The sequence below is a fragment of the Pararoseomonas sp. SCSIO 73927 genome (assembly GCF_037040815.1).
Classification (GTDB): Bacteria; Pseudomonadota; Alphaproteobacteria; order Acetobacterales; family Acetobacteraceae; genus Roseomonas.
Genome location: NZ_CP146232.1, coordinates 2,143,216 through 2,256,360, shown reverse-complemented (window position 1 = coordinate 2,256,360; position 113,145 = coordinate 2,143,216). Strand labels below are relative to the sequence as shown.

At 71.1% G+C, this 113,145-nt stretch carries 101 protein-coding genes and 2 pseudogenes (1 of these 103 only partly in view); 55 read left to right on the top strand and 48 right to left on the bottom strand.

Annotation, left to right across the window (positions count from 1 at the left end; all coding sequences use genetic code 11):
* Nucleotides 1-333 precede the first annotated feature (333 nt).
* From katG to VQH23_RS10635, 3 genes are all read right to left on the bottom strand, one after another.
* Complete coding sequence (gene katG / locus VQH23_RS10640; RefSeq protein ID WP_338665614.1) at nt 334-2,553, bottom strand: catalase/peroxidase HPI; 2,220 nt, start codon at nt 2,551-2,553, stop codon at nt 334-336.
* A gap of 439 nt (nt 2,554-2,992) precedes the next feature.
* Nucleotides 2,993-3,616, bottom strand: coding sequence for a recombinase family protein (locus VQH23_RS26595; protein ID WP_408904333.1), 624 nt, complete (start codon nt 3,614-3,616; stop codon nt 2,993-2,995).
* A 996-nt stretch (nt 3,617-4,612) separates the two neighbouring features.
* Entirely contained in the window at nt 4,613-5,056 is a 444-nt protein-coding gene (locus VQH23_RS10635) for a hypothetical protein (RefSeq protein WP_338665613.1), read from the bottom strand.
* A gap of 561 nt (nt 5,057-5,617) precedes the next feature.
* On the opposite strand from VQH23_RS10635, the gene VQH23_RS10630 reads away from it, so the two are divergent.
* The gene (locus VQH23_RS10630; RefSeq protein WP_338665612.1) at nt 5,618-6,316 is read left to right on the top strand and encodes a PEP-CTERM sorting domain-containing protein; all 699 of its coding nucleotides are present in this window, start codon (nt 5,618-5,620) and stop codon (nt 6,314-6,316) included.
* 210 nt (nt 6,317-6,526) lie between these two features.
* Here VQH23_RS10630 and VQH23_RS10625 read toward each other — a convergent pair whose 3' ends face one another.
* On the bottom strand, nt 6,527-6,895 hold the full coding sequence (locus VQH23_RS10625; RefSeq protein ID WP_338665611.1) for a hypothetical protein: 369 nt from the start codon (nt 6,893-6,895) through the stop codon (nt 6,527-6,529).
* Between the two features lie 46 nt (nt 6,896-6,941).
* Between VQH23_RS10625 and VQH23_RS10620 the strand changes: the two genes are divergently transcribed.
* From VQH23_RS10620 to VQH23_RS10585, 8 genes and pseudogenes are all read left to right on the top strand, one after another.
* A complete protein-coding gene (locus tag VQH23_RS10620; protein ID WP_338666088.1) occupies nt 6,942-7,238 on the top strand; it encodes a 2-oxoglutarate and iron-dependent oxygenase domain-containing protein in 297 nt (98 codons plus the stop codon).
* Nucleotides 7,239-7,567: 329 nt separating this feature from the next.
* A pseudogene (locus VQH23_RS10615) lies at nt 7,568-7,936 on the top strand (2OG-Fe(II) oxygenase family protein); the annotation flags it as partial.
* Between the two features lie 128 nt (nt 7,937-8,064).
* Entirely contained in the window at nt 8,065-8,886 is an 822-nt protein-coding gene (locus VQH23_RS10610; protein WP_338665610.1) for a transporter substrate-binding domain-containing protein, read from the top strand.
* 24 nt (nt 8,887-8,910) lie between these two features.
* On the top strand, nt 8,911-9,591 hold the full coding sequence (locus VQH23_RS10605; protein WP_338665609.1) for an amino acid ABC transporter permease: 681 nt from the start codon (nt 8,911-8,913) through the stop codon (nt 9,589-9,591).
* A gap of 3 nt (nt 9,592-9,594) precedes the next feature.
* Nucleotides 9,595-10,266 carry an ABC transporter permease subunit gene (locus tag VQH23_RS10600; RefSeq protein ID WP_338665608.1) on the top strand — a complete coding sequence of 224 codons (672 nt, stop codon included), beginning with the start codon at nt 9,595-9,597 and terminating at the stop codon, nt 10,264-10,266.
* 114 nt (nt 10,267-10,380) lie between these two features.
* Nucleotides 10,381-11,564 (top strand): annotated as a pseudogene (locus VQH23_RS10595) (IS3 family transposase).
* A gap of 826 nt (nt 11,565-12,390) precedes the next feature.
* Nucleotides 12,391-14,049: a heme peroxidase family protein gene (locus VQH23_RS10590; protein WP_338665607.1), complete on the top strand. Its 1,659-nt coding sequence runs from the start codon at nt 12,391-12,393 to the stop codon at nt 14,047-14,049.
* A gap of 679 nt (nt 14,050-14,728) precedes the next feature.
* Nucleotides 14,729-14,929 (top strand): hypothetical protein, encoded by a 201-nt coding sequence (locus VQH23_RS10585; protein ID WP_338665606.1) that lies wholly within the window; start codon nt 14,729-14,731, stop codon nt 14,927-14,929.
* Nucleotides 14,930-15,555: 626 nt separating this feature from the next.
* Here the strand turns inward: VQH23_RS10585 and VQH23_RS10580 are convergent.
* Together VQH23_RS10580 and VQH23_RS10575 are read right to left on the bottom strand one after the other, a co-directional pair.
* Entirely contained in the window at nt 15,556-15,699 is a 144-nt protein-coding gene (locus VQH23_RS10580; RefSeq protein ID WP_338665605.1) for a hypothetical protein, read from the bottom strand.
* 1,411 nt (nt 15,700-17,110) lie between these two features.
* Nucleotides 17,111-17,569 (bottom strand): hypothetical protein, encoded by a 459-nt coding sequence (locus VQH23_RS10575; protein ID WP_338665604.1) that lies wholly within the window; start codon nt 17,567-17,569, stop codon nt 17,111-17,113.
* Between the two features lie 456 nt (nt 17,570-18,025).
* On the opposite strand from VQH23_RS10575, the gene VQH23_RS10570 reads away from it, so the two are divergent.
* The 6 genes from VQH23_RS10570 to VQH23_RS10545 all read left to right on the top strand — a co-directional run bounded on the left by VQH23_RS10570 (nt 18,026) and on the right by VQH23_RS10545 (nt 24,915).
* Nucleotides 18,026-19,111: an ABC transporter substrate-binding protein gene (locus VQH23_RS10570; protein ID WP_338665603.1), complete on the top strand. Its 1,086-nt coding sequence runs from the start codon at nt 18,026-18,028 to the stop codon at nt 19,109-19,111.
* On the top strand, nt 19,108-20,100 hold the full coding sequence (locus VQH23_RS10565; protein ID WP_338665602.1) for an ABC transporter permease subunit: 993 nt from the start codon (nt 19,108-19,110) through the stop codon (nt 20,098-20,100). The genes VQH23_RS10570 and VQH23_RS10565 overlap by 4 nt, the downstream gene beginning before the upstream one ends.
* A complete protein-coding gene (locus VQH23_RS10560; protein ID WP_338665601.1) occupies nt 20,094-20,855 on the top strand; it encodes an ABC transporter ATP-binding protein in 762 nt (253 codons plus the stop codon). The genes VQH23_RS10565 and VQH23_RS10560 overlap by 7 nt, the downstream gene beginning before the upstream one ends.
* Before the next feature lie 83 nt (nt 20,856-20,938).
* A complete protein-coding gene (locus VQH23_RS10555) occupies nt 20,939-22,555 on the top strand; it encodes an ABC transporter substrate-binding protein (RefSeq protein WP_338665600.1) in 1,617 nt (538 codons plus the stop codon).
* An 11-nt stretch (nt 22,556-22,566) separates the two neighbouring features.
* The gene (locus VQH23_RS10550; protein ID WP_338665599.1) at nt 22,567-23,868 is read left to right on the top strand and encodes a PLP-dependent transferase; all 1,302 of its coding nucleotides are present in this window, start codon (nt 22,567-22,569) and stop codon (nt 23,866-23,868) included.
* Between the two features lie 24 nt (nt 23,869-23,892).
* Nucleotides 23,893-24,915, top strand: a complete 1,023-nt coding sequence (locus VQH23_RS10545; RefSeq protein WP_338665598.1) for an isopenicillin N synthase family oxygenase — start codon at nt 23,893-23,895, stop codon at nt 24,913-24,915.
* Nucleotides 24,916-25,196: 281 nt separating this feature from the next.
* Here VQH23_RS10545 and VQH23_RS10540 read toward each other — a convergent pair whose 3' ends face one another.
* The 7 genes from VQH23_RS10540 to VQH23_RS10510 form a co-directional block, all read right to left on the bottom strand.
* On the bottom strand, nt 25,197-26,135 hold the full coding sequence (locus VQH23_RS10540) for an ABC transporter substrate-binding protein (RefSeq protein ID WP_338665597.1): 939 nt from the start codon (nt 26,133-26,135) through the stop codon (nt 25,197-25,199).
* Between the two features lie 10 nt (nt 26,136-26,145).
* A complete protein-coding gene (locus VQH23_RS10535) occupies nt 26,146-27,090 on the bottom strand; it encodes an ABC transporter substrate-binding protein (protein WP_338665596.1) in 945 nt (314 codons plus the stop codon).
* Nucleotides 27,091-27,103: 13 nt separating this feature from the next.
* Nucleotides 27,104-28,210 (bottom strand): LLM class flavin-dependent oxidoreductase, encoded by a 1,107-nt coding sequence (locus VQH23_RS10530; protein ID WP_338665595.1) that lies wholly within the window; start codon nt 28,208-28,210, stop codon nt 27,104-27,106.
* A gap of 22 nt (nt 28,211-28,232) precedes the next feature.
* On the bottom strand, nt 28,233-29,513 hold the full coding sequence (locus VQH23_RS10525; RefSeq protein ID WP_338665594.1) for an acyl-CoA dehydrogenase family protein: 1,281 nt from the start codon (nt 29,511-29,513) through the stop codon (nt 28,233-28,235).
* Nucleotides 29,514-29,741: 228 nt separating this feature from the next.
* Nucleotides 29,742-30,713: a hydroxyacid dehydrogenase gene (locus VQH23_RS10520; RefSeq protein WP_338665593.1), complete on the bottom strand. Its 972-nt coding sequence runs from the start codon at nt 30,711-30,713 to the stop codon at nt 29,742-29,744.
* A 19-nt stretch (nt 30,714-30,732) separates the two neighbouring features.
* The gene (locus VQH23_RS10515; protein ID WP_338665592.1) at nt 30,733-31,722 is read right to left on the bottom strand and encodes a tripartite tricarboxylate transporter substrate binding protein; all 990 of its coding nucleotides are present in this window, start codon (nt 31,720-31,722) and stop codon (nt 30,733-30,735) included.
* Between the two features lie 303 nt (nt 31,723-32,025).
* A complete protein-coding gene (locus VQH23_RS10510; RefSeq protein ID WP_338665591.1) occupies nt 32,026-33,048 on the bottom strand; it encodes an ABC transporter substrate-binding protein in 1,023 nt (340 codons plus the stop codon).
* Nucleotides 33,049-33,158: 110 nt separating this feature from the next.
* Here VQH23_RS10510 and VQH23_RS10505 point away from each other — a divergent pair, with 110 nt between their 5' ends.
* The 7 genes from VQH23_RS10505 to VQH23_RS10475 all read left to right on the top strand — a co-directional run bounded on the left by VQH23_RS10505 (nt 33,159) and on the right by VQH23_RS10475 (nt 39,905).
* Entirely contained in the window at nt 33,159-33,821 is a 663-nt protein-coding gene (locus tag VQH23_RS10505; protein WP_338665590.1) for a TetR/AcrR family transcriptional regulator, read from the top strand.
* A 75-nt stretch (nt 33,822-33,896) separates the two neighbouring features.
* Nucleotides 33,897-34,730 (top strand): ABC transporter permease, encoded by an 834-nt coding sequence (locus VQH23_RS10500; protein ID WP_338665589.1) that lies wholly within the window; start codon nt 33,897-33,899, stop codon nt 34,728-34,730.
* 3 nt (nt 34,731-34,733) lie between these two features.
* Complete coding sequence (locus VQH23_RS10495) at nt 34,734-35,807, top strand: NAD(P)-dependent oxidoreductase (RefSeq protein ID WP_338665588.1); 1,074 nt, start codon at nt 34,734-34,736, stop codon at nt 35,805-35,807.
* Nucleotides 35,794-36,636 (top strand): GNAT family N-acetyltransferase, encoded by an 843-nt coding sequence (locus VQH23_RS10490; protein ID WP_338665587.1) that lies wholly within the window; start codon nt 35,794-35,796, stop codon nt 36,634-36,636. The genes VQH23_RS10495 and VQH23_RS10490 overlap by 14 nt, the downstream gene beginning before the upstream one ends.
* 10 nt (nt 36,637-36,646) lie before the next feature.
* On the top strand, nt 36,647-37,720 hold the full coding sequence (locus VQH23_RS10485; protein WP_338665586.1) for a dihydrodipicolinate synthase family protein: 1,074 nt from the start codon (nt 36,647-36,649) through the stop codon (nt 37,718-37,720).
* On the top strand, nt 37,717-38,481 hold the full coding sequence (locus VQH23_RS10480) for an ABC transporter ATP-binding protein (protein WP_338665585.1): 765 nt from the start codon (nt 37,717-37,719) through the stop codon (nt 38,479-38,481). The genes VQH23_RS10485 and VQH23_RS10480 overlap by 4 nt, the downstream gene beginning before the upstream one ends.
* A gap of 32 nt (nt 38,482-38,513) precedes the next feature.
* A complete protein-coding gene (locus VQH23_RS10475) occupies nt 38,514-39,905 on the top strand; it encodes an L-serine ammonia-lyase (protein WP_338665584.1) in 1,392 nt (463 codons plus the stop codon).
* Between the two features lie 31 nt (nt 39,906-39,936).
* Here the strand turns inward: VQH23_RS10475 and VQH23_RS10470 are convergent, their stop codons facing one another.
* Nucleotides 39,937-41,157 (bottom strand): hypothetical protein, encoded by a 1,221-nt coding sequence (locus VQH23_RS10470; protein ID WP_338665583.1) that lies wholly within the window; start codon nt 41,155-41,157, stop codon nt 39,937-39,939.
* A gap of 147 nt (nt 41,158-41,304) precedes the next feature.
* A complete protein-coding gene (locus VQH23_RS10465) occupies nt 41,305-41,664 on the bottom strand; it encodes a hypothetical protein (protein WP_338665582.1) in 360 nt (119 codons plus the stop codon).
* Between the two features lie 197 nt (nt 41,665-41,861).
* On the opposite strand from VQH23_RS10465, the gene VQH23_RS10460 reads away from it, so the two are divergent.
* Complete coding sequence (locus tag VQH23_RS10460; RefSeq protein ID WP_338665581.1) at nt 41,862-43,070, top strand: MFS transporter; 1,209 nt, start codon at nt 41,862-41,864, stop codon at nt 43,068-43,070.
* Nucleotides 43,071-43,163: 93 nt separating this feature from the next.
* On the opposite strand, the gene VQH23_RS10455 is transcribed toward VQH23_RS10460, so the two are convergent.
* On the bottom strand, nt 43,164-44,474 hold the full coding sequence (locus tag VQH23_RS10455; protein WP_338665580.1) for a family 1 glycosylhydrolase: 1,311 nt from the start codon (nt 44,472-44,474) through the stop codon (nt 43,164-43,166).
* A 292-nt stretch (nt 44,475-44,766) separates the two neighbouring features.
* Here VQH23_RS10455 and VQH23_RS10450 point away from each other — a divergent pair, with 292 nt between their 5' ends.
* The 4 genes from VQH23_RS10450 to VQH23_RS10435 all read left to right on the top strand — a co-directional run bounded on the left by VQH23_RS10450 (nt 44,767) and on the right by VQH23_RS10435 (nt 49,534).
* Nucleotides 44,767-45,873: a hypothetical protein gene (locus tag VQH23_RS10450; protein ID WP_338665579.1), complete on the top strand. Its 1,107-nt coding sequence runs from the start codon at nt 44,767-44,769 to the stop codon at nt 45,871-45,873.
* Nucleotides 45,874-45,909: 36 nt separating this feature from the next.
* On the top strand, nt 45,910-47,154 hold the full coding sequence (locus VQH23_RS10445; protein ID WP_338665578.1) for a beta-glucosidase: 1,245 nt from the start codon (nt 45,910-45,912) through the stop codon (nt 47,152-47,154).
* A gap of 149 nt (nt 47,155-47,303) precedes the next feature.
* Nucleotides 47,304-48,419 carry a glycosyltransferase gene (locus VQH23_RS10440; RefSeq protein WP_338665577.1) on the top strand — a complete coding sequence of 372 codons (1,116 nt, stop codon included), beginning with the start codon at nt 47,304-47,306 and terminating at the stop codon, nt 48,417-48,419.
* Between the two features lie 275 nt (nt 48,420-48,694).
* Nucleotides 48,695-49,534 (top strand): DUF2243 domain-containing protein, encoded by an 840-nt coding sequence (locus VQH23_RS10435; RefSeq protein WP_338665576.1) that lies wholly within the window; start codon nt 48,695-48,697, stop codon nt 49,532-49,534.
* A gap of 273 nt (nt 49,535-49,807) precedes the next feature.
* Here the strand turns inward: VQH23_RS10435 and VQH23_RS10430 are convergent, their stop codons facing one another.
* Both VQH23_RS10430 and VQH23_RS10425 read right to left on the bottom strand, forming a co-directional pair.
* Entirely contained in the window at nt 49,808-50,140 is a 333-nt protein-coding gene (locus VQH23_RS10430) for an SWIB/MDM2 domain-containing protein (RefSeq protein ID WP_338665575.1), read from the bottom strand.
* Between the two features lie 227 nt (nt 50,141-50,367).
* Complete coding sequence (locus tag VQH23_RS10425; protein ID WP_338665574.1) at nt 50,368-51,342, bottom strand: tripartite tricarboxylate transporter substrate binding protein; 975 nt, start codon at nt 51,340-51,342, stop codon at nt 50,368-50,370.
* A gap of 280 nt (nt 51,343-51,622) precedes the next feature.
* Here VQH23_RS10425 and pqqA point away from each other — a divergent pair, with 280 nt between their 5' ends.
* The 5 genes from pqqA to pqqE are packed head-to-tail and all read left to right on the top strand — an operon-like array spanning nt 51,623 to nt 54,815.
* Entirely contained in the window at nt 51,623-51,706 is an 84-nt protein-coding gene (gene pqqA, locus VQH23_RS26590) for a pyrroloquinoline quinone precursor peptide PqqA (RefSeq protein ID WP_408904332.1), read from the top strand.
* A 40-nt stretch (nt 51,707-51,746) separates the two neighbouring features.
* Nucleotides 51,747-52,679: a pyrroloquinoline quinone biosynthesis protein PqqB gene (pqqB, locus tag VQH23_RS10420; RefSeq protein ID WP_338665573.1), complete on the top strand. Its 933-nt coding sequence runs from the start codon at nt 51,747-51,749 to the stop codon at nt 52,677-52,679.
* Between the two features lie 5 nt (nt 52,680-52,684).
* Complete coding sequence (pqqC, locus tag VQH23_RS10415; RefSeq protein WP_338666087.1) at nt 52,685-53,434, top strand: pyrroloquinoline-quinone synthase PqqC; 750 nt, start codon at nt 52,685-52,687, stop codon at nt 53,432-53,434.
* Nucleotides 53,431-53,706 (top strand): pyrroloquinoline quinone biosynthesis peptide chaperone PqqD, encoded by a 276-nt coding sequence (gene pqqD, locus VQH23_RS10410; RefSeq protein WP_338665572.1) that lies wholly within the window; start codon nt 53,431-53,433, stop codon nt 53,704-53,706. Before pqqC ends, pqqD begins: the two co-directional genes overlap by 4 nt.
* Complete coding sequence (pqqE, locus tag VQH23_RS10405; RefSeq protein WP_338665571.1) at nt 53,703-54,815, top strand: pyrroloquinoline quinone biosynthesis protein PqqE; 1,113 nt, start codon at nt 53,703-53,705, stop codon at nt 54,813-54,815. Before pqqD ends, pqqE begins: the two co-directional genes overlap by 4 nt.
* A 330-nt stretch (nt 54,816-55,145) precedes the next feature.
* Here the strand turns inward: pqqE and VQH23_RS10400 are convergent, their stop codons facing one another.
* The 3 genes from VQH23_RS10400 to VQH23_RS10390 all read right to left on the bottom strand — a co-directional run bounded on the left by VQH23_RS10400 (nt 55,146) and on the right by VQH23_RS10390 (nt 58,342).
* The gene (locus VQH23_RS10400) at nt 55,146-55,763 is read right to left on the bottom strand and encodes a c-type cytochrome (RefSeq protein ID WP_338665570.1); all 618 of its coding nucleotides are present in this window, start codon (nt 55,761-55,763) and stop codon (nt 55,146-55,148) included.
* 5 nt (nt 55,764-55,768) lie between these two features.
* Nucleotides 55,769-56,983: a PQQ-dependent sugar dehydrogenase gene (locus tag VQH23_RS10395; RefSeq protein ID WP_338665569.1), complete on the bottom strand. Its 1,215-nt coding sequence runs from the start codon at nt 56,981-56,983 to the stop codon at nt 55,769-55,771.
* A 132-nt stretch (nt 56,984-57,115) separates the two neighbouring features.
* The gene (locus VQH23_RS10390; RefSeq protein WP_338665568.1) at nt 57,116-58,342 is read right to left on the bottom strand and encodes an MFS transporter; all 1,227 of its coding nucleotides are present in this window, start codon (nt 58,340-58,342) and stop codon (nt 57,116-57,118) included.
* A 294-nt stretch (nt 58,343-58,636) separates the two neighbouring features.
* Here VQH23_RS10390 and VQH23_RS10385 point away from each other — a divergent pair, with 294 nt between their 5' ends.
* A complete protein-coding gene (locus tag VQH23_RS10385) occupies nt 58,637-59,536 on the top strand; it encodes a DMT family transporter (RefSeq protein ID WP_338665567.1) in 900 nt (299 codons plus the stop codon).
* A gap of 115 nt (nt 59,537-59,651) precedes the next feature.
* Here the strand turns inward: VQH23_RS10385 and VQH23_RS10380 are convergent, their stop codons facing one another.
* Nucleotides 59,652-60,638 (bottom strand): MBL fold metallo-hydrolase, encoded by a 987-nt coding sequence (locus VQH23_RS10380; protein ID WP_338665566.1) that lies wholly within the window; start codon nt 60,636-60,638, stop codon nt 59,652-59,654.
* Nucleotides 60,639-60,758: 120 nt separating this feature from the next.
* Here VQH23_RS10380 and VQH23_RS10375 point away from each other — a divergent pair, with 120 nt between their 5' ends.
* Nucleotides 60,759-61,697 (top strand): LysR family transcriptional regulator, encoded by a 939-nt coding sequence (locus tag VQH23_RS10375; RefSeq protein ID WP_338665565.1) that lies wholly within the window; start codon nt 60,759-60,761, stop codon nt 61,695-61,697.
* 149 nt (nt 61,698-61,846) lie between these two features.
* Here the strand turns inward: VQH23_RS10375 and VQH23_RS10370 are convergent, their stop codons facing one another.
* From VQH23_RS10370 to VQH23_RS10355, 4 genes are all read right to left on the bottom strand, one after another.
* Nucleotides 61,847-63,046, bottom strand: coding sequence for a M20/M25/M40 family metallo-hydrolase (locus tag VQH23_RS10370; protein WP_338665564.1), 1,200 nt, complete (start codon nt 63,044-63,046; stop codon nt 61,847-61,849).
* Between the two features lie 70 nt (nt 63,047-63,116).
* Nucleotides 63,117-63,812, bottom strand: a complete 696-nt coding sequence (gene dnaQ / locus VQH23_RS10365; protein WP_338665563.1) for a DNA polymerase III subunit epsilon — start codon at nt 63,810-63,812, stop codon at nt 63,117-63,119.
* Between the two features lie 79 nt (nt 63,813-63,891).
* Nucleotides 63,892-65,496, bottom strand: coding sequence for a phosphoenolpyruvate carboxykinase (ATP) (gene pckA / locus VQH23_RS10360; protein ID WP_338665562.1), 1,605 nt, complete (start codon nt 65,494-65,496; stop codon nt 63,892-63,894).
* A gap of 166 nt (nt 65,497-65,662) precedes the next feature.
* Nucleotides 65,663-66,202, bottom strand: coding sequence for a pyridoxamine 5'-phosphate oxidase family protein (locus VQH23_RS10355; protein WP_338665561.1), 540 nt, complete (start codon nt 66,200-66,202; stop codon nt 65,663-65,665).
* An 80-nt stretch (nt 66,203-66,282) separates the two neighbouring features.
* On the opposite strand from VQH23_RS10355, the gene VQH23_RS10350 reads away from it, so the two are divergent.
* The 6 genes from VQH23_RS10350 (at nt 66,283) to VQH23_RS10325 (ending at nt 72,470) form a co-directional block, all read left to right on the top strand.
* Entirely contained in the window at nt 66,283-66,984 is a 702-nt protein-coding gene (locus VQH23_RS10350; protein WP_338665560.1) for a response regulator transcription factor, read from the top strand.
* Nucleotides 66,985-67,110: 126 nt separating this feature from the next.
* Nucleotides 67,111-67,326, top strand: a complete 216-nt coding sequence (locus tag VQH23_RS10345; RefSeq protein ID WP_338665559.1) for a hypothetical protein — start codon at nt 67,111-67,113, stop codon at nt 67,324-67,326.
* Nucleotides 67,327-67,460: 134 nt separating this feature from the next.
* Nucleotides 67,461-69,146, top strand: coding sequence for a stimulus-sensing domain-containing protein (locus VQH23_RS10340; RefSeq protein ID WP_338665558.1), 1,686 nt, complete (start codon nt 67,461-67,463; stop codon nt 69,144-69,146).
* A 386-nt stretch (nt 69,147-69,532) separates the two neighbouring features.
* Entirely contained in the window at nt 69,533-70,210 is a 678-nt protein-coding gene (locus tag VQH23_RS10335) for a DUF1275 family protein (protein WP_338665557.1), read from the top strand.
* On the top strand, nt 70,207-71,484 hold the full coding sequence (locus tag VQH23_RS10330; protein ID WP_338665556.1) for a Gfo/Idh/MocA family oxidoreductase: 1,278 nt from the start codon (nt 70,207-70,209) through the stop codon (nt 71,482-71,484). Before VQH23_RS10335 ends, VQH23_RS10330 begins: the two co-directional genes overlap by 4 nt.
* 71 nt (nt 71,485-71,555) lie before the next feature.
* Complete coding sequence (locus tag VQH23_RS10325; RefSeq protein ID WP_338665555.1) at nt 71,556-72,470, top strand: mechanosensitive ion channel family protein; 915 nt, start codon at nt 71,556-71,558, stop codon at nt 72,468-72,470.
* 10 nt (nt 72,471-72,480) lie between these two features.
* On the opposite strand, the gene VQH23_RS10320 is transcribed toward VQH23_RS10325, so the two are convergent.
* From VQH23_RS10320 to VQH23_RS10305, 4 genes are all read right to left on the bottom strand, one after another.
* A complete protein-coding gene (locus VQH23_RS10320; protein ID WP_338665554.1) occupies nt 72,481-74,655 on the bottom strand; it encodes an ATP-binding protein in 2,175 nt (724 codons plus the stop codon).
* 105 nt (nt 74,656-74,760) lie between these two features.
* Nucleotides 74,761-76,266, bottom strand: a complete 1,506-nt coding sequence (locus VQH23_RS10315; RefSeq protein WP_338665553.1) for an efflux transporter outer membrane subunit — start codon at nt 76,264-76,266, stop codon at nt 74,761-74,763.
* A gap of 18 nt (nt 76,267-76,284) precedes the next feature.
* Nucleotides 76,285-79,479: an efflux RND transporter permease subunit gene (locus VQH23_RS10310; protein ID WP_338665552.1), complete on the bottom strand. Its 3,195-nt coding sequence runs from the start codon at nt 79,477-79,479 to the stop codon at nt 76,285-76,287.
* Between the two features lie 9 nt (nt 79,480-79,488).
* Entirely contained in the window at nt 79,489-80,808 is a 1,320-nt protein-coding gene (locus VQH23_RS10305; RefSeq protein ID WP_338665551.1) for an efflux RND transporter periplasmic adaptor subunit, read from the bottom strand.
* Nucleotides 80,809-80,943: 135 nt separating this feature from the next.
* Here VQH23_RS10305 and VQH23_RS10300 point away from each other — a divergent pair, with 135 nt between their 5' ends.
* Together VQH23_RS10300 and VQH23_RS10295 are read left to right on the top strand one after the other, a co-directional pair.
* Nucleotides 80,944-81,573 (top strand): TetR/AcrR family transcriptional regulator, encoded by a 630-nt coding sequence (locus tag VQH23_RS10300; protein ID WP_338665550.1) that lies wholly within the window; start codon nt 80,944-80,946, stop codon nt 81,571-81,573.
* A gap of 316 nt (nt 81,574-81,889) precedes the next feature.
* Nucleotides 81,890-83,137 carry a glycosyltransferase family 4 protein gene (locus VQH23_RS10295; protein WP_338665549.1) on the top strand — a complete coding sequence of 416 codons (1,248 nt, stop codon included), beginning with the start codon at nt 81,890-81,892 and terminating at the stop codon, nt 83,135-83,137.
* A 423-nt stretch (nt 83,138-83,560) separates the two neighbouring features.
* Here the strand turns inward: VQH23_RS10295 and VQH23_RS10290 are convergent, their stop codons facing one another.
* Nucleotides 83,561-83,764 (bottom strand): hypothetical protein, encoded by a 204-nt coding sequence (locus VQH23_RS10290; protein ID WP_338665548.1) that lies wholly within the window; start codon nt 83,762-83,764, stop codon nt 83,561-83,563.
* A 268-nt stretch (nt 83,765-84,032) separates the two neighbouring features.
* The gene (locus tag VQH23_RS10285; protein WP_338665547.1) at nt 84,033-84,617 is read right to left on the bottom strand and encodes an MFS transporter; all 585 of its coding nucleotides are present in this window, start codon (nt 84,615-84,617) and stop codon (nt 84,033-84,035) included.
* Between the two features lie 121 nt (nt 84,618-84,738).
* On the opposite strand from VQH23_RS10285, the gene VQH23_RS10280 reads away from it, so the two are divergent.
* Both VQH23_RS10280 and hslU read left to right on the top strand, forming a co-directional pair.
* Nucleotides 84,739-85,080 (top strand): winged helix-turn-helix domain-containing protein, encoded by a 342-nt coding sequence (locus VQH23_RS10280; RefSeq protein WP_338665546.1) that lies wholly within the window; start codon nt 84,739-84,741, stop codon nt 85,078-85,080.
* A gap of 52 nt (nt 85,081-85,132) precedes the next feature.
* A complete protein-coding gene (gene hslU / locus VQH23_RS10275; protein WP_338665545.1) occupies nt 85,133-86,461 on the top strand; it encodes an ATP-dependent protease ATPase subunit HslU in 1,329 nt (442 codons plus the stop codon).
* Nucleotides 86,462-86,727: 266 nt separating this feature from the next.
* On the opposite strand, the gene VQH23_RS10270 is transcribed toward hslU, so the two are convergent.
* Nucleotides 86,728-87,132 carry a hypothetical protein gene (locus VQH23_RS10270; protein WP_338665544.1) on the bottom strand — a complete coding sequence of 135 codons (405 nt, stop codon included), beginning with the start codon at nt 87,130-87,132 and terminating at the stop codon, nt 86,728-86,730.
* 143 nt (nt 87,133-87,275) lie between these two features.
* On the opposite strand from VQH23_RS10270, the gene VQH23_RS10265 reads away from it, so the two are divergent.
* The 5 genes from VQH23_RS10265 (at nt 87,276) to VQH23_RS10245 (ending at nt 91,086) form a co-directional block, all read left to right on the top strand.
* Complete coding sequence (locus tag VQH23_RS10265; RefSeq protein WP_338665543.1) at nt 87,276-88,097, top strand: EcsC family protein; 822 nt, start codon at nt 87,276-87,278, stop codon at nt 88,095-88,097.
* Nucleotides 88,098-88,286: 189 nt separating this feature from the next.
* On the top strand, nt 88,287-88,601 hold the full coding sequence (locus tag VQH23_RS10260) for a hypothetical protein (RefSeq protein ID WP_338665542.1): 315 nt from the start codon (nt 88,287-88,289) through the stop codon (nt 88,599-88,601).
* A 136-nt stretch (nt 88,602-88,737) separates the two neighbouring features.
* Complete coding sequence (locus VQH23_RS10255) at nt 88,738-89,781, top strand: flagellar motor protein MotB (protein WP_338665541.1); 1,044 nt, start codon at nt 88,738-88,740, stop codon at nt 89,779-89,781.
* Nucleotides 89,778-90,641, top strand: a complete 864-nt coding sequence (gene motA / locus VQH23_RS10250; protein WP_338665540.1) for a flagellar motor stator protein MotA — start codon at nt 89,778-89,780, stop codon at nt 90,639-90,641. Before VQH23_RS10255 ends, motA begins: the two co-directional genes overlap by 4 nt.
* A 19-nt stretch (nt 90,642-90,660) precedes the next feature.
* The gene (locus VQH23_RS10245; RefSeq protein WP_338665539.1) at nt 90,661-91,086 is read left to right on the top strand and encodes a PaaI family thioesterase; all 426 of its coding nucleotides are present in this window, start codon (nt 90,661-90,663) and stop codon (nt 91,084-91,086) included.
* 56 nt (nt 91,087-91,142) lie between these two features.
* Here VQH23_RS10245 and VQH23_RS10240 read toward each other — a convergent pair whose 3' ends face one another.
* The 4 genes from VQH23_RS10240 to VQH23_RS10225 form a co-directional block, all read right to left on the bottom strand.
* On the bottom strand, nt 91,143-93,890 hold the full coding sequence (locus tag VQH23_RS10240; RefSeq protein ID WP_338665538.1) for a hypothetical protein: 2,748 nt from the start codon (nt 93,888-93,890) through the stop codon (nt 91,143-91,145).
* An 89-nt stretch (nt 93,891-93,979) separates the two neighbouring features.
* Nucleotides 93,980-94,744 carry an SDR family oxidoreductase gene (locus VQH23_RS10235; RefSeq protein WP_338665537.1) on the bottom strand — a complete coding sequence of 255 codons (765 nt, stop codon included), beginning with the start codon at nt 94,742-94,744 and terminating at the stop codon, nt 93,980-93,982.
* Nucleotides 94,745-94,856: 112 nt separating this feature from the next.
* On the bottom strand, nt 94,857-95,132 hold the full coding sequence (locus tag VQH23_RS10230; RefSeq protein WP_338665536.1) for a hypothetical protein: 276 nt from the start codon (nt 95,130-95,132) through the stop codon (nt 94,857-94,859).
* On the bottom strand, nt 95,129-95,611 hold the full coding sequence (locus VQH23_RS10225; protein ID WP_338665535.1) for a peroxiredoxin: 483 nt from the start codon (nt 95,609-95,611) through the stop codon (nt 95,129-95,131). Before VQH23_RS10225 ends, VQH23_RS10230 begins: the two co-directional genes overlap by 4 nt.
* A gap of 276 nt (nt 95,612-95,887) precedes the next feature.
* On the opposite strand from VQH23_RS10225, the gene VQH23_RS10220 reads away from it, so the two are divergent.
* From VQH23_RS10220 to VQH23_RS10210, 3 genes are all read left to right on the top strand, one after another.
* The gene (locus VQH23_RS10220; RefSeq protein ID WP_338666086.1) at nt 95,888-96,469 is read left to right on the top strand and encodes a YqgE/AlgH family protein; all 582 of its coding nucleotides are present in this window, start codon (nt 95,888-95,890) and stop codon (nt 96,467-96,469) included.
* Between the two features lie 371 nt (nt 96,470-96,840).
* Nucleotides 96,841-98,676, top strand: a complete 1,836-nt coding sequence (gene aspS / locus VQH23_RS10215; RefSeq protein WP_338665534.1) for an aspartate--tRNA ligase — start codon at nt 96,841-96,843, stop codon at nt 98,674-98,676.
* Between the two features lie 28 nt (nt 98,677-98,704).
* Entirely contained in the window at nt 98,705-99,568 is an 864-nt protein-coding gene (locus VQH23_RS10210) for an EipB family protein (protein WP_338665533.1), read from the top strand.
* A 50-nt stretch (nt 99,569-99,618) separates the two neighbouring features.
* On the opposite strand, the gene VQH23_RS10205 is transcribed toward VQH23_RS10210, so the two are convergent.
* From VQH23_RS10205 to VQH23_RS10190, 4 genes are all read right to left on the bottom strand, one after another.
* Nucleotides 99,619-100,812 carry a porin gene (locus tag VQH23_RS10205; RefSeq protein WP_338665532.1) on the bottom strand — a complete coding sequence of 398 codons (1,194 nt, stop codon included), beginning with the start codon at nt 100,810-100,812 and terminating at the stop codon, nt 99,619-99,621.
* Between the two features lie 118 nt (nt 100,813-100,930).
* The gene (locus VQH23_RS10200; RefSeq protein WP_338665531.1) at nt 100,931-101,362 is read right to left on the bottom strand and encodes a hypothetical protein; all 432 of its coding nucleotides are present in this window, start codon (nt 101,360-101,362) and stop codon (nt 100,931-100,933) included.
* Between the two features lie 229 nt (nt 101,363-101,591).
* Nucleotides 101,592-102,020: a hotdog fold thioesterase gene (locus tag VQH23_RS10195; protein ID WP_338665530.1), complete on the bottom strand. Its 429-nt coding sequence runs from the start codon at nt 102,018-102,020 to the stop codon at nt 101,592-101,594.
* A gap of 333 nt (nt 102,021-102,353) precedes the next feature.
* The gene (locus tag VQH23_RS10190; RefSeq protein WP_338665529.1) at nt 102,354-103,733 is read right to left on the bottom strand and encodes an MATE family efflux transporter; all 1,380 of its coding nucleotides are present in this window, start codon (nt 103,731-103,733) and stop codon (nt 102,354-102,356) included.
* A gap of 112 nt (nt 103,734-103,845) precedes the next feature.
* Between VQH23_RS10190 and VQH23_RS10185 the strand changes: the two genes are divergently transcribed.
* Together VQH23_RS10185 and VQH23_RS10180 are read left to right on the top strand one after the other, a co-directional pair.
* Nucleotides 103,846-104,910, top strand: coding sequence for an alpha/beta fold hydrolase (locus tag VQH23_RS10185; protein ID WP_338665528.1), 1,065 nt, complete (start codon nt 103,846-103,848; stop codon nt 104,908-104,910).
* Nucleotides 104,911-104,952: 42 nt separating this feature from the next.
* Nucleotides 104,953-105,798: a fumarylacetoacetate hydrolase family protein gene (locus VQH23_RS10180; protein WP_338665527.1), complete on the top strand. Its 846-nt coding sequence runs from the start codon at nt 104,953-104,955 to the stop codon at nt 105,796-105,798.
* A gap of 69 nt (nt 105,799-105,867) precedes the next feature.
* Here VQH23_RS10180 and VQH23_RS10175 read toward each other — a convergent pair whose 3' ends face one another.
* The 3 genes from VQH23_RS10175 to VQH23_RS10165 all read right to left on the bottom strand — a co-directional run bounded on the left by VQH23_RS10175 (nt 105,868) and on the right by VQH23_RS10165 (nt 107,849).
* The gene (locus VQH23_RS10175; protein ID WP_338665526.1) at nt 105,868-106,314 is read right to left on the bottom strand and encodes a CsbD family protein; all 447 of its coding nucleotides are present in this window, start codon (nt 106,312-106,314) and stop codon (nt 105,868-105,870) included.
* 132 nt (nt 106,315-106,446) lie between these two features.
* On the bottom strand, nt 106,447-106,827 hold the full coding sequence (gene hpxZ, locus VQH23_RS10170) for an oxalurate catabolism protein HpxZ (RefSeq protein ID WP_338665525.1): 381 nt from the start codon (nt 106,825-106,827) through the stop codon (nt 106,447-106,449).
* Between the two features lie 38 nt (nt 106,828-106,865).
* Nucleotides 106,866-107,849, bottom strand: a complete 984-nt coding sequence (locus VQH23_RS10165; protein ID WP_338665524.1) for an SDR family oxidoreductase — start codon at nt 107,847-107,849, stop codon at nt 106,866-106,868.
* A 145-nt stretch (nt 107,850-107,994) separates the two neighbouring features.
* Here VQH23_RS10165 and VQH23_RS10160 point away from each other — a divergent pair, with 145 nt between their 5' ends.
* A complete protein-coding gene (locus VQH23_RS10160; protein WP_338665523.1) occupies nt 107,995-108,369 on the top strand; it encodes a PAS domain S-box protein in 375 nt (124 codons plus the stop codon).
* Between the two features lie 36 nt (nt 108,370-108,405).
* On the opposite strand, the gene gnd is transcribed toward VQH23_RS10160, so the two are convergent.
* The 4 genes from gnd to VQH23_RS10140 all read right to left on the bottom strand — a co-directional run.
* Entirely contained in the window at nt 108,406-109,371 is a 966-nt protein-coding gene (gene gnd, locus VQH23_RS10155; protein WP_338666085.1) for a phosphogluconate dehydrogenase (NAD(+)-dependent, decarboxylating), read from the bottom strand.
* A 51-nt stretch (nt 109,372-109,422) separates the two neighbouring features.
* On the bottom strand, nt 109,423-110,739 hold the full coding sequence (locus VQH23_RS10150; protein ID WP_338665522.1) for an NtaA/DmoA family FMN-dependent monooxygenase: 1,317 nt from the start codon (nt 110,737-110,739) through the stop codon (nt 109,423-109,425).
* Between the two features lie 97 nt (nt 110,740-110,836).
* The gene (locus VQH23_RS10145) at nt 110,837-112,411 is read right to left on the bottom strand and encodes a hydantoinase B/oxoprolinase family protein (protein WP_338665521.1); all 1,575 of its coding nucleotides are present in this window, start codon (nt 112,409-112,411) and stop codon (nt 110,837-110,839) included.
* A protein-coding gene (locus VQH23_RS10140) for a hydantoinase/oxoprolinase family protein (protein ID WP_338665520.1) crosses the window boundary here: on the bottom strand, nt 112,408-113,145 show its end. Its footprint extends 1,263 nt past the window's final position; only the last 738 of its 2,001 coding nucleotides appear in the window; its start codon lies off the right edge, out of view; the stop codon is at nt 112,408-112,410. The genes VQH23_RS10145 and VQH23_RS10140 overlap by 4 nt, the downstream gene beginning before the upstream one ends.

Here is a 113,145-nt window from a genome sequence, read left to right as displayed (position 1 = left end):
AGCCCGACCAACCTGCACCGAGCCCTGACCGACTGGTACACCCCGGACGGTCTCATGGCCCTGCTCGGACAAGACCTGGCCGAGACGCAGGCCGCAGGCGTAGCTTGCTCGAAACGGCAGGACGCGGCAGCAGATGCACACGGTGGCACCGGCGGCCGCCATCCCCGGTTCTCACCCAGTACCGCCCTAAGGGACCGTGCCGCCGCCAGCCCAGCCCTGGTACGCTCCACGATTAGCTTCCGCTATTTCTGCGCCTTTGCCACGAAGTACCAACTTGCGGGCAAAAAAGACGGCCGCTCCTGCGACCGCCTTCCTTGCCGGATCATGCCGCCGTCAGGTTGCGATGTTCGAGGACACCGGCTTGTCCGTCACGTCGAAGCGGTCAGCGTTCATCACCTTTACCCAGGCCTTGACGAAATCTTTGACGAACTTTTCCTCATTACCGTTCTCGGCATAAACCTCCGCCGTCGCTCGCAGCTGCGAGTTCGAACCGAAGATGAGGTCGGTCCGCGTGGCGCGCCAGCGCTCCTGCTGGCCACCACGATCAAGCCCCAGGAACTCCTCGTCGCTCGACGTGTCGATCAACTTCCAGAAGGTGTCGTTGTCGAGCAGATTGACGAAGAAGTCGTTGGTCAGTTGGCCTTTGCGGGTGGTGAGCACGCCCTCGGGCTTGTCGCCGTGATTGGCCCCGAGTACGCGCAGGCCACCGAGCAGCACCGTCATCTCCGGCGCCGATAGGCCGAGCAGCGAGGCTTTGTCGAGCAGCAGCTCCTCAGTCTTCACCGGCTGCCGTGTCTTCAGGTAGTTGCGGAAGCCATCGGCCTGCGGCTCCATCCAGACAAAGCTCTCGACGTCGGTCCATTCCTGTGTTGCGTCGCCGCGCCCGCCGGTGAAGGGCACCTTCACATCGAAACCGGCATCCTTCGCCGCCTTCTCGATCGCGGTCGAGCCGGCCAGCACAATCGCGTCGGCGAGCGACATGGCGCCGCGCAGTTCATTCAACTTGGCGAGCACCGTCGCCAGCTCAGCCGGCTCATTGACTGCCCAGTTCTTCTGAGGCTCCAACGCGATCCGCGCGCCGTTGGCGCCGCCGCGATGGTCCGATTTACGGTAGGTCGAGGCCGACGCCCAAGCGGTCTTAACGAGTTGACCGATGCTGAGGCCCGACGCCAGCACCTCCTTTTTGAACGCCGCGATATCGGCATCGGGCGGCACCGTCCCTTCGGGCACCGGGTCCTGCCAAATCAGCGTCTCTTCCGGAACTTCGGGGCCCAGATAGCGGATCTTCGGGCCCATGTCGCGGTGTGTGAGCTTGAACCAAGCGCGCGCGAACGCGTCGTCGAGCGCCGCCTGATCGTCGCGAAAGCGCTCGGAGATCGCCCGGAACTCAGGATCCATTTTCAGCGCCATGTCGGCGGTCGTCATCATCGTCGGCACGCGCTTGTTTGGATCGCGCGCGTCGGGGGCCATGTCCTCCGGGTCAGGATTGATCGGCTGCCACTGTTGCGCGCCCGCGGGGCTTCTCACCAGCTCGTAATCGTACTTGAACAATAGACGAAAATAGTCACCGCCCCACTGCGTCGGATTAGGTGTCCACGCCCCCTCGATTCCCGAGGTCGTGATGTGTCCCTTGCCGATCTCTTCGCTGTCGGTGAGCCAGCCCAGGCCCTGCAGATGCACGCCTTCCGACGCGGGGTCCTTGCTGAAACTCTCACCTGGCTTCGCACCGTGGGCCTTACCGAAGGCGTGGCCGCCGGCAGTGAGCGCAACGGTCTCCTCCGAGTTCATCGCCATGCGCAAGAAGGTCGCCCGCATGTCGCGCGCCGATCCCAGAGGATCGGGATTGCCGCCCGGCCCTTCGGGGTTGACGTAGATAAGACCCATGGAATCGGCAGCCAACGGTCCCTCCAGATCGAGCTGCTCTTCGGGGCGAATCCGCGTCTTGTGATTCGCATGCCCGACCCAAACCTCCTCCGAGCCCCAGTAGGTGTCGCCCTCAGACTGGTAGACGTCCTTGCGCCCGCCGGCGAAGCCAAAGATCGGGCCACCCATGCTCTCGATCGCGACATTGCCGGCGAGGATGAACAGGTCCGCCCAACTGATGTGCTTTCCGTACTTCTGCTTGATCGGCCAGAGCAGGCGGCGGGCCTTGTCGAGATTGCCGTTGTCCGGCCAGCTGTTGAGCGGCTCGAAACGCTGCTGGCCCGACGACGCGCCACCGCGACCATCAACAATTCGATATGTGCCCGCAGCGTGCCAGGCCATGCGGATCATAAACGGGCCGTAATGGCCATAGTCTGCCGGCCACCATGGTTTGCTGTCGGTCATCAGCTTGGTAAGATCGGCCTTCAGCCCGGCGTAATCGAGGGCACTGAACGCCTCGGCGTAGTCGTATTCCTTACCCATCGGGTCAGGCGATGCGCCGTGCTGGTGCAGGATGTCGACCGGCAGCGCGTCGGGCCACCAGTCTTTATTGGCGCGGCCAAGCAATGAGCGGCTCTTGCCCTCGCCCCCACCCATCGGGCAGCGGTCCAGGGGATTGTCGTCAGCCATTCTCTCACTCCTATGTCTGCGGCTAATGCTCGTGTAGACGCAGAGGGTGAAGGTTCTGATGGGGTGGACGGCCCCCCGACGGCACCGGCGTGCTAGAGTGGAGGTTTTTAATCACCACTCAGAGGAGACGTCTGTGGGCGATGCTACTACCATCGCCCTGGGTTTGGCGAAGGGTGTTTTTCAGGCGCACAGGGCGGACAGGGCTGGAGTCGTCCTGTCCGCAAGAGATTACGCCGGGCGCAGACGGCGGACTTCTTCTCGGCGCAGCTGCCTTCCACGATGGCGATGGAGGGCTGCGTCGGGGCTCACCAATGGGGCCGCGGAGTCGGCAATGGTGGCCATACGGTTCGGCTGATCCCGCCGGCCTATGTGAAGTCGTTTGTGAATCGGCAGGAGAACGCCATGGGTAGATCACTCCGCGCCTCGTAACGCTTAAGCATTAGGGTGTATCTACTCCCGTTCCAGATGCAGGTTGGCGTACCTGACCTCCACGTCCGCTCCGGGGCGTCCTCGGCGGTGCGACGGAGGAGCAGGGATCTACTTCTTTCCGACCGCCCTTTGGAAGCTGCTTGTCAGCCCTCGACCAATTCGGCCGGCACGCCCCGAGCCGTTCCAGCACCCAGGCTACTGTGGTATAGGTCTGTGTCCCGTCCCCTCTGGGCGTGACCACACCTCGCAACGTAAGCGCCCGCGCCATGCCCACATGGGTGGCGATCCCCTCCGCCCGTAGCGCCTCCAGCTCAAGCGCGAGCCGATGGGCGATCCGCATCGCCTGCTTCGCTCGGGAGACGGCCGCAGCAGACGCACAGGGTGGTGTCGGCGACCTCCACCCCCTATCCCCGCCCAGCACCGCCCCTCCCCGCGCTCGTGCCGCCGCCAGTGCCGCCCGGGTCCGCTCCGAGATCAGCTCCCAATCCTCCTGGGCCATGGCTGCGTAGACCCGCATCATCAGGTCGTCCGCCCCAGGCATGTCGCCCGCCCGGATCGAGATCCCCTCCTCCGGCAGTTGCGACAGCGTGTGGGCGCGCCGGGTGATCCGATCCAGGCGCACCGCCACCAGCACCGCCCCGAGTTGGCGGCAGCGGGTGTCCGGCGTCACCCCGCTTCGATAGCAGCCCGGCACGGCCAAGGGCGTGGTCTTCGTTATCGTGGAGGACGGGCACGGAAAGGCAAACGGGTGGTCTACAAAGATCGGTGCGCGCGACCCTCGGCGCTGCTCGGCGCGCTGCTGCTGGTGCTCGAGGGGCGGGTGGAGCGCGTGGGCGACCACGCCGAGATCCCGATCATCCACCTCATCGCTCGCCGTCAAGAGGACTGCTCGGACCGGCTGGAGCAGGTGGACGGTGCGGACGCGGAGTGGGGTCGCCCGCTCAGTCGCGCGGACGAGGTGCGGCGACCAGCCGGTCCGCCAGCCTTACTATCCCGTCTCGCACAGAGCCCGCTCCCCTGCCCAGCGCTTCACCAGTTCGGGCAACACGCGCCCGCCAGCCGGGATCCACCGAGGCTGGCCGGCGTCGTACTCGTCAAAGGCCCGACAGACCCGCTACCGTAGGCGGAGCCAGTGTACGACCAAATATCAGCCGCACCCACCCTGGAGGGTGAGGATGATCGCAAGGGCATATCAGACTGCTCTCCACCAATCGCTTCGAACGGCACGACCAACCAGCACGACCGTGAAGACAGCAACGAGCGCGACCGGTCAAACGAAAATTGGCAGGATGACAAGTGCGATGAGGATGTTCATCCGGAGACCATGCCTCGCGACCCACTGCCTGGAACCGCGCCGGCCGGTCCGCCACCCCGTTCAGCCCGCGGCTGATGATCCGGGTGCAAGTTGTCACCTCGCGCCTTTGCAGCCGAGCTGTTTAGGATCGCATCTATCAGTGTGACCTAGGAGCCCCGCTCCACCCGCCTCAGGGTGATCGCGCTCACGCAGTGCGCCTGGCTCGGACAGAATGCAACTCTGGTTCCAGTTGTCTATGCAGGCGCGGAGGCGGGTGGGCATGCGTTCGAGTTCCACGAAGCGCGTGTACTCGCCTTCATCTATGCAGAAATAACCTCAGTCCAGCACCTGTCGCCCAACCCGCAAATTACCATTCTCTCGCGCAGGGTTGGTGCTGATGCGAATGCAGCGAGGCACCGTTCGATCGCCCGAGAAGAGCGCATAGAGTGGCGAGACATGGTTGACGAAATAGCGAACCTCCACCGACGTGCCCGCCGCCGATATTCCAGATGTCGTGAGGTGTTCCGCACTGATCTCGGGCGGCCCTTTTGCGTCATTGATGTAGTCGGGCAGAAGGTTTAGCGCGATCAGGTTGCGGTAGTCCGGCGGGAACGGCGGGGCGACGTGAGTGGTGCCGGAGCAAGCCGCCAGGGCGAGCGGCAGAAGGAGGCTGGCGAGGGCGGGGCCAACCTCGCATAATCTAATGTCCAAAGCCCGTGTGGTCTTGGCAAAATTCTCCCAGCGCCTCGCAGGCTTCGTAACGCGTTTCTCCTGCCGCACTCAGGTCACTGCTTCCACCCGGCTCATCTTGGGCGCCCAACCATACCGGCAAAATTCAGGCTCGGGCCGGCTTGCTCGAGTTGTTCGGCAAGCTGCTGATAGGCGGCGCGCTCGCATGGTGGATAGGTAGGCTCAGCCGCTCCTCGACGCATGGCCCGCAGCGCTGCGCTCACCTGCGTGGGCGGCCTCTTGGATGCTTGCAGGAGAGCTCTGACCGCCTCCCTTCTTCGACGCCGAGCATCCGGGTGATTAGGCGAGCGGTAAAACTGACGATCCATCAGTCCCAATCTCTTTTTGCGCGATTGAATCAAATAATCTAGGGAAGCGTCAGAAGTTGCAAAAAAGGAATGACGTCTGCGCGCTCAAAAGTTCGCGACGGTGTAAGGATTCAATGACTCCTTACTTTCCCCCTGGCCGGCAGCGGACGCCATGTCGGAAATGCTTACACTCTGCCGCAAGCCTCCGCTGTGAGCAGGTTTAATCGATTGTTTCTAAGTGCTTTTTTTTGCTGGTATGGCGCTTGCCACTGTTCGCGCGGGCAAACGAAAGAGTTCGAAACACATGAGCACCATGAAGCAGATCCTGCTGGCCACTGCCGCCTTGGCTCTGATCGGCACCAGTGCCGCGCAGGCAGGCCAGTACAAGATCGCGGTCACCACTGGTCTGATTGGCAGCGGGTTCGAGACGCTCAGCACGCCGCCGGCCTTCTCTGGGGCGACAGCCTCGGCCACCTTCACCTACACGGGCGACTTGAACTTCTCTAACCCGGCGCCGCAGAATGCTCCATCCAAGCCGCCGGGTGATCTGAACAGCGCCTTCGGCTTTACCGCCGCAAACGTGTCCGGTTATGGTGGCAGTGGTATCGTGACGTACCAGGGCACCGATGTGGCCCGCTTCAGCACTGAGGCTCGCTTCCTCTCTTCCAGCGGCAGCGTCGCAGGCTACGGCTACGGCTCACACTACTCCATCACCCTGGGCGCTCTCGTGGCCGGCACCACTCTCACGATCACTCATGACGATGGCATCAGCCTGTACCGGGACGGTGTCCGCGTCCTCGGCGGCATCTCCGGCCCGACTAATGTCGTGACGGATACTTTCAGCAACCTCGCTGCCGGTAGCTATAAGCTCTACTACAGCCGCCAGAACGGCACGCCCTCTGTCCTGCAGGTCGCCGTGCCGGAGCCCACCTCGCTTGCGCTCTTCGGTGCTGGGCTGCTCGGCCTCGGCTATGTCCGCCGCCGGAACAACAAGCCCGTCTGAACGGACCCCGCCGCGGAAGGAGCCGGGAAGCGACCCTGCCGGCTCTTCGATCTTCGACTGCTGCTCTGGGGACCTAACTGGCGTTCAGCATCTCGGTACCCAGAGCCTTTCTGATCACCATACCATAGGTGCGGCCACAACGCGCCGGCTCCCGCACCGCCAGACGCGGCGCGGCACAACCACGTGCCAAGGGACGAGATGGCAGACGCATCAGAACCGGGTTGCTGACGTCCTGCGCTGGTGCCGGGGGCGGCACTCTGCCGGGTGCTTAGCCCGTGCCTTGATCTGCCTTACAACCAAGGCGATCGTGACGAACTTGTCTCTGGGAGTGCCGTCGAGGCCGAGGTTGCGATGCAGCATTGGACCATCGGCAAGTTGGCGATAGGCCCGGGCACCTTTCGGCCATTTCCTCGCGAAGCTGGTTACTACGGAACGATCCTGCCTGCGGATGGGCTCAACGAGGAAAAACGCAGCGGCAAAACCCCACGAGGTGCTCCGGGCGGGATGTTGATGCCGCATCAGCAGGACCCTGCTGGAACCAGAGACGCTTTGATCGAACAGTAGCGGCAGGTGGTGCATCCGGACGATTCCTGACGCCGGTGTGACAGGCGAGGGGGCATGATTCATAGAAAGCGTTCCGATCATTGATGTATCCGGTCTCCGCGGGGACTTGGAAGTGCGGCAGGCCGTCGCGGACCGGATCGGCCGGGCCTGCGAGGAGATCGGCTTCTTCTGCGTCACCAGGCACAGCATTCCGCAGGACCTGATCCGGCGCGTGCGGGAGCCCTTCTTCGTGTTCTTTGGCCGGGAGGAGTCGGAGAAGCGGGCGATCGAGCGGCAGCCGCCCTCCTACCGCGGCTACCTCCCCCTCGCCTCCGAAGGCCTTGCAGCCTCGGGCGCTCCGGAGCGGCCGCGGATCTGAAAGAGGCCTTCAGCATGGGGCCTATCCATGCACCGGACGACGCCTGTCGCTGCTCGGCCAAGGCTGCGCCGCACTTCGCACCTAACCGCTGGCGCGCCAGCCCCGCGGATTTCTAGCTGGCCTTCGAGGCCTATTACGAGCAGGTCGCAGCCCTGGCAGCCCTGGCAGCCACGCTGCTCGGCGGCTTCGCCCTGCCGCTCGGCCTGCCGGAGGACTGGTTCGCCAACAAGGTGGATCGGCACATCAGCAATGTCCGCGCGCTGCCCTATCCGGCCCAGCCGGAGGAGATCGAGCCCGGTCAGATCCGCGCCGGCTAGCACACGGTTTATGACTGCCTGACCATCCTGCTGACCGATGAAAACAAGGGCGGGCTGGAGGTTCTCGACCGCCGCGGCGAGTGGGGAGCCATTCCCCACCTGCCCGAAAGCTTCGTCGTGAACATCGGCGACCTAATGGCCCGGTGGAGCAACGACCGCTACGTCTCCACCATGCACCGCGTGGTAAACCCACCGCGATCCGGCAACACGCGGCGCCTCTCGATCGCGTTCTTTCACCAGCCCAATCACGATGCGCTGATCGAGTACATTCCCGGTTGTGCCGGGCCCGGCAACCCCGCCCGCTATGAGCCCATCACCTCCGGCGAGCATCGGCTGATAAAGGTGAGTCGTGCGAACAATGCGGCTGCCATCATGGCCTGAGGCGGTGAGGACCTAATGGGTACATATTTTGGCACACAACCTGCTATAAGACGTCCGCCTTAAGGCTGCACAGTTATCCAAGGACCGAGATCCACGTCATGCGAGTGCTTTCGAAGCGCCTTTTTCAGATGACGCTCCTAAGTCTCCTTGTTGCCGGGAGCGCGGCGCAGGCGCAGAACCAGCCGCTGCGCACGGCCGTGGACGCCAGCTTCCCGCCTCACGCCTTCACCCGGCTGGACGGCAAGCTCGACGGCTTCCAGATCGACCTGGGCACCGAACTGGGACGGCGCCTGGGGCGCGAGGTGCAGGTCGACGGCACGACCTTCGCTGGACTGATCCCGGCGCTGAACGCCGGCCGCTACGACTTCATCCTTGCCCCCGTGACGGCAACGACGGAACGGGCGGAGAATCTCTTCCTCACCGAGGGCTACCTGTTCACCGCCTACCAGTTCGGCATCCGCCGGGGCAGCGCGCCGATTACGGGGCCGGGCGACCTGCGCGGCAAGGTCATCGCCGTGAACAAGGGCAGCGCCTACGATGCCTGGACGCGCGAGAACGCGGATCGCTACGGATTCACGCCGCTGGTGCTGGATGGCTTCACGGACGCGACCCTGGCCGTCGTACAGGGCCGCGCCTACGCGCAGCTGGGCGGCAACACGACCATCCGCTACGCCGCGCAGCGGAACCGACAGTTCACCGCCGATCTCGTGCTGCGCGACACGCGCGCGCACTGGTCCCTCGTTGCCCGCCGCGGCGACACCGCCATGCGGGAGATGCTGGAGAACGCGCTGGAGTGCATGAAGCTGGACGGCACGCTGGCCAGGCTGTCCGAGAAGTGGTTCGGCACGGCCCCGGAGGCGGACGATGCGGAGCGTGTGGCCTTCCCCGGCTACGGCGTTCCCGGCATGGCCGGCTACGATCCCACCCCGCACACCCCGCGCTGCAACTAGTGGCCGGGGGCACGGCGCCGCCGCATGCCGGAACAGCCTGGCTTCCTCTTCACCTTCCTCAACGCCCGGGTCCTCCTGGCAGCTCTGCCGGAGGTGGCGAAGGGCTTCCTGTTGACCGTGGAGCTGGCGCTGCTCGTGGTCGTCTGCGGCCTGATAGCCGGGCTGCTGGCAGCCGTGCTGCGCCTCGGCGGGCGTTGGTGGATCAACCTTCCCCTGATCTTCGTCGTGGACCTGCTCCGCGCCGTGCCACCCCTGGTCATCATCGTGCTACTCTTCTTCGGGCTGCCCTCCCTGGACGTGGAGCTCTCCGCCTTCGTCACCACCTGGATCACCCTCACGGCCGTGCTCGCCGCCTTTGCGGAGGAGATCTTCTGGGCATCCATCCGCGCCGTCCCGACAGGACAGAAGGAGGCGGCGCGCTCCCTCGGCCTTGGCGCATTGCAGACCCTCTGTCTCGTCACGCTGCCGCAGGCTCTGCGGATCGCCGTGCCGCCACTTACCAACCGGACCATCGCCATCGTCAAGGGCACCGCCTTCGGCTCCGTGGTGGGGCTCTCCGACATCCTGGGTGCGGCACAGTCCGTCACCTCCTTCACGGCCAACCCCTCGCCCCTCATCCTGGGAACAATGGCCTATGTGGTGCTGTTCACGCCGATCATCCTGCTCGCCCGCTGGATCGAATCGCGCTTCGCTTGGTCGCACTAGACAATGGCCGACTTCGCCGAGGCCTTCCTCAACCCCGACATCCTGTCCGAGGCCTGGTGGCTGCTTGCCATGGGCGTGGGCCGCACGATCGCGCTGTCCCTCCTCGTCGTGCCGATCGGGCTGGCGGCCGGGCTTGGCCTTGCGCTGCTGTGCCGGCGCGGCCGCACCATTCGCCTGGGAACTGCGCTCTTCGTGGACCTGTTCCGCGCCCTGCCCCCGCTGGTCCTCCTCATCCTCCTCTATGCGGGCCTGCCCTTCGCCGGAATCAACCTCGGGCCCTGGGGCTCGGTGGCAGCCTGCTTCCTGCTCAACTCCGGTGCGTACTACTGCGAGGTCTTCCGGGCCGGGCTGAAGGGCGTACCCCGAGGGCAGGAGGACGCCGCGGCCGCGCTGGGGCTGCGCCCGACTCAGGCCATGCGGCTGGTCCTGTTGCCGCAGGCCATCCGGCTGGTCCTGCCCGACCTGGTGAGCAACACGCTAGAGGTGGTCAAGCTGACCTCGATTGCTTCGGTCGTGGGCGTGGCCGAGTTGCTGTTCCAGGCGCGGCAAGCCCAGAGCATCACATACAACGCCACCCCGATCGTGGCGGCCGCGCTGACATACTTCATCCTGCTCTGGCCGCTGGTCCGCGTCCTTTCGCACCTGGAAGAAGCCCGGCTTCGCTCTGCCAGGTAACAGCTTGTGATAGGTGCAGGGTGCCCCAACGCGGGCATGTCAACCGCAGCTGGTCTTTCCCCCCAGGGGTAGGCCTGCGGTAATGAGGGCCGCGGAGCCGAGGGGGATGGGGCCATGGGCCGGAGGCCGATGCACAAGCCGGAGGAGATCGTCGCGAAGCTGCGCCAGATGGAGGTGCTGATTGCGGGTGGAAAGTCTGTATCCGAGGCGGTGCGGGTGATCGCGGTGAGCGAGGCGACATATCACCGGTGGCGGGCCGAGTACGGCGGGCTGAAGTTGGACGCGGTGAGGCGGCTGAAGGAGCTGGAGCGGGACAATGCGCGGCTTCGGAAGGCGATGTCGGACCTGACCTTGGAGAAGGTCATCCTGAAGGAGGCTGCGTCGGGAAACTGGTGAGCCCAGCCCGTCGGAGGCGCTGTGTCGAGCACGTCCGGTCCGCACTTGGCGTCTCCGAGCGCGTCGCCTGCCGGGTATTGGGCCAGCATAGATCGGCATAGCAGAAGGTGCTGCGCGGACGTGATGACGAAGCTGCGCTGACGGCCGACATCGTCGAGCTCGCGCGGCGGTACGGGCGCTACGGCTACCGGCGGATCACGGCGCTCCTGAAGGGTGCGGGCTGGGCCACGAACCACAAGCGGGTGGAGCGGATTTGGCGGGCAGAGGGCCTGAAGGTGCCCAGGCGCCAGCCGAAGAGAGGGCGGCTGTGGCTCGCCGACGGCTCCTGCATCCGGCTGCGGCCGGAGCGCCCTCGGCATGTGCGGGCCTACGACTTCGTCGAGGACCGGACGCGAGACGGGCGGCGGTTCCGGATGCTTTGCGTCGTCGAACCAAGAGGTTCGCCGGATGTCGACGAGTTCACCCGCGAGGCGCTGGCCATCCGTGTCGCGCGGAAGCTCACCTCGGCGGACGTCATCGCCCCATTGGCAGATTTGTTCATCCAGCACGGCGTCCCGGCCCACATCCGCTCGGACCAGGGGCCGGAGTTCATCGCGGATGCTGTGAAGGGCTGGATCAGCGGCGTCGGGTCCAGGACGGCCTACATCGAGCGTGGCAGCCCGTGGGAGAACGGATATGCCGAGAGCTTCAACGCCCGCCTGCGGGACGAGCTGCTGAACGGCGAGATCTTCAACACGCTCGCAGAAGCCCGTGCCCTGATCGAGCCCTGGCAGCAGCACTACAACGCCGTGCAGCCCCACTCCTCCCTCGGCTACAGGCCACCAGCCCCGGAGACTATCGGCCCCCGACCCCCGTCCGCCCTGCCAGAAACCAGCGCCGTCCTCATGACCGGACCTCATTAGACCTGGCCCACCTCATGAGGGCTTGCCAAGAGAGGCACGCCGCATGAGCAAGAGCTCTGCCAAGTTTGCAGCGACATTGGCGACGAGCGCAGATCAGTCCCCGGTCAAAGATCTGACATTCGGCTGACTCTCTGTAAGCTGGCTTGCTGGAGGGAAGGACCAGCTTCAAGGGGCTCGCTGGTCTAGGTCGATCAATCGGCGCTGCGACAGGGCAGCCACGGTCCGTTGATAGCTCCTTGGCCGCTTGGGGAATGGTTACCAGCATCCCCTCGCCCGCCCGCTTGCGATACCGGCGTACGGACGGTGGATGAGCCTTCCGCGCCCCAGAGAAGGTCTGCGTCCAGTACCCACGGCTGCTCCAATCTCTCAGAAGGATCTTTTTCTAGTGAGGTTGGGACGCGCTTTCCCGTGCATTGTCCCGGCGTTTACCGTGTGCACCTTATTGCTCCGAAGGTGGATTGAGCGCCGACACGATCAACTCAGCGCGTCACCCCCCTCCAACCCGTTTTGCTGGCCCCCGCCCCGACGCCCCCCGACGTTGCCCGCTGCTTGGACGGACTCCACCGACTGGGGCGGATCCTCGGCGCGGCTCGCGCCGCGCGGCTTAGCCCCGACGACAGAACGATGGAAAAGCGGCCGGTGCAGTTCCATCTCAAAACAGCCTTGAAATTATGGGCGGAGCGCCGAGCCGAGGTGGATGAGCACCACAACCCCCGCTAGCAACATCGTGATCGTTACCCAACTTTAACGAACCATTTAGTTGCGGAACCGGAAGGCTCTTGCATCGCATCCTACGCCAGCTCAAACAGGCGCTGGCGAGGAAGGTATGTCCAACGAGCTCGGGAAGAACTCCCTGGCGGAAAACATCGCGCGCCCACTGATCCGGCACGGTTCGCCGCTGCGAGGAGGTATCGCCGTCCCGGCGCCGGGCCTCGGATTTCGCGCAGGCCGCTTCGGTCGCCTTTTCCCTGAGTTGAAGGCGCTCGACGTTCCCGAGGCCGCGCTCGTCGCGCTCGGCGAAGCCATGGTGGAGGGCGGTGCCAATCAGACTGGGGACAATCCGAACATCCCGGCTGGCTTCACATATCTCGGCCAGTTCATAGACCATGACATCACGCTCGACACCACCGGCATTGCGGAGCGCATCAAAGACGTCGACCAAGTCGTGAACTTCCGGACGCCGCGGCTCGATCTCGATTGCGTTTACGGCATGGGTCCCGGGGCAAGCCCTCAACTCTATGATCGGCGCAAATCAACCCCCGCCCTGTCCTCCGCCCGTATGCTGCTCGGACGCACCGTCGCCGGCTTTGTCGGGCGCGATGTCCAGGGGGGGCTGGAGTTCGATCTTCCGCGCGGCATTCAAGGCCGTGCCCTGATCGGAGACCATCGCAACGACGAGAACCTCCTCGTCGCGCAGACCCATGTCGCGTTCCTGCTTTTTCACAACGCCATCGCGAGGTCACGGCCCGAGTTGGACTTCGCACAGGTCCGGCAGCAGGTGACCTGGCACTATCAGTGGATGGTGCTGCACGACTTCCTCGGCAAGCTCGTCGACATGAACGACATCGCCACCTCTTTGAGGAAGCGCGAGTTCTACCGGTTCGAGGATCTCAGCCTTTACCGGGAGCCCTACATTCCCGTCGAGTTCTCCGTCGCCGCATACCGGCTCGGCCACAGCATGGTCAGGGGCAACTACAGTCACAACCGGGTCTTTCCGGACCAACCCTTCCTGCGGTCCTTCGTGTTCAGCGGCCTCTCCGGCAACATCATCGGCGAGCTGGCGGCCGACCAGGCCAATGCACCGATTTCGGGTGAACCCGCCGTTCCGGCGCTGCCGAGCGACTGGATCAACGACTGGCGCCAGTTCTTTGACTTCGGCACGGACGAGGGCCAGCAGGACGGTCTCGCCCGCAATCGTTCCCGCCTCATCGATCCATATCTCGTCCAAGCGCTTCACGATCTGCCGGGTGGGCGAAAGGGCCCGGGCATCGATCTCGGGAGCCATCCCAGCTTGGCGGTGCGGAACCTAGCACGAGGCGCCAAGATGATGCTGCCGTCCGGGCAGGACGTTGCACGGCACATGAGAATTGCCCCACTTACCGGGCGCGAGATCACGAGCAGCGGAGACGACGGCAAGGTCGCCGAACGTCACGGCCTGCATGAGAGGACCCCGCTCTGGTACTACGTTCTGAAGGAGGCGCAGATACGGCAGAGGGGCGAACGCCTCGGGCCTGTCGGCAGTCGTATTCTGGCGGAGGTCTTCGTGGGCTTGCTTGAAGGCGACCCAGAATCGTTCGTGGCACAGAATGAGGGCTGGACGTTGGAAAGCCCGACCTGGAGGCCGACGATCGGCGAGCACCCCGGCAGCTTCTCCATGACGGATCTGCTTCGGTTTGCGTTCGGGTCGAAGGGGGCTGGCGGCGATGTGGCGCTCAGCCCGGTCGACGTGGCCGCAAACCTTCAAGCACCTCAGCCTGCTCCATAGTGGCAGATGGGGTCCCGCAGGTAACGTCTCACCTGTGCTGGGTTGACTGAGTGGGACTTGCACGACAGCGATCCGCGGAGATCGCTGTCGGCAAAGGGGGGAAGCGAAAGCGGCCCTCGTATCCAGCGCTCCCAGCGCCGCACTGTTGTTCCGGAGCAACGTGCTGTCGTGGACAGACATCTCTGCCAGCAGCCCAGCCCTGGGAATGCCCCGGAACACCACAGTCCGGTCTGCGGCCGGTGACATTGGATGCGGTTCTGCCACTCGCGCCTGACGCTGGGGCGTGGCGGTGACGATGTACACCCAGGAGAGGTGAGCGGATTTGTCCCGCTACCGGGCCGAACCGGATCAGCCAGATCCTGCACCCGGACGCTCAACCTGACGGCGCCGGTTGCTGTCAACCTGTTCCTTTTTTGTTCTCTATCTCCTAACCTCAGCATCACCCCTTTTCGATTCGTGGGAGCCCTGCCGTGCTGAACCTCTGCCCCTCTCCTCCCCAGGCCGTCACCGCTGACCGTGGCCGGGATGAGCTAGTCGCGCTCTGGAACGCGGCCGCACCGGAGACAAGAACGCTCATGCTGGCGCAGGTCCGAGCCTGGGCGGAGGTCAAGGGTCGGCTGCCCCGGGTAAACGCGGCGGATGTCCCGCGCGACGCTGCGGCGCGAGACGGCTGAACGACATGGCTCCGGCACGCGGAGCCGACCACGCGGAGCCGGGTGCCCGGTCCCGCCCCTTCTTCCTCAACAGCGTATCGCACCCTGCCAAGCTGGTGGTGGCCGCGGTTGAGCGCGGGCTGGCCGGTATCTGTGGTGTCAGCAGCCTCACAGGCGTCGTGCGCGGCGACATCCCTGCCAGGATGCTGGGCCTGCCGATGCCGTAGGCGCTCCCTGGGGCTGCTGTACCGCGCGCGCTCCCCCGCCTTACCCACAGACCGCGCCTCCTACGGGCGGCTCACCTCGGTAGGTTCTCCCCAGCTGGTCGGTCCGACTTCCGACGCCCTACGATCCGCAGCAGCCCAACCCTGCGCGGGTTTGCGTCACGCGCACGATTCCTCCCGAGCAGTTCTGCGCAGTGCGCGGTGCCGGCGCGAGGCTCGGCTTCAGCGGTGATCTCCTGCACAAGCGTCCCCGGCTCCGGACCGGCCCAACGCTTCAGGACGAGGTCGAGCCGAGGTGGAAGCGAGCCTCAAGCCTAGGCCGTGCCGTGGCGCTCGGCAGAGGTTGCCCAGAACGCCGCTGCAATCTCGGCCCGGGCACGGATGTCAGCCACGGCATCCCCTTCGATCGGAGCACTGATCAGGACCGCTCTCAGATCCCTGTGCAATCGCTTCACCGTCGCGATACGGCAGCTTGGCGGAGCGTGACGAACGGCGCGAGCCGTTACGTCCTCCGCGATCCAAAGAAGGAGTTCGCGCTCAAAAGCAGCGATGTCACTGGCGGGCAAGGAATGGCTCCGTCGGAAAAAACCCCCAACTTACGGGCGAGCTCTCCCGGCAGATGCACTACTTCACGCGAGCGTGATCAGGACGGCCAGTCGGTGCGCCAAGCCGTTCAGCTCGCCGTTGATGAGCCGGGTGCACGTGGTCACGTTGCCCTTGTGGGCGGGCCTGGGCAGTCGGCCCGTTTGCCGGAGCCACAGCGCGGCCGCCATGCCGCCGTTTCTAGGGGCCGCAACCTATCCCGGCTTCAGATCCCGGATCCCACCCCAAGCGGACTGGGTTCGCCCGCCCGGTGAGGTGGTGTGACCCGCCGCGAAGCGTGCGGCAACCATCCTCGAACCCTGGCAGATACCCCATCCTCCACCGGATATCATGCAGGCGGTAATGCGCTGGCTCGCCAGCCATCGCCGGCCGTCATCCCGGCCGAGAGCGTGGGCCTCGATGGCGATGAAGTGCGGCGTGTCGAGCAGCGCGCTCGCCCGACAGCTGAGCTTCTCCGAACCCTGGGCCCGCCGCTCTCGTGCGCCAGCTGGGCGACCAGCAGGCACACGCCGTCGGGGCTGCTTGGAAAATGGCGTGGCGACGCGATGGAGGCCGCAGTTCGCCATCCGCGCTCAGATAACGTGCAGTATGGTCGGCCACTAGGCCCGGATTGGTCGTACCAATGGAGGCCAAGACCGCAGGCGGACTGGCGTTCAATCGTCCGTTTCACTCTCCATAACCCTGAGAGGGCCCGGCTGATCGGCGATGCGCGGTTGGATCTTGTAGCGCATCGCAACTGCGGGTTTGTTGCGGCGCATCGTCAGTTAGGGTCCCATCGCCGGCGGAGCGGTGTCGGAGCACCTCCCTTTCCCGCTCGACCGCTGCCCGGGGGGGCTGCCTTGGCGTCACGTACTTGCCCAAGAGTTCACGATGCTGGAGATGACCTGGATGCCCTGCTGGCCAACCTGATTGCCTCTTTCAACGAGAAGGACCTGCCCAGAGCCCTTCTGCGGGATGTCGGGGTGGTGCTTATTCGGAAACTGGCAGACCCCGGCAGGGCTGAAGGCCGTGTGGCCCTGTGGAGGGAGCGTTGGCGCGAGGCGGTGCGCCTGGAAGCAGTCCCGCTGCGCAAACCGACGCAAAGCTGATCAGCCGATTATAAGGCATGACGGGGTCGGATGCCGGCGCGAGTGCGTGGGGATGGAGCGTGCCACCCTGCGGGGGTGCCGGGAGCCGCTCCTCTGCGGGGGTTGAGGCGCATAGCCAGGCGCTGAACCACTAGGTGTTGCTCCCCAGCAGGCATGTTCATCTCCAGCAGTAGCGTGCCTGGGCGCCAGATCAGTCGCCAATCCCATTCCGACCCATACCAAGGCGCGTCAGGTGGGTGGACGGTACTGCGAGGCGTGCTCGGCCCGGAACGCCTTCCCGCCGGTGGGACGAAAGCGATGCCGCTGCTCCTCGGCCCACGTCCCGGGTACGGCGCCGATGATAAGCATGAGTCCCCGCTGCGGCCTGCGGCTACCGGTCCATGATCGTCGGACGTCCTCCGGCGAGACAGCTGTTGGTCAGCAGTTAGGACTCCATCACCGCTCGGATCATCGCTCCCACAGCCCTTTCCGAACCGTCAGTTTCAGGCATTGATCAGCGGTCCGGGCTGGTGATGTAGGCGCGCCGTCCGGTCATGCGCGTGCCGGACCCGAGGCGCACCGTCCCGTCCGGTTGAGGGACGGCAAGGGGTGCCACCTCGACCTGTGTGACACTGCCCATCCCCAGCATGCCGGCCACCTTAGGCGTGACGCTCACGATCCGGTCCTCTGTTGCTGGAAGCCGGTCGCGGACCCGCACCATGGCCACCCGGCCATTTCGCAGGTTCCGGATCCGGGCCGTCGTACCCAGGGGCAGGTCCGCGCTCGCCGCCGTGTCGGAGTTCAGTTCCACCCGCCCACCATCGGCCATCCGACGCCCGGCATGCCTCTGGGCGATGATGGCAGCCTGGCCGCGGCGCGCCTGCCCGGATGCATCCGCGGCGTCCGGCACGTTCGCGGAGGCTGGACTGACCGCTGTGAACGCCAGTGCAACGACGACGGCGAGGCGCGACATGAAGGCTTCCAGAGATGAGACCGTGTAACGTTCGCCTGTCCGCGCAGGTTGAGTGCTGGACGGGGAAAGGGGCTGCCGAGCGTGCCCGGCAGCCCCTTTTGGGCATCGAGGCCCGGACGCCAGGACAAGAACCGGGGCTCTCCTGACACGGCCGTCGGGACGTGCCGGCCACCGCTGTGCCGGAGAATGTTTGCGACCAAACCCCGCTGCTGCATCGCCGCCCCTTCGCGAGATGCCAGTGCTACATTCCGGCCGATCTTCGAAAAACACTCCTGTTTTCCACCTTCCGCCCCGGCAATACCCTGAGCTCATGAACACGGCAGCGCGGGGCAGGAAGTCTGGCATGACACGCGGCACGGCCTGCAACGCCTGTCGCAGCCCCTTCGATCTCTGCTGCATCCGCTGACAACAGGTGGAGGCAGGCCGCCTGCCTCCGGCACACCCGAAGGGGATCCCATGATGACGACGTCCCAACCCGGACGGCGCGCCATCCTGCGCGCCGCGGGCCTTCTCGGCGCCGCGCTGCCGATAGGCGGCATGGCCGCCGCGCCACGCATCGCCCCGCGCGAGATGGAACCGCCCTTCGGCCTGGATCCTTCCGCCATCTGCCGCGCGAGCACCGGCACCCCGAGCGCGGCAGCGCCGGGCGAGCGGCGCGAGTTGAAGCTGACCTGGAACGCCAATGCCGTCTGCACCGTCGGCGTGCCCGTGGCGGAGAGGACCGGCATCTTCGAGCGCCATAACCTGAAGGTGGAGCTGATCAACTTTGGCGGCACCACGGACCAGCTGCTGGAGGCGATCGCGACGGGCAAGGCCGATGCCGGCGTCGGCATGGCGCTGCGCTGGCTGAAGCCGCTGGAGAGCGGCTTCGACGTGAAGATCACCAGCGGCATCCATGGCGGCTGCATGCGGCTCTTCTCCGCGGGAAACTCGGAGTTCCGCACGCTGGAGAGCCTGAAGGGCAAGGCCATCGGCGTCTCCGACATGGCCGCGCCGGACAAGAACTTCTTCTCCATCCTGCTGGCGCAGAAGGGTATCGACCCGCTGAGGGACGTGACCTGGCGGCAGTTCCCCGCGGACCTGCTCGGCGTCGCGCTGCAGCGCGGGGAGGTGCAGGCCTTTGCCCTTGGCGACCCGCTCGCCTGGATGTTCCGCGAGAGGGACGGGCTTCACGAGATCTCCAACAACCTCCAGGGCGAGTATGCCGGCCGCGCCTGCTGCGTGCTCGGCGTGCGCGGCAACCTCATCCGCCGCGACAGGCCGGCCGCCCGCGCCCTGACGGCGGCGCTGCTGGAGGCGCAGGAGTGGATTGTCGCCAACCCCGCCGAGGCCGCGCGCATCTTCGCCCCCTACGCCAAGGCGCCGGTGGATCAGCTGGAGGCGATGGTGCGCGACCACACGCACCACCACCACCCCGCGGGCGCCGGCCTGCGGCAGGAGATCGCGCGCTACACGGAGGAGCTGAAGCTGGTGCAGGTGATCCGCCCGAACACCGATCCCGCGCGCTTCGCCGAGCGCGTCTTCGCGGACGTGCTGTCGTGAGCGCGAGCGTCGGGACGGGCGTCCTTCCCGCCGCGCGGGAGGCGGGCCCCTGGCGCATCTGGGCGGGCGGCGCCGGTGCGGGGCTGGCCTGGCTGGCCGCCGCCGCGGTGGTGCTGGCGTGGCCCGACATGGACGAGTATGGCCGGACCGGGCTTCTCGGCGGCATTGCCGCGTCCGTGGGGCTCGCGCTGCTGCTCGCGGGCCTCGCCGGCGCGCCCGGCCCGGCCGCGCGGCTGCGCCCGGCCGGGCCCTGGCTGGTGGCGCTGGCGGCAGGCCTGATCGCATGGGAACTCGTCACGGCGAAGCTGGACCTGCTGCCGCGCCCCTTCTTCGTGGCCCCCCAGGCCCTGCTGGAGGTCTTCACCGACGACTACGCCAAGCTCGGCGAGAGCGTGCTCCACTCCCTCCTGCTGCTGATCCCCGGCTACCTTCTCGGCGCCGCCATCGGCTTCACCGTGGGCGTTGCCATGGGCTGGTCCCGCCGCGTCGGCTACTGGGCGCACCCGGTGCTGCGGCTGATCGGCCCGCTGCCCGCAACGGCCTGGCTGCCCATCGCCTTCTTCGCCTTCTCCACCAGCCGGCAGGCCAGCACCTTCCTCATCGCGCTGGCCACCTTCTTTCCCGTGGCCGTCCTCACCTGGTCCGGCGTCGCCTCCGTCGCCGGCAGCTTCTACGACGTGGCGCGCACCATGGGCGCGCGCCCCTGGTTCCTCATCCGCAAGGTCGCGGTGCCCGCGGCGCTGCCCTCGGTCTTCGTCGGCCTCTTCATGGGGCTGGGCTCGTCCTTCTCCGTCCTCGTGGTGGCGGAGATGATGGGCGTGAAGGCGGGCCTGGGCTTCTACATGCAGTGGTCCCAGGGCTGGGCGGCCTACGCCAATGTCTACGCGGCGCTGCTGGTACTGGCGGGGATGTGCACGGGCCTCGTCACCCTGCTCTTCCGCGTACGGGACTGGAAGCTGGCCTGGCAGAAGGGGGTGGTGCGGTGGTGAACCCGATCGGGCTGCGCCTGCGCGGCATTCATCACGCTTTCGCCCTCAAGGGGCAGGATCTGCCGGTGCTGGAGGAGGTGGACCTCGATGTCCGCCCCGGCGGCTCCGTGGCACTGCTCGGCCCCTCCGGCTGCGGCAAGTCCACCCTGCTGCGGCTGGTGGCGGGGCTGGAGCCGCCGCGGCGCGGCACGCTGGAGGCGGATGGCGCGCCGATCACCGGCCCCGATCCCTCCCGCGTGCTCATGTTCCAGGACCCCACCCTCTATCCCTGGCGCAGCGTGCGCGGGAACGCCGCGCTGGGGCTGGAGGCGCGCGGCCTGATCCGGGCGGAGGGCGCGCGGGTGGACGATGCGCTGCGCCTCGTCGGCCTCCACGAGTTCGCCGAGGCCTACCCCCACCAGCTCTCCGGCGGCATGGCGCAGCGCGCCGCCCTGGCCCGCGCCCTGGTGAACCGCCCGGGCCTGCTGCTGCTGGACGAGCCCCTGGGCAAGCTGGACAGCCTGACGCGGCTGAAGATGCAGGAGGAACTGGTCGCCCTCTGGCAGCGGGAGGGCTTCACCACGCTCCTCGTCACCCACGACGTGGAGGAGGCCCTGCTGATGGCGGAGCGCGTCCTCGTCTTCTCACCCCGCCCCGCGCGGGTGGTGTCGGAGATCGCCGTGGGCCGCCCCTTCCCCCGCCACCGGGACGACCCGCACCTCGTCGCCCTGCGGCGGGAAGTGCTGGAAACCCTGGGGCTGCGCGAGGCAGCCTGAACACCTTCCCGGCGGCGCGGAGGCGCGCCGCCCGCCATTCCCTCGCCCGGCGAATCCCTCCGGGCCGAGTAGAGGATTTCCTGATGCCCTTCGCCCCCTCCCGATCGCCGTTCCTCCTCTCGCGCGGGATGCGGTGGTTCTGCGGGACGGCCCTCGCCGTGGTGTTCGGCCTGCCACCCTCTGCCGGCCAGGCGCGGGAGCTGCGGATCGGCATCTCCAGCCCCGTGAACTCCGCCGACCCGCACTTCTCCAACACCACCTCCAACTCCGCGATGACGGCGCATGTCTTCGACACGCTGGTGGCGCGCGACCCGCAGTCCCGCCTCGTCCCCGCCCTGGCCGAGAGCTGGAAGCCCGTGGGCGAGACGACGTGGGAGTTCCGCCTCCGCCCCGGCGTCACCTGGCACGATGGCCGCCCGCTGACGGCCGACGACGTGGCCTTCACCATCGCCCGCGTGCCGAACGTGCTCGGCGCCACCGGCGGCTTCCACAGCGCCGTCCGCCCCATCACGCGGGTGGAGGTGGTGGATGACCGCACGGTCCGCTTCCACTCCGCCGGGCCGCACCCGCTGCTGCCGAGCGACATCTCCTTCGTCCAGATCATCTCCCGCCACGCCGGGGAGGGCGCGAACCCCGAGGACTACAACAGCGGTCGCGCCTCCATCGGCACGGGGCCCTACCGGTTCGTGGCCTACCGCTCCGGCCAGGGCGCGGTGTTCGAGCGGAACGACGCCTGGTGGGGCCCGAAGCAGCCCTGGACGCGCGTGGACTACCGCTTCATCGCCAATGACGGCGCCCGCTCCGCCGCCCTCCTCGCCGGCGACGTGGACCTGATCGATCAGGTCTCCGCCAACGACCTGCCGCGCCTGCGCGCGGACCGCCGCGTGACGGTCAGCGAGATCCCGGGCGTGCGGCTGATCTACCTGCAGCCCGACTTCTCCCGCCAGGAGGAGGTGCCGGGCGTGACCGACAACGACGGCAGGCCGTTGCCGCGCAACCCCTTCCTCGATCTGCGCGTGCGCCGCGCCCTGTCGCTGGCGATCGACCGCAAGGCCCTGGCGGAGCGCGTGATGGCCGGCACGGCCATCCCCACCGGCCAGTGGCTTCCGGAGGGCAGCTTCTCCTACGCGCCGGAAGTCCCCGTGCCCGTGCAGGACCTGGCGGAAGCGCGGCGCCTGCTGGCGGAGGCGGGCTTCCCGCAGGGCTTCCGCGTCGTCCTGACCACGCCGAACGACCGCTACCCCGGCGACGCCGCCGTCTCCCAGGCCGTGGCACAGTTCTGGACCCGTGCCGGCGTGCGGACGGAGGTGCAGCCCCTGCCCTGGGCGAGCTATCTCACCCGCGGGTCGCGCCAGGAGTTCGGCTTCCGCCTGGGCGGCTGGGGCAGCTCCACCGGGGAGGCCTCCTACATCCTCCGCAACGTCCTCGGCACCTACGACCGCAGCAAGGGCTGGGGCGGCCCGAACTTCAACCGCTACAGCAACCCCGGGCTGGACGCGCTGACCGCGCGCGCCACCGCCACCATCGACGACGGCGCGCGCGAGGCGCTGCTGCGGCAGGCGACGAAGCTCGCGGCCGACGATCTCGGAATCCTTCCGCTCTTCCTGCTCCGCAACGCCTGGGCCTCGCGCAACGGCGTGGGCTACGCCGCGCGGGCGGACGAGCAGACCCTCGCGGCCTCCGCGAGCCTGGCGCAGTAGAGGAGACCGCCATGAGCCAGAAGCCCGAAACCCTCGTCCTTCACGCCGGCTGGCGCGCCGATCCGGCCACCGGCGCCGTGGCCGTGCCGATCTACCAGACCACCTCCTACCAGTTCCCCAGCTCCGACCACGCGCAGTCCCTCTTCAGCCTGGAGAGGCTGGGCTTTACCTATACCCGCACCGGCAATCCGACGACGGACGTGCTGGAGAAGCGCGTGGCGGCGCTGGAGGGCGGGGTGGGTGCCCTGGCCCTTGCCTCCGGCCAGGCGGCCTCGGCCTTCTCCGTGCTGGCGCTGGTGCGGGCGGGGGACAACATCGTCTCCTCCACCGACCTCTACGGAGGCACCTGGAACCTCTTTGCCAACACCCTGGCACAGCGCGGCGTGGCAGTGCGTTTCGCCGACCCGGCGGATCCCGAAAACTTCCGCCGCGCCACGGATGAGCGCACGCGCGCCTACTACGCCGAAACCCTGCCTAACCCGAAGCTGGTCGCCTTCCCCATCGCGGAGGTGGCGGCCATCGGCCGCGCGCAGGGCATCCCGCTGATCGTGGACAATACTGCGGCCCCCATCCTCGCCCGCCCGCTGGCGCTCGGCGCCGCGGTCGTCGTGCACTCCGCCACGAAGTATATCGGCGGCCACGGCACCTCCATCGGCGGCATTATCGTGGATGGCGGCAACTTCGACTGGGCGGCCTGGAAGGATCGCCAACCCGCCCTCAACACGCCCGACCCCAGCTACCACGGCGCAGTCTGGACGGAGGTGGCGGAGCGCCACGGGATCGGCGCCTACGCCGCCCTTGTCCGCAGCACGGTGCAGCGCGACCTCGGCGCCCCCATCTCGCCCTTCAACGCCTTCCAGCTCATCCAGGGGCTGGAAACCCTGCCGCTGCGGATCGAGCGGCAGGTGAGCAACGCCACCGCCGTCGCCGCCTGGCTCGCGCGCCACCCCCAGGTCACGCGCGTCATCCACCCCTCGCTCCAGACCGGCGAGGCGCGGGCGCGGGCGGACCGGGTCCTCACGGGCGGCCCCGGCGCGCTGGTGGGTTTCGAGCTGGCGGGAGGCAAGGCCGACGGCGCGCGCTTCATCGATGCGCTGAAGCTTCTCTACCACGTCGCCAATATCGGCGACGCGCGCAGCCTGGCCATCCACCCCGCCACCACCACCCACAGCCAGCTCTCGGCCGAGGAGCAAGCGGCGAGCGGCGTCACGCCCGGCTACGTCCGCCTCTCCATCGGCATCGAGCACATCGACGACATCCTGGCCGATCTCTCGCAGGCGCTGGACGCCATCCGGCTGCAAGCGGCCGCCTGAGGACAGAGGCCCGAGGAACCAAGAATGACCGAACTCGCCCTTCCCCTGATCGACCTCCGCCGGCTGGATGGCCCGGCGGAGGACCGCGCCGCCTTCCTGCAGCACCTGCGCGCCACCGCCCGCGACGTCGGCTTCTTCTACCTCGCCGGCCACGGCATCCCCGATGCGGAAGGTACGGCGGTGCTGAAGACCGCCCGCCGCTTCTTCGAGCTGCCGGAGGCCGACAAGTTCTCCGTGCAGATGGTCCATTCCCCGCACTTCCGCGGCTACAACCGCGCCGGCCAGGAACTGACGCGCGGCAAGCCGGACTGGCGCGAGCAGTTCGACATCCACGCCGAGCGCGAGGCCCTGCCCCGCACGCCGGGCTCCCCGCCCTGGGCGCGTCTCCAGGGCCCGAACCAGTGGCCGAGGACCCTGCCCGACCTGCGCCCCGCCCTGCTGAACTGGCAGGCCGCGCTGACCGCCGTGGCCACCCGCCTGCTGCGCGCCTTCGCCGAGGCGCTGGAGCAGCCCGCCGACGCCTTCGACGGCATCGTGCAGGGCGCGCCGAACCAGACCATGAAAATCATCCGCTACCCCGGAAAGGAAGGCCCGCGCGACGACCAGGGCGTGGGCGCGCACAAGGACAGCGGCCTTCTCACCTTCGTGCTGCAGGACAGCCGCCGCGGGCTGCAGGTGCAGAAGGAGGACGGGAACTGGGTGGACGCCGTGCCCGTGCCCGGCACCTTCGTGGTGAATATCGGGGAGCTGCTGGAGCTGGCCTCCAACGGCTATCTGCGTGCCACCATCCACCGCGTGGTCAGCCCGCCGCCCGGCGAGGACCGCGTCTCCGTCGCCTTCTTTCTCGGTGCCCGCCTGGACGCGGACGTGCCGCTGCTGAACCTGCCCCCGCATCTGGCCGCCGAGGCGAAGGGGCCGGCGAGCGACCCGGAGAACCCGCTCTTCCGCTCGGTGGGGCAGAACTACCTGAAGGGCCGCCTGCGCTCCCACCCCGACGTGGCGCAGCGCTGGCACGCGGACCTGCTGCCGGCGCCTGTGCCAGCCTGATCGCTGGCGGTCTGTGGCCAGGGAGAGGAAGAAAGAATTCTTCCTCTCCCCGGACCCCTCACCATCATCTTTTTCCCCGGGTTGGACGCGCTCCGCTGACGGTGCGCCTCGGCTCATGCAGCCGAGGCGACTGCAAGGGCAGGATCAAGTTCCATCGCTGGCGCCGCGCTTTGGGTCAGCCCCGCGGCAGCCCGAAGCGGGTCCAGGGTTGGGGACCTATAGGTCCCACCAGCCTCCTGGCGGGGATCCAAGGGGCGGCGCCCCTTGGGGCACCACCTCCGTCACACCGCCCGCGCGAAGCGGAGGTCCAGCCCGGGGCGGACATCCACGCGCCCGCGCAGCAGGCCGAACTCCACCGCCTCGTCCGCGGCGCGCTGGAACTCGGCGACGAGCGCCTCGTCCAGAACGCCGGGCACGGTGCGCTCGATGCCGTAGGCGCGCTCCAGCACGGGCACGGGCAGGCGGGTCAACTCGGCGTTGTAGCGGGCGTATTCGGGGATGTGGCCATCGGCCCAGCGCCAGCCGTCGCGGAAGCGGCGGAGGAGATCGGCCAGGATCGCCTCCTTCTCACGGATCGCCCGCTCATGGGCCGCGACGAACATGATGGAGGGCGTCAGGCCCCTGCCGTCCACCACGGTGCGGGCGCCGAAATCCAGCACCTCCAGCGAGATGTAGGGTTCCCAGATTGCCCAGGCATCCACCGCGCCGGAGCGGAAGGCCAGCGCGGCATCCGTGGGCGGGAGAAGGTTGATCGTGGCATCGGCCGGCGCGATCCCCTCGCGCTTCAGCGCGGCGCGGATGAGGAACTGGCCCCAGCCGCCGCGATTGCCGGCGATGCGCTTGCCCCGCAGATCGGCCGCACTGCGGATGGAACCATCCCCGCGCACGAGGATACCCTGCCCGGCGGGGGAAGGCCGCGCGACACCGATGGCCTTCACCGGCGCGCCGGAGGCCTGGACGGTGAGGAAGGCGAGGTCGCCCTGGTAGCCCAGGTCCAGCGCGCCGGCATTCAGCGCTTCCAGCAGCGGCGCGGCGGCGGGGAACTCGCTCCACTCGATGCGGTAGGGCAGGTCGCGCAGGGCGCCGGAAGCTTCCAGCAGGGAGCGCAGGCCACCCTTCTGGTTGCCGATGCGGAGCACGCCCGCGGGCTGGGCGCGGAGGATGCCCGGCGCCCCGAGGAGAGCGGCGCCGGCGGCGAGGAGGGTGCGGCGGCTGGTCATCTCTGGCCTCTCAAGCGCCGGTGAAGGAGGAGTCGATGCCGTCCGCCACGTTGAAGCGGCGGGAGACGATGCCGTACTCCACGCAGCGGTCCACGGCCTCCTGGAACTCGCCGAGCAGGGCGGCATCGATCGGCACGGCCTTCGTCCCGCTCACCTCGTAGGCGCGCTCGATCACCGGCACGGGCTGGCGGATCAGTGCGGCGGTGGTGCGGGCGTAGTCCTTCAGGTGCGCGTTCGCCCATTCCCATCCCAGGCGGTTGCGGCGCACGAAATCCTCCAGCTGCGGGCGCTTGTTCCGCAGCGCCGGCTCGCTGACGGCGAGGAGGCTGGCGCTGGGCGTCAGCCCGCGCGCATCGGCCAGCACGCGGCTGCCGAAGTTCAGCACCTCCAGCGAGGTGAAAGGTTCCCAGACCGACCAGGCGTCGATGGCGCCGGAGCGGTAGGCCAGCGCGGCGTCGGATGGCAGCAGCCAGGCGATGTTTACCTCGGAGGGCTTCACCCCCGCCTTCTCGAGGATGCGGAACAACGAGTAGTGCGTCCACCCGCCGCGCGCCGCGGCCACGCGCTTGCCGCGCAGGTCCGCCACCGTCCGGATCGGCCCGTCGGCCTTCACGACGATGTTCTGGGAGGCCCCGTCCGACCGGGTGGCGCCCACCGCCCGGATCGCGGCGCCGTTGGCGAAGACGGAGAAGAAGTTCAGGTCGCCCATGGAGCCGATATCCACCGCGTCGGCGTTCAGCGCCTCCAGCAACGGCTGGGCGGCCTGGAACTCGCTCCAGGCCACGGGATAGGTCAGGTCCTTCGTCTGGCCAGAGGCCTCCAGCAGGGCTTGCAGCCCGCCGCGCTGGCTACCCACGCGCAGCGTGGCGGCGCGCGGCTGGGCCCGGGCCGCGCCCGAGGTCGCGAGAAGGCCGGAGGCGGCCAGGAGGGCGCGGCGGCCGGTGATGCTGCTCATGATCTGTCGTCCCTCACTCGGCCGCGGTGCGCACGGCGACGGAGACGCGGCCGCGATCCTCCGCATCGGCCAGCTCGCGCAGCAGCGGGATCAGTTCCCGCCCGTACTGCACCGCGTCCGGCAGCGGATCCCAGCCGCGCAGGATGTAGTGGGACACGCCGTGGGCACGGTAGCGCAGCATGGCGCGCGCCACCTGCTCCGCCGTGCCGACCAGCGCCGTGGAGTTGCCGCGTCCGCCCAGCACCCCGGCCATGGCAGTCCAGAGCCGCTCGTCCAGCACCTCCCCCCGCTGCGAGAGGCCGACGAGGCGTTGCGAGTTCACCGCGCCGCTGGCGGCGATCAGCCCGGCACCCCCGGCCAGGTCCTGCTTGCGGATCGCGCGCTGCCGGATGTCCTGGGCCTTCTCCCAGGCCTGCTTCTCGGTCGCCGCGATGATCGGGCGGTTGGACCAGGAGAAGGCAACCTCCCGCCCGGCCGGCACGGCGGCGCGCACGCGGTCCAGCACCGCGGCCGTGTCCGCCAGCGGTTCCCCGAACAGCGCGTAGACGTCGGCGTGGCGGCCGGCCACGCGCAGCGCGGCGTCCGAGGCGCCGCCGAAGAAGATCGGCAGGTGCGGCCGCTGGATCGGGCGCACATCCGACCAGGCGTCCTGGAAGCGGTAGAACTCGCCCTCGTGGCTGATAGGGCGGTCGGCGGTCCAGATGCCGCGGATGATCTCCAGGAACTCGTCCGTGCGGCGGTAGCGCGCGGCGTGGTCGGCGTAGTCGCCGTCCTTCCGCTGGTCCGGGTCATCCCCGCCGGAGATGACGTGCAGCGCCAGGCGCCCGCCCGTCAGGTTCTCCAGAGTCGCCAGCTTGCGCGCGGCGAGGGTGGGCGAGACGAAGCCCGGGCGGTGGGCGATGAGGAAGTTGATTTTCTTCGCCACGGCGGCCGCATGGGCGAGGACGAGGAAGCCGTCCGCCGCGTTCGTCCAGTAACCCGCGAGAACTCGGTCGAAGCCGCCCTCCTCGTGCGCGCGCGTGATCGCCTCGATGTGGTCCGGCTGGAAGGCGGCGCCGCTCGGCGGCTCAAGGTCCGAGGTGGGCCGGGCCCAGATCATGCCGGTGATGTGCAGCGTCATGGGTGTTCCTCTCTCGATCTGATCAGGCCGCGAAGGGCGCGAGCGCCTCTCGCCCCGCCGCGGCATGGGCGGCATCGGCGGTGGGCACGTGGATGCGGGCGCAGAGAACGTCGCGCAGATGCCGCTCCAGCGGGTTGGCGCGGGCATAGGCGTGGTTGCCCGCCAGGGCCGCCGCCAGCTCCACCGCGCGCACGGCGTTCTCGGTGAGGATTGTCTTGAGAAGCAGACTGTCCGAGACGGAAGGCGGCCCGCGGGCATCCGTCTCCGCGGCCACCGAAGCGATGAGGCGGTCGTTCACGAGAAGGATCGACTGGATCTCGCCGACCTTCTCCTGCATCCGCGGCAGGCTGGCCAGTGGCGCGCCGAGGCTCGTGGGACGGCGATCGTGCAGGAAGCGGATGATCCAGTCCCGCGCGGCGCGCCCGATGCCGTTGTACAGGGCGCCCAACCCGACGGCGTTCCAAACGGCCTGCGCCGGATCGGCCCCGGCCCAGTCCTCGGGCGCGCGGAGGTCGACGGCGTGCTCCGCGGGCAGGACCACGTCCTCGAACACCACGTCGTGGCTGCCGGTCGCGCGCATGCCGAGCTGGTCCCAGCTCTCCACGATCCGCACGCCCGGCATGTCCGCTCGCACCAGGGCATAGCCGAGCCGCGGGCGCTCCTCCGCCGTCCTGACCCAGACCTCCATCCAGGTGAGGCCCGGCGCGCCCGTCACGTAGGTCTTGCGGCCGGAGAGACGCCACGTCCCGTCCGGCCGCGCATGAAGCGTGGAGGCGGGGAGGCCGCCACGGGTCGGGGAACCCAGATCCGGCTCGGCCCGCAGCGCGTTCAGCAGCGCCCCGTGCTGCACGGCATCGCGGGCAACGCGGGCGTGCACCGCCCTGGGCCAGCGCCCCTCGCGGGCCAGTGCCGCGTGGCGATTCAGCTGCATGGCCAGGATCAGGCCGGTGGAGGCGCAGGCGCCACCGACGGCCCCGAGAAGCCGTGCCGCTTCGGCAAGGCCCCTGCCCTGCCCGCCGAAGCGGGCGGGAACGGTCAGGTCCAGCAACCCCGCGCGGTGGAGTGCGGCGAGGTTCGTGGACGGGAAGCTGGCGTCGGAATCGTGCCGCGAGGCGGCGGAAGCGATCCGCCGGATGACAGGGCCGACGCCCTCATCACCCGCATCGGCGAGCTGCAGGCCCTGTCCTCCGGCCTGCTGCTCCGAATCCGCCCTTAGCCCGACGACGGCTGCCCCGGGCTTGTCGAGAAGAAAACTTTCGGTGCCGGCCGTCAGTCTACCGGGTGAGCGCGTGAGGGACGTCATGCCCCGAGGCTAATGAACCGGGCGCCCTGCACGAACAGAGGTGTTTCCCAAACTTCAAGCGAGACGGAGAGAGGTCATGCTGCGTTGGCGGCCGTGGAAAGAACAATCGTGGTGACGGGAGAATCCGGGCCCGGAGATCGGCCGCACCCGGATGCGAGCCATGGTGGGTGTCGGTTCGTGGGAGCGACCTGATCCGCTTTGCCGGATGGCGCCGTCGCCGGCGCGAGCCTAGCGGTGGCCGAGGGTCTCCCGGTTCACCACGGCGTCCGGGTCGGGGTGCCCGGCCAGGAAGTCGATCGCGTTCCCGGCGGCGTCCCAGGCCATCTTCCGCAGTCCCTCGGCGGTGCTGGCGGCGACGTGCGGCGTGACGACGACGTTGTCCAGCGACAGGAACGGGGGAGCCTCCACCATCGGCTCCACCCGCAGCACGTCCAGCCCCGCGGCCCCGAGATGGCCGGAGCGCAGCGCGGCGTCCAGCGCCGCCTCCTCCACCAGCGTGCCGCGGGCGGTGTTGATGAGGACGGCGCCAGGCTTCATGGCGCCGAGGAAGGCCGCATCCACCATGCCGCGCGTGGCATCGCTGGCCGGGACGTGGAGCGACACCACGTCGGCCGCGGCCAGCCCGGCGTCACGGTCCTTCACCGCCTCGTAGCCCGCGCCGCGGATGGTGCCGGCCGGCATGTAGGGGTCGTGCACCATCACCCTCATATCGAAGGCGGTGCAGAGCCGGGCCACGCGGGCGCCGATGCGGCCGAAGCCGAGGATGAGGAGGCGGCGCCCGCCCAGCTCGAAGGTCTGCGACTGCCCCTGCACCCGCCACTGCCCGGCCCGCACCCCGGCATCCACGGGCAGCACCCGCCGCGCGACCGCCAGCATCAGCATCAGCGCGTGCTCGGCCACGGACGCGGCATTGGCCTCCGGCGTGATCATCACCGTCACGCCGCGCGCCGTGCAGGCCGGCACATCCACTAGGTCGTAGCCGACTCCGTGCCGGCACACCATGCGCAGCCGCGGCGCCCTGGCCAGGAAGGCGGCATCCACCACCGTGCCGCGCACGATCGCCGCCTCGGCCGTTTGAAGCTGGCCGGCGAGGTCGGGGGCCCCTGCCTGCCCCGCGTGGCCTACCGTGATCCCCGGCGCGTCGATCAGGCGCTGCACGCCGTCGGGGTGGATGGGATCGACGACGGCGACATGGGGCATGGCTTGGGATCCGGAAGCGTCAGTTCTGGGTGGACCAGGGCGTGCGCTCAAAGAGGCGCCGCACCGCGGTCTCCTCCTCCAGCACGGCCGCCTTGTACGCCTCACTCAGGAGCGGGCGGAGAGGCATGTTCAGCCTCGCAGCCTCGGCCAGGAAGACGGGGTCGGCAAGGATGGCGCCGAAGGCCTGCACCAGCCGCCCGGTGATCTCCGCCGGCAGGCCGGGCGGGGCGACGAAGCCGCGGGCGGAGCCGCCCAGGGCGTCCACGCCCTGCTCCCGGAAAGTCGGCACCTCGGGCAGGCCGGACCAGCGCGCCGTACCGGCCTGCCCAAGGCAGCGCGTGCGCCCCTCCCGCATCAGCGTCAGGCCCTCGCTCACGTTGTAGGAGGCGACCTCCAGGTTCCCGCCGAGAAGGTCGCGGATGACCGGTGCGGTGCCGTTATACGGCGCGTGAAGGGCCTTGCTCCCCGTGGCCGCCTCGAAGGCGAGCAGCAGGAGGTGGTCGTCCGAGCCCGTGCCGGCGGCGGTCCCGACCGAAACGGTCTCGGGCCCCTTCTGCAGGGCGGCCCGCAGCTCGGCGAGGTTGCGGAGCGGCGAGTCCGACCGGACCCAGAAGGCGGCCGGATCGTCCACCACGTTGGCGATGTAGGTGAACTCGCCCGTCCTGAACCGCACCGGCCGCTCCAGCGAGCGCGTGATGAAGCCCTGGGTGGCGACGGCGCCGAGAGTATAGCCGTCCGGCCGGGCGGCGAAGATCGCCTCGTTGCCGATCTGGCCGCCCGCACCCGCGCGATTGCTCACGACGAAGCTCGCGCCGCCCAGGCGGTCCGGCAGGTACTTCGTAAGGAGGCGCGCCATGACATCGATGCCGCCCGAGGGCGGATAGGGCACGATCACCTCGATCGGACGGGCGCCCGGCCAGGCAGGCTGCGCCAGGACGGAAGGGGCCAGGACCAGATGGGCCAGGGCAGGGCCGAGGCAGGCACCGAACAGGGTGCGTCGGGTGATCATGGCTTTCCTCCCGTGACAGGCTTGGTCGCTCATGGGCCGCTCATCTGCCCGTCACGCAGGTTCCCGCAGCGGCCAGGACCTGGCGAGCCCCTTCCTCGATGAATCGCTCGATCGCCCGACCGTTCAGCCCCGGGATCGCCGCGCGCCACGATCATGAAGGTGCCACACCCCGGTCGCGCGCCGTGGCGCACCTCTCCACTGGGCATCCCGGAGGGGTCCAGGCGGAGGACAGCCCCGTCCTCCAGGGCATCGCACGCCACGCCTGCCAGAGACAGGGAGGCCCCTCGCCCCGCCTGCCGCCACTCAGCCCGGCGTCATTCGTACGGAATTGTCGAGGAAGGCGTTGGTATAGGCCTTCTCCACATCAAAGGGCTGGGCGCCCTCGAAGTTGTTCTGGATCAGCTCGTAGTCAGCCTTCATCCGTTCCGCGCTGAAGGCGCCCAGGGCCACGCCTGTCGTCGTGGGATCGCGCTGCAGCTCGACCACCCGCTCCCAGACGTGCTGCTGCGTCCAGTCATCCAGGCCGGAAGCCGCCGCGAACAGCGCCCGGATGGCCGGCTGCGGATCGGCCACGGAGGCCGCGAAGGCGCGCTGGGACACCTGCACGAACCGGCGGACCGTGTCCGGCTGCCGGGCCAGGAAGTCCCCGTTCACGACGACGGAGTTGCCGTAGGGATTGATGCCGAGGTCCATCCAGCGCTGGAAGCCGAGATCGGCGCCGAACTCGCGCACCTTCAGGTCGTGCTCGTTCCAAAAGTCCGAGGTGATGTCGATCACCTTGTTCTTCAGCGAGGGAATCTTGGCGGGCGGCGCCACGTTCACGAAGCGAACGGAGGAGGGGTCGATCCCGACCCGGCGGGCGAAGATCGGCCACATGATGCGGGACGCATCGCCCGGCGGGTTCCCGATGGAGCGGCCCACGAAGTCCCTCGGCCCGGCGATGCCGTTGCTCTTCAGCCAGTAGAAGGTCTGCGGCGAATTGGCGAAGATCGTCATCACCGCGACGAGGTTGCCGCCGCGCCCGCGGGCGAGCAGCGCGGTCGCCATGTCGGAGATGCCGAGCTGCGCCGTGCCGGCCACCACGCGTTGGGAGGAGAGGCCGGATCCGCGCCCGGCTTCGATGGTCACGTCCAGGCCGGCCCCCTCGTACCAGCCATTCGCCTTGGCCAGGTAGTAGGGCGCGTGGTCCGCATACGGCGTCCAGTTCAGCACGAAGGTCAGCCTCTCCTTCGCCTGGGCGCGGGCGATGCCCGGCGTGGCGAGGGGAGAGGCAAGGCCCGCGAGCAAAAGCCCGCGGCGCCTGACGGCAGCGAAGTCGCTGGGCATGCGCGGTGATCCTCTTCCGGGCCCGGCTCCGCGGGCTGTCACGGGAAGGCTATCACGCTAAGATCGGGCCGCAACATTTTTCCAACCAAACAGTTGGTAGGGGTGCCGCCATGCCGAACCGAGCCACCGCCCGCCGGCCGGCCCCGCGCCGCGAGCCCGGCAAGCGGGATCCGGAGAGCACGCGCCGCGCCCTGCTGGAGGCCGCGATCGGCGAGTTCGCGGAGAAAGGCCTCGCGGGGGCGCGCGTGGACGAGATCGCGGCGCGCGCGGAGGTGAACAAGCAGCTCGTCTATCACCACTTCGGCACGAAGGAGGACCTGTACACCGTGGCGCTGGAGGAGGTGTACGCCGCCATCCGCCAGGAGGAGCAGGCGCTGCACCTGGACGACCTGCCCCCGTGGGAAGCGATGGAGCGGCTGGTCGGCTTCTCCTTCGACTATCTGAGCGCCCACCCGGAGTTCGTGGCCCTCCTCAACGACGAGAACGGGCATGGCGGCCGCCATGTGCGCGCCTCCGCGCGGCTGCGGCAGATGCACTCCCCGCTGATCGGGATGGTGGAGGAGACGCTCAACCGCGGCGCCCGGGAAGGGCTCTTCCGGGCCGAGCTGGACGCCGTCGACCTCTACATCACCATCGCCGGCATCTCGTACTTCTTCTTCTCGAACAACCGGACCCTCTCCGCCATCTTCGGCAAGCGCCTGGACACCCGCCCCGCCGTCTCGCGGCACCGGAGCCACGTCATCGGCTTCGTCCTGGCCGCTCTCCGCCCATGAAAGCCGGTATCAACTAAACGGTTGACACCTTTCCTCGCGCGCCTCTAGCGTTTCGGCACGACAAGGAAGGTGGGCATGACAGCGGAGGCGAGCACCGGTTTGGCAGCCGACGGGGCCGTGGCCGCGCGCGACCCGCGCCGGGACGCCGCCGCCAGGGCCGCGCGGAGGCGCTGGGGCATCATCCTGCTCGTGCATTTCGCCGCCATCGCGCTGTGGGAAGGGCTGGCGCGGATGGCCGGCCTGCCCGCCTTCCTCCTGCCGGCGCCGAGCGCGGTGGTGGCCACCCTCGGCAATCCGAACCACGCCTGGCTCTCGAACACGCTCGTCACCCTCGCCGAGATCGGGGGCGGCTACCTGCTGGCGATCGTGCTCGGCGTCGCGGGCGCGCTTCTCTTCACCTGGTCGCGCACCCTGTCGCTGCTGGTCTTCCCGCTCCTTGTCACGCTCAACATGATCCCGAAGGTGGCCCTCGGGCCGATCATGATCGTGTGGATGAGCTACGGCATCCTCACCAACACCCTCATCACCTTCAGCCTCTGCTTCTTTCCCATCCTGCTCACCACCGTGCGCGGCCTGCAGGAGGTGGAGCCGGACCTGCTGGACCTCGTGCACTCGCTGAAGGGCTCGCGCTGGCAGGTGTTCCGCTACATCCAGCTTCCCGGCGCCCTGCCCTACATCTTCTCCGGCATGAAGGTGGCGTCGATCCTGGCTGTCGCGGGCGCCGTGGTGGGCGAGTTCGTCGCCTCCGAGCGCGGCCTCGCCTACCTCATGATCCAGGTGCAGACCTCGCTCGACACGGCGGCCATGTTCATGGCCGTCATCATCCTCACCCTGCTCGGCCTCGCCCTCTACCTCCTCGTGCTGGGGCTCGAGCACCGCTTCGTCCCGAAGGACGCCAGGAAGGGATAGGCCATGTCCGCCCACGCCATTGAGAGTGCCGCCGGCCAGCGCTGGCTGGACGCCGCCGACCTGCCCGACCGCATCACGGACGAGGCCGAGCTGGACGAGTTCCTCTCCCGCCCCAGCCGGGCGCTCGCCGCCGACCTGGCCTCGCTGGAGGGGGACATCATGGTCCTCGGCGTCGGCGGGAAGATGGGCCCCACCCTCGCGCGCCTCGCCCGCAACGCGGCGCCGGACAAACGCGTCTTCGGCGTGGCCCGTTTCAGCGAGGCGGGGCTGCAGCAGGAGCTGGAGCGGCACGGCGTCGAGACGATCGCCTGCGACCTGCTGGACCGCGCGGCCCTGGAAGGGCTGCCGCGCGCGCGCAACGTGGTCCTCATGGCCGGGCGGAAGTTCGGCGCCAGCGGGGACCAGTCCCTGACCTGGGCGATGAACACCCATGTACCGGCCCTGGTGGCGGAATCCTTCCGCGCCTCCCGCATCGTCGCCTTCTCCACGGGCTGCGTGTACCCCTTCGTGCCCGTCACCGGCCCCGGCTCCACCGAGGACAGCCCGCTCGATCCGCCCGGCGAGTACGCCTTCTCCTGCATCGGGCGGGAGCGGATGATCCAGCACTTCTCCGCCCAGCACGGCACGCCGGGCCGCCTCTTCCGCCTGAACTACGCCATCGACCTGCGCTACGGCGTGCTGTTCGACGTGGCCACCAAGGTCATGCGCGGCGAGCCGGTGGACGTGACCATGGGCCACGTCAACGTCATCTGGCAGGGCGACGCCAACGCCCAGGCGCTGCGCTGCCTGGCGCACGCCACCGTGCCCGCCGCCCCTCTCAACGTGACAGGGCCGGAGACCATCCCGGTCCGCTGGCTCGCCAAGGCCTTCGGGGAGCGGCTGGGCAAGCCCGTGACGATCACCGGCCAGGAGGCGCCGACCGCCTGGCTCAACAACGCCGCGGAGGCGGCGCGCCTCTTCGGCTATCCCGTCGTGCCGCTGGCGCGGATGATCGACTGGGTGGCGGACTGGGTCGCGCGCGGCGGCAAGGCACTGGGCAAGCCTACGCATTTCGAGGTGCGGGATGGAGCCTACTGAGGCCGCGCCCGTCGCCGTTCCCGTCGCCGCGCTGAGCACGTCCGCCATGGCCGGCTGCCTCGCCCTCTCGCGCGAGGCCGGCTGGAACCAGGCGGAGGCGGACTGGCGGCTGTTCTTCGAGGGCGGCACCGTCTTCGGCATCGGCGGCGACAGGCCGGTCGCGACCGGGGCGGTCCTGCCGTACCGTGAAGGCGGCTTCGCCTGGATCGGCATGGTGCTCGTCACCGCCTCCATGCGCGGCCGCGGGTTGGGAACCCGCATCCTGCGCCACGGCCTCGCCCTGCTGGAGGAGGCGGGCCTCCTCCCCGTGCTGGATGCCACGCCGGCCGGGGCGCGCATCTACCGCCCCCTCGGCTTCGTCGCGCAGCTCGGCCTGACGCGCTGGCGGGGTCCCGCCGGCGGCGAAGCCCCGGTCGGCCCGCGCCCGGCGGCGGCGGGGGACCTTTCCGCCATGGCGTCGCTCGATGCCGCCGCTTTCGGCGCCGCCCGCCCCACCGTTCTCCGGGAGCTGCTGCGGCGTGCCCCGGCACTCGGCTTCGTGGGGGATAACGGTTTCGTCCTCGGCAGGGATGGCGCCCGCGCCACTCAGATCGGCCCGCTCGTCGCGCCCGACGAGGCGGCGGCGCTGCCCCTGCTGCAATCCGCGCTGGCCCAGGCGCGGGGCGAGGTGATCATCGACCTCGCCGATCGCTGCACCGGCCTGGCCGATGCCCTCCGCGCCCGCGGCTTCGCGCCGGAGCGCCCCTACACCCGCATGGCGCTGGGCCATGCCGAACCCTTCGGGGATCCGTCCCGCCTCATGGCGGTGGCGGGGCCCGAACTGGGCTGAGAGGACCACGATGCCGCTGCACCGCCCCCTGCACCGGACGGACCTGCCGCCCGAAACCCTCGCCCTGCTGCGGCAGGGCGTCGCCATCCCCGCCCACCCCCTCGCGCTGGACGCGCGGCGGGGGTTCGACCGCCGCCGCCAGCGCGCCCTGACGCGCTACTACGTGGATGCCGGCTCGGGCGGCCTCGCCGTCGGCGTCCACACCACGCAGTTCGAAATCCGCGACGTCGGCCTCTACGCCCCCGTGCTGGAGGCGGCGATGGAGGACTCGCGCGCCTGGACGGATCGGCCGATGGTGATGGTGGCCGGGCTGGCCGGCCGCACCGCCCAGGCGGTGGCGGAGGCGCGCACCGCCGTGTCGCTCGGCTACCATGCCGGCCTGCTCAGCCTCGCCGCGATGAAGGGCGCCTCCCCGGAGGATATCCTGGAGCACTGCCGCACCGTCGCGGCGGAGATCCCGCTGGTGGGCTTCTACCTGCAGCCCTCCGTGGGCGGCATCCCGCTCGGCGTGGATTTCTGGCGCGCCTTCTGCGCCATCGACAATGTCGTCGCGGTGAAGGTGGCCCCCTTCAACCGCTACCGCACCCTGGATGTGGTGCGCGGCCTGGCGGAGGCGCGGGCCGAGGACCGCGTGACCCTCTACACCGGCAATGACGACCACATCGTGCTCGACCTCGTCACCCCCTTCACCGTGAAGCGGGACGACGAGGCGGTGACGCTGCGCTTTCAGGGCGGCCTGCTCGGCCACTGGTCGGTCTGGACCCAGGGCGCGGTGCGGCTGCTGGAGAGGCTGAAAGCCGCGGTGGCGGAGGGTCCGCTCCCGCCGGGTATCCTCGCCCTGGATTCCGCCGTGACCGACTGCAACGCCGCCTTCTTCGACGTGGCAAACGACTTCCACGGCTGCATCGCCGGCTGCCACGAGATCCTGCGCCGCCAGGGCCTGCTGGAGGGCACCTGGTGCCTCAACCCGGCGGAGGGGCTGAGCCCGGGGCAGGCGGAGGCGATCGACCGCGTCTGCCGCCTCTACCCCGAATTCTCTGACGACGCCTTCGTCGCCGCGAACCGGGAGCGCTGGCTGTCGTGACCGAGCCGCTGATCACGCTGGACAAGGTCCGCAAGGTCTACCGCACGGACGGGGGGGACTTCACCGCCGTCTCCGACGTCACCATGACCGTGAACGAGGGCGACCTCGTCTCCCTCGTCGGCCCCTCGGGCTGCGGCAAGACCACGGTGCTGAAGATCCTGGCCGGGCTGCACGAGGCGAGCGACGGCCTCGTTCGCATCGGCAACGCGGCCTCCGGCTTCGTGCCCGGGCGCGATGTCGGCATGGTGTTCCAGCAAGCCCTCCTCCTGAAGTGGCGGACCATCCTGGAGAACGTGACCCTGCCGGCCGAGATCCTCGGCCTGCCGAAGAGGGAGGCGCGCGAGCGCGCGCGCCACCTGCTGGCCATGGTGGGCCTGCGCGGCTTCGAGGAGAAGTTCCCCTACCAGCTCTCCGGCGGCATGCAGCAGCGGGCCGCCATCGCCCGCGCCCTCGTGCACGACCCCAAGCTCATCCTGATGGACGAGCCCTTCGGCGCGCTGGACGCGCTGACGCGGGAGAAGATGAACCTGGAGATGCTGCGCATCTGGCAGGAGAGCGGGAAGACCATCCTCTTCGTCACGCACTCCATCCAGGAGGCCGTGTTCCTGGGATCGCGCTGCGCCGTGCTGACGGCCGGCCCGGCGCGGATGGCCGACACCTTCACCATCGACCTGCCGGCGCAGCGCGGCCTCGACATCAAGACGACCGAGGCCTTCGGGGTGTACGTGAAGCGGATCTACGCGCAGCTCGGCATGCACTGACCTGCCGGGCACGTGGCCGGGAGAACGTTGTGATGGCCGAGGATGCCGCTGCCCCGACGCCCCCTTGGGCCGGGCTCTTCGACCTGTTCCGGATCGGCATAGGCCCGTCCAGCTCTCACACGGTCGGGCCGATGATCGCCGCCGCGCGCTTCGTCTCGGAACTTCCGGACCTCCCGCTCCTCTCCCTCGCGGTCGACCTCTACGGCTCCCTCGCCTCGACCGGGAAAGGCCACGCGACGGATCGGGCCATCCTGCTGGGCCTTCTCCGCGAGAGGCCGGAGACGGTGGACCTCGATGCCGTTCCGGCCTTGCTGGCGGATCTCAGGGCCACCCGCTCCCTCCCCCTCGGCCGGGGACGCACCGTGCCCTTCGATCCGGAGGCCGACATCCTCTTCCACAAGGGAACATCCCTGCCGCGTCACCCCAACGGGCTCACCTTCCGCGCGCGGGCGGAGGGCGGTGCGGAAATCCGCCGGACGTTCTACTCGGTCGGCGGCGGCTTCATCGTCGAGGACGGGGAGGCGGAGCAGGGTTCGGCTCCCGCGACGCCCTCCGTACCCTACCCTTTCGGCACCTCCGCCGAGCTTCTCGCCCTCGCCGAGGCCGCCGGGTGCTCGATCGCGGAGCTGCAGCGGGAGAACGAGCGCAGCCTCCGCAGCGATGCGGCGATCACCGAGGGTATCCGGCGCATCTGGTCGGCGATGCGGGACTGCGTGGACCGCGGCCTCGGCCAGGACGGCGAACTTCCCGGCGGCCTCCGGGTGCGCCGGCGCGCGCCCGGCCTGCACGATCGCCTCCTCCGGCGCGAGTCCGCCAACACCGCCGACCCCCTGCACGGGATGGATTGGGTGAACCTCTACGCCCTTGCCGTGAACGAGGAGAACGCGGCCGGCGGGCGGGTGGTGACCGCGCCCACCAACGGCGCGGCCGGCATCGTTCCCGCGGTGCTGCACTACTACACCCGCTTCGTCACCGGCGCGGACGAGGCGGGGGTCGAGACCTTCCTGCTCGCGGCCGCCGCCATCGGCTCCCTCATCAAGCGGAACGCCTCCATCTCCGGCGCGGAGGTCGGTTGCCAGGGCGAGGTCGGCTCCGCCTCGGCCATGGCGGCCGCAGGGCTGGCCGCGGCGCTGGGCGGCAGCAACCGGCAGGTCGAGAATGCCGCGGAGATCGGGCTGGAGCACAATCTGGGCCTGACCTGCGACCCGATCGGCGGCCTCGTCCAGATCCCCTGCATCGAGCGGAACGCCATCGGGGCCGTCAAGGCGATCAACGCCGCGCGGCTGGCCCTGCACGGGGACGGCACCCATCACGTCAGCCTGGACCAGGTGATCCGCACCATGCGCGACACCGGCCGCGACATGCTGTCCAAGTACAAGGAGACCTCCGAGGGCGGCCTTGCCGTCAACGCGGTCGAGTGCTGATGCCGGACCCCGCCGCCCTGCCAGCCCGCCCTCAGTAGCGGCGCGCGTCGTCGAACCATCGCTGGGCATCGTCCTCCGTGCCGCCCAGCCGTGCCATGGCGTCGCTCCGGCTCAACTGCCACACGGCCTCCGCCAGGGCCTCGCGCTCCGTCGTCTCGATCCCCTTCACGTCGTTGAAGCGGACAGTAAACGCCGTGATCGCCGCCTCGGCCTCCGCAAGGTCGCGCGCGCCCGACAGCGCTGCCAGCGCGGTGTCGAACACCTCGTTCGCCATCCTCGCGAGCCGCCCCGGCCAGGACGAGAACGGCCGGCCGAACTCCGCCTCCCACCAGGCGGGCTTGCGCAGTCCGCTGACCGAGGCATGGCCGCCGAATGGGCGAAGGGCAGCGCGCACCTTCAGCTGCTGGCGCAGGCGCTTACCTGCCGCCTCCTCGACATTGAAGGCGATGAACGTGTCCAGTTCCGGCCAGCTGCCGAGCGCCGGCAGGCCGCCCAGATCGGGCATGGCGCGCAGCTCCAGGCCCTTCAGCCGCGGCTGAAGGGCCAGCTCGTCCAGATCGCAGAAATTGCCCCGAAGATTCAGCGAGCGCAGGTTGGGAAAACGGCCGAGGCAGCGCAGCGACACCGGCTGCGCCAGCGGGCCGTTGTGCAGCGACAGGCGCTCGGCCCCTTGCAGGACGCCCATATCGGGCAGCTGAAAGGGCGAATCCGTCCTGCGCCGGCCGGTGCGCGGTGCCAGATCCAGGTAGGGAGGAACGTCGCCCTCGACGGAGATGCGCGACAGGTCGCCCCCCAGGGTCAGGCTGAGATGAGGCGAGACCGATCGTGCGGGCAGCACCAAGTGCAGGCGCCCGCCGGGTTCGTCCAGGGCGATCGACAGGTCATGCACCCGGGACCGGCTCGCATCGACCGTCCGGTCCACCGGCAGGACCGCGGCCCACGACATCCTCTCGATCGGGCGCCGGCGCGCCCAGTCGAAGAATCCCGCGTCGCTTCCGGTGTAGTGCAGGAAGCGCGGCCAGGGTGACCCATCGGGCACGGTGAACGGATCGAGCACGCTCCAGTCGATGCATTCCCCCGCGCCAACACAGAGGTCCACCTTCCTGCCCTGGGCAGGTGAGCCAATCACAAGGCTGCCGACACCGGGCTCCCTGATGAGCGTGTGGCTGCGCGGACCGGTCAGGTCGATCGCGTGGCGCTCCCCACCTATCGGCCTCCTGGGCGCGGGGGCCTGCGGGCCGTTGTCGCTCATGTGAAGATCGTCCCCTCACTGGCTCGTCCACGACTGCCTCGCTGGGCGCGAGAGCCGCCCTGTCCAGGACCATTGTCGCAAAGGTGGGCAGCAATCCCCCGCTGACCGATGGGATGGGGCCGCCCGCGTCCCCATATGACCGGCGCGCTACCAGGCCGTGAAGGTGAGCTCGCCGAAGCGGCGATGGTCCGCTCCGCCCGTGAAGGCCGTCTCGATCAGCCCGTGGACCTCGCCGATGGCGACCCGCTTTCCATAGGAGCCGCCCCGGTCCGGCTGCGGGAAGTCCATCAGGACGATCCGGAGATGGCGGGCATCATCGACGTCGTCGGGAATGCCGTCCTCGAAGTAGAACTGGACCGTCCTGTCCTGGCTGTCGATCAGGCCAAGGAAGTTGCCCTCTACGCCCCGGACCTCATCGGACCAGATCAGGCAGGCCTCCCGAAGATCGACCTCCCTGGCCTCCTCGGAGGGGAGCCCGTCGCCGCAACTGCTCCAGAACACCTTCATCGACACACCCTCGGATCCGGCCCGACCGCGATCCTAAGCCGCCTGACAGGTCGGGCGAATGCCCGATGGGTGCCGGAGTCAGCCAGGGGTTCGCCCCCGACGGCTCTGCCCTACCGAGTACGCCGCAGCGGGCGGCCGAAACGGGACGGGCCGTGACCGGTTAGCCCCCGGCGCCTGCCCGAGGCGGAGGAGAGCCCATGATCACGGAGACGCGTGCCGAACGCCGCCTGGACGCGCTGAGCTTCTTCGTCTCCGACGCGCGCTACGGCCTGGGCGCCTTCCTCGGTGTGTACCTGATCACAGAACACGGCTGGGATGCGGGAAGCATCGGCGCCGCGCTCTCCATCGGCGGCCTGACCGGCCTGGTGTCGCAGGCCCCCATGGGGGCGCTGGTGGATGCCGTCCGCGCCAAGCGCGCCCTGATCGCCGGCGCCACCGTGCTCGTCACGGCGACCTGCCTCTTCATCCCGCTCGCGCCGCGCTTCTGGCCGGTGGCGCTGGCCGGGGTGGTCGGGGCCCTGGCCGGCGTGACGATCGGGCCCACGCTGTCCGCCATCTCCCTCGGCGTGGTCGGCCCCCGGCGCTTCGCCCGGCGCGCGGGGCGCAACGAGGCCCTGTTCCATCTCGGGGACGGCGCGATCTGCCTCGTCATCCTGCTCACCGCGCCCTTCTTCGGCAGCAGCGTCCTGTTCTGGAGCATGGGCTTCACCATGGTCGCGAGCGTGCTGGCCGCCGCCGCCGTGCCCGGCCGCGCCATCGACCACGCCGTCGCGCGCGGCCTGCCGCCCGGTGCCGCGCCGGCACCAGGCCCGTCCGCCTGGCGGCTGCTGCTCGGCTCGCGCCCGCTCCTCGCCTTCGCCTTCTGCGGCGCCCTGTTCCACCTCGCCAACGCGTCCATGCTCGGCCTCGTCTCGCAGAAGCTCGCGCTGGGGAATCTCGGGCAGGGGATCACCCTGACCGCGGCCTCGGCCATCGCTGCCCAGTCCGTGATGGTCCCCGTCGCGGCGCTGGCCGGGGCGCGCGCCGATGCATGGGGGAGGCGGCCGCTGCTGCTGGCCGCCTTCGCCGCGCTGGCGCTGCGCGGGGCGCTCTTCACGCTGTCCGACAACACCGCCTGGCTCATCGCCGTGCAGCTGCTGGACGGGGTGGGCGCGGGGCTGATCGGCGCGCTCTTCCCGGTGGTGGTCGCGGATCTCACCCGGGGCAGCGGGCACTTCGCGGCGGCGCAGGGCGTGGTTGGCACGGTGCACGGCGTCGGGGGCGTGCTCAGCGCGGGGATCGCGGGGGCGATGGTGGTCCAGGTGGGCTACAATGCCACCTTCCTGGCCCTGGCCGGGGTGGCCGCGTTGGGGGGCGCGCTGTTCTGGCTGATCATGCCCGAGACGCGCGGCATGGTGGAGCGCTGAGGCCCGCGCCGCTTCCGGTGCCAGGGTTTGGACCGCTTCCGGCTGCGCGGAACCCCGCCGCGCCGGTCATCCCGCCCGCAGGCCGTCTCGCCTTCAGCCCTGCCCGGCCATGGCCCCGGGCTCGACCACGAAGCGATCCTCGCGCCGCCACCAGCCCGGCTCCTGCACGATCGGCGCCTCGTAGCGCTCGCCCCTGGCAAGGGCGCGGACGGCCCCGGCGATCGGCATCGGCCGCGGCGGGGAATGGCGCACGTCGAAGACTCCCGGCTCGTACCGGCCGTTGCGTTGGCGCAGGAGGGAGCACCAGTCCATCGCGCCGAAGATCGACCAGACCGTGACGGCCCGCAGGTCCGCGCCCTCCTGCCTCAGCCGATCCGCGGCGTTCCACACCTCCAGCAGCCAGCGGACGCACTCCTCCGGCTCACGGCAGCCGAGATGCGCCTCAGTGACGGCCACGGGCAGCCGGTAGCGCTCCCACGCCTCCCGCAGCCGCGCCTCGGGGCCGATATGGATGTCCGGCGGCAGCGGCACCCTCACGGCCTCCATGTCCGCGTAGACGAGGTCGCCGTTCCCGCCGACGGCCTGCTCCGGGTAGAGCGTGACGCGGTGATCCAGGAAGCGGTCGCTCGTGACGTAGTGGTTGATGCCGATGATGTCCGGCGGGCAGGGCTCGGCCACCAGCGCGTCCAGCCCCGCCTGCGGTACGCCCTCGGCCAGCATGATCGCGTACCAGGGATGGTGCCGGTCCACCCGGCCGCAGAGCAGGTCCAGGCTGAGCCAGCGGCGCTCGTTCTCATGCGCCGCCTGCCCCGCCAGCGGCTTCGTGGAGAAGACCCGGCCGAGATCCTCCGTCTGCACCAGCCGCGCGGCCGGGTTGACCCGGCGGATGGCGCGCATTGCCAGGGCGGTGCCCCGGCACTCGTTCATCAGCGCCGTCAGGAAGCTGCGCATGTCCGTGCCGTGCGGGAACCAATGCCCGTAAAGGCCGGAGAAGCGCGCCGTGGTCAGCGGCTCGTTCACCGGGGTCCAGTCCTGCACCCAGGGATAGCGGGCCGCGACCTGCGCGGCGTAGGCGGCCAGCTTCTCCGGGAATTCCGGGTCGAGCAGGCTCGTGTAGGCGGGGCCGGCCCCGTGGTGAACCAGGCCGACGATCGGGTCGCAGCCGAGCGCGCGCAGCCGCGCGAGGCGCGCATCGGACCAGCTCCAGTCCGTGCCGGAGAGACTGTCCGGCGCCACCCTCTCCCAGAGCACGGGGTAGCGCAGCTTGCGGATCCCAAGGCCGGCGATGAGATCCAGGTCCTCCGCGCGGTCGTGGTGGCCGGTCTCCCGGGTCTGGTCCCGCCACTCATCCCCGACGCGAAGGACCGTGCATTCGATGCCGCCCCACAGTTCCAGCCCGCTCATGCGTCTCCAATCCCGCCCGGTTCAGGCCGTGCTCGCACCGCACACTCCCGCCTAAGCGCCGCTCGGAAGGCTTCGTTTCCCGGCAATCGGTGAAAGTTGCATGCTCTCCAACATTCGTTAGTCGTGCCCCGGTGCTGGGAACGGCCGTGGATCGGCCTTGTTCCCGGGCCGCCTTGCTCTTTCCGTTCCCCCATGGGACGGGGCAGGGAGTCCGGAACTTTTCCGTCAGCGGTGCGTCAAGGTCTGGGCGACAGAGCGGGGAATTTATGAAATCTCGGACAGGACCGCTTCCATGAAGGTGATCATGCTGCCCTGCGTGGAGGGCGGCATCGGCCATGTCTCCCGGACGGCGACCCTGGCCCGTGCCCTCAAGCGCGCGGATCCTTCCGTGCAGGTCGAGTACGTGATCGACACCGTCCGGCTGCGGCCGCCCAACATCGAGATGACGATGCGGATGGGCTACCAGCCCCGCCTGCTGCCCCCGATCTCCCGGCAGAACCGGAACGCCGTCACCACCGCCTGCTTCGGGGACGCGGACGTCATCGTGGACGATACGGCGCGCTACCTCTTCCCGCTGCGCGCCTGCGTCCCCCGGGCCGCCTGGGTCTCCATCCCCATCCCGCCGGTGGGCGACGAGCTCTTCGGCGACTGGCCGATGATGCGCCAGATGGATGCCATCATCTGGGCCTATGCCCCTCTCGTGGCCCTGCCCGAGGAGATGTCGCTGGTCGAGGACCTGATCACGAGGACCGGCCCCTTCCTGGACCTGGCCGCTGTGCCGGGGCGGGAGGAGGCGCGGGCGGGCCTCGGTGCGGAGCCGGGAAGCCCGATGATCCTCTACGCGGTCCGGAACTTCCCCTTCACCAGGGAATTCGGCATCCGCGTCCTCACGGCCGTCTACCGGGCGGCGGAGCGGCTGCAGAGGGGCCCCCATCCCGGGCTGCGGCTGCACCTGCTGGCCGTGCACGACCGCGAGGAGCTGCGCGGCATCCTCGGGCTGGAGGCCTTCCCGGACTGGGTGCGGCTGGAGGGCGTGGTGCCCCAGGCCGAGGCCCTGCGGCACATCAGCGCGGCCGACATCGTCATCGGCGAGGGGACGAGCACGATGCACGAGGCCGCCGCCCTCGGCACGCCCATGGTGCTCGTGCCCGGCCCGATCTCCGAGACCCTTCTGCTCGGCGAGGCCCTCGGGCGGCAGGGGGCCGCGCACAGCTTCCTCCCGGATGCCGTGACCCCGGAGGCGCTGGAGGGCGCCTTCCGCGCCGTGCTCGACAGGCCCGGCGAGACGGGGATCATGCGCGACCGCGCGAAAGCCCTCATCACGGGCGGGGGCGGCGTGGACGCGGCCGCCCGGATCATCCTCGAGACCGGCGCGAAGCGCCGCGCCGCCACAGCCTGAACCCCCAGCCTGACCCATAGCCTGACGAAGCCCCCGATGCAGCCCAGCCCCGACGACGCCCGCACCGCCGACCGGAGCTTCCCGGAGGGCGGCAGCCCTGCCCCCGCCCCTGCCCCCGCCCCTACTGGCACCGCGCCGGAACTGGCCTTCCGGCCGAGCCTCTTCCGCAGCTTCTTCCTCGGCGGCTTCGAGTGCTCCACCCATCGCCGCCGGGACGGGCAGCGGCTGGACCTGCTGCGGAGCACGCGGCACGACGCCCTCGTCGCCGCGGACTACCGGCAGCTGGCCGGCCACGGGATCCGCTCGGTGCGCGACGGCGTGCGCTGGCACCTGATCGAGACGGCGCCCGGCCATTACGACTGGTCCTCCGCCCTGCCCGCGATCCGGGCGGCGCGGGAGACGGGGACGCAGGTGGCCTGGGACCTCTGCCACTACGGCTGGCCCGACGGGCTGGACGTCTATTCCGCGGCCTTCGTGGACCGTTTCGCCGCCTATTCCCGCGCCTTCGCCAGGCTGCACCTGGAGGAGACCGGCGAGGCGCCCATGGTGTGCCCGGTGAACGAGATCTCCTTCTTCGCCTGGGCCGGCGGGGAGGCCGGGCTGATGAACCCGTGCGACACCGACCCCGAGCGCGCCGGAGACCTGAAGTGCCAGCTGGTGCGCGCCGCCCTGGCCGGCACCCGTGCCGTGCGGGAGGCGGCGCCGGGCGCGCGGATCCTGGCGATCGACCCGATCATCAGCATCGTCCCGCGCCCGGGCCAGGACCCTACCGATGCGAGGGGCCGCAACGAGGGGCAGTTTCACGCCTGGGACATGATCGCCGGCCGCCTGGCCCCGGGGCTGGGCGGCTCGCCCGACATGCTCGACGTGCTCGGGGTCAACTACTACTGGAACAACCAGTGGCTCCATGGCGGCGAGCGCGAGCCGCTGCTGCCCGGCGATCCCCGGCACACGCCGCTCCGCGACCTGCTGGTGGCCGTCCACGCGCGCTACGGCCGGCCTGTCTTCATGGCCGAGACGAGCATCGAGGGGGAGAGGCGCGCCCCCTGGTTCCGCTACGTCGGGGAGGAGGTGCGCGCCGCCATGCGCGCCGGCGTGCCGATGGAGGGGATCTGCCTCTACCCCGTCCTGTCGCATCCCGGCTGGGACGACGACCGCTACTGCCCGAACGGCCTGCTGGAGCTCCGGGACGGAGAGGGCGAGCGGCCCGTCCACGAGCCGCTCTCTGCCGAGCTCTCCGCGCAGCGCGGGCTGTTCCGCGCCCTCTGCGGGGCGCCGTGAGCGACGGGGCGGAGGGGTGCGCCGCGCCCCTCATCACGCAGCGTTCATCGCGCCGGTATCATAGGAGCGGGTGACGCAACGGCCCCTCCCGTACTTACGACCCTATGATTCGACTTAGCGGAACGCCGCGCCCCCCTCTTCTCCTCTGCATGTCGCACCTGCCATGGGATTTGGTGCTTCAGCGCCCGCAACACCTGCTCTCCCGCGCCGCGCGGGACTGGCGCGTGATCTATTTCGAGGAGCCGCGCTTCGAGCCGCCCGGCCCCGACCTGCCGCGGCTGGCGCGCCGCCGCGCGGCGGAGGGCATCGAGATCGCCACGCCGGTCCTCCCCTACTGGGACGGCGTTCCCGGCAGCGTCGAGCGGGTGCAGCGCTCGCTCCTCGATGCCCTGGTCGCCGAGGCCGGCCAGCCCGACGTGCTGTGGTACTACACCCCGCTGGCCCAGGCCGTGGCGGGCCACCTGTCGCCGGGACTGACAGTCTATGACTGCATGGACGAGCTCTCCGCGTTCAAGGGCGCCTCGCCGCAGATGCTGATCGAGGAGCGGCGCCTCATGCGCCGCGCCGACCTTGTCTTCACCGGCGGGCAGTCCCTTTACGAGGCGAAGCGCGCCATCCGGCCGGATGTCCACTGCTTTCCCTCCTCGATCGACAGGCACCACTTCGTGCAGGCGCGCGCCGGAGGCCTCCCGGAGCCGTCCGGGCTACAGGGCATCCCCGGCCCCCGGATCGGCTGGTTCGGCGTGGTGGACGAGCGGCTCGACCTGGAACTGCTGGCGGCCTGCGCGGAGCGCCGGCCCGACTGGTCCTTCATCATGATCGGCCCCGTCGTGAAGATCGACCCCGCGTCGCTGCCGAGGCGGGCGAACATCCACTGGCTGGGTGGCCGCGCCTATGCGGAGCTCCCCGCCCATCTCGCCCACTGGGATGCGGGCCTTATGCCCTTCGCGATCAACGAGGCCACGCGCTTCATCAGCCCGACGAAGACGCCCGAATACCTGGCGGCCGGCGTGCCCGCCGTCTCCACCCCCATCGCCGACGTCGTCAGGCCCTGGGGCGAGGCGGGGCTGGTCGAGATCGCCGGGACCGCGGAGGAGGCCGTCACGGCGCTGGAGCGCGTGCTCCTGCGCCCCCGCGAGGCCTGGCTGGGCAAGGTGGACCAACATCTGTCCCAGATCTCCTGGGACAAGACCTGGGGCGAGATGGCCGGGCTCATCCGTGCGGCCGGGCAGGAACCCGCGCGAGCCGGCGCCATGCGCGCCTGACATCCGGGCATGCCCTGGGCCCCTCCGGCGCGTGGCGGGGCTCACGGCATCCTCGGCGCGGAACTCCGCAGCACCCTGCATCGGGGGTGATCCGATGGGGCAGTCCGGACGATGACCGGGACCTTCTCCGGATCAGCGAGGTGCGCGGGCATCCGGCGGCTTCCCGGTCACGCCTTGGGGAGACCGGCCGCCGCCTCTCCCGCAGGTAGCCCAGGTTAGGGGGCGATCGCGCCCCGTGCAGCACAAGGGTTCTCGCAGAGCTGCGGGAGAGCAGAATGAGCGCCGCCTCCATCCCCTCCGGCGGCACGGCGCGCGGAGCGCCCGGGTCGAGGCCGTCCCGCGGCCTGTTCCTCTCGGCCGGCCTTCTCGGCTTCTGCCTCGGCGGCTTCTTCGACGGCATTCTGCTGCACCAGGTGCTTCAGTGGCACCACTTCCTCTCCCTGGTCCCCGGCGAGTCCATGCAGGACATCCGCACCCAGATCCTGGCGGACGGGCTGTTCCACGTGGCGGTGTACCTCCTCGCCGCGCTCGGGCTCCTCGGCCTCTGGCGCACGAGAGGAGGCCTGCCGCTGGCGGGCCCGCGGCTGCTGGGCAGCATCTGCCTCGGCTTCGCCCTGTGGCAGGCGGTGGACGTGGTCGTCTTCCACTGGATCATCGGCATCCACCGCGTCCGCGTGGACGTGCCGGATCCCCTGGCCTGGGATGTCGGCTGGCTGCTCGCCACGGGGCTGCCGCCGCTCGGCGCCGCGCTGTGGCTGATGCGCCGGCCCGATCCGCCCCCTGGAACACCCCTTGGGCCATCCCGCGGGGGCACCGTCCTGGCCAGCCTGCTCGCCGCCCTCATCCTCCTCGCCGGCCCGGTCGCGGCCCTGCCGCCGGCGGGGATGCCGGTGACGATGGTGCTCTACCCCGCCGGCCACGGCGTGGAGGCGAGCTTCGCGGCGGCCACCGCCAGCGGTGGCCGCGTGGCCTGGAGCGATCCGTCCGGCGAGCTGCTGGCGGTGGACCTGAGCGGGGGCGGCTCGGTCATGGGCCTCTACCGGAACGGGGCACTTATGGTCGGCCGATCCAGCCTCGGCGGCGGCTGCCTCACCTGGACGCGGAAGCCCGCCTGACGCGGGGCGGGCAGCCTTCGCCCGCTCCCCTCCGGGCAGGAACCTTTCCGCGCGGGACCGAACGCGCCCTTTCCCGTGGCGCCCTCCCGCACGGACGGCTCGCGCCGCAAGGCTTCGGACCGGGATGAGATTCCGGGGAGAGCGGGTGGTCGGGTCAGCAGGTCTACGCGTGATGCCGGCCGGCTGCTCGCCCGAGGCCGCGTGCGGCGGTGCCCGGCCCCCCCCCCCCGCGCCACCAACCGGGGGCGCAGAGCCCCCGGCCGCGGCGGGGCGCTACTTCAGGTGCTGGGCGAGGTGCTTGTTCATCTCGAACATCGTCACCTTGTCCTTGCCGAACACCTCGCGGAGCTTGTCGTCCGCCAGGATCTCGCGCCCGTCCTTCGGGTTCTGCAGCTTGTTGGTCTTGATGTATTCCCAGACCTTGCTGACCACCTCGCCCCGGGCGAGCTTCTCCTTGCCCACGATCTCCGCGAGGGCGTCCGACGGCTGGAGCGGCTGCTGCAGCGCGTTCGGCTTGTTGCCCTTGGCCGGCTTGGCGACCTTGGTCCCCTTCACCTTCTCCTCGCCATCCTTCTTGGCGTTCGCCGCGCTTGCCTTGCTGGCCATGTGTCCACCCTCGCCTGTCGCCGGACGCCGTGTTCAACGTCCTGGAAGCCGCAACGGCGCGGGCGTTCCACGGGTTTCCGCGACCCCTCTCCGGCAGGCGGCGCGGCCGCTCCGGCGCGCCCAGCTCCGGCGGCTCCAGCTCCGGCATGTCCAGCTTCGGCGCGTCCAGCTTCGGCGCGTCCAGCTTTGGCAGGTCCGGGGGCCGGGCGCGCCGATTGCTGCTGCTCCTACTCCATGCGGGCGCCGGACAGCTCCACCATCTCCTTCCACATCGGGCGTTCCCGGTCCATGCGCTCCCGCGCGCCGGCCGGCGTGGATGCCAGGGCCTGCCCCCCCGCGACGAGGAAACGCTGCAGGACCGCCGGGTCCGCCGCCACGCCCTGCACCGCCGCCGCCAGCCGCTCCTGGACGGGCCCGGGCAGCCCCGCCGGGCCGATCAGCGCGGACCAGGCCGTGACCACGAAATCGGGGATCCCCGCTTCCGCCATGGTGGGGACCTGCGGCATCGTCGGCCAGCGCCTCTCCGTCGTGATGCCCAGGGCGGTCATCGCCCCCTGCTGGATCACGCCGGCGTAGGAGGCGAGGTTGTCGATCGCGAAGTCCACGTCGCCCGATAGCATCGCCGGGATTACCTGCGCCGCGCTGCGGAAGGGGATGTGGGTGCAGGCCACGCCCGCGCGCTTGAACAGCAGCTCCGAGCAGAGATGCGCCGAGGTGCCCACCCCGGAGGTGCCGTAGACCACCCCTCCCGGCTTGGCCTTCGCCCAGGTCAGGAACTCCTGGAAGCTGCGCGCCGGCACGAACTTCCCGGCCACCACGGCGACGTTCGGCACCTCCCAGGTCAGCGAGACGGGGGTGAGGTCGCGCACGGGGTCGTAGGGCATGGTGGCGTAGAGGAAGGGGTTGATGACAAAGTTGCCCACCGGGGCCGTTCCCAGCACGTAGCCGTCCGGGGTGGACTTCGCGACCGCGTCCACGCCGATATTCCCGCCCGCGCCGGAGCGGTTCTCCACCACCACCGGCTGGCCCAGACGCTCGCGCATGCCATCGGCCAGGATGCGCGTCAGGACATCCGTCGCGCCGCCGGCGGGGTAGGGGCAGATCAGGCGGATGGGGCGGTCCGGGTAGGAGGGCTGGGCCCGGGCCGTGCCGGCGGCGGCGACGGCAGCGGCGGAGCCAAGAAGCACGCGGCGTGAAAGCATTGCAGGTCCTGAACTCAGGGGTGAAAGCAGGGAAATCCGGGGGCCGGAGCCTAGCACCGGCCCATTTCCTGAGCCATTTAGCCATTTTCGTGCCAGCCCAGACCCCATGCCACGGTCGCCTCCCGGCCGGGCCCGGCCGGGCGCCCGCAACCCGCTCCGGTACGGACCGTTCCTGTGGCGGCCCCGGCCTGCCCGCCGGCCGCCCTTCGAAAAGACCGGTTGACGCCCGCAACCCGATCAGCAGGAATACCGGGCTGCCGCAAGGCACCCCTGAGGAGAGATGAGCATGGCCTGGAAGACCCCCAAGATCGTCGAGATCTCCGTCGCGATGGAAATCAACTCCTACGCCTGCGCCGAGGTCTGATTCGCCGCCCCCCGGCCCAGCCGGGGGGAGCAGGACACCGATGCTGAAGCTGATCGTGCTCGGTGCCGCCGCCGGCGGTGGTTTCCCGCAGTGGAACTCCGCCGGCCCTGGCTGCCTGCGTGCGCGCGCCGGCGATCCGGCCGCCCGCCCCCGCACCCAATGCGCCCTGGCCGTGAGCGCCGATGGCGAGCGCTGGGTCCTCATCAACGCCGCACCGGAGTTGACGGCGCAGATCGCCGCGACCCCCGCCCTGCACCCGCGCCCCGCACGGGGCGCTGTCCGGCACTCCCCCCTCGCGGCGGCCGTCCTCACCGGGGGTGAGGTGGACACGGTGGCCGGCCTCCTCTCCCTGCGTGAGCGCCACCCCTTCGCCCTCTACGCGACCGCCTCCACCCACGCCGTGCTCGCCGCCAACCCGATCTTCGGCGCCCTGAACCCCGCCATCGTCCCCCGCCGGGAGCTTCCGCTGGGAATGCCGCTGGCGCTGCGGGACGCCGAGGGAGGGCCGCTCGGCCTCCTCGTCGAGGCCTATCCCGTCCCGGGCAAGGTTCCCCTGTACCAGGAGAGCCGGGACGAGGCGGAGCCGGGCGAGCCGGGCACCACGATCGGCCTCGCTATCCGCGCGGAGGGAGGGGAGGCGGTCCACTTCATCCCGGGCTGCGCGGCGATGACAGACGCCCTCCGCGACCGCCTCCGCGGCGCCGCGACCGTGCTCTTCGATGGCACGCTCTGGCGGGATGACGAGATGATCCTCGCGGGTGCCGGCCCCAAGACGGGCGCCCGCATGGGGCACATGTCTGTCTCCGGGGAGAGGGGCACCCTCGCCGCCTTCGAGGGCCTGGGCGTGCGGCGCCGCATCTTCGTCCACCTGAACAACACAAACCCCGTTCTGCTGGAGGACAGCCCGGAGCGCGCGAGGGTCGCCGCCGCGGGCTGGGAAGTGGCCGAGGACGGCATGGAGATCACCGCGTGAGCGCGCTGCTGGCCGAGACCGGGGACGAGCTCCTCCCGCCCGGAGAACTGGAGGCGCGGCTGCGCGCCATCGGCGCGGAGCGCTACCACAACCTGCACCCCTTCCACCGGCTGCTGCACGACGGGAAGCTGACGAAGGGCCAGGTGCAGGCCTGGGCGCTCAACCGCTACTACTACCAGGCCAGCATCCCCGCGAAGGATGCCTCCCTCCTCGCGCGCCTCTCCACCACGGCGCTGCGCCGGGAGTGGCGGCGCCGGCTGGAGGACCATGACGGCGACGGCAGCAAGCCCGGCGGGGTGGAGCGGTGGCTCGTCCTCACCCGCGGCCTCGGGCTGGAGGACGCCTACGTCACCTCCCTCCGCGGCCTCCTCCCAGCCACCCGCTTCGCGGTGGACGCCTATGTCCACTTCGTGCGGGAGCGCAGCGTGCTGGAGGCGGTCGCCTCCTCGCTGACGGAGATGTTCTCCCCGGCCATCATCTCCGAGCGCGTCAGCGGCATGCTCCGCGCCTACCCCTTCGTGGACGAGGCGACTCTGGCCTACTTCACCCCGCGTCTGACCCAGGCGCCCCAGGACGTCGCCTTCGCCCTGGACTACGTGACGCGGGAGGCGCGGACGCGCCCGCAGCAGGAGGCGGTGCTGGCCGCGCTGCGCTTCAAGTGCGACCTCCTCTGGGCGCAGCTCGACGCCCTGCACCACGCCTATGTCGCCCCGGGCCTGCCGCCGCCGGGCGCCTTCGTCCCGGACGTGCCGTGACGGTCGCGCCCGCCAGCATCCCCCGCTTCGCCCGCGGCATGCGCCTGCGCGAGGACGCGGCGCGCGCCCGCTGGGTGGTGGTGGGGCCGGAGCGCCTCTTCGTGCCGGACGAGATCGCGCTGGAGGTCCTCCGCCTGATGGATGGCGCCCGCAGCGTGGACGCGATCGTGGACGACCTCGCCGCCCGGTACGACGCCCCGCGCGAGGCGATCGCCGCCGACGTGCTCGCCCTGCTGAGCGACCTGCACGCCAAGGGGGTGGTCACGGCATGACCCCTCCCCCACCCCCACCCTTGAAGCCCTTGGGTCTGCTCGCGGAACTCACCCACCGCTGCCCCCTGCGCTGCCCCTACTGCTCCAACCCCGTCGAGCTCTCCCGCGCCTCGGCGGAGCTGGATACCGAGACCTGGGGCCGCGTGTTCCATGAGGCGGCCGCGCTCGGCGTGCTCCAGCTCCACCTCTCCGGCGGAGAGCCCGCGGCGCGGCGCGACCTGCCGGAGATCGTCGCCCACGCCGCCCGCGCCGGCCTCTACTCCAACCTCATCACGTCCGGCGTGCTGCTGGACGCGGCGAAGCTGCGGGCCCTGGCCGATGCGGGGCTGGACCACGTCCAACTCTCCGTCCAGGACGCCGAGGAGGCCTCCGCCGACCGGATCGGCGGGCTGCGCGGCGGCCACGCCCGCAAGCTCCTCTTCGCCGGGGCCGTCCATGAGGCCGGCCTTCCACTGACCCTCAACGCCGTCGTCCACCGCCAGAACCTGGACCGCCTGCCCGCGCTGATCGACCTCGCGCTGCACCTCGGCGCCGGGCGGCTGGAGGTGGCGCATGTCCAATACTACGGCTGGGCGCTGCGGAACCGCGACGCCCTGCTGCCCAGCCGCACCCAGCTCGACGCCGCGACCGCCGTCGTGGCGGAGGCCCGCGCGCGGCTGCAGGGCCGCCTCGTCATCGACTACGTGGTGCCGGACTACCACGCGCACCGGCCCAAGGCCTGCATGGGGGGCTGGGGCCGGTCCTTCATCGCCGTCTCCCCGGCCGGGCTCGCCCTGCCCTGCCACGCCGCCGAGAGCCTGCCCGGCTTCAGCTTCCCAAACGTCCGCGATCACTCCCTGGCCGAGATCTGGACGCACTCCGAGGCCTTCAACCGCTTCCGCGGCACCGGCTGGATGCCCAGCCCCTGCCAGGGCTGCGAGCACCGCGAGCGCGACTGGGGCGGCTGCCGCTGCCAGGCCTTCGCGCTGACCGGAGAGGCGGCCGCGACCGACCCCGCCTGCTCCCGCTCCCCGCACCACCACCTGCTGGATCTGGCGGTGCAGGACGCGGCCGGAGCCGGGGGGGATTTCACCTACCGCGAGATGGCCCGCGCGCCCGTGCCGGGGTGACGCCTCCCTTGTCCTGATCCTTCGGCGGCCCACCGTGGCCAGAGGGAGGAAGAAGGAATTCTTCCTCCCTCCGGACCTCCCACCATCATCTTCTTCTTCGAGCTGGAGTCACTCCGCTGACGGTGCGCTTCGGGTCATCGACCCGAAGCGACTGCAAGGGCAGGATCTGCGGGACCGAGATCGGAAACACCTTCGATCATCGCATCCGCGGCAGCCCGATCGCGGGGTCCGGGGTGGCCGTTGCCACCCCGGTGGAGGGATTTCAGGGGAGGCGACGCCTCCCCTGCGGCCACCCGCAACGACAGCTCAGGAAGGGTGCGTCGGGCCGGGCTAGCGCTGCGAGACGTAGTGCGCGATCTGGCTGATCTGCGCGTCCGTCAGCCCCTGGACCACGGCGTTCATCTGCGTGTCCGTCCCGTGCCGGTTGTTGTCGCGATAGGCCTTCAGCGTGTCCGCCAGGTACTCCTCCCGCTGCCCGGCGATGTGCGGCACCTGGTTCTGCCCGACCAGGTTCGGCAGGTGGCAGACGCCGCAGCGCAACCGGTTCGAGAGGGCCGCGCCGTTGTTGTAGGCGGGCACGTTCCGCCGCGCCCGGTCCGGCGGCGGGGCGTGGCGCAGGGAAGCGAAGTAGGCGCCCAGATCCTCCACCGCCTCGTCGGAGAGGCCTTCCGAGGGCTCCTTCATCGCCGCCACGTCGCGCAGCCCCTCGCGGAACAGCACGAGCTGCAGCGCGATGAACTCGCGCTGCTGCCCGGCCAGGGACGGGATGGAGGGCGTGGCGGAGACGCCCCGCTCGCCGTGGCAGGCGCCGCAGCTGCGCTCCGCCGCCAGCCTCTCGCCCCGCGCGACGGCGGCATTCTGGGGCGCGGCATTCTCGGGCGCGCTTCCCTGCGCCGCGGCGGGAAGGGCGGGCGCCATCAGCGCCAGCCCCAGCAACAGAGCCCGCAAGCCCGTCACCGCTGGTAGGTGATGCGGTAGATGGCGCCGTTCTGCTCGTCGGAGACGAGGAGCGACCCGTCGGGCATCACCAGCACGTCGGTCGGCCGGCCCTTGAAGCTGTTGTCGCCCGTGTCGAGCAGCCCCGTCAGGAAGGGCTCCACCCGGCCCTGCGATCCGTCCTCGTTCAGCGCCACCGTCACCACGTCGAAGCCGCTCTTCGCGTCGCGGTTCCAGGAACCGTGGCGGGCGATGAAGGCGCGGCCGCGATAAGCCTCGGGGAACATGGTGCCGTTGTAGAAGCGCATCCCCAGCGCCGCCGTGTGCGGCCCGAGCAGCGCGACGGGGGCGGGGAACTCCGAGCACCTGCGGCCGGTGTGCCCGGGATCCTGCCAGGCGTTGCCGGAGCAGTAGGGGAAGCCGTGATGCTCGCCGGGGCGGGAGAGGCGGTGCAGCGTGTCGTCGGGCGTGTCGTTCCCCGCCCAGTCACGCCCGTTGTTGCTGGCGTAGAGCACGTTCGTGCCCGGCCGCCAGTCGAAGCCCACGGAGTTGCGCACACCGTGGCCCATCACCTCGCGGCCCGAGCCATCGGGGTTGTAGCGCACGATCAGTGCGTGCCGGTTCTCATCGAAGGTGCAGGTGTTACAGGGCACGCCGATGTTCATGTACAGCTTGCCGTCCGGGCCGAAGGCCGCGAACTTCCAGCCGTGATGCGCTTCCGTCGGCAGGTTGAAGGCCGCAGTCATGTCCACCGGCTCGGCGTTCGGGTTCGCCGCGATGTTGTCGTAGCGCAGCACGCGGTTGATCGCGATGACGTAGAGCGCGCCGTCCCGCACCGCCACGCCGTTCGGGTTGTCCAGCCGCTGCGCCAGGACGCGCGAGGTCCGGTTCCCGCCCTCCTCCTTCACGGCGTAGACGCGGCCGATGGCGCGCGTGCCGACATAGACCGTCCCGTCCTCGCCCCGCGCCATCATGCGCGCACCCGGCATGCCGGAGGCCCAGACCTCCGCCCGGAAGCCCTCGGGCAGGCGGAGGGAGTCCAGCGGGATGCGGTCGGCCGGCGTCGCCGTCAGCCGCGGCGCGTGGGGGGCTAGGGGGGAGTTCGCCTGGTCTCCCGTGCGGCCCTGCGCCCAGGCCGGCGGCGCCGCGGGCTGCTGGGCCAGGGCCGGGAGCGAGAGGGCAAGGGAGAGAACACCGGCCAGCGCCGGACGCCACGCGGGGTGGGACGTCATGATTTCCTCCTCGGCGGCGCTTCGTGCGCCATCCCCAGGGAGGCTAGTTTATGAACACGCGGCAAGACAATGGCGCGGGTCGCGTCCGGACCCGCCACACCCCGGCCGGCCCTTCCGCCGCCCCCGGCACGCCTAGGCGGCCGCGGCCGCGCGGATCGGCCCGCGCGTGGTCCAGTTGGCGGCGACCGCGCCGAACCCGACGAGGATCATCACCGGCCAGAAGGCCGCGTAGCTGCCCGTCCTCTCCACCAGGATCGCCGCCGCGCCCGCCCCGAGGAAGCCACCGATCTGGTGGCTGAAGAAGCAGACGCCGTAGAGCGCCCCGAGGTCAGCCACCCCGAATCGCCGGGAGATGGCCGCGGCCGTCAGCGGCACGGAACCGAGCCAGATGGAGCCGAGCACCGCGGCGAAGAGCAGCGTGCCCCATTCCGTCACGGGCAGGGTGGCAAAGAGCGCGATCGCGAGGCTGCGGACGAGGTAGATCGCGCCCAGTGCCACCTCCGGCCGGATGACGCCGCCGAGCCGGCCGCAGAGCCAGGACCCCGGGATGTTGAACAGCCCCACCAGCATCAGCGCGGTGGCGCCGAGCCAGGGCGGCATGCCGCAGAGCGCGAGATGCGTCGGCAGGTGGGTGGTCAGGAAGGCCAGCTGAAAGCCGCAGGCGAAGAAGCCGAGCGTCAGCAGGGCGAAGTCCCGCTCCCGCAGGGCGGTCCGGGCGAGGCCGGGCAGCTCGGACAGGGCGCGCCGCGGCGCCAGCGGATTGCGCGGCGACCACTCCATGGCGCGCGCGGCCGGCACGATGAGCAGCGCCATGGCGGCCATCGCGCCCAGCGCCGCGACCGCGCCGAACCAGCCCATGCCCAGCTGCGCGTAGGGCACCAGCATCGCCTGCCCGACCGATCCGCCGGCGGCGGCCAGGCCGAGCATGCTGCCCCGGCGCTCCGGCGGGGCCGCTCGCCCCACGGCCGCGATGACGCTGCCGGTCCCCGCGCACCCCACGCCCAGCCCCGTCAGGACCCCGATCCCCAGCACGGCCGTGAGGGGGGATGGGTGCAGCACGACAAGGCCGAGGCCGGCCGCGTAGAGCAGCCCGCCGACGGCGGCGACCCGCCCGGCGCCGTAGCGGTCGCCGAGCGCGCCGGTCACCGGCTGGGCGATCCCCCAGGTCAGGTTGTGCAGCGCGACGGCGAGCCCGAGCGTGACGACGGAGACGCCCGTCTCCGCGCTCAGGGGCAGGAGGAAAAGGCCGAGGGTCTGGCGGATTCCCATGGCCATGGAGGCCGCGACCGCGGCGGCCACCACCACGGTCCAGATACCGGGGTTCCCCATACCGGGGTTGGTTGCACCGGGGTTCCGCATCGTTTCCACCCTTCACCTCGCGCAGGTGCGGCGCTCGTCCTACCCCCGCCCGCGCATTAGGCGCGCAACCGCCGCAGGGGTCCAGGCCGCCACCGCCCGGCGCCGCCCTCCCCGGCGCCCGCGCGGTTCCCCAGCCATCCCTCCCGCCACATGGAGGAGGAGCCCAGGGCAGGAGGGCTGCCGGCATCGCGGCGGCCGCGCCACCCCGGGCTTTTCAGGATCACCCCGCGTCGCTAGTGCTGCGGCCCGGCCCCCGTCGCGGGCGGAAAGGGCCGCAAGGGGTGGAAAACGGCCGTGCTCTCATCTCCGCGCCCGGGCAGCCTGCCCGCGGGCGCCACCGGCGGCGTCGTCATGATGCTGCTCGGCGTGCTCCTCTTCGCCGTCAACGACACGCTCGGCAAATGGCTGGTCGGCTCCTACACGGTGGGGCAGCTGCTGCTGGTGCGCAGCGTCGCCGGGCTCTGCGCCATGGCGCCCTCGATCCGGGCGGCCGGTTCCCCCGCCTTCCTCCGGGCGCCGCGCCCGGGGCTGCAACTCTTGCGCGTGGCCTTCTCCACCCTGGAATCCTCGCTCTTCTTCTGGGCGCTCACGGAGCTGCCCCTGGCGGAGGTCATGACCTACTACATGGCCGGCCCGATCTACGTGACCGCCCTCTCTCCCTTCCTGCTGGGGGAGCGGGTCGGCTGGCGCCGCTGGACGGCCGTGGCGGTGGGGTTCGGCGGCGTCGTGCTCGCGCTGCACCCCTCGCCCTCCTCCCTCTCCTTCGGCGCGGTCTGCGCCCTGGCGGGCAGCTTCAGCTACGCCCTCTTCCTCATCACCACCCGCCAGCTGGCGGGCGTGCCGGGGACGGTGCTGATGACGGCACAGCTCCTGGCCGCGCTCCTCTTCGGCGCCGTGCTCGTCCTGACGCAGGGCTGGACGCCGCCCGGGATCACGGACTTCGTGCTCATGCTGTTCCTCGGCATCGGCTCGCTGGGCGGCAATCTCTGCGTGAACCAGGCGCTGCGGATCGCGCCGGCCTCCGTGGTGGTGCCCTACCAGTACACGCTGATCCTCTGGGGCATGCTCTTCGGCTACCTCTTCTTCGGCGAGGTGATCGGGCCGCTGACCCTGGCCGGGGCCGCCATCATCATCGGCGCCGGGCTCTTCATCTTCCTGCGCGAGCAGCAGCTGCGCCGGGAGGCACCCCGGTGACCCCGGCGCCGCTCCCGGACGCCTCCGTCCCATCCCTGCCCGATGGCGCGGCCGGCCCGTGTCCCGCCCCACCGGACCGGGCGAGGTCCGGGGCCTCACGGCAGCCGGCGGGCGGTCAGAACTGCCAGGGGGCGGGGACCCAGGCGTAGCCCGTGTCCGTCCTCAGCATCCGCCCCAGGCCGGGAAAGGGGTAGTGGAAGCCGAGGACGAGGAGCCGGTCGGCCGCCGCCCGGTCGAAGATCCGGCGGCGCGCCTCCAGCGCGGCGTCCTTGTCGCGGTCCGGCCCCGGCCGCCAGTTGCGGTCGATGTTGATGACGGGGAGGTAGGCGAGGTCCGCCGTCAGCAGCAGCTGGTCGCGCCCGGAATGGACCAGGAGGGCGGCCATGCCCGGCGTGTGGCCGGAGGCGGCGATGGTGGTGAGGCCCGGCACGATCTCCTGCCCGGCCTCGTAGAGCCGCACGTCGCGCGAGACGGGCTCCAGGCCGCGCTTGATGGCGGCGGCGAAGTTGCGCCGGAACTCCGCCGGCACGGGCATGTAGGACAGGTCGGGCTCGCCGCGGACGAAGAAGTCCCAGTCTGCGCGGGGCACGAAGACCGCGGCCCGCGGGAAGGCGCGGCCGCCATCCGGCGCGCGCAGGTTGCCGACATGGTCGGGATGGGCGTGGGAGACGACGACGGCGTCGATGTCGCCCGGCGTCAGCCCGACCGCGGCGAGGTTGGCGAAAAGGCGCCCGCCATTCGGCCCCATGCTCTGCCCGGCCCCCGCCTCGAGCAGGATGCGGCGCCCGCCCGTCTCGATCAGCAGCGTGTTGAGGTTCAGCGTCATGTGGTCGGCGGGGAGAAAGGCGTTCCGCAGCACCGCACCCAGCTCGGCCTCCGGCGCGTCGCTGGCGTAGACCCGGGGCGGCCCGCCGATCACGCCGTCGCTCAGCACCGTCGCGGCGACCTCCCCCACCCGGAAGCGGTAGTGCGCGGCGTTGCCGATCGGGGCCACGGCGCCCTGCGCCAGGGCGGGCCGGCCGGGTCTGCCGGTCAGCGCCGCTCCCGAGGCGGCGGCCGCCGTCAGCATGATGGTGCGACGGTTGATGGTCAGGCGTGTCACGGGGTTGCCGTCCTCGATCCCGGCGGCCGCGGCGTGCGGCGCCTGCCCCCGGAAATGACACCCCACCGGCGCCCGAATAAGCTGGCAATGGATGCCAGGCCTGATAACCCTGGCTTCCCAATGAAGCCGCTCCGCCTCGACAGCCTGGACGTCCTCGCGGCCATCATCCGGCACGGCGGCTTCCGCGCCGCCGCGGCGGAGCGGGGCGTCTCCTCCACCGCGCTGAGCCAGACGATCCGCGCCCTGGAGGACGGGCTGGGAATCCGCCTGCTGAACCGGACGACGCGGAGCGTCGCGCCCACGGAGGCGGGCGCGCGGCTGCTCGAGCGCCTCGTGCCGGCGCTGCAGGAGATCAGGACGGCGATCGACGAGCTCGACGGGCTGCGGGAGAGGCCATCGGGCACGCTGCGGATCAACGCGCCCGGCCCGGCCGTGGATCACGTGCTGTGCCCGCTGGCCTTCGAGTTCATGGAGATCCACCCGGAAGTCCGGGTCGAGATCATGAGCGACGCGGCCATCGTGGACATCGTGGCCCAGGGCTTCGACGCCGGGGTGCGCTTCGGGCAGCAGCTGGACCAGGACATGGTGGCCGTCCCGCTGGGGCCGCCGCTGCGCTACGCGATCGTCGCGGCGCCGTCCTACCTGCGGCGGAACGGCGAGCCGGGCAGCCCGCAGGACCTGGTCGGGCACGCGTGCATCCGCCGGCGCTTCCCGGGCGGCACGCTGGCCCGCTGGAAGTTCGAGAGGGGCGGGGAGGCGGTGGAGATCGTCCCCAGCGGCCGCCTGACGCTGAGCTCCGCGCACCAGGAACTGGGCGCCGCCCTCGCGGGACAGGGAATTGCCCACCTGCTGGAGGACTACGTGCGGCCCTCCCTCGCGGAGGGCTCGCTCGTCGAAATCCTCCGGGACTGGAGCCAGGACCTGCCGGGGTGGTTCCTCTACTACCCGAGCCGGCGGCACCCCAGCGCCGCGATGAGGGCGTTCCTGGACCTCGTCGCCGCCCGCCGCGTGCGGCCACCAGGCCCAGGCCCGCTGAGTCCAGGGCAGCGCCCGATGTGATCGGCCGATGGCAGGGCGGCCGGAGGTGCGGGGATGGCTGACCTGCCCAGGCCGAGGACAGGCCGCGCACGGCGATGCGCCGCGACCGATGCGCCCGCGTCCTCCTCCCCGCCAGCACCGCCCTCCCCGGCATCGAGGAGGCCCGGGCCCTAGGCCTCCATGTCGGCCGTCTTCAGCAGGGTGGCGAAGGCGAGCTGCATGTCGTGCAGGGTCTGCCCCGGCTCCACGTCCACCCACTCGTCGAGCGAGTGCGCACCGGCGCCGGCACCGGCGCTGAGGGCGATCCCGGGAACGCCCATGGAGATGGGGATGCTGGCATCGGTGGAGCTGGCGACGGCCTTGGGCGTGAAGCCCAGCGCCTTCGCGGCGGCGGTGGCGTTGGCCACCAGGGCGCTGTCGCGGTCGATGGCGCCGGCGGGGCGGTCGCCGATCTTCTTCCACTCGGCGGTGATGGCGCCCTTGGCGGTGCTGCGGGCGGCGTTCTCCGCGTCCACGGCCTTCCCCACGATCGCCTTGAAAGCGGCGTCGATGCGGGCGAGCTCCTGCGCGGAGTCCGAGCGCAGGTCCACCTCCAGCCACACCTCGTTCGGGATGGAGTTCACAGAGGTGCCGCCGCCGAGGACGCTGGCGCTGAAGGTGGTGCGGGGCGAGGCCGGGACCGGCATGCGGGAGAGGCCGGCCATCGCCTCGGCGAGCGCGAAGGAGGGGCTGACGAGGCCGAAATCCATGAAGCTGTGCCCGCCCGGCCCGCGGAAGGTGACGCGGTAGCGGAGCGAGCCGGTGGCGCCGGAGACGATGGTTCCCATGCCCATCGGGCCTTCCACCGAGATGAAGGCGGCGATGCGGCCGGCGTAGCGCCCTTTCTGGAAGAGGTGGCGGATGCCGCGCAGGTCCCCCAGCCCTTCCTCGCCCACATTGCCGACGAAGAGGATGTCGTGGCGCGTCTGGATGCTGGCGGCGTCCATGGCGCGGAGGAAGGCAAGGTTCATCGCGAGGCTGCGCGTGTCGTCGCCGATGCCGGGGGCGTAGAGGCGCGTGCCCTCGCGCCGCACCTTCAGGTCGGTGCCAGGGGGGAAGACCGTGTCGAGGTGAGCGGCGACGACGATGAGTTGACCGTTGCCGAGCCCGCGGCGAAGGCCCATCACGTTGCCCTCCTCGTCGGTCTCGCACTCCTCCAGCCCGGCCTCCCGCAGCATCTCCAGGTAGGCGGCACCGCGCTCGGCTTCGCCGAAGAAGGGGGCAGGGATCTCCGTGAGCCGGATGGTCTCCTCGACGAAGCGCTCGTGGTTCGCCGCCAGGTGGCGCAGCGCCTCCTGATAGACGGGGCTCTTCATCACGCTCTCGACCATCTGCCGTATCCCCTCGCGGAGCGGATGCCATGCGACGGGCGGGCGGGGATGTCCAGTGCGGGGACGGGTGCTAGGACGCCGCGTCCAGGCCGGCCCAGACCGGATCCTTCAGCTTGCTGGTGAAGGCCGCGTGGCGCTCCATCTCCTCCGGCGTGTTGGCGATGGGGCGCGGCGTGCGGGCGATGGGGCCGGCCGTGGTCGCGAGGCCGCTGCGGTTGCCGCCGAGGGCGGTGGCCAGCGCCAGGCCGGGCTGCTTGCCGCCCATCAGCTCCAGATAGACCTGGCCGAGGAGCTGCACGTCCAGCAGCGCGTTGTGGGTGGTGCGGGCCGAGAGGTCGATGCCAAAGCGGCGGCAGAGGGCGTCGAGGCTGTTGGGCAGGCCGGGGAAGCGCTTCTTCGCCATCTCCAGCGTGTCCACCATGCGGCTGCGGGGGATGCGCGGCGTCTCGCAGCGGTCGAACTCGTAGTCCAGGAACTTGAAGTCGAAGGGGGCATTGTGGGCGATCACGGGATCGTCCCCCAGGAACTCCAGCAGCTCCGGCAGGATCGCGGCAAAAAGGGGCTTGTCCGCCAGCATGGAGGCGGTGAAGCCGTGCACCTTCGTGGCCTCGGGGGGCACGTCGCGCTCGGGGTTGATCAGCTTGTGGAAGTGCCTGCCCGTCGGCATGAGGTTGACCACCTCGATGGCCGCCACTTCCAGCACGCGGTCGCCGGTGGCGGGGTCTAGGCCGGTGGTCTCGGTGTCGAGGATGAGGGCGCGGGACATGCCGGGAATATAGACCCGCCGGGCCGCGCAACCCAGGGAAAGAGATGGGGGAGGGCCGAGAAGCCCTCCCCCATTCGCGTCAGGCCGCGGCCTTGATGGCGGCCTTCTTCACGTCCTCGCTGACGGTGCCGGCGAAGGTCTCGAAGTTGCCCTCGAACAGGCCCTGCAGCTTCTTCGCCGTGGCGTCGTAGCCGGCCTTGTCGGCCCAGCTGCCGCGGGGGTTCAGCACCTCGGCGGGCACGCCCTCCAGCGCCTTCGGGATCGAGAGGCCGAAGAAGGGCTCCGTCTCGAACTCCACCTTCGCCAGGCTGCCGTCCAGCGCGGCGCGCAGCAGGGCGCGGGTGTGCTTGATCGACATGCGGTGGCCGGTGCCGTAGCTGCCGCCGGTCCAGCCGGTGTTCACCAGCCACACCTGGGCGCCGTCGCGCTCGATCAGCTCCGCCAGCATCTTGCCGTAGGTCTCGGGGTGGCGCGGCAGGAAGGGGGCGCCGAAACAGGTGGAGAAGGTGGCCTGCGGCTCCTTGCCCAGGCCCTTCTCCGTGCCCGCCACCTTCGCGGTGTAGCCGGACATGAAGTGGTACATGGCCTGCGCCGGGGTCAGCTTCGCAATCGGCGGCAGCACGCCGAAGGCGTCGGCCGTCAGCATCACCACGTTCTTCGGCAGGCCGGCCTGCCCGCCCGGGACCGTGTTCGGGATGAACTCGATCGGGTAGCAGGAGCGGGTGTTCTCGGTCAGCGAGCCGTTCTCGAGGTCGAGGTTCCCGCGCTCGTCGCCGATCACGTTCTCCAGCACGGCACCGAAGCGGTGGGAGGCGTCCCAGATCTGCGGCTCGGCCTCGCGGGAGAGCTTGATGACCTTGGCGTAGCAGCCGCCCTCGAAGTTGAAGACGCCCGTCTTCGTCCAGCCGTGCTCGTCATCGCCGATCAGCGCGCGCTCGGGGTCGGAAGACAGGGTGGTCTTGCCGGTGCCGGAGAGGCCGAAGAAGAGGGCCGTGTCGCCGCCCTTGCCCACGTTGGCGGAGCAGTGCATCGGCAGCACGCCCTGCGCGGGCAGCAGCCAGTTCATCACGGTGAAGATGCTCTTCTTGATCTCGCCGGCGTAGGAGGTGCCGGCGATCGCGATGATCTTCTTCGCGAAGGAGAGGGCGATCAGCGTGGTGGAGTTCGGGCGGCCGCCGTGCTCGGGCTTCGCCTCCATCTCCGGGGCGTGCAGGATCACGTAGTCCGGCTCGAAGCCGGCCAGGTCCTCCGCCGGGGGGCGGATGAACATGTTGCGGGCGAAGAGGGCGTGCCAGGCGTTCGTCGTCACCAGCCGCACCTTGATGCGGTAGGCGGGGTCGGCGCCGGCGTAGAGGTCCTCGGTGAAGAGCTCGGGCTGCTTGCCGAGATAGGCGCGGACGTCGGCGGTGAAGGCCTCGAACTTCGCGGGGTCGAGCTTCTGGTTGACCTTGCCCCACCAGATCTCCTTCGTGACCTCCGGATCGTCGGCCACGAACTTGTCGGCGACGGAGCGGCCGGTGTGCACGCCCGTAACGCCCATGAAGGCGCCATCGGCGGAGAGGCGGCCCTCGCCCCGGCGCATGGCGTGCTGCACGAGGCCGGGGGCGGTCAGGTTGGCGTGGATCTCGAAACCCGACTGGACGCCGGTGCCGGAGAGCGCCCGGGCGTGGGAAATCTCGTTCATGCTAAGCGCTTTGCCTCTGATGGACCGGACCGGGGAGGGGCTGATCCGCGTCCCTCAGAGGATTGTAGCCTCGACAGGGGGTCAAAATTAAGGCTGGATGATAGGGGCCCGGCAAAATAACCGTCCGGTTACTTAGCAAGTGCAGCATGGCACCGGATTCGTGTCGTTACGCCTCCCCCGCCTCAGGCCGCAGGGCCGCGGCGCGCAGCCGGTGCGCCCGGCCGAAGCCGAGCACCAGCAGCGCGCCACCCGACTCGACCCGCCAGAGGGAGAAATCCGCGAAATCGGCGTAGGGCTCGGCATAGGGGTGGCGGGCCAGCCAGACCGCCTTCAGCTCCGGGTCGTCCACGGGCTCGGCCACCCCCGTCACGCTCACCCGCGGGGTGGTCTGGGGGTTGGGGCCATCCGCCGCGCCCTGGAAGAGAACCGCGCAGCGGCCGTCGCGGCGGAGCTGGCGCGTGTGCTCCGAGAGGGCGGAGAGGAAGAGCAGCACCGCCCCGTCCGGCGCGACGGCGGGGGTGACGAGGGAGGCGAAGGGCTGCCCGCCCTCCCCCACCGTGGCGAGGGTGGCGGAGGCGGCGCCGCGCATCAGGCGGCGGGCCTGGAGAGCCGGGTCGGAGGCCAAGTCGGGGGCCAAGTCGGGGGCCGGATCGGCCTCCCGATTAACGGCGGGGCCGCCTGCCTCTCCCGGTTTGTCCTCTGCCATGGCATCCTCCGCTCCATCTGGCCGCCATATTTGGCCGCCATCCTGTCGCGCCGCCGCGACCAGGCCTTCAGGGACGCCCGATGCCCCATACCATCGCCCTCGTCGATGACGACCGCAACATCCTCACCTCCGTCTCCATGACGCTGGAGCAGGAGGGCTTCACCGTCCGCACCTACACGGATGGCGAGAGCGCGCTGCAGGGGCTGATGGCCCGCCCCGTGGACCTCGCGGTGCTGGACATCAAGATGCCCCGCATGGACGGGATGGAGCTTCTGCAGCGCCTGCGCCAGCGCAGCGGGATGCCCGTGATCTTCCTCACCAGCAAAGACGACGAGCTGGACGAGCTGATGGGCCTGAGGCTGGGGGCGGACGACTACATCACCAAGCCCTTTTCCCAGCGCCTGCTGCTGGAGCGCATCCGCACCCTGCTGCGCCGGAACGAGGCGAGCCGGGCGGAGGGCAGCGGCACCCCCCAGGGCGGCGTGATCGCCCGCGGCGACCTCGTGCTCGATGAGACGAAGCACACCTGCACCTGGAAGGCGAAGCCGGTGCAGCTGACAGTGACGGAGTTCCTGCTCGTGAAGGCGCTGGCCGTGCGCCCGGGCATGGTGAAGAACCGCGACCAGCTCATCGACGCCGCCTATGGCGAGAACATCTACGTGGATGACCGCACCATCGACAGCCACGTGAAGCGCGTGCGCAAGAAGTTCCGGGCCGTGGACGACAGCTTCGGGCAGATCGAGACGCTCTACGGAATCGGGTACCGCTACAAGGAAGCGTGAGGATCCATCCGCTGGGTGGATGGCTGGTATCCGCTCGCTCGAGTGGAAGGCGACGGGGGGCGAGCGCATATCGCTCGCAACAGACGACGACATAGTGCCGCCGCCTAACACTCAAGGCATGATTTCATGTTCAACCTTCGCAACCTCGCCCTCGCCGCCGCCCTGATCGGCGGCGCGCTGGCCTCCGCCCCCGCCTTCGCCGACCAGGACCGCGTGCCCGAGGGCGCCACCGCCTCCGGCGCCTGGGTCTCGGCGCCCAACAGCCGCACCCCGCTCGCCGGCGCCGGGCAGAGCTTCCTGGAGCGCACCGGCGCGACGGGCGGCGCCGGCCAGCAGAACTGAGCCGCCGCTTCGCCCCTTGGGGCGGCTGAAGGGGGCCGCCGGTTCGTCCGGCGGCCCTTTTTCGTGCGCGCCGCCCCGGGAATGCCACGCCCCGGCCTCACCCTCGGCCGCGGAACTGCTGTAGGCTGCGCCCCATGCCGGACGCCAGCGGCCCGATCCTGACCGAAATTCCCCCCGCCGTTCCGCTGGAGCGGCGCGGCCGGAACCGGCGCGTCTCGCCGCTGCTCCGGCGCATCCTGCTGGTGAACATGCTGCCGCCCTTCCTGCTGGCGGCCACCCTCCTCTACCTGGACCAGTATCAGGACGGCCTCCTGGCCGCCGAGGTGCAGGGGCTGCGGACCCAGGCCCGCATCTACGCCAACGGCATCGCCGAGGCCGGGGTGCGGATCCAGGACGACCGCGCGACCCTGGTGCCCGACACCGCCCGCCCCCTGCTGCGCCGCCTGACGGAGCCGAGCCCGGGCACCCAGGCGAAGCTCTTCGACAACAACGGCCTGCTGGTGGCCGACAGCCGCGTGCGGGAGGGGCCGGGCGGCGCGATCGTGACCGAGCCCCTGCCCCCGCCGGAGCAGCCGGGACCGGTGGCCGGCTTCATCGGCCGCCTCTACGAGCGGGTGCTGGACTGGTTCCCCCGCCCCCGCGTGCGCGGCCCGGCCGTGGTGGTCGATGAGAGCGCGGGCGCCGCCTCCTTCGACTGGCAACCCGATCTCGGCCCGGACCGGCGGGAGGAGCTGCGCCTGGCGCTGGAAGGCGGCGTGAACCCCTACGTCCGCCGCACCGGGGATGGCCGCCTTCTCGTCTCGGTGGCCGAGCCCGCCCGGCGGGCCAACCAGCCCGTGGGCATCGTGCTGCTGACCCGCGAGGCGCGGGAGGTGGACGAGCGCGTGATGGAGATCCGCGGCTCCGTCCTCGCCCTATTCGCCATGGCGCTGGCGCTGACCGTCGCGCTCTCCGTCTATCTCGCCCGCACCCTCGCCTCACCGATGCTGGAACTGGCGGCCTCGGCCGCCTCCATGCGCCAGGGCAAGGGGCGGGGCGGGTCGGTTCCGGCGCCGCTGATGGGCCGGCAGGACGAGATCGGCACCCTCGCCCGCGCGCTGCAATCCGGCGCCAACGCCCTCTGGGCGCGGGTGGACGCCAACGAGCGCTTCGCGGCCGACGTGGCGCACGAGCTGCGGAACCCCCTCACCTCCGTCCGCTCCGCCATTGAGACCCTGCGCCGGGTGGAGAACCCGGACCAGCAGAAGCGGCTTCTCGCCATCATCGCCGAGGACGCGGTGCGGATGGACCGCCTCATCGGCGACATCTCCGACAGTTCCCGCGTGGACGCCGAGCTCTCCCGCTCCGTGGCCGAGCCGGTGGATGTCGGCCCCATCCTCTCCACCCTGGTGGAGCTGCACGGCGCCACGCGGGGCGAGGGCGACCCGGCCATGGAGATCGACTCCCCCGCCCACCTGGTGGTGCGTGGCGTGGAGGGGCGGCTGGTTCAGGTGTTCCGCAACCTGCTGGGCAACGCCCTCTCCTTCTCCCCGCCCAACGGCGCCGTGCGGGTGCGGGCCAGGACCACGGGCGCCATGGCGGAGATCGCGATCGAGGACGAAGGTCCCGGCATCCCCGAGGCCAAGCTCGAGGGCATCTTCGACCGCTTCTACACGGAGCGCCCGAGCGGCGAGCGCTTCGGCCAGCACTCCGGCCTCGGCCTCTCCATCTCCCGCCAGATCGTGGAAGGGCTGGGCGGCCGCATCTCGGCCGAGAACCGGCGCAACCCCGACGGGTCCGTCGCCGGGGCGCGCTTCGTGGTGCGGCTGCCAGTGGCCTGAGCGTCCCTCGCTCGAGTTCTGTGCTTCCGGTCGGTCCCGGGGAGAGGAAGAAGGAATTCTTCCTCTCCCCGGACCCCTCTCCATCATCTTCTTCTAATAGTTGTTCTTTCTCGGCCGGCGGTGCGCCTTGGGTCGACGACCCGAGGCGACTGCAAGGGCAGGAAGAAGCCTCTCACGCAGAGACCCCGTCTCAGGACGGCACGGCGGCAGCCCGATGGGGATCCAAGGGCCTTAGGCCCTTGGCGGGGGTCCAGGGGGCGGCGCCCCCTGGTTCGAGAGACAGCGCCGAGGGCACTCGCCGGAGCTGGAAATACAGCGTTGCAATTCCCCCAGTCATCCCCGGGCCCGGAGTGCCGTTGTGAGGCGGGACGGACGAGGAACCCGGCGTGACAGCGGATGATTCGGCAGGGGCGACACGATCGGGGGCAGGCGGGAACGCCTCCTCCCTGCCGGCGGCATGTGCCCTGACGGCCCTGGCCGGGTGGGTGGACGCGCTCGTCGTGCTACGCGGGAGCGAGATCCTGCCGGTCTACATGACCGGGAACTCGGCGAAGATGGCGGAGTCCCTGGCGGACGGGGCCTGGATGAAGGCTTGGCCGCTGGCCGCCGTGATCCTGGCTTTCCTGGCAAGTTCCACCCTGGCCGCGCGGCTCGTTCGGATGGCGGGGCGCCCGGCCCCTGCCCTGCTGCTGACCGGGGCGATGCTGCTGCTGGGGATGGCGCTCGGGCTCGGCACGCCGGAGGGGCGCTGGCCGCTCGGGCTGCTGCTGGCGGTCTCCGCCGGCATGGGGGCGGTGAACCAGGTCCTGGCCGGCGATCCCGGCGTGACCTTCATCACCGGCGCGCTCGTCCGCACGGCCCGGTCCCTGGCGGCCGGGGAGATGGCGAGGGCGGGGCGGGACGCCCTGCGCTGGGCGTCGCTGGTCGCCGGCGCGGCGGCTTCCGCGCTGACGCACGGCCTTGCGGGCCCCTACTCCCTGGCCCTTCCGGCCGCCGCCACCCTGCTGGCGGGCGCCGTCCTGGCGCTGCGCCCCCACCCGACCACGAAGGAGCAACCGGCTTGAGCGACACCGAGCACCCGATCCGCCCCACCGGCCCCGGCACGCCGGAGGGCCCTGCCCTTCCCGCGGTGGCGCCCGGCGCGCTGCCCCCGCCCTCCTCCATCGACCGCGGCCACGTGCGGGACGGGGCGGTGGAATTCGAGAACTGGAAGGGAGAGGCGGACAAGCCGGCGCCGCCGCCACCCGCGCCGATGCCGCCCGGGGAGCGCGTGGGCTTCGCGATCATGGGGCTTGGGCGGCTGACGCTGGAGGAGATCCTGCCCGCCTTCGCCGCGTGCAAGGCGGCGAAGGCGGTCGCCCTGATCTCCGGCAGCCCGGAGAAGGCGCGGGCGGTGGCCGCGCAGTACGGAATCGCGCCGGAGGGCGTGTACGGCTACGACGAGGTGCACCGCCTGGCGGAAAACCCGGAGGTGCAGGCGGTCTACGTCGTCACGCCGAACGGGATGCACCGCGACAACGTGCTGGCGGTGGCGAAGGCGGGCAAGCACGTGCTCTGCGAGAAGCCGATGGCCAACACCTCCGCCGAGGCGCGGGAGATGGTGGAGGCGTGCCGCGCGGCGGGCGTGCGGCTGATGATCGCCTATCGCTGCCAGTACGAGCCCTTCAACCGCGAGGTGGTGCGCCTGGTCCGCTCCGGCGACCTGGGGCGGCCGCGCGTGCTGGAGGCGACGAACACCCAGGTGCAGGGGCCGGCGGACCAGTGGCGGCTGAAGGCGCCGCTGGCGGGGGGCGGCGCGCTGCCGGATATCGGCCTCTACTGCCTGAACGGCGTGCGGGCGGTGCTGGGCGAAGAGCCGGTGGAGGTCTTCGCGCGGATCGTGAACCCGGCCGGCGACGCGCGCTACGCCGACATCGACGAGACGACGGTGTTCATGCTGCGCTTCCCCTCCGGCGCGATCGCCAACTGCGCCACCAGCTACGGGGCGCATGAGAGCAAGGACCTGCGGGTTCGCCTCGAAAAGGGCTGGATCGACCTGGAGAACGCCTTCGCCTATCGCGGCCAGCGCCTGCGGGTCGCGCAGCGGAAGGACGAGAACGAGGCGGTGGAGGAGCTGCGGATCGGCGCGAAGAACCAGTTCGCGCTGGAGATTGACCACTTCGCCAGGTGCATCCTGGAGGGCCGAGAGCCGCGCACGCCCGGCGAGGAGGGGCTGCAGGACCACGTGCTGATGGAGGCGCTCTACCGCTCCGCGCGCGAGGGCGGGCCGGTGGCGATCCCGCCGGTGGAGGGGCCCAAGGGGAGGCTGGACGCCTTCCGAGGGCCGGAACCCGGCTGAGACGGCGCCAGCCCGCCCGAACCGGCCCGGCCAAGGCGCGTTGACCCGCTGCGCCAGGGTCGGGACGGATCATGCAACAGCCGGAGCAGCTCACCACGAGCAAGCTGCAAAGCATGGTGGAGGGCTTCTTCTGGGTCCTGCCGAACATCGGGATCGGGCTGGTCGTGCTGGCGGGGTTCTGGATCGGCGGGCTGGCCGCGCGGCGGGCCCTGCTCTTCGCCTTCGCGCGCCGGCGCCGGGCCGACCTGGGCGAGCTGCTGGGCGGCTTCGCGCGATGGGCCCTGATCCTCGCCGGGGTCCTCGTCTTCGCGACGATCGTCTTCCCTTCGGTGAAGCCCTCCGACCTGCTGGCCACCCTCGGCCTCGGCTCGCTCGCGGTCGGGCTGGCTTTCCGCGACATCCTGCAGAACTGGTTCTCCGGGGTGATGATCCTCTACAGCCAGCCCTTCCGCGTGGGAGACCAGATCGTCTCCGGCGCGCACGAGGGCACGGTGGAGCACGTCGAGGCGCGGGCCACGATCATCAAGACCTATGACGGGCAGCGCGTGCTGATCCCCAACAGCAACCTCTACACGCGCAGCATCATCGTGCGGACCCACTTCCCCACCCGCCGCAGCGAGGCCGACGTGACCATCGGCTACGCGGACGACCCCGACGCGGTGGCGAAGGCCGCCGTGCGCGCCCTCTCCGCCGTGGACGGCATTGCGAAGGACCCGCCGCCCGACGCCCGCGCCTGGGAGTTCAACGAGGCCGGCGTGACGCTGCGCGTGCGCTGGTGGACGGAGAGCGTGCGGAACAAGGTGGTGACCGGGCAGGGGCGCGCCATCGCGGCGATCCGCAGGGCGCTGCGCGAGGCCGGGGTGGAGCTGGCCTTCCCCACGCGGATCGTGATGCTGCACGACGGGAGCGATGGCGGCCCCGCCCGGCGAGAGGACCGGCCGGCGGAGGCGCCGCGGCGCAACGGCGCGGCGCGGGACGGCGGCTGACGCGCCGCGGTCAGCCCAGCGCCGCCGCGATGGCGGCCCTGAGATCGGCGATGCGGAACGGCTTGCGCAGCACAACGGCCCCCTCCCCGGCCACCGCCTCGATGCTGGCCGTGTCCGCGTAGCCGCTGGAGAAGATGATCGGCAGGCCGGGCCGCCGCGCCCAGGCCAGGCGCGCCACCTCGGCGCCCGTCAGTCCGGGCATGGCGTAGTCGAGGATCATCAGGTCCGGGCAGCCGGCCTCCAGCGCCGCCAGCCCGGCCGCGCCGTCCGCCGCCGCCAGCACGGTGTAGCCCAGGGCCCCCAGCGCGGCGGTGAGCACGCCGCGGAGGTCGGGGTCGTCGTCCACGAGCAGGATCGTCGCCTCACCGGGCCGGGGCTCGGCCTCGGGGGGCGCCGGGTCGGGGCCGGGTCCGAGTTCGGCGACCGGCAGGAACAGGCGCACGGTGGTGCCCGCGCCGGGCCGGCTCTCGATCCGCACCGTGCCGCCCGCCTGGTGCGCGATGCCGTAGACCTGGCTCAGGCCCAGCCCCGTGCCCTTGCCCACGCCCTTGGTGGTGAAGAAGGGGTCGAAGGCGCGCGCGAGGACCTCGGGCGCCATCCCCTCCCCCGTATCCGTCACGGAGAGCACGGCGTAGTTGCCGGGGCGGAGGAGGGTGTCGGCCGGGACGGGCGCGACGGAGGTGGCGATCACCAGCTCCCCGCCCTCCGGCATGGCGTCCCGAGCGTTGATGGCCAGGTTCAGCACGGCCATCTCCAGCTGCGTGGCGTCGGAGAGCACGCCGACGCCCCCGCAGCCCAGGTCCAGCCGCAGGCGGATCATCGGGCCGAGGGTGCGCCGGAGCAGCTCCGTCATCCCCTCCACCAGCCCGGACAGGGCGAGCGGCCGCAGCTCGATCTTCTGCGCGCGGGAGAAGGCGAGGAGCTGCCCCGTCAGCTTCGTACCGCGCTCCGCGGCCTGCAGCCCCGCCTCGGCGTAGCGCAGCACCCGGTCGGTCTCCCCGGGGCGGCGGCGGATCAGGTCGAAGCTGCCCACCACGGCGCCGAGCAGGTTGTTGAAATCGTGGGCGATGCCGCCCGTGAGCTGGCCGATCGCCTCCATCTTCTGGCTCTGGCGCAGCGCCGCCTCGGCCTCCTGCAGCTGGCGCGTGCGCTCCGCCACGCGCGCCTCCAGGGTGACGTTCAGCTCCTCCAGGGCCAGGGCGGCCCGGCGCAGCCCCGCCTCGGCGCGCACGCGCTCGATATAGGCCCAGGAGCGCTCGGTCACGTCGCGCAGCAGGGCCAGCTCGTCCTCGGTCCAGCGGCGGGGGACGCGGTCGTGGATCGCCATCAGCGCGGTCAGCCGCCCCTGCCGGATCAGGGGCATGCAGATCGTGGCGGCGATGCCGATGGCCTGGAAGGTCGCCGCCTCGTGCGGCGCCAGCTCGGCCAGGTTGTCGTTGACGATCAGCGGCTCCCCGGCCGAGAGCCTGCGGACGGCCAGCTCCCCGAAATCCGCCAGGCTGTAGTGGCCGACGATGCTGGGCGATCCCTCCGCCGCCCAGTCGCCGCGGATGGTGAAGCCGTCCTCGTCCGGGTCCATGTCGGCATAGGCGCAGTTGGACAGGCCGAGATGCGCGGCGACGAGGCGCGTGGTGGCGGCCATCACCGCATCCGCCTCGCGCTCCCCGGCGATGGTGCGGCCGAGCACGTCGAGGAAGCCCAGGCGCCGGTTCGCCAGGACCTTCGCGGTGTTCTCCGTCACCGTGTCCAGCATGCCGAGGATCCGGCCCGCGCCGTCGCGGATGGGGCTGTAGCAGAAGGTGAAGTAGGCCCGCTCCGGCCGGCTGCCCCGCTCCACGAGGAGGGGAAAATCCTCGATGTAGGTCGCCCGGCCGGCATAGGCCGCCTCGGCGATCGGGCCGATCTCGCCCCAGGCCTCACTCCAGATCTCCCGGAAGGAGCGGCCGAGGGGCGCCGGCTTGTTCCCGAGGATCGGCACGAAGGCATCGTTGTAGAGGGTGACGAGATCGGAACCCCAGACCACCGCCTGCGGGAAGCGGGTGCCGAGCATGAGGGCCACGCTGGTCCTGAGCGCCTCGGGCCAGGCCTCGATGGGGCCGAGCGGGGTGCGTGACCAGTCGTGGCGCGCGATGGCCTCCGCCATGGCGCCACCGCCGGCCAGGAAGCTGAGGGCTTCGTCTCTCACGCCCCGATGCTTCGTTCATGCCGGGGCGGGCCGCAAGAGGCGCCGGCGGGCCCGGGAGGAGGAGAGTCTTTCCTCCTCTCCCCGGGACGGATCGTCAGCGCAGGGTCAGGAACCACTCCGCCGCGGCGGCGGCGCCTGCGGTTCGGGGGCGCCGGCCGGCGGCACCGGCGCGGGCGGGGGTGCCACGGAGTTCGCCAGCCAGCCGCCGCCGAGCACGCGGTAGAGCGTGACCTGCGCCGAGAGCCGGTCCCGCTGCAGCCCGATGAGGAGCTGCTGCGCGCCGTAGAGGTCGCGCTGGGAGACGAGGACGGTGAGATAGTTGTCCACCCCGGCCCGGAACCGCGCCTCGGAGAGGCGGTAGCTCTCCGCGTAGGCGTCCGTCAGGGATTGCTGGGCGCGCAGCTGGTCCCCGTAGGTGCCGCGTGCAGCGAGGGAGTCGGACACCTCGCGGAAGGCGGTCTGGATCGCCCCCTCGTAGTTGGCCACCTCGATGCGGCTGCGGATCCGCGCGAAGTCCAGGTTCGCCTCGTTGATGCCGCCGGTGAAGATCGGGACGTTGATCTGCGGCGAGAAGGCCCAGATGCCCGAGCCCGGCTGGAACAGGCGGGAGAGGGAGGCGCCCGCCGTGCCGTAGGAGGCGGTGAGGGAGATGCTCGGGAAGAAGGCCGCACGCGCCGCGCCGATGTTGGCATTGGCCGCGAGCAGCAGGCGCTCCGCCGCCAGCACGTCCGGGCGCCGCAGCAGCACCTCGGAGGAGAGGCCGGCGGGCAGGTCGCCGACGACGAGGGGGGAGGCCAGGTTGACGTCCTGCGGCAGGTCCGCCGGCACGGGCTGGCCGAGCAGCAGGGCCAGCGCGTTCTCCGCCTGCGCCAGCTGGCGGGTGTAGAGGGCGAGGTTGGCGCGGGCCTGCTCCACCTGGGTCTGCGCCTGGCGCAGCACCAGCGCGGTGGAGGTGCCGCCCGCGACGGTGGCCTGGGTCAGCCGGTAGGACTGCTCCTGGCTGGAGAGGGTCTGGCGCGTCAGCTCCAGGAGCTGACGGTTGGCCAGCACGGTGAGGTAGGCGTCCGCGACGGAGGCGACGAGGCTGATCTGCGTCGCCCGCCGCGTCTCCGCCTGGGCGAAGGCCGTCTGCAGCGCCGCCTCGCTGAGGCTGCGGATGCGGCCGAAGAGGTCAATCTCCCAGGCGGTGAAGCCGCCCTGGATGCCCCAGCTGCGGGAGGTGATGGGGTTCGTGCGCCCGAGCCGCGCCCCGCCGCCGAGATCGGCCGGGGTCTGGGCGTAGTCCACGCTGCCGGTCGCGCCGACCTGGGGGAAGAGCTCGCCGCGCTGGGCGCGGAACTGCGCCTCCGCCGACTGCACGTTCAGCGCCGCCACCCGGAGGTCGCGGTTGTTGCGCAGCGCGATGTCGATCAGCCGCTTCAGCGCCGGGTCCAGGAACACGTCCTGCCAGCCCAGCCCGTCCACCGTGCCCGCGCCCGGGCGCACCTCGCCGTAGGCGCCGCCGCTCGGGAAGCTGCCGGGGACCGGCGCCGCCGGGCGCTCGTAGTCGGGGATGAGCGAGCAGCCCGCGAGCGCCACGGCGCCCAGGCCCAGGGAGAGAAGGTTACGCATGGTCTCTATCCCCGGTCCTCAGTCGCCCGCCGCCGGCTGGGGGCCGGCCCGATGGTCCGCACGATGGTCGGTTTGGGCCTCCTGCTCGGCCTGGCGCTCCTTCTCCACGTCGATCGCCCGCTTCGTGCGGAACAGGCCCAGCACCAGCACGAAGAAGAGCGGCACGAAGAACACCGCCAGCACCGTGCCCGTGACCACGCCGCCGATGATGCCCGTGCCGATCGCCACGCGGCCGCCGGCGCCGGCGCCGGTGGAGATCGCCAGCGGCACGACGCCGAGCACGAAGGCGAGCGAGGTCATGATGATCGGCCGCAGGCGCTCCCGCGCCGCGTGCAGCGCCGAGTCCAGCAGGTTCTCGCCCGTCTCGAAGTGCTCCTTGGCGAATTCCACGATCAGGATCGCGTTCTTCGCCGAGAGGCCGACGGTGGTGAGCAGGCCCACCTGGAAGTACACGTCGTTCGAGAGGCCGCGCAGCTCCGTGGCCGCCACCGTGCCGAAGACGCCGAGCGGGACGACCAGCAGCACGGAGACCGGGATGGCCCAGCTCTCGTAGAGGGCCGCGAGGCAGAGGAACACCACGATGAGCGAGATGGCGTAGAGCGGGCCGGCCTGGGCGCCGGAGGCGCGCTCCTCGTAGGAGAGGCCGCTCCACTCCACGCCGAAGCCCTGGGGCAGCTCCTGCGCCAGCCGCTCCATCTCCGCCATCGCCGCGCCCGTGCTCTGCCCCGGTGCGGCGTCGCCCGCGATCTCGATCGCGTTGATGCCGTTGAACCGCGCGAGGCCGGGGGCGCCGATCTCCCAGGTCGCCCTGGCGAAGGTGTTGAAGGGCACCATCGTGCCCGCGCCGTTGCGGACGAACCACTGGGAGAGGTCGGTCGGCAGCATGCGGTAGGCGGCCTCGGACTGGATGTAGACGCGCTTGATGCGCCCGCGGTCCAGGAAGTCCCCGGCGTAGTTGGAGCCGAAGGCGGCCGAGAGGGTGTTGTTGATGTCGGTGACGGAGAGGCCGAGCGCGCTCGCCCGCTCCCAGTCGATCTCCAGCCTGTACTGGGGCTCGTCCGGCTGGCTGTTCGGGCGTACGCCGACCAGCAGGGGGCTGCCGGCGGCCGCGCCCAGCAGCCTATCGCGCGCCGCGTTCAGCTCCGCCTGGCCCTGGCCGGCGCGGGCCACCAGCTGCATCTCGAAACCCGTGGCGTTGCCCAGCTCGGACACGGCGGGCGGGGAGAAGGCGAGGATCCGCGCGTCCCGGTACCCCGCGAAGCGCCGGATCACGCGGTTGGCGATCGCCTGGGCCGTGTGTTCCGACCCCTTGCGGTCTTCCCAGTGGCGGAGGCGGACGAAAGCCATGCCGGAGTTCTGGCCGCGCCCGGCGAAGCTGAAGCCGGTGATGCCGTAGACGGATTCGACGTCGGCCTTCTCGTCGTTCAGCAGGTAGCGCGTCACCTCGTCCAGGGCGTTCTGCGTGCGCTCCACCGTCGCGCCCGGGGGGCCGGCGATCTGCACGTAGAACACGCCCTGATCCTCGCCCGGGAGGAAGGAGGAGGGCAGGCGGACGAAGAGCAGGGCGAAACCGGCGAAGACCGCCACCCAGACGATCATGAAGCGCCAGGGCCGCCGCGCCATGACGCCGACGCCGCCGACATAGCCGTTCGTCATGCGGTCGAAGCCGCGGTTGAACCACCCGAAGACGCCGCGCTTCGGCCCGTGGTTCTTCGGCCGCTTCAGCAGCGTGGCGCAGAGGGCGGGGGTGAAGACGAGCGCCACGATGACCGAGAGGGTCATGGCGGTGACGATGGTGAGGGAGAACTGCCGGTAGATCACGCCCGCGGAGCCGGCGAAGAAGAACATCGGCAGGAACACGGCCGAGAGCACGAGGCCGATGCCCACCAGCGCGCCGGAGATCTGGTCCATGGACCGGCGCGTGGCCTCGAGCGGGGAGACGCCATCCGTCTCCATCACGCGCTCCACGTTCTCCACCACCACGATGGCGTCGTCCACCAGCAGGCCGATGGCGAGCACCATGGCGAACATGGTCAGCGTGTTGATGGAGTAGCCCGCGACCGACAGCACCGCGAGGGTGCCGAGCAGCACCACCGGGATCGCCAGCGTCGGGATCAGCGTCGCCCGGAAGTTCTGCAGGAAGACAAACATGACGACGAAGACGAGGACCATCGCCTCGGCCAGCGCCTTCAGCACCTCCTTGATGGAGATCTCGACGAAGGGGGTGGTGTCGAAGGGATAGACCACCTCGATGTTGGAGGGGAAGGTCGGGCGCAGCCGCTCGATCGTCGCGCGCACCGCGTTGGCGGTGGAGACGGCGTTGGCGCCGCTGGCGAGCTGCACGCTGATGGCGGCGGAATCGCGGCCGTTGAACTGGGCGCTGACGGCGAAGCTCTGCGCCCCCAGCTCCACCCGCGCCACGTCGCGCAGCCGCACCTGGGACCCGTCCTGGTTCACCCGCAGCAGGATGGCGCCGAACTGCTCCGGCGTGTTCAGGTAGCTCGGGCCGATCAGGGTGGCGTTCAGCTGCTGGCCGGGCAGGGCCGGGCGGGCGCCGAGCTCGCCGGAGGCGACCTGGACGTTCTGCGACTGCACGGCCGCCTGGATATCCGACGGGATCATGTTGAAGGCCGTCAGCTTCGCCGGATCCAGCCAGATCCGCATGGCGTACTGGGAACCGAACAGGTTGTAGTCGCCCACCCCCGTGGTGCGGGTGATCGGGTCCTGCACGTTGCTGGCGATGAAGTCCGCCAGGTCGCTGCTCGTCATCGTCCCGTCCTTGGAGACGAAGCCGATGACCATGAGGTTGGCGCGGCTGGCCTTGGCCACGCGGATGCCCTGCTGGCGCACGGTCTCCGGCAGGCGCGGCTCGGCGAGGGAGAGCTTGTTCTGCACCTGCACCTGGGCCGTGTCGGCGTCCGTGCCCTGGGCGAAGGTCAGCTCGATACTGGCGCTGCCGTCCCGGTTGCTGGTGGAGGTGAAGTAGAGCAGCCCGTCCAGGCCCGTCATCTGCTGCTCGATCGGCTGCACCACCGTGTTCTGCACCGTCTCGGCCGAGGCGCCGGAGTAGTTGAGCGTGATGCGGATCGTGGGCGGCGCGATGTTCGGGTACTGCGAGACCGGCAGGGCCCGCAGGCAGATCAGGCCGGCCAGCATGATCGCGAGCGCGATGACCCAGGCGAAGACCGGCCGGTCGATGAAGAAGCGTGCCATGCTGCGCCCTCAGCCCTGACGGGGTGCCGCCGGGGCCCCCTCCCGTGCCTGGGGCTGGTCCCCGGTGCCCTCCCCGCCGCCTTCACCCTGGCCCTGGCCTTGGCCCTGGGGCTGCTGTCCCGGCGCCGGCCGGCGGGAGCGGCGGTCCAGCTCCTCCAGCGTGATCTCCTCGATCCCCGGCTTCGCGCCGGGCTGCACGTTCTGCCCGCCCTGCACGATCACCCTGTCGTTTGGCTGCAGCCCGGCATTCACCACCCAGCGCGTGCCGAGGGCCTGGCCGGCCTCCAGCACGCGCTCCTGCACCGTGCCGTCCGCCACCACCACCTTCGCCACCGCCCGGCCGCGGTAGTTCCGCGTCACCGCCTGCTGCGGCACGAGGAGCGCGTCGGACACGCCCTCGGCTAGGCGCGCGCGGACGAACATGCCGGGCATCAGCAGGCCGTCGGGGTTGGGGAACACCGCGCGCAGCGTCACCGCGCCTGTGGTCGGCTCCACCGTCACCTCGGAAACCTGGAGCTGGCCGGGGCGGGCGTACTCCGTGCCGTCCTCCATCAGCAGCCGCACCTCGGCCGCCGTGTCGCTCGCCCGGCGCAGGCGGCCGGACTCCATGTCCCGCCGCAGCCGCAGCAGGGTGGAGGAGGGCTGGGTCACGTCCACGTAGATCGGGTCCAGCCGCGTCACGGTCATCAGGGAGGCGGTCTGGTCCGCCGTCACCAGCGCGCCCACCGTCACCGCCGCGCGCCCGGTCCGCCCCTCGATGGGAGAGGTGATGTTGGTGTAGCCGAGGTTGATCCGCGCGGTCTGGACCGAGGCCCGGCCGGAGGCGACGTCCGCCTCCGCCTGCCGCTGGGTGGCCACCGCGTTGTCGTAGTCCAGCCGGCTCACCGCGTTCTGCTGCACCAGGGGGCGGTAGCGCGTCACCGTCACCCGCGCCTGGCCCAGCGCCGCCTCCGCCCGGTCCAGCGCCGCCTCCGCGCTCGCCAGCGCCGCCCGGTAGGGCGCGGGGTCGATCTGGAAGAGGGGGTCCCCGGCCTTCACCGCCTGGCCCTCGCGGAATCTCCGCTCGCGGACCACCCCGCCCACCTGGGGCCGGATCTCCGCCACCTCGAAGGCCGCGGTGCGCCCGGGCAGGGTGGTGTTGAGGGTCACCGGCTCCGGCCGGAGGCTCACCACAGAGACGGTCGGGGGCGGGCCCTGGTTCGCGCCCTGGCCTTCCGCCTTGTCGTCACAGCCGGCCACCGCCAGGGCCACGATGACCCCAAGCCCGCCCAGCAGGGTTTGCCGCCGGGCCTGGAGGGGATGGCGGGGCGCGTTCCGGGAACTCGTCATGACAGGCCTCGCCGTCCCTTGCGTAACAGAAGGAAACTTTCTAGTTTCCTCGTCGGGGAAACTTGTTCGTTTCCCCGCTCTCGTCAAGCTCTCTTGTTGCAGTGCAGCAGCTTAAGGTGAAATGGAGTTCACGTGATGACCAGCGGCCTGGCCCTGGCCCCGGTCCTGGAGGCGGAGCGAAGCGATCCGCGGGCCCGCATCGTGACGGCGGCCGAGGCCGCCTTCGTCGCCCAGGGCTTCCGCCTGACCACGATGGACATGGTGGCCCGCGGCGCCGGCTGCTCGAAGAAAACGCTCTACAAGCTCTTCAACTCGAAGGAGGAGCTTTTCCAGGAGCTCTTGAGCACCTCCCGCCGCGCCTTCGAGCGCCTGCCCGTGGACGCCGCCCTACCGCCCGAGCGGGCGCTGGAAGACTTCCTGGCCGAGCTTGCCGCCATGATCCTGCGGGACAGCCACATCGCCCTGACCCGCATCGCCGTGGCGGAGGCCGGGCAGCTCCCCCGCCCCCTGCCCGGCCCCGCCGGGGAGCCGGAGATCGCCCGCCTCGCCCTGGACGAGTACCTGGCCGAACTGGGCCGGAGCGGCGAGTACGACATGCCCGACCCGGCCGAGGCCGCCCGCATGCTCATCGGCATGGCCCTCGGTGCCTTCCACCACGAACTTCTCGCCGGCCTCGAGGCACGGGTGCCGGAAGACGCCCTCGCCCGCCGCATCCGCACCTCCGTCCGGATCTTTCTTCGGGGCTGCCGGGTCTCGTCGGACTGAGCTGTCCGGACCAGGGGCGCCCCCCCTGGAAGCGCCGCCAAGCGCGACCACGGCGTGGCCCGCCCGCGGAAGGCGCTTTGCAGGGTCAGGGAAGGGCAGATGGGGGCTCAGCCGGTCGGCGGCCCGGCCTCGGCCACCTCGGCCCGCGCATCCTGCTTCCCCCTCTCCTGCCAGGCTGCCGGCGGTCCCTGCTCGCCCGCCGGGCGGTCCCGAATCAAGGCGCATCCCTCATCGGCCCGCAGGGGCCCGCGCCCGAACGGCACGGCCGGGGAACAAAGCCTTGCCAGCCCCTGGCGGGCCGGGAATACGGGATTCCATGAGGGTCCTGCTCGTCCATCCGAACTTCCCGGGCCAGTACGCCCACCTGCTGCCCGCCCTCGCCGCCCGCAAGGGCACGCAGGTGGTCGGGATCGGCGCCCGCAACGCCCCCGTGCCCGATGGCGTGACGCTGCGCGTGTACGAGCCGCCCCCGGCGGCGCCGGATGCGGTCCACCGCTCCGCCCGCCCCACCCACGCCGCAACCGCCCGTGCGGAGAAGGTGGCGGCGCACGCGCTGGAACTGCGCCGGTCCGGCTTCGTGCCGGACGTGATGTTCAGCCATATCGGCTGGGGCGACACCCTGTTCCTGAAGGACGTCTTCCCCTCCTCCGCCCTGCTCCTCTACGCGGAGTTCTTCTACAGCCCGGCCGGCGCCGATGTGGGGTTCGAGCCGGGCAAGCCCACTACGGTGCAGGACGCCATCCGCGTGCGCGGCCTGAACATGCCGATCCTCGCCGCCGTGCAGGCCTCGGACTGGGGCATGACCCCCACCCGCTGGCAGCGCGCCCGCTTCCCGGAGTGGTTCCAGGACCGGATGAGCGTGGTGCACGAGGGCATCGACACGGCGGTCTGCCGCCCCGATCCCGCCGCGCGCTTCACCCTGCCCGACGGCACCGTGCTGAAGCCCGGCGACGAGGTGGTGACCTACGTGGCCCGCAACATGGAGCCCTATCGCGGCTTCCCCACCTTCATGCGCGCCCTGCCCGCCCTGCTGGCCGCCCGCCCGAACGCGCGCGTGGTGATCGTGGGAGGGAACGGGACCAGCTACGGCAGCCCGCCCGCCAGCGCCGCCACCTGGCGGGAGGCGATGCTGGCCGAGACCGGCCCGCTGGACCCCGCGCGCGTCCACTTCCTCGGCCAGATCCCGCACCCGTCCCTGCACGCGCTGTTCCGCGTGGCCGCCGTCCACGTCTACCTCACCATGCCCTTCGTCCTCTCCTGGAGCGTGCTGGAAGCGATGGGGTGCGGCACCCTGATCCTCGGCTCCGCCACCCCGCCCGTGCAGGAGGTGATCGAGGACGGGAAGAACGGGCTGCTGACCGACTTCTTCGACCACGAGGCCCTCGCCCGCCGCATCACGGAGGTGCTGGCCGATCCGAAGCGGTTCGACCCCCTCCGCCGCGCGGGCCGCGAGACGATCAGGGAGCGCTACGACCTCCGGCGCGTCTGCCTGCCCCGCCAATTGGCGGTGATCGATGCCCTCGCGGCGCGGCGACGGCCGGCGACCTGGCTGGAGAAGGCCTGAGACGGGCGGGTCCTTCGCCGGCCCGCCGTGGCCAGAGGGAGGAAGAGTGGGAGGAAGAAGGAATTCTTCCTCCCTCCGGACCTCCCACCATCATCTTCTTCTAGCGGTTTGGCCCCGGCTTCACTGACCCACGCCTCGGGGCCTGGCCCCGAGGCGACCGACAGCGCCGGACGGTCGCGACGGGATCGGGGTGCCCTTTGGGCATCGCATCCGCGGCAGCCCGGACGCGGGGTCCGGGGAGCCCGCCGGCTCCCCGGCGGGGATCCAAGGGGCGGCGCCCCTTGGGGCCACCCGCGCGACGGAGCGGATGGCAGAGCGTCGCCCCGGTCAGGCCGCGCGCACCCGCATCCCGCCGATCATCACCGCCCCCAGCGCGACGATCCCGCCCGCCACCAGCCCGATTTCCTGCAGCCCGCGCCGCGATCACCAGCCCGCCGAAGAGGGCGCCGAGCGAGGTGCCGACATAGGTGGCGGAGGCGTTGAGGGAGGGAGCACGGGCGCGAGGGCGGGGGAGAGGGCGACGAGGCGGGCCTGCTGCACGGCCGGGAAGCACCAGCCGGAGGCGCCCCAGACGACGAGGAGGACGAGCACCGTCGGCACCGCCGCGCCGGGGGTGAGGCATTCCACGCAGAGGGAGATGCCGATGAGGGCTCCCCCAGCACGGTGTTGGAGAGAACGAGAAAGCGGCGCGGGTCCTGCCGGTCCGATGCCCAGCCACCGAGGGAGACGCCGATCAGCCCGCCCAGGCCGGAGAGGAGGAGGGCGAGGGCCGTTCCCTCACCCACGAAGCCCAGCGTGCCCCGCACGAAGGGGGCGAGGTAGGAGAAGAGGGTGAAGGCGCCGGTGAAGACCACCACCGTCTGCACCAGGAGCGTGGCAACGGCCGGGCGCGTGATCAGTGCCAAGCGCGCACCGATCCCGGCCTCGCGGCTACCGGCAGGCGGGGCAGGAAGGCGAGGGCGCCGAGGGCGGAGACGAGGCCCAGGGCCGCGACGACGAGGAAGGTGGCCCGCCAGCCCAGGTACTCCCCGATCAGCGTGCCCAGGGGCGCGCCGAGCACGGTGGAGAGGGTCATGCCCCCGATCACCAGGGCCATGGCGCGGCCGCGGTGGTGCGGCTCCACCAGCGCCACGGCGCAGGCACCGGCCATCGGCGTGAACAGCGCGGCGGCGAGGGCGGCCAGGACACGCAGCCCCATCAGCCCCGCATAGCCCGGCACGACCGCGCAGGCGGCCGAGGCCAGGGCATAGGCCCCCATGACGAGCACCAGCGTGCGCCGCCGCTCCATGGAGGCGGTGGCGGCGGCCAGCACGGGGGAGGCGACGGCATAGGCCAGCGCGAAAGCCATGGAGAGGTAGCCCGCGGCCGGGACGGAGACGCCCAGATCCGCGGCGATGACGGGCAGCAGCCCCGCGATGGAGAAGGTGCCGGTCCCCACGGCGAAGGCGCCGAGGGTGAGCCAGAGGATCGTGCGGGGCATGGCGCCCTCCGTAGTCCAATGAATCTTGAACTAGGCCTCGTATCGCACTGCGTCAAGGCAGTTCAATAGGCGTTGGACCTAGCCCCTTGGAGATGGCGGGTGAGTTGCCTATCTCGTGGGCATGTCCAAGGCGCTTTCCCATCCCGAGGCGGAGGCGATCGACCTCTCCGCGGTGCTGGACGCGCTGCGGGATCCGATCCGCCGGGCCATCGTGCTCATGGTCGCGGAAGGGGGCGAGAAGCGCTGCTCCTCCTTCCTCGGCTGCACGACCAAGACGAACCTGACCTACCACGTCGCCCGACTGCGGGAGGCCGGCGTGGTCCGTGTCCGGATCGAGGGGCCCTCGCGGATCGTGTCCCTGCGCCGGGACGAGCTGGACCGGCGCTTTCCTGGCCTGCTGGGCGCCATCCTCGCCGGCGCGCGGCAGGATCCGCCTCTCGCGCGGCTTGTCGAAGACGCCTGACGACATCCTCTACACCCTATGGGCGCGCCCTGCGCCCGGATGAAGCACCGGAATGAACACCCCCACCCCCGCGGAAGCCGTCAACCTCTCCCCGCGCGAGATCGTCTCGGAGCTGGACCGCTACATCGTCGGCCAGCACGACGCGAAGCGCGCGGTGGCCATCGCGCTCCGCAACCGCTGGCGCCGCCAGCAGCTCCCGGACGGGATGCGCGAGGAGGTGGTGCCGAAGAACATCCTGATGATCGGCCCCACCGGCTGCGGCAAGACCGAGATCGCCCGCCGCCTCGCCCGCCTCGCCAACGCCCCCTTCCTGAAGGTCGAGGCCACGAAGTTCACCGAGGTCGGCTATGTCGGCCGCGACGTGGAGCAGATCGTGCGCGACCTGGTGGAGGCCAGCATCGTGCAGCTGCGCGACGCCGGCCGCGCCGAGGTGCAGGCCAAGGCCGAGCTGAACGCGGAGGAGCGCCTGATCACCGCCCTGGTGGGCGAGGGCGCGAACGGCGAGACCCGCATGAAGTTCCGCCGCATGCTGCGCGAGGGAGGCCTCGACACGAAGGAGGTCGAGGTCCAGGTGGCCGAGCAGGCGACGCCCATCGGCGCCATGGACATCCCGGGCATGCCGCCCGGCGCCGGGAACATCCAGGAGATGATGGGCAAGATGTTCGGCGGCCGCACCCGTGCTCGCAAGATGAGCGTGGCCGAGGCCCGCACCACCCTCCAGCGCGAGGAGGCGGACAAGCTGCTGGACCAGGAGAAGCTGACCCGCGACGCCGTGCACCACGCCGAGCAGAACGGCATCGTCTTCATCGACGAGATCGACAAGGTCTGCGCCCGCACGGAGAACGGCTTCCGCGGCGGCGATGTATCCCGCGAGGGCGTGCAGCGCGACCTGCTGCCGCTGATCGAGGGCACCACGGTGAACACGAAGCACGGCCCGGTGAAGACGGACCACATCCTCTTCATCGCCAGCGGCGCCTTCCACATCGCCAAGCCGAGCGACCTGCTGCCGGAGCTGCAGGGCCGCCTGCCCATCCGCGTGGAGCTGAAGGGCCTGACCCGCGACGACTTCCGCCGCATCCTGACGGAGCCGGAGCACGCGCTGACCAGCCAGTACACCGCCCTGCTCGGCACGGAAGGCGTGACGCTGGACTTCGCGCCGGACGCCGTGGACGCCGTGGCGGAACTGGCGGCCGACATCAACGATCGCGTGGAGAACATCGGCGCCCGCCGCCTAGCCACCGTGCTGGAGCGGCTGCTGGAGGAGGTCTCCTTCACCGCCTCCGACCGCCGCGGCGAGACGGTGCGCGTGGACGCCGGCTACGTGCGGGAGAAGGTGGGGCCGCTCGCCTCCAGCACGGACCTGTCGCGGTTCATCCTCTGATCCTCGGCTGACGGGATGTCCCGGGGAGGAGGAAGAAGGAATTCTTCCTCTCCCCGGACCCCTCACCATCATCTTTTTCTAGGAGTTGGTCTTTCTCGGCCGGCGGTGTGCCTCGGGTCGATGACCCGAGGCGACTGCACGGGCAGGAGAAGGCCCGTCAGGCAGAGACACCGTCTCAGGACGGCGCGGCAGCAGCCAGAAGGGGATCCAAGGGCCTCAGGCCCTTGGCGGGGGTCCAGGGGGCGGAGCCCCTTGGGGGTACCCGCTCACCCGTTCAGGTGCGCGCTGAATTTCGCCATCCAGAAGTTCGGCACCTCGCTCCCCGGCCCGGATTTCATGCGGACCGTCCAGATCGGTTCCAGCGGGTCGCCGGTCTCGATGATGAAGTTCCAGCCCACGCGCTTGTCGGACTTGTAGACCGGTTCCGTCCGCCACTTGCGGATGATGGAGAAGGGCAGGAGCTTCGTTTGCCGGTGGGAGGCGAGGCCGACCATCTCCTCCGCGGTGCTGAAGAGAAGGGTGGTGTCCCGTCCCTCGAGCCGGTCGTCCAGCCCGGGGCACTCATGGATCAGCGCCTCGACGGCCTTCTTCCGTCCCTCGCGCACGGACCAGATTCGCCAGCCGAGCCCCCCGAGCAGGGCGAGCACGACCAGCACCGCCAGCGTCGTCAAATCCTCAGCCCCTCTCCGGCCCCCGCGCCGGGATAGGGCCATCCCCCCGGCGGATCAACGTCGCGGCGCGCGAGGCCGTGCCCCGGGGACGCAACCCGGCCGCGGCGATGCAACCCCGGCGCCGCCTCGCCATTTCTCCCGCCATGAGCACCACCTCGTCCGAGGGCAGCACCCTGCCCGCCCTGCTGACCCTGCCCGAGGACGCCCAGACGGAGCTGGCCAAGGCCGTGGCCACGCTGGAGGGTCCCTCCTTCGCCGCGCGGCTGGCCGCCATCGCGGGCACGCCGATCGAGGCGTTGAAGCAGAAGCTGCCCGAATCGGTGCGGGACCAGGTGGACAACGCCGTGCGCCGCGCGTTGGAGAAGGCCTGGGCCACCGCGGTGGGATCGGAGCCCCGGCGCACGCCCTTCGGCATGGATGTGGCCTGGTTCCACCGGGGTATCGCCATGGCCAGCGGGGCGGCGGGCGGGGCGCTGGGCCTGCTGGGCACCATGGCGGAACTGCCGGTCTCCACCACCATCCTGCTGCGCCAGATCGCCGCCGAGGCCGCCGCCGCCGGGGAGGACCCGAAGGTGGCCGCCACCGCCGCGGAGTGCATGGCCGTCTTCGCCCTCGGCAGCCCCTCCACCGAGGAGGACGACGTGGCGGAGACGGGCTACTTCGCCGCCCGCATCGCGCTGGCCCAGATGCTGCCCAACGCGGCCTCCAGCCTCGTCTCGGGCCTCGTGCCGGGGTTCCTGGGGGCCATCGCGGCCCGCTTCACGGGCACGGTGGGGTTGAAGATATCGGCCCAGGCGGTGCCGGTGATCGGCGCGGCGGCGGGGGCGGCCATCAACCTCGCCTTCCTTGAGCACTTCCGGGGGGTCGCCCACGCCCACTTCACCGTGCGGAAGTTCGAGCGGATCTACGGGGCGGACCGGGTGCGGGCGGCCTACGACGCCCTGCGGGACGGCAGCACGCGCTAGGCTGGCCCGATCCCGGCGCCCGCGCCGGAAGGGGACCGGCGCCGGGCGGCCACACTCCTCATCCTCTGCCGCAATTCCGCACTGCAAGGTCCGGAAAAGCCCGGTGACGCGCGCCGCGCGGCGCCCTAGAAGGGCCAGCGCCCCGCCCGTGGAACGGTCCTGCGGGGCCCTTATTCCAAGGACGAACCAGTGACCAAGACGATCCTCAAGGCCGCCCTGCTCCCGTCGCTGGCGCTGATGGCCGCGTGCACCACCCCGCCGCCGCCGGCCCCCACCGTGGCGCCCCCGCCGGAGGAGGCCTTCCGCCCGGCCTGCCAGCAGCGCCTGCCGAGCGCGACCGAGTTCGGCCTGAAGAAGTGCATGCTGGAGGAGTTGGACCGCTCCCGCGGCGTGACCCCGGCCAGCGCCCCCGCCGCGCCCCCGGCCGCCGAGCCCGCCCCGGCGCCGACGAACCGCCGCGGCAGCACGGGCCGCAGCAGCAGCAGCCGTAGCAGCAATCGCTGAGGCGGCACCCCGGGGAGAGGGGCGGCGCCTCCCCTCCCCGGTTTCTCCCAGGAGCTTTCCCTTCCTCGCACCCGGACGGTCAACCCGGCCTTAACCCTCCGGAGTCACCCTCCTCCCGATCAGCGGGTGCGGGGCCGTGGCAAAAGGCAGGGGCGAGGGCGCCACCATCGTCGTCAGACGGGTGGAGGGCGGGGAGGGCGGCCATCACGGCGGCGCCTGGAAGGTGGCCTACGCCGACTTCGTGACGGCCATGATGGCCTTCTTCCTCCTGATGTGGCTGCTGAACGCCACCACGGAGGAGCAGCGGCGGGGCCTCGCCGACTACTTCAACCCCACCAACGTCATGGGCCGGAACAGCACCGGCTCCGGCCAGCCCTTCGGGGGCAGGACGCCCAGCGAATCGGGCGAGGCCGCCTCCAACGCCTCCGCCCTGCGGGTGGAAACCGGCCCGCGCCCCGTCATCTTCGACATCGAGGAGGATGACAGCGACAGGCCCGCCCAGCCCCTGGAGCGGCGGGAGGGCCCCAAGGGCGACGACGAGGAGGCCACCCCCGCCCGGCTGCAGGCGGCGCGCGCCGAGGCCGGGACCGGCCCCGGGGACAGGACGGGCGGCAGCGGCACCGACGTCGCGAAGGCCTCCGCCGAGGCGCTGCGGGAGGAGCTGGAGCGCCGCGAGCGCGAGGCGCTGGACCGCCTGGCGGAGCAGGTCCGCGCCGCCGTGCGGGATGACCCGGCCCTGGCCGACCTCGCGAGGCAGCTGCAGGTGGAGCAGGTGCCGGAAGGGCTGCGGATCCAGATCCTGGACGCGGAGCGGCAGCCAATGTTCGCCCTCGGCGGCAGCGCGCCGTCCGAGCGCACCCGCGCGCTGATGGCGAAGGTGGGGGCGGTAATCAACCGGGTGCCGAACGCGGTGGCGGTGACCGGCCACACGGACGCCACGCCCTTCCGGCCCGGGGGACGCTCCAACTGGGACCTCTCGGCGGAGCGCGCCAACGCCACGCGTCGCCTCCTCACCGAGGGCGGGGTGGCCGAGGGCCGCATCCGCAGCGTCGCCGGCATGGCCGAGCGTGAGCCGATGCTGGCGGACGATCCGCAGAACGCCGCCAACCGCCGCGTCTCCGTGCTGCTGCTGCGCGAGGCCCCGGGCAGGACCTCCGCCCCCAGGACTCCCGCCCCATGACGACGATTGCCGGGTTCGTCTTCCTGCTCGTCACCGTCTTCGGCGGCTACACCATCGCCGGCGGGAAGTTCGGGATCATCCTGAAGTCGCTGCCCTACGAGGCGCTGATGATCGGCGGGGCGGCCATCGGCGCCTTCGTCATGTCCAATTCGATGCACGACGTGAAGCACACGCTCGGCGGCTTCGGAAAGGTCTTCAAGGGCGCGCGCTTCCACAAGACCGACTACGTGGACATGCTCTCCCTCCTCTACTGGTTCGTGCGGCTGGTGCAGACCAAGGGCGCCATGGCGCTGGAGGCGCATATCGAGAAGCCCGAGGACAGCCCGGCCTTCGCGCGGTTCCCGAAGATCAGGGCGGACCAGCACGCGGTGGCGCTGATCTGCGACTACCTCCGCATGGTCGGCATGAACGCCGACGACCCGCACCAGATCGAGGACGTGATGGCGCGGGAGCTGAAGAAGCGGAAGGAGGAGGAGATGCACCCCTCCCATGCCATCCAGAACGTGGCGGACGCGCTGCCGGCGCTGGGCATCGTCGCGGCCGTGCTCGGCGTCATCAAGACCATGGCGTCCATCGACCAGCCCCCCACCGTGCTGGGCGGCATGATCGGCGGCGCGCTGGTGGGGACCTTTCTCGGCGTGCTGCTCGCCTACGGGCTGATGGGCCCGATCGCGGCCCGGCTGAAGGGCGTGGTGGAGGAGGCCAAGTACTTCGAGGTGATCCGCGCCGTTCTGGTGGCCCATCTGCACGGCAACGCGCCCCAGGTATCCGTGGAGACGGGGCGCAAGATGGCCCCTTCCTCTCACATGCCGAGCTTTCAGGAACTGGAGGGGGCGCTGCAGGATTTGCAGATCGCCTGATCCGCGGCTACCTGCCCCCATGGACGACACCGCCCCCTTTCACGACCTCATCGGCCTGACCGTGGACGAGTGGCGGGACGGCTTCGCCCGCCTCGCCCTTCTCGTGGACCAGCGGCACCACAACCGCAGCGGCGTGCTGCACGGGGGCGTGCTGCTCTCTCTCATCGACCAGGCCGGGGGCTATTCCGGGCTGTTCTGCACCGTGCCCGGCAATGTCCGCCGCGCGGTCACGGTGGACCTGAACACCCACTTCACCGGCCAGGTCACGGAAGGGCGCATCACCGCGGAAGGGCGCGTGGTCACGGCGGGGAATAGCATCTTCTTCACCCGGACCGAGGTGTTCGGGCCGGACGGCAAGCTCGTCGCCTTCGGATCGGGCACCCATCGCTGGCGCACGGGCAGCAACAGGCCGGAGGGCGTGCCGGCGGATACGCCGCTTCGCTAGGGGGCGCGCTCCAGGCCCAGGGCTGGAGTCCAGAGTGTGGGGCTCAGGCCTCGGGCTCAGGGCTCGGGGCAGGTCTCGACGGCGCCGGCGTGCAGTTCGAAGCCCCGCGGCGCGGGGATGTTGCGATCGAAGCTCTCGACCTGCAGCCAGTACACGCCCCCCGCGGGCACCCTCACGCAGATGCCGGATTCGAGGCCGGCCCCGGAGTCGTCGTTGCTCGCCCCGGCAACCGCCTGCCCCGAGGGGTCGAGCAGGGTGATCATGGTGTCCAGCCTGTCCTCCAGCCAGGCGGTGGCGAAGGTGTAGGAGCGATCCGCCTCCAGCGCGTAGGGGTACAGCCGGGGACCAGCCGGCCCGATCCTGCCGCGCAGGGCCCCGCCAACGGCCAGGGGCTCGGCCGCGGTCACGGCGCTGAACCCCTCGACCAGGGCCGGGAGGTCGCGCGGCCGCAGCGTCGCCAGGGCCTCCGGCCGGCTCGCGCCGAGGAGGTAGGTGCCCACCCGAAGCATGTTGGTCACGGAGGCGCCCTCGAAGGTCCGGATCGTCTCGATCGCGAGGGGCTGCGAGCGGACGACGATCAGGGCAGTGTCCGGTTCCAGGACAAACTGCGACGGCGCCCGGACCGGCAGGGTTGTCCAGAACCGCCCCCCGGCCTCCAGCGGGGCGGTTCCGCCCGACACGCGGGCCGGGAAGCCCGGCTCGAGGTAGGGGGCGCGGCGGGCCAGGGGCGCCAGGGCGATGGAGTGGTTCCTGAGCTGCCCGCGGAACCCCTCCAGCACCTCCTGGTCGGAGGTCTCGAAGACATCCGCCAGCACGGCCGTGCCGCCGAGCGTGGCCAGCGCCTCCAGCGCGTCGGCCATCGCGGGCTCCTCTGCCGGACTGGGCCTGCCCCGCTTCAGGAGCTCCAGAATCCAGCTGATCAGGACCGCCGGGGCGCGCTCGGCCGAATTGCCGAGGTTGAGCGAGGTGGCCAGCATGGCGAGGGCGCGCCGGGAGGTGTCCTGATCGGGCGTCGCGCGACCGGCCGTCAGGGCGATGAGGGCCAGCACGGGGCGGTGGTGCTCCGCTGCCAGCGGGCGCGTGCCGCGGAGGCAGGCGACGCTCTCGGCCACCGCCAGGTTCACCTCGGCCGGCGGCGTCTCCGCGAAATGGCGGAGGACGGCGGCGCAGAGCGGAGCGCCGCCGGCCGCGAGGCTTTCGAGCAGGAGGCGCTCCCCGATCCGGCCCGCCGTGGGGCGCGCGCGCGCGAGGGCGCCCGCCAGGCGCAGCCTGGCCTCCCGCACGCCCTGCATGTCGTCCGGCAGTCCGGAGAGGCGCTCCAGGAGAAGGGAGACCTGGGCCGGCATCCGCTCCGGCGCCTCGAGCAGGGCGGCCATGGGTCCGCGCCCCTCGAGCATGTCGGCCAGCCATCGAGGGGCGGCGCCCTCCTCGCCGGCGGGCAGCAGGGCCGCGAGGCCGAGCAGCGGGACGGACCGCTCCCCCTCCTGTGGCAAGGCGAGCAGCGTGCTCCAGCCTCCGGGCGCCCTCAGCTGCGCCGCGCTGCCGCGGGACAGCGCCTCGGCCGCGGGGCAGCGGTCGGCAGCCTCCGTGAGCTGCCGCTCCAGCCCAGCGCGCCGGCTCCGCTGCAGCGGGGTTCCGGCCGCCCTGTCGCCCGCGCCCGGGAGCCGGGAGAGCTGCCACGGGACGGAGAGGTCGCGGCCGGGCAGGCAGGAGGTTTCGACGGCGGGCACGCGGCGGGCCGCGAGCGCCTCCTCCGTGCAGCGCAGAATCTGGGTGAACCTCTCCCCCGCGTCGTCGCCCACGAGACTGCCCGGCCGGAAGGAGACAGCTTGGAGGAGGTCCGCCCGCAACCGCGGGTCCGAGGTGCAGAGCAGCCCTTCCAGCCGCTCCCGCGCCTCCGCCTGCGGGTAGGTGAGGAGGGCCTGCAGCGCGGCCTGGCGCTGGGTGCCGCCGGACTCCCTCGCGAGGCGGATGAGGAAGTTGACGGTGAGGGGGTGCCCGAAGCGCTGCACCAGGGCCTCGAATGGGTTGCCGGGCTGCACGGGGTCGGGCAGCAGCGCCGCCAGCCGGCGTGCCAGGGCCTCGTGCGCGGCGAAGCGGTCGGACGGATCGCTGCGTGACAGGTGGCCGACATAGGTGGTGACCGCCTGGCCGAGGAAGCGGGCCTCCTCCAGGTCACGGGCCAGCCCGCCCGCCGGAACCCGGCCCGCGCTCTCGCCGAGCAGCCGGACGGCGATGGCCTCCCCCTCCGTGTCGCGCAGCAGGTCGGTGAACGCGAACAGCCGGACCAGGGGGGGGAGCATCGTGTCCCCGGCCTGCTGCGTCATCACCGAGCGCTCGATGCCGCGCCGCCACACCGGATCGCGAAGCTGCTGCGCGGTCTGCTGCTCGGCCTGCTCGCGGATGATCTGGCGGATGGCCTCGCTGTCCAGGGATTGCCGCATCATCTCGGGAAGCTGCTCGGTCACGCGCTCGCGCACCTTGTCCACCCGGGCGATGTCGGTCTGCACCGCCTCCTGGGCGGCCTTCTGGGCCGCCACGGCGTTCGCCTGCTGGATGGCCGGCATCCTGGTGTCGAGCTCGACCTTCACCCGGTCCTGGACGGTGCCGCTGAGCCAGTTGATCGCGAAGGTGGCCGTCGCGACCAGGACGCCGACGGACAGGGTGCCGCCGAGCGTCGAGAACGCCTTCACGCGCTTCCAGATCGTGTCCGTGACCTCGGCGCGGAACTGCCCGGACAGGATGCGTCGGAACTCGTCCGGGCTGATCTGGATTTTTGCTGAGGTCTCCTCACTGTCGGCCACCCTGGCGCGCTCCGGACCGTTGCGGTTCCCAGAGCAGATCGTTGCATTATTGCATCAAAGCTGCAACCGGACTTTTCTGCGGCGGCCGGTTAGGCCCCGCCCCAGTTCATCGTCAGCCCGCCATCCATCACCACGGTCTGCCCTGTGATGTATTCCGCGTCCGGGCTCGCCAGGAACAGGGCCAACTTGGCGATCTCCTCCGGCTGCCCCGCGCGGTGCCAGGGGATCTCCTTGAAGGAGGCCTCGCGCTTCGCCGGATCGTCCAGCCGCTCCTGTGTCATGGGCGTCTGAATCAGGCCGGGGGCGATGCCGGTCACGTTGATCTTCCTCGGCGCCAGCTCGACGGAGAGGCTGCGGACCAGCGATCCCAGCCCGGCCTTGGACATGCCGTAGGGCGCGCTCTCGGCCGTGGGCAGGTGCTGGGCGACGGAGGAGACGTTGATGACCTTGCTCCCCTCCCGCGGCTTCCCGCGCAAGAAGGCCCGGATGCACCAGAGCGGCCCGAGAAGGTTGGTGCGGATGACCACCTCTGCGTCCTCGTCCTCCAGCTCCGCCACGGGCTTCTTGCCGCCCATGCCCTTGCCGGCGTTGTTCACAAGGATGTCGATGGGGCCCAGCGCCGACCGCGCCGCCTCGAAACCCGCGTCCACGGCGCGCGAATCCATCACGTCCAGCTGGGTCACGAAGGCCTTGCGGCCCGCCGCCTCCACCCGCCGCGCCGTCTCGGCCGCGCCGGCCTCGTCCGTGTGCCAGGTGATGGCGACGTCCGCCCCGGCCCGCGCATAGGCCACGGCGATCGCCTGCCCGATCCCAGAATCCGCCCCCGTGACGAAGGCAACCTTGCCCTGAAGCATTGTCGTCCGTTCCATTTTGCAGAACCCATCAAGCGCGGGCGGAGGAGGCAGGTTGCCCCGTCCGCCAGCCTTGTCACAGGGGCCTTGTCACGGCCCCGTCAGGAACGGCCGGTCAGCCTTTCCCGCGCCTCAGCGTGCGCAGGTTGGCCGAAACCCGCCGTTGGGCGGGCCGTGCGGCGGCGGCCATCACCGCCTCCGGCCCCGCGCCCGCCATGGCGGCGCGGCCGGCGGCGAAGAGGCCGTCGGAGAAGGCCTTCTGCTTCTCCAGCGCCATCCGGGTCAGCTCCGCCCCCGCCCCGTCGGGCTTGGCCCAGAGATCCATGCTGCGCAGGGTGAAGACCCATCCCGCCTGCCAGGCGAGGAGTCCCCAGCGGGCCGGATCGGTCACAGCTGGGCCAGGATGGCGTCGGCGCTGCTCACCTCGAAGGCGCCGGCCTGCTCCACGCCGAGATGCGTCACCTTGCCGCCCTTGGCGATGAGGGCGAAGCGCTGAGACCGCACGCCCATGCCGCGCGCCGTCAGGTCCATCTCCAGGCCCAGCGCCTTCGTGAAGGCCGCGGCGCCGTCGGCCAGCATCACCACCTGGTCCGTCACGCCCTGGTCCTTGGCCCAGGCCGCCATCACGAAGGCGTCGTTCACGGCCACGCAGGCCACGGTGTCCACGCCCTTCGCCTTCAGTGCGGCCGCCTGCTGCACGAAACCCGGCAGGTGGCGGGCGGAGCAGGTGGGGGTGAAGGCGCCGGGCACGCCGAACAGCACCACCGTGCCGTGGCCGAGGAGGGCGGCCGTGTCCACCTCCTTCGGTCCTTCGGCACCGGCCTGCATGACCTTGACGGAGGGGATGGCGTCGCCGGGCTGGATGGGCATCTGAAATCCTCGGAAGGGGTCTTGCCGCAGTTACGGCCCCCGTCTCGTGCCGCTGTCAACGGGCGGGGGCGGCGCATGTTTCGCTGCGGCGCGGCAACCCTCCCCGGAAGCGGTCCTGCAACAGGCCGGGGGCGGCTTGCAGCCCCCCGCCCCCGGCGCCATCTTTCCGTCATGACACGGCGCCCGAAGGACAAGGCCCCGCCCCCGCCGCCCATCGAGGATGAGGACGAGCTGGAGGAGGCGGAGGGCCAGACCACCCCCATCCAGCTCACCCGCATGGCCAGGCCCGGCCCTTCCGAGGAGGGCTGGCTCGGCGGGCAGATCCTCATCGCCATGCCCAGCATGGAGGACCCGCGCTTCGCCCGGAGCGTGATCTGCCTCTGCGCCCACTCCCCGGAAGGGGCCATGGGCATCGTGCTGAACCGGACGATCGAGAACCTGACCTTCGACGACCTGCTGAAGCAGCTGGAGGTCACCCCTGTCCCGCCCCAGCGCCGCATCCGGCTGCACGCCGGCGGCCCGGTGGAGGGCGGGCGCGGCTTCGTCCTCCACACCCAGGACTGGTCGAGCGAGGGCAGCCTCACCATCGAGGGCGGCTTCGCGCTCACGGCCAGCGTGGACATCCTGAAGGCCATCGCGGGTGGCGAGGGGCCGCGCCAGGGCCTGCTGGCGCTGGGCTACGCCGGCTGGGGGCCGGGACAGCTGGAGAGCGAGATCGCGGGCAACGCCTGGCTCTCCGTCTCCCCGGACGAGGCCATCCTCTTCACCGAGGAGGACCAGGACGCGAAGTGGCGCCGGGCCCTGGCGAAGCTGAAGGTGGACCCGCTGCTGCTGGTGGGAACGGCCGGTCGGGCCTGATCCGCTCGCCCCAGGGAGGCGCCGCCTCCCTGGAACCCTCCGCCGGGGTGGCAACGGCCACCCCGGACCCCGCGATCGGGCTGCCGCGGTTGCGATGATCGAAGGGCGTTGCCGAAGGCTTTCTAACGCCGTGTCGGCCCGGGCCGCCGTGTCGGTCGCCTGAGGTCATCGACCTCAGGCGGGCTTCAGCGAAGCATTGCGCGGCAGCCCTGAAAAGAAAGATGAGTGGGGGTCCAGGGGGAGAGAATTCTTTCTCTCCCCCTGGGGCCGCCCGCACCGCCCGCTCGGGACATGGGCTAGCGGGGTTGACACGAACCCGCCCCCTGCCGCTCTTGCCGCCCAACCCCGGATATCAAACTGAGCACCGCCCCATGCACGCCTACCGCACCCACACCTGCGGCGTTCTCCGCGCCGCCGATGCCGGCCAGACCGTCCGGCTCTCCGGCTGGGTGCACCGCAAGCGGGACCATGGCGGCCTGCTCTTCATCGACCTGCGCGACCATTACGGCCTGACCCAGTGCGTGATCCCGCAGGGGTCCGAGGTCTTCGCGGCGGCCGACGACATCCGGCCGGAGAGCGTGATCACCGTGACCGGCGAGGTGGTGGCGCGGGAGCCCGCCACCGTGAACCCGCGCCTGGCCACGGGCGAGGTGGAGCTGCGCGTGCGCGAGCTGACCGTGCAGTCCCGTGCGGAGGTGCTGCCCTTCCAGGTGGCCGCAGACGACGACGCGCCGGAGGAGATGCGGCTGCGCTACCGCTTCCTCGACCTGCGGCGGGAGCGGCTGCAGCGGAACATGATCCTGCGGGCCCAGATCATCCACGACATCCGCGAGCGGATGATCGCGGAGGGCTTCAACGAGTTCCAGACGCCGATCCTGACGAGCAGCAGCCCGGAGGGGGCACGGGACTTCCTCGTCCCCGCCCGCCTGCACCCCGGCAAGTTCTACGCGCTGCCCCAGGCCCCGCAGCAGTTCAAGCAGCTGACGATGGTGGCGGGCTTCGATCGCTACTTCCAGATCGCCCCCTGCTTCCGGGACGAGGCGGGGCGTGCCGACCGCACGCTGATGTTCTACCAGCTCGACGTCGAGATGAGCTTCGTCACGCAGCAGGACGTGTTCGACACAATGGAGCCGGTGATCCGCGGCACCTTCGAGCGCTTCGCGGGCCACCGTCCCGTGGATGCCGGGCCGTGGCGCCACATCCCCTACGCCCAGGCGATGCTGGACTACGGCTCCGACAAGCCGGACCTGCGGAACCCCCTGATCATCCGGGACGTGACGGAGAGCTTCGCGGGTTCCGGCTTCGGCCTCTTCGCCAAGATCGCGGCGGGCGGGGGCGTGGTCCGGGCCATCCCGGCCCCGGGCGCGGGTGGCAAGCCCCGCGGCTTCTTCGACAAGCTGAACGAGTGGGCCCGGAGCCAAGGCGCCGGCGGCCTCGGCTACATTGCCTTCGACGCCGACGGCGCGAAGGGCCCGATCGCCAAGAACCTGGAGCCGGAGCGGGTGGAGGCCATCCGCGCCGCCTGCGGCATCGGCCCGGGGGACGCCGTGTTCTTCGCCGCCGGCAAGGCGGACGAGGCCGCGAAGTTCGCCGGCACCGTCCGCACCCGCATCGGCGGGGAGCTGGACCTGATCGAGAAGGACGCCTTCCGCTTCTGCTGGATCGTGGACTTCCCGATGTTCGAGCTGAACGAGGAGACGGGGAAGGTGGACTTCAGCCACAACCCCTTCTCCATGCCCCAGGGCGAGATGGAGGCGCTGGAGAACCAGGATCCGCTGACCATCCCGGCCTTCCAGTACGACATCGTCTGCAACGGCTACGAGATGGCCTCCGGCGCGATCCGGAACCACAAGGCCGAGATCATGGTGAAGGCCTTCGGGATGGCCGGCTACCCGGAGAGCGCGGTGGAGGAGCGGTTCGGCGGCATGCTGAACGCCTTCCGCTACGGCGCCCCGCCCCACGGCGGCATGGCCGCCGGCATCGACCGGATCGTCATGCTGCTGGCGGAGGAGCCTAACCTCCGCGAGGTCAACATGTACCCCATGAACCAGCAGGGCGAGGACCTGATGATGGGCGCCCCCAGCACGGTGGAGCCCGGCCGCTGGAAGGAGCTGCACATCAAGCCCGACCTGCCGCCCGCGAAGGACGCTGCGGCGAAGAGCAACAAAGACGACGCAAAGGGTGCAAGCGGGGCCAAGACCACCTAAGTCTGGACCCTTCCGGAAAGGCTCCTCGATGCGCCTGCGCTCTCTTCTCGCCACCACGCTCACGCTCGGCGCGGCCCTGGTCCTCGCGGCCCCCGCGCCGGCGCAGCCCGCCGCCCCCGGCGGGCAGGCGCCCACCCCCGCCGCCCTGCCGGGCACGGAGGCGATGGCGGCCCACCGCGCCGCCTACCGCCTGAGCTTCGACCGCGCGCGGGACAATGCCGACATCGCCCGAGCCGAGGGCGTCATGCTCTTCGAGGTGCTGGACGCCTGCGACGGCTGGGCCAGCCGCCAGCGCCTGACCATGCGGCTGCAGGACCGCGACGGGCAGACGGTGGAGACCGCCTCCGACTACTCCACCTGGGAGAGCAAGGACGGGCGCCGCCTGCGGTACTCCCTCACCCAGATGACGGGCGGCGCGGTCAGCAACCGCATCACCGGCGAGGCCACCCTCCAGCCGGACGGCACGGGCAGCGCCCGCTACGAGCAGCCCCGTCCCTCTCAGGAGGCGCTGCCCGCCGGCACCCTGCTGCCCATGGCCCACACGATCCGCGCCATCGCCGCCGCCCGCGCCGGGGAGAGGATCCTCAACGCGCCCCTGATGGACGGCACCAGCGACGACGGCGCGCAGGAGAGCACCACGGTCCTGTCCGCCTGGCGCCGGGAGGCCGAGGCCAGCCCACGCTTCCCGCTGCTGGCGTCCCAGGAGAGCGGCCGGATGCGGATCGCCTTCTTCGGCAAAGACAACAATGGCGGCGGCGCCTCCTCCCCCGACTACGAGGTGGGGCTGCGCTACTACGCCAATGGCGTGGCGGACGAGCTGAACATGGATTTCGGCGAGTTCGCGGTGAACGGCCGGCTGGAGACGCTGGACGCCCTGCCCGGCGGGTGCTGAGCGGGCGGTCCCGGGAGGCGGAGCCTCCCGGGGCTCTTACAGACTGCCTCTTACAAATTGAAAGAGGCCCGCATCCCGATCGCCTGGAAATCCCGGCTCTCGCCCGTGCGCCCGTTCTCGTACTGCGCCTGCAGCCGGAACCGGTCCGTAAGGTACCAGTTCACCCCCGCCGTCCAGATGGACTGCCTGGTCGCGCCCAGATCCGCCGTGCTGTAGCGCAGCCCGACCTCCACGCTGCCGAACCGCCCCTCCGCCTTGGGCCGCCGCCAGGTGCCGGTCTCGTTGGACCGCTCCCGCGCCGGGCCGATCACGGTCAGCAGCCCTTCCACGTACCATCCATCGAAGCGCCGGGTCGGCCCGTCCGTCGGCTCCACGGTCAGGCGCTGCCACACGGCCTCGAGGTAGAGGGGGCCGACTCGCCCGGCGGCCTCCGGCCCCACCGCCCAAGCCTGGCCCGCCCGGATGGAGCCGCTGTCGAGGAAGCGGCGGGAATCCACGCGCAGCTCCGGATAGTCGCGGAGGCGGACGGCCTGGGGGCCGGGATCGGTGCCGGGGTGGAACTGCGCCGCCACGTCCGCCCCGATCTGGAACTGCACGGGGCCCATCGGCGGCAGCAGCACCACCGCCCGCCCGGCCGCGCCGCGCTGCCGCCCGTCATGCGGGGTGGAGCCGACACCGCCGGTGACGTAGGCGCTGGCGTTCCAGCGCGCGCCCCCGCCGCCGAGCTCTCCCCTGCCCTCGATCCCCGCCGCCTCCCGCGTGTCGCCGGTGGCAAGCGAGGCGGCGAGGTTGGTGATCGCCGCCCGTTCCATGAAGGGCAGGTCGAAGGAGGAGCCGGCGTATTCCGGCATGTGCTGGGGCGTGAAGAGGCCGGCGCGGATCGTGGCCCAGCCCAGCCCGGTATAGGCGATCTGCGCCTCGTAGATGTTGTTGTAGTCGTTCGGCGCGGAGCCGCCGAACTCCCACACGAAGGTGTAGGTGAAGTCTCGCAGCACCGTGCCGCCGAGCCCGAGCCGGCCGCGCCGCAGGTTCACGCCGCTGCGGAAGCCGCCCGGCTCGTCCTGCCCGAAGAAGGAGCCGAGATCGGCGTCGAGCCGCACCAGGGGCCTGACGGTGAAGTTGCCCTCGGCCAATTGCAGGGTCGGCGCGATGCCGTCCCAGCGGAGCCCGTCGGGCCGCGCCTCCTGCGCCGCCGCCGGCAGGGCGGCCATGAGCGCGAAAGCAAGAACCGGGCTGCGGCGCATGGGAATCCCCCCTGACAGGCCGTGCAGGGGTGGGCCGGGGCACGCGCGGCGTCCAGCGAAACTTTGTTGATGGAGCGGCGGGGCCGACCCTTCCAGGCGCCGGACCCCGCCATCCCGATCAGCGGTTGGGCAGGCTGCCCAGCTTGTCGAGCAGGGCGGAGGCCGCGTCCACGCAGGCCCGCGTCGGCTCGTCCTCGGCGCAGTGGATGTGGATCACCGAGTCGTCCTTCTGGAAGAAGAAGCTCGCCGCCTCGGAGCGCGGGCCGCGGCGCCCGCGGTGCATGTGGCCCTCCGGCCCGCCCATACGGCCGCGCGGCCCGTCGAAGCCGGGGCCGCCCACCGGGCCGCCCATCGCACCACGGGGGCCACCGGGCAGCTGGGCCTGCGGGCCGGGCCCTGGCGGCAGCGGCGGGGTGGGCGCCTGGGCCGCGGCGGGCGGCGGGGCGGGGGTGGCGGGGACGGGCGGGGCGGGCGGCGCGGGCTGGGCGGCCGCGAGGCCGGCGGCGCCGGTCAGGGCCAGGGCGGCAGCCAGGAACAGGGGCTTGTGCATGGGGTGACCTCCTTTGCCGGCGGGTCCGGCCGGGCCATCCTGCCCGCGGCCCCGATTGCTTGTCCGGCGCGGCAGGAAACGGATGGTAACCCCGTCGGCTTCATGAAAGCCCGGCGAAGCGCCGCGCCTCCTCCGCCCGTACGAACCATTCGGCGGAACGCGGGGAGGACAGGGCGGGCCATCCCCGCATCGGCCGGCCCTGCCCGCCCTCACAACACGCCGCCGCCGCTCAGTCCGGCAGCACGGCGCAGGTGATGCGGGAGACGCAGGCCAGCCGCCCGTCCGCGCGGCGGATCTCCGTCTGCCAGACCTGGGTGGAGCGGCCGATGTGAAAGGGCCGGCACTCCGCCACCACCACCTGCCCCTCCGGCACGGCGGCGATATGGTTGGCGTTGATCTCGAGCCCTACGCAGTGGAACCCCTCCGGCACGGCCATGTAGCAGGCCGCGCTCCCCAGCGTCTCCGACAGCACCACGGAAATCCCGCCGTGCAGCACCCGCCAGGGCTGCACGTGCCGATGATCCACGGGCATGGTGGCGCGCAGGAAGTCCGGCCCTACTTCCGTGAACTGGATCCCGAGGAGGCTGATGGCGGTGTTCGCCGCCCGCCCCGACAGAATCTCGGGGGTTGCGGACTTCTTCCAGATGGGTGTGCTCATGGGGCGGGATGGGCGCCCGGCCGACCCGGGCCGTCAAGACGCCCTGGTGCCTGCATTGTCCGGAACCAGGGGGCTCCGCCCCCTGAAACCCCCGCCAGGAGGCTGAGCCTCCTGGACCTGCTCCGGGCTGCCGCCGCGCCGTCCTGGGACGGGGTCACCCCGCGACGGATCTGCTCCTGCCCTTGCAGTCGCCTCGGGTTATCGACCCGAGGCGCACCGTCAGCCGAGAGAGACCAACTCCTAGAGAAAGATGATGGTGAGGGGTCCGGGGAGAGGAAGAATTCCTTCTTCCTCTCCCTGACCACAGACCGCCATCGCAGGACCGCCCCCGCCTCACCCGGCCGCCACCGCCGCCCCGCCCTGGCGGGAGAGGCGCGCCCAGCGCCAGGTCATGGCGCCCGCCACCGCCGCCAGTCCCAGGACCAGCCCGGCCCAGATGCCTGCCGGTCCCAGCCCGGCCGGGAAGGCCAGCACCAGGGCCGCCAGGAAGCCCAGCCCCCAGTAGCCGGCGGCCGCGATCAGCATGGGTGCGCGCGTGTCGTGCAGGCCGCGCAGGGCGCCGGCGCCCACCACCTGCACGCCGTCGCTCACCTGGAACAGGCCGGCGAGGAAGAGCAGCGTGGTGGCCATTGCCACCGTCTCCGTCGCGCCCGGCGCGGCGGGGTCGAGGAAGAGCCGGGCCAGCGTGGCGGGGGCCAGCATCATGCCCAGCGCCATCGGGATCATGAAGGCCACGGCCAGCATCACGGCCACCCAGCCGGCGCGCCACGCCTCCCGCGGGAGGGCGGCGCCGATGGCAAGCCCTACCCGGGCCGTGGCGGCCTGGCCCAGCCCGAGGGGGATGGCGAAGGTGGTGCTGGCGACCTGCAGGGCGATGGCGTGCGCCGCCACGGCCTGGGCTCCGAAGCTCCCCATTACCAGCCCCACGGCGCTGAACAGGCCGATCTCCAGCAGCATCTGCGCGGCGATCGGCAGGCCCAGCCGCACCACCCGCCCCAGCCGCGCCATCTCCACCCGCCAAATGCGCCCGAAGAAGCGGTAGCGGCGGAGGCGCCGGTCCCGCGCGACAAAGACGGCGAGGGCGGCGAACATGAACCCGTCCGCCACCGCCCCCGCGATCCCGGCCCCGCGCACGCCGAGGGCCGGCGCGCCGAGGTTGCCGAAGATCAGCATCCAGCCCAGCAGCGCGTTCAGCGGCACGGCGAGCAGCCCGATGACCAGGGGCGGCCAGGGGCGCTCCATCGCCGCCATCAGCCCGCGGAGGGTCAGGAACATGCCGAAGGAGGGGACGCCCCAGAGGATGCAGCGCAGGAAGTCCTGCGCCGCCGCGGCCAGCGCCGGCTCCTGGCCCAGCGCGAGCAGGACCGCGCCGCCGTTCCACAGCAGGACCATGCCCGGCAGCGCCGCCAGCACGGCGCCGAGCAGCCCGGCCCGCAGCGTGCGGCGCATGGCCCGCACATGGCCCACGCGCCGCCCCCGCTCCTGCGCCATCATGGCGGCGGCGGCGAAGGAGAGGCCGAAGCCCGGCGCCAGCACTGTCCAGAACAGCGCGCCGGAGAGGGTGACGGCGGCCAGCGCATTCGTCGACAGGTGGCCGAGGTAGACGGAGTCCGTCGCCAGCAGCGCCATCTGGGAGAGGTTGGTCAGCGCCAGCGGCCAGGCGAGCAGGACCATCGCCCGCGCCTCCGCCCACCAGCCCGCGCGCGATGACATCCCATTCATGGGCGGGCTTGTAGCGCGGGCGGGGCCCGGCGGCACCCCGAAGCCACATTCTGGCCGGCCCCGCCCCGGCGGTGCTAACCTGCCGGTCCTGAGGGAGAAACCCATGGCCGGTCCAGGCACCATCGCCCGTCGCAGCGTGCTCGCCGCCCCGGCGGCGCTGCCCGTCGTGGGTTCAATCGGCGCGGGTTTCATCAGCGCCGCGTCCGCCCAGCCCGCCGGAGTCACCATGGACGAGGTGCTGATCCCCGGCCCGGACGGCGTGCAGCTCTACCTTCGCAACAAGCGCCCGGAAGCCGCCACCCCCGCCCGCCCGGACCGCACCCTCCTTCTCGTCCACGGCGCCACCTACCCCGCCAGCACCGCCTTCGACCTGCCGCTCTCCGGCGTGTCCTGGATGGACTACATGGCCGGGCGCGGCTTCGATGTCTGGTGCCTGGACCTCGCGGGCTACGGCCGCTCCACCCGCCCCGCCGGGGCGCCCGGCAGCCCGCCAACCAACGGCGAGGCGGCGGTGGCACAGATCGGCGCCGCCCTCGCCCATATCCGGGGGGCGCGCGGCGTGGCGAAGTGCGGGCTGATCGGCTGGTCCTGGGGCACCACCCTCGTCTCCCGCTTCGCGGCCGACAACCCGGCCCTGGTGGACCGCCTCGTCCTCTACGCCCCGCTCTGGCTGCGCGATCCCGCCAGCCGCGGCGCCGTGCCGGTGCCGGAGGGGCCGCTGGCTCCCTATCGCACCGTGACCCGCGCCGCGGCGCGGGAGCGCTGGCTGGCCGGGGTTCCCGCCGAGCGGCGCGGCTCCCTCCTGCCGCCCGGCTGGTATGAGTACTGGGCCGACGCGACCTTCGCGACCGATCCGGAGGGCTCCCGCCAGGTCCCCTCCGTCCTCCGCGCGCCCAACGGCGTGCTGCAGGACCTGCGCGACCACTGGGACGCCGGGAAGCCTTTCTACGACCCGGCGAAGATCACCGTTCCCGCCCTGCTCGTCCTCGGCGAGTGGGACCGGGACACGCCGCCCGCCATGGCCACCACCCTCTTCCCCCTCCTCACCGCCTCCCCCGGCAAGCGGCTGGTGCTGCTGGCGGAGGGCACGCACTCCATCATGCTGGAGCGCAACCGCGGCGCCCTCTTCCAGGCCGTGCAGGTCTTCCTGGAGGAAGCCTTCGCCTGAGCGGGCGGGGCATCGGAAGGCCAGGGCTAGAAGGATAAAACGATGAAGCTGCTGCGACACGGCGCCCCCGGCGCCGAGCGACCCGGGCTGCTGGACGCGGAGGGCACCATCCGCGACCTCTCCGGCATCGTCCCCGACCTGGCGGGCGACATCCTCTCGAACGAAGGCCTGGCGCGGCTCCGGGCGCTGGACCCCTCCACCCTGCCCGCCGTGCCCGGCACCACCCGCCTCGGCCCGCCCGTCGCCGGCACCCGCAACTTCGTCGCCATCGGCCTGAACTACGCCGACCACGCGGCGGAGAGCGGCGCGCCGGTGCCGAAGGAGCCGATCATCTTCATGAAGTCGCTCAACTCCCTCGCCGGACCGGATGACGAGGTCGCCATCCCGCCGGACAGCCGCAAGACGGACTGGGAGGTGGAGCTGGCCGTCATCATCGGCACCACCGCGCGGCGCGTGCCGCTGGAATCCGCGCTGGACCACGTCGCCGGCTACGCCGTCTGCAACGACGTCTCCGAGCGGGAATGGCAGATCGAGCGCGGCGGCCAGTGGACGAAGGGCAAGAGCGCGGACGGCTTCGGCCCCCTCGGCCCCTGGCTCGTCACCGCCGACGAGATCCCGGACCCGCAGGACCTCGCCATGTGGCTGGAGGTGGACGGCGAGCGCCGCCAGGACGGCTCCACCCGCACCATGATCTTCGACGTGCGGACGATCGTCTCCTACGTCAGCCGCTTCGTCACGCTCCACCCCGGCGACGTCATCACCACGGGCACCCCGCCCGGCGTGGGCATGGGCATGAAGCCTCCCACTTACCTGAAGCCCGGCCAGGAGGTGCGGCTCGGCATCGCCGGTCTCGGCGAGCAGCGGCAGCGCATGGTCGCCGGAAGCTAGACACCGCCGATCGGCGGGCCGTCGCCGCGGGGCACGGAGCCCCGCGGCGACGTGTTCACGAAGGGCCGGTCAGACCCAGTCGCGCTGGTACCAGGGCTTCGGCTCCGGGGCGGTGACGCGCCCCACGAGGAAGGCGAGCACGGCGACAAGGCCGACCGTCGCCATCGGGTAGCCCCGCACCACGCTGGAGGCGCTCTCCGCGCCGGCGGCCACGACGTCCCGCGCCTCACGGCCATAGGCCGAGGCCTTGCGCCCGACCTGGTCGAGCAGCGGGCCCGCGCCCTCGTCCAGGGCGCGGCTGGCGCGCTGGCCGAGGTCGGACGCCTTCTCCGACACGTCGCTGGCGGCGTCGCGCACCGCGTCCTTCGCACCGCCCACCGCGTTCCGGACGGTCCCCGCAACCTTCTCCGCCGTTCCCTCCGCCTGGAGCTTGGCATCGCCGGTCACGTTCCCGGCCGCCGACTTGATGCTCCCGGTCGCCTTGTCGGCCATCCCGCCAACCCGATCCTCGTCCATGATCCTGCCTCCTGCGCGTTGAGAGGGAGACCCGGCCCATCGCACCGCGGCCCCCGGGCAGGGCTAACGAACCTGCCCCTCAAAAGTTATGCGCACCCGTTGCGGCGCGGGGATCGGGCCGGATCTTCCATTTTATTCCGCAACCACGCTCACATGGGCTGCCACCACCCGCCATCCCTCGGGGAAGCGCGCCCAGGCCTGGCTTTGCCGCCCCACCTTCCCCGGCTGCCCCTCGCGCCGAAACATCGTGCTGGCGGTGGCGAAGTCGCGGCCATAGGTGGTGATCACCGTCCGCTCCAGCCTGCGCTCCAGCCCCACGGAGGGGCGGGCGCGGCGGAAGGCGCGGATCTCCTCCATGCCGTAGAGGTTCTCCGCGGCGCCGTAGCGGATGGTCTCCGGCGCGTCGCGGAACAGCTCCTCCAGCACGGGCACGTCGTTCGTCACCAGGGCCCGCTCGTAGCGGGCGAAGGCGGCTTCCACCTCCGCCCTCACCTCGGGGATGTCGATTTCCAAGCGCGCTCTCCTCAACGGCGTGAGGAGGAGATGCTGCCCTAGCGGCGGCGGGCCAGCCAGAAGCCGATGATCCCCGCGGCCGCCATCCAGGCCTTGGTCGGGATCCTCACGGCCGCTCCTTTCCGGAAGCCGCCATACACCGCGTGGTCCTCCGGCGGCGCGAACAGGTTGCCCGCAGATCCGCCCTGGGCCTCGCCCGGCCTCGCCCTGCTCCCCTTCTCCCCTATGGAGAGGCCGCGCTTCATCACCACGCCCACCGCCCAGCGCAGCGGCTTCGGCGCCACGGCGGCGGCGAGGCGGGAGGCCCAGGCCGCCACGCCGATCACCGCCGAATCCCGCGGCCGGCGGATGAGGGAGGCCACGGTCTCCGCCACCTCGAAGGGCGAGGTCATGGGGCCGGCCACCTCAATCTTCTGGCCCGTGTGGTTCGCCCCGTGCCGCAGGCCCGGCGTGTCCACCACGCTCGGGAAGACGTCGCAGACATGGAGGTCGGGCCTGTCCTGCAGCTCCGCCCGCAGCGATTCCGTGAAGCCGCGCAGGCCGGACTTGGAGGCGGCGTAGGAGGAGGCGTAGGGCGTGGGCACCCAGGTGCCGATGGAGAGAAGGTTGATCAGCACCCCGGCCCCCTGCCGCTTGAACACGGGCAGCACGGCGTGCGCCCCGTTCACCTGGCCCAGCAGGTTGGTGCGGATCGTCTGCTCGTGCTCCTCGATCGGCACCTCGTCGAAGGGCCCCACCGTGCCCACGCCGGCATTGTTGATCCACACGTCGATCCGGCCGAAGCGCGCCCGCGCCGCCTCCGCCAGGGCGCGCACCGCCGCCGCGTCCGTCACGTCTGTCGGAACGGCGATGGCGTCGGCCCCCAGCCGCTCGCATTCGCCCCGCACCACCTCCAGCGTCTCCGCCCGGCGGGAGGCGAGGACGAGATGCGCGCCGTGTCGCGCCAGGTGCTGCGCCGTCGCCCGACCGATGCCGCTGGACGCGCCCGCGATCACCACCACCGAACCCTGGATCCGGGGCATGGCCCTCTCCTCCGCCTGACCGGCCCTTAACCGGCAGGGGGCCCGGAGGTTCCCGCTCGCCCCGGCTTGACGGACCACCGAATGGTCACAAATCGCGCTTACCGGGTTCCCGGGACGTCCGGCGCGGGAAGGAGGCAGCGGGAAGGTGTTCGAACAGCCCTTTGGGCAAGTCCTGAGCAATGAGGCGGGGCGCTTCCTCCAGGTGAACCGTACCGTCTGCGAACTGCTGAGGATGGATGCGCAGGTGCTGCTCACCCGCTCCATCCGCGACATCACCCATCCCGCCGACTGGTCGGACAACTCGGCGCTGCTGCACCGCCTGCGCCACGGGGGCGAGGCCTTCACGATCGTGAAGCGCTACCTCCGCGGGGACGGGACTATCGTCTGGGTGCAGAACTACGTCTCGTTGCTGTACGACGCCGCCGGCGGAAGCACCCTCAACGCCCTCATCCGCCCGGTCCTGCCGGAAACGGCCGGGCATCAAGGCATGGTTCTCCGGTCCGAGAGCAGCCTGCACTGAGAGGCCCACGGGGGTATCCCCCGGGGCCGCCCTCACCTACCCCGCTTTGGGCGGCTCCACATGGCCGCCGAAGCCGTGCCGCATCGCGGAGAGCATCCGGTCCGCGTAGGACGCTTCCTGCCGTGACCGGAAGCGCGCGTAGAGGGCGGCCGTCAGAACCGGGGCCGGGGTGGCCGTCGCCACCGCCTCCTGCACCGTCCACCGCCCCTCCCCGCTGTCGCCCACGCGCCCGGCGTAGTGGGAGAGCTCCGGGTCGCCCGCCAGCGCCTGGGCGGTCAGGTCCAGCAGCCAGGAGGCGACGACGGAGCCGCGGCGCCAGGCCTCCGCGATGTCCGGCAGGGGCATGTCCAGCCCGTGCACCTCGTTCGCGGCGCGCATCAGGTCGAAGCCCTCCGCGAAGGCCTGCATCATCCCGTACTCGATGCCGTTATGGACCATCTTGGAGTAGTGCCCGGCCCCGTTCGGCCCGGCATGGACGTAGCCCTGGGGTGGGCGCGGGTCGCCGCTGCGGCCCGGGGTGGGAAGGGCCGTGCCCTCGCCGGGGGCGAGCGCGGCGAAGATCGGGTCCAGCCGCTCCACCTGCGCCGCGGGCCCGCCGATCATCAGGCAGTAGCCCCGCTCCAGGCCCCAGACGCCGCCGGAGGTGCCGACATCCAGGTAGTCGATGCCCTTCTCCCGCATGGCATTGGCGCGCCGCACGCTGTCCTGCCAGTTGGAGTTCCCGCCCTCGATCACGCAGTCCCCGGGGGAGAGGAGGCCGGCCAGGGTCTCCAGCGTCGCCTCGGTCGGGGTGCCCGCGGGCAGCATCACCCACACGGTGCGCGGCGCCTCCAGCCCCGCCACCAGCCCGGCGAGGTCGGCGGCGCCCTGCGCGCCCTCGCCCGCCAGGGCGGAGACGGATTCGGCGTTCAGGTCCCACACCGTGGCCGCGTGCCCGGCCCGCATCAGGCGGCGGGCGATGTTCGCGCCCATGCGGCCGAGGCCGACGATTCCGATCCGCATCATGGCGCAGGCCCTCCGTTGCCGGGCCTGTCTAGCGGAAAGCCCGGCGCCTCAGAAGGCCAGCAGGTTCTCCCGCAGCGTCGCGTGGTCGTACCCGCGCCGCACCAGCCCGCGCGCCTGCAGGGCGGGCACCAGCCCGTCCGCCACCTCCGCCACCACGCGGCGGGAGACGTCGCCCATGGAGAGGAGGAAGCCGTCTCCCCCCACCTCCTGCATCGCCTCCGCCATCTGGCCGGCGATGGTGTCCACCGTGCCGCAGAGATCCACGGAGAGGCCCGTGCCGCTGTAGTCCGTGAAGGCCTGGCGCAGGGTCTTCCCGCCGGCGCCCAGGCGCTTCAGCGTGTCCAGGTTCTGCTGGTGGCCGTTGGTGCGGAGGTTCTCGTCGATCGGCTTGTCCAGGTCCATGCTGCCGAAATCGATGTTCGTCACCTTGCTGAAGTGCGCCAGGCGTTGGACGATCTTGCGGTCCGCGTTCGCGATGCGCTCCAGCCGCCGCATCTCCGCGTGCTCCGCGCTCTCGCCGATGATCGGGTTCACGAGGAACAGCACCTTGATGCCGTCGGGGTCGCGCCCCACCGCCGCGGCGCGCGCCCGCACGTCCTCGCGATAGGCCTTCATCGACGCGATGCCCTTGGGGTTCGCCACGATCGTCTCGCCATGGGTGGCCGCGAACTGCCGCCCGCGCGGCGATCCGCCGGCCTGCGCGATCACCGGCCGCCCCTGCACGCAGGGGCCGGAGTTCAGCGGCCCGCGGGAGGCGTACCACTTGCCCTTGAAGTCCACCGCGTGGACCTTCGTGTGGTCCACCAGCACGCCGCCCTCGCGGTCCGCCACGATCGCGCCCGGTTCCCAGCTGTCCCACAGCGCGTTCACGCAGGCCATGTACTCGTCGGCCATGTCGTAGCGCAGGTCGTGCTCGGGCAGGCCGTCCAGGCCGTAGTTCCGGGCGGCCATGTCGCTGCTGCCCGTCACCATGTTCCACCCCGCGCGCCCGGCGGAGACCTGGTCCAGCGAGGCGATGATCCGCGCCAGCAGGTAGGGGTGGTGGGTGAAGGTGGCGAGGGTGGTGCAGACGCCGATCCGCTTCGTGGCCGCGAAGAGCAGGGTGGCGACGACCGACGGGTCCTGCCGCGGCACGGAGAGGCCGTTCTTCAGGTAGATCTCGCGCGAGCCGCCATAGGCCTCGCCGACATAGGAGCTGTCCTCCAGCAGGATGTAGTCGAAGCAGGCCCGCTCCAGCGCCCGCGCCATATCCACAAAGAGGTCGGGCTGCATCCATTCCTGCCCGATATTCCCGGTCCAGGGCTCGCCCCAGGCCTGCACGCTCGATCCCTGCAGGAACCAGCCGAGATGGAAGGGGTGGGGCAAGGTGGGCGTCTCCGTTCAGGCCGGGCGGGGGATCGCAAGGATCATGCCTGAACCCCGCCCGGCGCCAGCCCCATAATGGAGAGGCGCGGGGGCCCGATCACGCCGCGCCGAAGCCGCCACCGCCGCAGCCCTCCAGCGTCACCACGTCGCCGCGCTTCAGCAGCAGGTTCGCCTTGCCCTGCAGTTCCGTCTGCACGCCCGCGCGCTCCAGCACGATGCGGAAGGGCTGCCCCGGCTCCCCACCCGCCATGCCGTAGGGCCGTATCTTCGTCCGCTCCACGCAGGTGGTCAGCCACATCTCCTCGCACAGGATGCGGTAGCTGCGGATGATCCCGTCCCCGCCCCGGTGCGCGCCTGCGCCGCCCGAGCCGCGCCGGATCGCCTGCCGCTCCAGCCGGATGGCGTAGTTCGCCTCGATCATCTCGGCAGGAGTGTTGGAGGTGTTGGTCAGGTGCACGCGCGTGGCGGGCGAGCCGTCGCGATCGTGCCGCGCGCCCTCGCCGCCGCCATGCACCTCGTAGAGCATCCGCCAGCCGCCATCCGGCATCGGCTCCGCGAAGGAGAGCAGGCCGGAGGTGGTGGGGCCGCCCGCCGAGAGCCGCTCCGGGATCACCCGCTCCATCGCGCGGAACATGGCGTCCACGATCCGCGCAGCCGTCTCGTGGTTCCCCGCCGCCACCGCCGCGTTCCAGCCCGGCTCCAGCATGGAACCGGGGCGCGTCACGATTGTCAGCGGCCGCAGCGCGCCCGCGTTCTGCTGCATCTCCCGCCCGCTCATCACCCGCATGGCGTAGGCGACGGCGGAGCGCGCGATGTAGGGCGTGGTGTTGCAGAAATTCGCCACCCGGTCGTCGCTGCCGGAGAGGTCGATCACCGCCTCCTCCCCGTTGATGAGGATGCGCGCGTGGATGCGCGCCGGGCCGCCATCGGGGCGGCCGTCGTCAAGGAAGTCCTCGCCCTCGTAGGCCCCGTCGGGGATCCCACGGATCGCCTCCCGCATCTCCGCTTCCGAGAGGTCGTGCAGCCGCGCCATCGCGTCCACGAAGCCCTGCGTGCCGTGGGTGGCGCAGAGCTCGCGGATGCGCCGCTCCGCCGCCTGCGTCGCCGCGATCTGCGCCAGCAGGTCGCCCTCGCAGGAGACGGGGTCGCGCACGTTGTGCAGGATCATCGCCAGCACGCCCCGGTTCACGCCCGCCGCCGTGGTGATCGGCACGGGCGGGATCCGCATCGCCTCCTGGAAGGTGTCCACCGCCTTCGCGAGGTAGCTGCCCGGCCAGGTGCCGCCGACATCGGGCCAGTGCGCCAGCGACAGCGCCCAGGCCACCAGCCGTCCCTCCACGAAAATCGGCCGCGCCACCTTCACGTCGTTCAGGTGGTTCCCGCCGAGAATGCCGAGGTTGTAGATGAGGGAATCGCCCTCCTTCAGCGTCTCCGCCGGGCAGGCCTTCAGCAGCTCCTTCACCGTGTAGGCCATGGCGCCGAGATGGACGGGAATGTCCCGCCCCTGCCCGACCAGCCCGCCCTCCGCATCGGTGATGGCGGAGGAGAGATCCCCCGCCTCCCGCAGCAGGGGAGAGCGGGCGGAGCGCACGACGACGAGGCTCATCTCCTCCGCCGCTGCGGAGAGCCCGTGGCGGATCACCTCCACCGCGAAGGGGTCGAGGGCGCTCATGCGTCGCTCCCGGTCAGGAACAGGTTCCTCATCGCATCCCCCCGTGCCCGCCACCCGGGCGGCACCACGGTAGTGGACCAGGCATCCTCGATGATCGCCGGCCCCGCCACCGCGCCGGACAGCGTCTCGCGCGGCAGGATCACCGTGGAGACTTTCCCCAACCCGGGAAACACGCAGTCCCGCACGCGGGATGGCCGCGCCGGCCGCCCCACATCCGGCCGCGCCAGCGCCACCGTGGAGGGCTTGCGCGCCTGTACCCGCAGCCCCTCGATCACGCAGGGCTCGTTCGTCGCGTAGCCGTAGAGCTGCCGGTGCCGCGCGTGGAAATCCGCTTCCAGCACCGCCGGGTCCAGCGGCAAGGCGAAGGGCACCGGCGTCGCCTCGCTCTGCGCGGCGTAGCGCATCAGGGCCACGTGCTCCATCGCGATCCCCTCCGGCTCCACGCCATTGGCGATCAGCGGGCCGCGGGCCTCCGCCTCCATCTCCTCCACGCGCGCGGCGAAGCCGGCGGCGTCCAGCCCCGCCAGCGCCAGCCGCACCGTGCGCTGCTGCAGGAAGGAGAAATCCGCCGTCAGGCAGCCCAGCGCGGAGAAGGCGGAGGAGGCGGCGGGCACGATCACCTCCCGCAGCCCGTACATTTCCGCCAGCCCCGCCGCGTGCATCGGCCCGCCGCCGCCAAAGGCCAGCAGCGCGCAGTCCCGCCCGTCCACGCCGCGCTCCACCGTCACCCGCCG

Bases quoted from the DNA above. Each gene is read 5' to 3' on its own strand.
- katG (WP_338665614.1), bottom strand. From the start codon at position 2,553: ATGGCTGACGACAATCCCCTGGACCGCTGCCCGATGGGTGGGGGCGAG.
- VQH23_RS10630 (WP_338665612.1), top strand. From the start codon at position 5,618: ATGAGCACCATGAAGCAGATCCTGCTGGCCACTGCCGCCTTGGCTCTG.
- VQH23_RS10625 (WP_338665611.1), bottom strand. From the start codon at position 6,895: ATGCACCACCTGCCGCTACTGTTCGATCAAAGCGTCTCTGGTTCCAGC.
- VQH23_RS10610 (WP_338665610.1), top strand. From the start codon at position 8,065: ATGACGCTCCTAAGTCTCCTTGTTGCCGGGAGCGCGGCGCAGGCGCAG.
- VQH23_RS10605 (WP_338665609.1), top strand. From the start codon at position 8,911: ATGCCGGAACAGCCTGGCTTCCTCTTCACCTTCCTCAACGCCCGGGTC.
- VQH23_RS10600 (WP_338665608.1), top strand. From the start codon at position 9,595: ATGGCCGACTTCGCCGAGGCCTTCCTCAACCCCGACATCCTGTCCGAG.
- VQH23_RS10590 (WP_338665607.1), top strand. From the start codon at position 12,391: ATGTCCAACGAGCTCGGGAAGAACTCCCTGGCGGAAAACATCGCGCGC.
- VQH23_RS10585 (WP_338665606.1), top strand. From the start codon at position 14,729: ATGGCTCCGGCACGCGGAGCCGACCACGCGGAGCCGGGTGCCCGGTCC.
- VQH23_RS10580 (WP_338665605.1), bottom strand. From the start codon at position 15,699: ATGGCGGCCGCGCTGTGGCTCCGGCAAACGGGCCGACTGCCCAGGCCC.
- VQH23_RS10575 (WP_338665604.1), bottom strand. From the start codon at position 17,569: ATGTCGCGCCTCGCCGTCGTCGTTGCACTGGCGTTCACAGCGGTCAGT.
- VQH23_RS10570 (WP_338665603.1), top strand. From the start codon at position 18,026: ATGATGACGACGTCCCAACCCGGACGGCGCGCCATCCTGCGCGCCGCG.
- VQH23_RS10555 (WP_338665600.1), top strand. From the start codon at position 20,939: ATGCCCTTCGCCCCCTCCCGATCGCCGTTCCTCCTCTCGCGCGGGATG.
- VQH23_RS10550 (WP_338665599.1), top strand. From the start codon at position 22,567: ATGAGCCAGAAGCCCGAAACCCTCGTCCTTCACGCCGGCTGGCGCGCC.
- VQH23_RS10545 (WP_338665598.1), top strand. From the start codon at position 23,893: ATGACCGAACTCGCCCTTCCCCTGATCGACCTCCGCCGGCTGGATGGC.
- VQH23_RS10540 (WP_338665597.1), bottom strand. From the start codon at position 26,135: ATGACCAGCCGCCGCACCCTCCTCGCCGCCGGCGCCGCTCTCCTCGGG.
- VQH23_RS10535 (WP_338665596.1), bottom strand. From the start codon at position 27,090: ATGAGCAGCATCACCGGCCGCCGCGCCCTCCTGGCCGCCTCCGGCCTT.
- VQH23_RS10530 (WP_338665595.1), bottom strand. From the start codon at position 28,210: ATGACGCTGCACATCACCGGCATGATCTGGGCCCGGCCCACCTCGGAC.
- VQH23_RS10525 (WP_338665594.1), bottom strand. From the start codon at position 29,513: ATGACGTCCCTCACGCGCTCACCCGGTAGACTGACGGCCGGCACCGAA.
- VQH23_RS10520 (WP_338665593.1), bottom strand. From the start codon at position 30,713: ATGCCCCATGTCGCCGTCGTCGATCCCATCCACCCCGACGGCGTGCAG.
- VQH23_RS10515 (WP_338665592.1), bottom strand. From the start codon at position 31,722: ATGATCACCCGACGCACCCTGTTCGGTGCCTGCCTCGGCCCTGCCCTG.
- VQH23_RS10510 (WP_338665591.1), bottom strand. From the start codon at position 33,048: ATGCCCAGCGACTTCGCTGCCGTCAGGCGCCGCGGGCTTTTGCTCGCG.
- VQH23_RS10505 (WP_338665590.1), top strand. From the start codon at position 33,159: ATGCCGAACCGAGCCACCGCCCGCCGGCCGGCCCCGCGCCGCGAGCCC.
- VQH23_RS10500 (WP_338665589.1), top strand. From the start codon at position 33,897: ATGACAGCGGAGGCGAGCACCGGTTTGGCAGCCGACGGGGCCGTGGCC.
- VQH23_RS10495 (WP_338665588.1), top strand. From the start codon at position 34,734: ATGTCCGCCCACGCCATTGAGAGTGCCGCCGGCCAGCGCTGGCTGGAC.
- VQH23_RS10490 (WP_338665587.1), top strand. From the start codon at position 35,794: ATGGAGCCTACTGAGGCCGCGCCCGTCGCCGTTCCCGTCGCCGCGCTG.
- VQH23_RS10485 (WP_338665586.1), top strand. From the start codon at position 36,647: ATGCCGCTGCACCGCCCCCTGCACCGGACGGACCTGCCGCCCGAAACC.
- VQH23_RS10475 (WP_338665584.1), top strand. From the start codon at position 38,514: ATGGCCGAGGATGCCGCTGCCCCGACGCCCCCTTGGGCCGGGCTCTTC.
- VQH23_RS10470 (WP_338665583.1), bottom strand. From the start codon at position 41,157: ATGAGCGACAACGGCCCGCAGGCCCCCGCGCCCAGGAGGCCGATAGGT.
- VQH23_RS10465 (WP_338665582.1), bottom strand. From the start codon at position 41,664: ATGAAGGTGTTCTGGAGCAGTTGCGGCGACGGGCTCCCCTCCGAGGAG.
- VQH23_RS10460 (WP_338665581.1), top strand. From the start codon at position 41,862: ATGATCACGGAGACGCGTGCCGAACGCCGCCTGGACGCGCTGAGCTTC.
- VQH23_RS10455 (WP_338665580.1), bottom strand. From the start codon at position 44,474: ATGAGCGGGCTGGAACTGTGGGGCGGCATCGAATGCACGGTCCTTCGC.
- VQH23_RS10450 (WP_338665579.1), top strand. From the start codon at position 44,767: ATGAAGGTGATCATGCTGCCCTGCGTGGAGGGCGGCATCGGCCATGTC.
- VQH23_RS10445 (WP_338665578.1), top strand. From the start codon at position 45,910: ATGCAGCCCAGCCCCGACGACGCCCGCACCGCCGACCGGAGCTTCCCG.
- VQH23_RS10440 (WP_338665577.1), top strand. From the start codon at position 47,304: ATGTCGCACCTGCCATGGGATTTGGTGCTTCAGCGCCCGCAACACCTG.
- VQH23_RS10435 (WP_338665576.1), top strand. From the start codon at position 48,695: ATGAGCGCCGCCTCCATCCCCTCCGGCGGCACGGCGCGCGGAGCGCCC.
- VQH23_RS10430 (WP_338665575.1), bottom strand. From the start codon at position 50,140: ATGGCCAGCAAGGCAAGCGCGGCGAACGCCAAGAAGGATGGCGAGGAG.
- VQH23_RS10425 (WP_338665574.1), bottom strand. From the start codon at position 51,342: ATGCTTTCACGCCGCGTGCTTCTTGGCTCCGCCGCTGCCGTCGCCGCC.
- pqqA (WP_408904332.1), top strand. From the start codon at position 51,623: ATGAGCATGGCCTGGAAGACCCCCAAGATCGTCGAGATCTCCGTCGCG.
- pqqB (WP_338665573.1), top strand. From the start codon at position 51,747: ATGCTGAAGCTGATCGTGCTCGGTGCCGCCGCCGGCGGTGGTTTCCCG.
- pqqE (WP_338665571.1), top strand. From the start codon at position 53,703: ATGACCCCTCCCCCACCCCCACCCTTGAAGCCCTTGGGTCTGCTCGCG.
- VQH23_RS10395 (WP_338665569.1), bottom strand. From the start codon at position 56,983: ATGACGTCCCACCCCGCGTGGCGTCCGGCGCTGGCCGGTGTTCTCTCC.
- VQH23_RS10390 (WP_338665568.1), bottom strand. From the start codon at position 58,342: ATGCGGAACCCCGGTGCAACCAACCCCGGTATGGGGAACCCCGGTATC.
- VQH23_RS10375 (WP_338665565.1), top strand. From the start codon at position 60,759: ATGAAGCCGCTCCGCCTCGACAGCCTGGACGTCCTCGCGGCCATCATC.
- VQH23_RS10370 (WP_338665564.1), bottom strand. From the start codon at position 63,046: ATGGTCGAGAGCGTGATGAAGAGCCCCGTCTATCAGGAGGCGCTGCGC.
- dnaQ (WP_338665563.1), bottom strand. From the start codon at position 63,812: ATGTCCCGCGCCCTCATCCTCGACACCGAGACCACCGGCCTAGACCCC.
- pckA (WP_338665562.1), bottom strand. From the start codon at position 65,496: ATGAACGAGATTTCCCACGCCCGGGCGCTCTCCGGCACCGGCGTCCAG.
- VQH23_RS10355 (WP_338665561.1), bottom strand. From the start codon at position 66,202: ATGGCAGAGGACAAACCGGGAGAGGCAGGCGGCCCCGCCGTTAATCGG.
- VQH23_RS10350 (WP_338665560.1), top strand. From the start codon at position 66,283: ATGCCCCATACCATCGCCCTCGTCGATGACGACCGCAACATCCTCACC.
- VQH23_RS10345 (WP_338665559.1), top strand. From the start codon at position 67,111: ATGTTCAACCTTCGCAACCTCGCCCTCGCCGCCGCCCTGATCGGCGGC.
- VQH23_RS10340 (WP_338665558.1), top strand. From the start codon at position 67,461: ATGCCGGACGCCAGCGGCCCGATCCTGACCGAAATTCCCCCCGCCGTT.
- VQH23_RS10325 (WP_338665555.1), top strand. From the start codon at position 71,556: ATGCAACAGCCGGAGCAGCTCACCACGAGCAAGCTGCAAAGCATGGTG.
- VQH23_RS10315 (WP_338665553.1), bottom strand. From the start codon at position 76,266: ATGCGTAACCTTCTCTCCCTGGGCCTGGGCGCCGTGGCGCTCGCGGGC.
- VQH23_RS10310 (WP_338665552.1), bottom strand. From the start codon at position 79,479: ATGGCACGCTTCTTCATCGACCGGCCGGTCTTCGCCTGGGTCATCGCG.
- VQH23_RS10305 (WP_338665551.1), bottom strand. From the start codon at position 80,808: ATGACGAGTTCCCGGAACGCGCCCCGCCATCCCCTCCAGGCCCGGCGG.
- VQH23_RS10300 (WP_338665550.1), top strand. From the start codon at position 80,944: ATGACCAGCGGCCTGGCCCTGGCCCCGGTCCTGGAGGCGGAGCGAAGC.
- VQH23_RS10295 (WP_338665549.1), top strand. From the start codon at position 81,890: ATGAGGGTCCTGCTCGTCCATCCGAACTTCCCGGGCCAGTACGCCCAC.
- VQH23_RS10285 (WP_338665547.1), bottom strand. From the start codon at position 84,617: ATGCCCCGCACGATCCTCTGGCTCACCCTCGGCGCCTTCGCCGTGGGG.
- VQH23_RS10280 (WP_338665546.1), top strand. From the start codon at position 84,739: ATGTCCAAGGCGCTTTCCCATCCCGAGGCGGAGGCGATCGACCTCTCC.
- hslU (WP_338665545.1), top strand. From the start codon at position 85,133: ATGAACACCCCCACCCCCGCGGAAGCCGTCAACCTCTCCCCGCGCGAG.
- VQH23_RS10265 (WP_338665543.1), top strand. From the start codon at position 87,276: ATGAGCACCACCTCGTCCGAGGGCAGCACCCTGCCCGCCCTGCTGACC.
- motA (WP_338665540.1), top strand. From the start codon at position 89,778: ATGACGACGATTGCCGGGTTCGTCTTCCTGCTCGTCACCGTCTTCGGC.
- VQH23_RS10245 (WP_338665539.1), top strand. From the start codon at position 90,661: ATGGACGACACCGCCCCCTTTCACGACCTCATCGGCCTGACCGTGGAC.
- VQH23_RS10235 (WP_338665537.1), bottom strand. From the start codon at position 94,744: ATGCTTCAGGGCAAGGTTGCCTTCGTCACGGGGGCGGATTCTGGGATC.
- VQH23_RS10225 (WP_338665535.1), bottom strand. From the start codon at position 95,611: ATGCCCATCCAGCCCGGCGACGCCATCCCCTCCGTCAAGGTCATGCAG.
- VQH23_RS10220 (WP_338666086.1), top strand. From the start codon at position 95,888: ATGGCCAGGCCCGGCCCTTCCGAGGAGGGCTGGCTCGGCGGGCAGATC.
- aspS (WP_338665534.1), top strand. From the start codon at position 96,841: ATGCACGCCTACCGCACCCACACCTGCGGCGTTCTCCGCGCCGCCGAT.
- VQH23_RS10210 (WP_338665533.1), top strand. From the start codon at position 98,705: ATGCGCCTGCGCTCTCTTCTCGCCACCACGCTCACGCTCGGCGCGGCC.
- VQH23_RS10205 (WP_338665532.1), bottom strand. From the start codon at position 100,812: ATGCGCCGCAGCCCGGTTCTTGCTTTCGCGCTCATGGCCGCCCTGCCG.
- VQH23_RS10200 (WP_338665531.1), bottom strand. From the start codon at position 101,362: ATGCACAAGCCCCTGTTCCTGGCTGCCGCCCTGGCCCTGACCGGCGCC.
- VQH23_RS10195 (WP_338665530.1), bottom strand. From the start codon at position 102,020: ATGAGCACACCCATCTGGAAGAAGTCCGCAACCCCCGAGATTCTGTCG.
- VQH23_RS10190 (WP_338665529.1), bottom strand. From the start codon at position 103,733: ATGTCATCGCGCGCGGGCTGGTGGGCGGAGGCGCGGGCGATGGTCCTG.
- VQH23_RS10185 (WP_338665528.1), top strand. From the start codon at position 103,846: ATGGCCGGTCCAGGCACCATCGCCCGTCGCAGCGTGCTCGCCGCCCCG.
- VQH23_RS10180 (WP_338665527.1), top strand. From the start codon at position 104,953: ATGAAGCTGCTGCGACACGGCGCCCCCGGCGCCGAGCGACCCGGGCTG.
- VQH23_RS10175 (WP_338665526.1), bottom strand. From the start codon at position 106,314: ATGGACGAGGATCGGGTTGGCGGGATGGCCGACAAGGCGACCGGGAGC.
- VQH23_RS10165 (WP_338665524.1), bottom strand. From the start codon at position 107,849: ATGCCCCGGATCCAGGGTTCGGTGGTGGTGATCGCGGGCGCGTCCAGC.
- gnd (WP_338666085.1), bottom strand. From the start codon at position 109,371: ATGCGGATCGGAATCGTCGGCCTCGGCCGCATGGGCGCGAACATCGCC.
- VQH23_RS10145 (WP_338665521.1), bottom strand. From the start codon at position 112,411: ATGAGCGCCCTCGACCCCTTCGCGGTGGAGGTGATCCGCCACGGGCTC.